A 111398-nucleotide genomic window follows, 5' to 3' on the forward strand; every position below is an offset into this window, starting at 1 on the left:
TGGCGGCAGGCCACACGCAATCCCGACGTGGTACGAGCCATGCTCGAGGACTACCGCGCAGGTCTCACGATCGACCGGCAGCACGAGGAAGCCGATCGTGCCGCCGGTGCCCGCATCACCTGTCCCGCGCTGGTCCTCTGGTCGCTTCAGGACGACTTGGAGGATCTGTACGGGGATCCCCGTGCGATCTGGAGCCGGTGGGCCGATGACGTGCGCGGGCACGGCATCGACTCCGGGCACCACGTCGCCGAAGAGGCCCCCATGTCATTGGCCGCCGCGCTGACCGACTTCCTCGCGGCGGACCCAGATCCTGAGTAACCGCGGTTGTGGGTTGGTGTGTGTTGGGGGTTGGTGTGTGTTGAGGGTCGGGGGTTCAGCGGTCCTGGGCGAGCGCGTACAGCTCGCCCAGCAAGCTTCCCTTCGTCGCGACGAGTTCGTCGAACGTGCCTTGTTCGCGGATGGCGCCCCGGTCGAGGACGATCACGCGGTCGGCCATCCGTACGTTGTCCAGTCGGTGCGTGACCACCACGGTGATCCGGCCCGGGGCCGTGGCCCGCAGTTCCTGGAAGATCGTGTGTTCGCCGCGGGCGTCCATCTCGCTGGTCGGCTCGTCGAGGACGAGCACGGCGGGTTCGCGGTACATCGCCCTCGCACACGCGAGCCGTTGCCACTGCCCGCCGGACAGTTCGTGGCCGCCCCACACCGAGCGGGCGAGGAGCGTGTCGAGTTGGTCGGGCAGTTCGCGGAGGGCCTGGGTCATGCCGACCCGTTCCGCCACGTCCCAGATCCGGTCGTCGCCGTGCTCACGGGGTTGGCCCAGAGTGATGTTCTCCCGGGCCGCGAGCGGCCAGTGCCCGTTCTTCTGCGGGACCAGGCCCACGTGCCGCCAGACCGAGTCGGCGTCGGCGGTGGCCAGATCGGTGTCGTCCCACAGCACCTTGCCGTCGGTGGGAACGGTCAGCCCGGTGAGCATACGGATCAGCGTCGACTTGCCCGCGCCGTTCTCCCCGACCAGTGCGACGACCTCGCCACGCCGCAAGGTGAGAGTGATCGGGCGTACGGCCGCGGTGTCCTTGCTCGGGTAGCGGTACGAGGCGCCTTCCAGGCGGATCCGCTCCGGAGGCCCGGCCTGCGCGGTGCCGCGGGCCGTGGTCATGGCGCGGACCTCGTCGATGAACTCGTAGTAGTCGGAGAGGTAGAGGCCGTGGTGGAACATCACCGTGCTGTATCTGATGATCGAGTTCAGGGCGCGCCCGGCGGTCTGGGAGGCGACGACGGCGGTTCCGGCGATCGCCGTCGACATGGTGCCGGCGAGCACGAGCGCGGCCAGGGACGCCCACATGCCGAGGGTGAACAGGCCGCCGAGTGACGCGGCCAGCAAGGTGATCAGCAGGTAGGGGCGGGCGCCCGCGAGCTCGCGGCCTTCCACGCGGTCGCACATGGACCGGTACCAGAAGTGCAGATAGCCGCGCATCGTGTTGGCCCGCAACTCGTCGGCGAGCTCGGCCGTGGTGAGCCACCAGCGCATCATCCCGCGCACGTTGCGGGCGGAGACCGTCCGGTCGTGGACCCGGTAGTCGACCCGTGCGGCGATCACTCCGCCCAGCCCTCGGGGGACGACGGACAGCAGCAGTACTCCGAGCAGCAGCGGATGCAGGGAGGTGAGCACCGTCGCCGCGGACACCAGTTGGACGAGTCCGTTGGTGAGGGTCTTGGCGTCGTCGGCGAGGTCGACGGCGCGCATGGCGCCGATCTCCGCCGCCTTGCTCCGGTCGCCGAAGCCCTCCGCGTCGTACGCGGCGAGTTCGGCGCGCATGTACAGGTCGACCAGGGTGAGGTCCGCGGCCGAGGCGATCTTCGGGTTCAGGCGCCGGGTCGCCCAGTCGGCGAGGATCCACATCGCCGCGCCGGTGGCCATCGCCACGACGGCGACGGCGAGAGCGGGCCACGCGCGCGTGAGGCCCTCGCGGGGGTCGGAGACCATCAGCTGCGGCAGGGCCCTGGCCACGGCGCCGAGCATCACGCCTGTGCCGATCCCGGACAGCAGCTGGCACCCGACGACGGTCGCCGTCATGCGGCGGTCGACCGTCCAGGCGAGCCGGGCCGTCTGCATCAGTGCCGCGGGGATCCGGCGGGCCATGTCCCACAGGGTGGCGTCGTCCATCGCGCCCCGGTGCTTGCGTCCGTTGTAGTCGAGCTCCGGCGGCGCGGACGGTCGCGGACCTCCGCTCCGGGCCGCGGGGACGGTCACGGACTCGTGGGGTGTCGTCATGCGGACACCTCCGCCGACAGCCGGTCGCACCGCTTCTGTGGGGTGAGGTCCCGGTCGTAGCCCTGGAGGCACGCGCCGGGGAGGAGCGTGGGGATCGCGTACGTCATGCTCCCCACCCCGATGACGGTCGTGATGCCGAAGCGAACAGGGCGCGACGCACGTCGACCGGTCGCCGGAAGGCGGTGGCCTCGACGGCCTGGGCGGGAGGATTTTCGAACACGGGGCGCAGGGCGGTCAGCATGCGGACGGGATTCACGGAATCTCCTCGGTGGTGGGAAACGGACCGAACACCGATACAACGCCGCTGATCACAGGGCCGACACGGGCGGCCTCGGGCGACTGGTCGAGCGGGAGTTCGAAGCCGGGCGGGTGGAGCGAGTGCTGGAGGGCCGCCCCTACGCCACCTGTCCGTTCGATTCACTCTTCCGAGTACGGCGGCGTGGTCACGGCCCCTGCGGCAGGGGCAGCGTTAAGTCACACCAGTGCCATAGCGCGACGCGGGGCCCGGCGGTGGGGATGATGGAGGCCCGTCCATCGACCTCGGAACGGTACAGAGATGAACAGCTCCAAGACGCCCACGACCGAGCACGTGGCCAGCAGCTCGGTGTTCGGCGCGCCCTGCTGGGTCAACCTGACCACGCGCGACCTGCGGTCCGCGGAGCGGTTCTACCACGCCGTACTGGGCTGGGACTGGCGCACCGGCAAGCTGGGCGACGAGTACCGGTTCGCCCATGTGGGCGACCTGCCGGTGGCCGGCGTGTCCGTCGTGGAGGCCATGGGGCAGACGGCCGTCGCATGGACCCCCTTCTTCGCCGCGTCCAACGCGAACGAGACCGTGGCCCGCAGCCAGGAGCGCGGCGGGACGACCGCCGTGGGGCCCATCTCGTTCCCTCCGGGGCGGGCGGCACTGCTGGCCGACCGTGACGGGGCGGTCTTCGGCATCTGGGAGGGCGAGCTGGTCGCCAACTGGGAGGAATGGCGCCGCGCGGCTCCGGTCTTCGTGGAGCTCCACACCCGGAACGCCTTCGACGCGGCCATCTTCTACGCGGAGGTCCTCGGCTGGGCGTCCACGGTCGCGGGCTGCTGCGAAGTGGACTACGAGGACGAGAAGGTCGTGCTGCGCAGCCAGGGCGACGTCGTGGCCCGCATCCATTCGGGCGCGGTGGAGTCCGCGCCCGATCCCTCGATCCGGCCGCGCTGGCAGATCCACTTCACGGTCGCCGACGTGGCGGCGTGTGCCCGGGCCGCGCTGGCCAACGGTGGCAGTGTCGTCCAGGGGGAAGAGGGCGCGACGGAGGCCATCCTGTGCGACCCCGACGGGGCACGCTTCGTGGTGCGCTCGAACCAGTCACAGTGACTCGAGAACAGTCGGAGTGAGACGACCGCAAACAGTCACGCTGAGACGACCGCGCAGGCCGAGAGAAGCGTCGCGGCGGCGAGGCTCCCCCACAGGGCGGCGGGGCCGTGCGGGGCCAGCGCGGTGAGGGCCGCCGGGGAGACGGCGAGGCCGAAGCCGGTGGAGAGTTCGAAACGCGCGAGGGTGCGCCCCAGGGCGTGGGCCGGGGCGACAGCGGTGACCAGCGCGGTGGCGCTGCCGGCGTAGATGATCTCGCCGAGAGTGCAGACCACGGACACCGCGGCGATGGCGGGGACGGCCCAGCCGTGGTCCAGCGAGGCCGCGCCGAGGAAGCCGAGGTACGACACGGTGAGGACCACGCCGGCGAGACCCAGCACGATTCGCCGGGGGTAGCGGGACAGGAGGACGGTGACCGGCACCTGGAGGGTGACCACCAGGACCGTGTTGGCCACGAAGATGCCCGCCGACCACACCGGGGACGCGTGCAGTTGGGTCGTGAGGATCAACGGCAGCGCGATTTCGGGGACGTTGAGGCAGAAGACGTAGATCACGTTGGCGGCGAGCAGGGCACGCATGCGGGGTGCGGACTCGTCGTCCTTCTCCGGGGTCGGGCCCATAGCCGGAGCAACGGTGGGATCGGCGGCCGGAGCGGTCTCTACCCGTACACGTATCGACCATGTCAGGACCCCCGCGACGAGGTAGCTGACGCCCGTGACGGCCGCCAGCGTCCGCAACGCCGGGGTGCCGCCCGCCAGGCAGGCGGTGGCGATGAGCGCGCCGACGCCCATGCCGGCGTTGCGCAGGGCGCGGCCCGCCGCGAGCGCCGCGTCGCGTTCGCGGCCCTGGGAGACCGTCGCGACCAGGGCGGCGTGGGCGGCCGGCCAGGCCTGGTTGCCGATGCCGAGGACGAGTGCCGCCGCCGTGAACAGCCAGACGTTTCCCGCCGGGGCGGCCAGCAGGAGCGCCGTGCCCGCCACCCGCACCAGCATCGACGCCGCCACGGCCGTGCTGCGCGCGCCCCGGTCCAGCCAGCGGCCGAGCGCGGGCATGAACACGAGGCCCGCGACGACACCCACCGTCATGGCGGTGCCCGTGAGCGGGGCCGACAGGTGCAGCACGGTCACTCCGTACAACAACAGGAAAGGCCGTAGGAGGCCGGTGCCGAGGGCGTCCACGGCGAGGGCGGCGGCGTAGCGAGGGCCGCCGGAGGCGTGGACGAGGGCGCGGGGTCTGATCTTGGTGGTGGTGGGCATGGAGCCACCGTTCGTGCGGCCGCCCTGTGGGGCACGTCAGTTGACGGACACCGTCAACCCACGGTTTCGCCGCCCGTCCGACCAGCGATGATGAGGGGATGACGCTGCGCATCGACATCACCGGACTGCCGTCCGACCGGCTGCGGTTCGCCGCCTCCCCGCTGGCCGAACTGACCGCGATGCTGCATGTGCTGGCCGCCCCCGGGCACCATCCGCAGCTCGCGGGCTGGGCGGCGGAAGTGCGGGCCGGGCTGCCGTCGGAGCTGTCCGAGCGCCTGCGGGAGGCGGAGTTCCTCTGGCGTTCCTCACAGGCGGACTTCCTGCTCCCCGCCCGCCCCCGGCAGTCCCTCGCCGAGGAGTTGGACGACGTCGACCGGATCGACGACGAGACCTATGTGACCGCCGCGCTCGTCACCACGTGCGGCAGCAACCGGGCCCACTCCGCCGCGCCCTCCCCGCTCGCCGACGCGGCCGCGCGCGAGCGGGCCCTGGACCTCGCCCAGGCCCGCGGCGCGCGGCAGGAAGCCTTCGCGGAGCGGCTGCTCACCGACCCGGCCGCCGTGCGGGCGAGGGTGCGCCACACACTCGAACAGTGCGCCGAGGCGTTCTTCGACGCGGCCTGGGCCGATGTCGCCGCGCTGCTCGCCGCGGACCTGCGCCTGAAGAACGACCTGTTGAAGCACCAGGGCATCGGGCCGGCACTCGCATCGGTCTCCGCAGCCGTCGCGCTGGCGCCGGACGGCGACTGCATCACCGTGGACAAGCTGCAGGACAAGGCGACCGCCGCCCGCGGCGCCGGTGTCACCTTCATCCCCAGCGTCTACGGCCGCCCGCACCTCGTGGTGGTCCACGCTCCCGGGTGGCAGCCGGTGGTGCAGTACCCGGTGGCCGAGCCGAACCCGCCGGAGCCGGTGTCGCTGGAGACGGTCGGGCTACGCCTGGAAGCGCTCGCCCATCCGGTACGGCTACGCCTCCTGCGCACCCTGGCCCGGGGCCCGCACACCACCGGTGAGCTGGCCCACGCCTGGGAGCTGACGGCCCCGGAGGTCTCCCGCCACCTCGCCGTCCTGCGCCGCGCCGGCCTGCTGACGTCGCGGCGGCGCGGCCGCTACATCCACTACGCCCTCGACCTGCCCGCGCTGACGGCGCTGGGCACGGACCTGCTCTCGGCGGTGCTGCGCTGAGAGGCCGGCCGGTCAACCCGGCCGGAGCAGGTGCTGGTTCGGGGATTTGGCGGCGTCCGCGTACTCGGCGAGTTCGATGAAGGTGGTGCCCGCGGACTCGAGGTCTGCGGTGCCGTCCGTGCGGGGTGCGAAGGTGTCGGCCTCGGATGTGCCGGCCCCGAATGTGTCGGGCGCGAATGTGTCGGGTTCCCGCCAGCCGACGACCACGCGGCGGATGCCCGCCTCGCGGATCAGCTGGGCGCAGGACCGCGGCCGGGAGGCGCGCTCGGCGCACGGTTCGAGGGAGCTGTAGAGCGTGGCTCCGGACAGCCGGGGGTCGCCGGGGGCGAGTTGGACGAGAGCGCCTTCCTCGGCGTGGTCGTGCGCGTCGTGCAGGCGGGAGTGGGCGCGGGCGAGCTCGGTGCCGTCGTCGGCGACGATGACCGCGCCGGCGGAGAACGCCGTGGTCGAGGGCGGGCACTCGGTGGCGAGTTGGCAGGCCACGGCGAGCCAGGCCCGGTCGGCGGTGGTCGGCTCGGTACCGGGCCCCGGCTGTCCGCAGGCTTCGGGAGATTCGGTCACAGGATGCTCGTCTCCTTGTGGGCGTACCGCTAGGGGTACCACGCCACCGGAGTCCGGAACCTGTCTCCGTGCCTCAGGATGCCCGGAAGCGGTGCCTCAGGGGCGCCGCGCGTGGCGTGCTGTGCCGTCCGGGTCCGGGTCCACCCGCTTGATACGGGCGCGCTCCACGACTCTCGGTCCCACCTCGGCGGCCTTGCGGACCAGCGCGGGCCCGTCCCAGTCCGTGGGCCAGCCCTGCCACAGGCGCAGCTTGCCGTCGACGACGACCGCGGTGATCTGGTCGCGGTCGGCCAGCCGGACCAGTTCCCACGACAGGTCGTAGGACGGGGTGAGTTCGGGCACTCGGAGGTCGACGAGCAAGAAGTCGGCGGCCTTGCCGACGGAGATCTCACCCGTGATCTTGCCGAGCCCGACGGCGTCGGCGCTCAGGGCGGTGGCGTGGGTGAGCCACGTGCGGCCCGCGCCGCACGAGGAGTCGCCGGACTGCAGGCCGTAGGCCAGGCGCTGGGCGCTCTCCGCGGCGTCGACCAGCCGGAAGCCGCCGCCGCGGGTGCCGTCGGTGCCGGTGCCGAAGCGGATGCCCATGGCCCGCCACATCAGGGCGTGCGCGACCGCGTTTCCCTTCCAGGCGCTGGCGACCGGGTTGTAACTGACGGCGGCGCCGGTGTCGGCGAGCATGCGCATCTCGTCGGGGGTGAGCAGGGTGGCGTGGGCGCCGAGGATGTGCGCGTTGAGGGCGCCGATGTGGTGCAGGTGGGCCACCGGGCGGCGGCCCACGCTCTTGAGCGAGCGTTCGACGGCGGCCAGGTGTTCGTTGACGTGGATCTGGAGGACCGCGTCGGCGTCCGCGCACAGGTCGGCGGTCTGCTTCAGCACCTCCGTGGTGGCGTCCTCGGGGACGGGTATCGCCAGCGAGGGGTGGATCAGCCGGGAGCTCTGGAAGCGCTCCAGGTGTTCCTTGCCGCCCTTTCCTCCGGAGACGACCTTCGACAGCACGCAGCGCAGCCCGGCCTCCTCTGCGGCCTCGGCGATGACGCCCACGTCGACGGGCGCGCGGGTGCCCGCGTCGGCGGCGGTGGTGAATCCGCCGCGCAGCGCCTCCAACGCCGCGAGCTTCGCCGAGAGGTGGGCGGTCTCTTCGTCCAGGGCGCGTTCCAGCGGCTCCCAGACCGTCTTGAAGATCTCGGACGGCTGCCCGAACGCCTGGGCCTTGCCGAAGCTCTGCGTCAGGTGGTGGTGGGCGTCCACGAAGCCCGGCATGAGCAGGTGGCCCTTCAGCCGTACGGTATGGGCGTCGCGGTGCGCGTCGGTGAGCTTGCGGACCGGTCCGACGGCCTTGAAGGTGCCGTCCTGGACGAGCACCGCGCGGTCCTTGACCGGCCCTTCCGGCAACAGCACTACGTCCGGTACGAGCAGCAGTCGCTTGCCTCGGAGGTCCGCGGGGCCGAAGGTGCCGTGACCGTCCTGCGTTCCGGAGGCGCCATGGCCGTCGCGGTCGGCGGCGGCCGCCGGTCCCGCCCCGGCGGCGCCGAGCAGGCCGCCGGTCCCGACGAGCCCGGCGCCGACGACGAAGCTGCGCCGTCCCACGCCGCGTGTCGCACCGCCTTCGCAGCCCACCTCCGGCTGCCCCTCCCCTTCCGTGCCCGCGTCCCGTCGCCCGATGCCCTGCCCCTGCCCCTGCCCCTGCCCGTCACCCTCGCCCGACGACCCGTCCCGCCACGCCTGCTGCACTACCGCACACTCCTTCGTGTCCACACAGGAAAGGCCCGACCGCATGCGGGCAGCCGGGGGCGCCGACCTTAAGCGAGTCCATAGGACGGAACAAGAGTTTCGACACGTGGAACTGGAAGATGAGGTTCGAGCCTCGACGCGGAACGACCCGGCGAGTCGGCGGCGCCGCGGCGGCTGGGTGGCACAACAGGTCCTCGCTCCCCGCCGCGCTGCACGTCACGGGCGTCGTCGCAGGTCAGAGCAGGTGGCGTAACGTGCAGGAAACCTCCGCGTCCTAGGTTTGGCGGGTGCCGCCGCGGCACGGCCGCCGACTCGACACCGCCGTGCCGATTCGGTCATGCCCCGACGCGCAGCGGAGGTCCCATGAACGCCTCGCCCACCCAGTCCACCGAGCCCCGGACAGCACCGGAGAGTCGGCGGCGGACCCGGGCGGACCGGGCCCGGCAGGTCGCGGAAGTGCTGCGCCGCCAGATCGCCTCCGGGGCGTTCACCTCGGGCCTGCTGCCGGACGAGCGGCTGCTGATCGCCGACTTCGCGGTGTCGCGCAACACCGTCCGCGAGGCACTGGGCGTACTGCGCGACGAAGGGGTCGTCGAGCGGCGCCAGGGCGTGGGCACGGTGATCGTACGGCGGCCGTACGAGCACACCCTGGAGCGGCTGACCGGCCTGGCCGAAACGCTGGGCACGCACGGTGAGGTGACCAATCACGTGCGGGTGGCGGACCTGGTGCGCCCGCCCGGCGAGGTCGCACGCAAGCTGCATGTCCCCGACGGCGGCCGGGTGGTCTACATCGAACGGCTGCGGCTGCTGGACGGTGTGCCGCTGTCCCTCGACCTGACCTACCTGGCCGCGGACATCGGGGAGCCGCTGCTCACCGCCGACCTGGCCGGACGTGACCTGTTCGGACTCATCGAGGAGTCCACCGGCGGCCGGCTCGGCTCGGCGAGCGTCACCGTGCACGCGGTGGGCGGCGACCCGCACACGTGCGCGCTCCTGGACATCCCGGCGGGCTCGGCGCTGTTCACCGTGGAACGGCTGACCAGGCTGCCCGACGGGCGCCCGGTGGACCTGGAGTTCCTGCGTATCCGTGGCGACCGGCTCGCGTTCCGCGCCGAACTCGTCCGCGCCGTACCGGAGCCGCACATCGCCCCTACCCCTCGGGACAACGACGACCCGTCACGGACGGGAGGTGAACGGTGAACCCCGAGTCCCCGCCCGCGCGTGCGGACCAGGACACGGGCCGAGGCGTCGACCGGGACGCGAGCAAAGGTGCGCACAGGGACACCGACCGGGACACGACAGGCCCCGGCCCCCTGACCGTCGCCGTGATGTGTCTGTGCGTCACCTTGGTGGTGGGCATGGTCTCCGCGGTCAACCTCGCCATCCCCGCGCTCTCGCGCAGCGCCCTGCGCCCGTCGGCCGAGTCGGTGATGTGGGTGGTCGACGGCTATGTGGTGTTCTTCGCCTGCCTGCTCATTCCGGGCGGTGCGCTCGCCGACCGGCTCGGCCGCAAGCGGGTGCTGGCCGCGGGCATGGGTCTGTTCACCGCCGGCTGCGTGTTGTGTGCCGTGGCGCCGGGCATCGGCACGGTGATCGCGGGGCGGGTGGTCAGCGGGGTGGGCGCCGCCGCGGTGCTGCCGACGACGCTGGCCCTGATGGTGGGCGGCGCGCCGGCCCACCGTCGGCCTCGGCTGGTGGCGGTGTGGGCGTCGATGACGGGGCTGGCGGCTGTGCTCGGCAACGTCGGCGGCGGCGCGGCGCTGCAACTCGGTTCGTGGCGGGCGCTGTTCTGGTGTGTGGTGCCGTTGTCGTTGGCGGCACTTGTCCTGGTTGTGGCGTTCTCACCGGCGCCGCCGCGGCACGACCGGCCGGTGTCGGTGGTGTCCGCGGTGCTGCTGACGGCCGGGTTCCTCGCCCTGCTGTGGGGCATCGTGTCCGGTCCGCAAGCCGGTTGGGGCAGCCCGCGGGTGCTGGGCGGCTTCGGAGCCGCGGCGGTGCTGCTGGCGGCCTGGGCCGGCTGGGACCTGCGCCGAGAGCATCCGATGCTGGACCCCCGGCTGTTCACCGTGCCGGTGGTGCGGGCGGGGGCGGCCGGCATGGCGCTGGTGTTCTTCGGGATGTTCGGCCTGTTCTTCGTCAACGGGCAGTATCTGCAGTACGCCAAGGGTTACTCGCCGCTCGGCGCAGGAGTGCGGCTGCTGCCGATGGCCGGTGCCCTGTTGCTCGCGCCGCGCTGCGCGGCGGCCCTGGAGCGGCGCACCGGTCCACGGGTGACGCTGGGATTCGGGCTGGTGGTGCTGGCCGCCGGTCTGGCCACGGTCTCGCTGGTCGGCCCGAGCACTCCGTACTCCCTGTACGCGCTCGGGGCGACGCTCACCGCGGCCGGGTGCGGCCTGGCGACGCCGCTGCTGTCGTACGGCATGATGTCCGCGCTGCCGGCGCACCGTGCCGGGGTCGGCTCCGGACTGCAGAGCCTGGCGCGGGAGTTGGGCAGCGCGCTGGGCGTGGCGGTCAGCGGCAGCGTGGTGACCGGGGTGTTCACCGCGGGCCTCCCGGCGCCGCTGCGCGGGCCCGGCGCGCCGACGACCGTCCCGGCCGCCGAACACCGCCTGGCCGCCGAGGGGTTGACCTCGCCCGGCCTGCGCAACGCCGTCGTCACGGACTTCACCACCTCCCTGGACACCGCGATGCGCGTGCTGGCCGCGCTCGTGGTGGCGGTCGGTGCGCTGGTGCTCGTCTGGTACCCGCGCCGCAAGCCCCGGGTGGCGGATGGGCAGGAAGGGTGACGGGCACTCACACCTCGGTGAGCCAGTCGGCGGCTGCCGGCGATTTCCCGCCGACCGCCTCCCGGTAGGCGTCGCGCAGCGCCTCCGTGACCGGACCGCAGCCCTCCGTGGTGGTGCGGCGGTCGTCGACCGACTCGACCGGCACGATGCCGATGGCGGTACCGGTCAGGAAGATCTCGTCCGCGGTGTACGCCTCGGCGTGTGACAGGGGGCGTTCCACGGTGGGGATGCCTGCCACGTCGGCCAGTTCGAGCACGGTGGAGCGGGTGATGCCGGGGAGTATGCCCTGCTCCACGGGAGGGGTGTGCAGTACGCCGGAGCTGACGAGGAAGACGTTGGCGGCGGAGCTCTCCGAGATGTGCCCGGACGCGGTCAGCAGCAGGGCGTCGTCGTAACCTGCCCTGACCGCCGCGATCTTGGCGAGCGAGGAGTTGAGGTACGCGCCCGTGGCCTTGGCCAGCGGAGGAATGGTGTCCTGGTGGTTGCGCCGCCAACTGCTCGTCATGAGCCGCCAGTTACGGGTGGGTTGCTCCTCCCACGCCCAAGCGGCGATGGTCACTCGCACCGCGGACAGGTCGAGGGCGACCCCCATGCTGCCGTACCCCAGGTAGACGAGGGGGCGGACATAGCGTGGTCCGGGGCCGCCCGCTCCGATCAGTTCCGTGGTGGCGGCGATCAGTTCGTCGTCGGTGTACGGGATGTCCATCAGGTAGACGCGGGCCGAGCGCCGGAGTCTCGCGATGTGGTCGCGGAGCCGGAACACGGCTTGGCCGGCCGCGGTCTCGTGTGCCCTGATGCCTTCGTAGACCGCCCATCCGTAGTGCAGGGACTGGGTCAGCACATGGACCTGTGCGTCGTCCCAGGGGACGAGTCGGCCGTCCATCCAGATGAATTCGGCCGGGGACAGTGCGGTCACGGTGTCCTCCTGCGGGCGCCCGGAGGCGCGGGGGCTGCGATGTGGTGCCGCTGTGCCAGCGCGTACAGAGCTCGTGCCGTGTCCGGGTCCAGCGGGATGCCGTCCCGGGAGGCGCCGGCCTCCTGGTCGCGCTCCGGGTCTCCGGGGCACAGGACCGGCTCGGAGCCCGCGGCCGGTGCCCCGCGCGTGGTGTGTACGAGGTCGCGCAGCCGCCCGTCGAAGGCGCCCCGCCCGCCGAAAGCGGCCGGATCCAGGCACAGCAGGAAGTGCGCCACCTCGCGTCCTTTGCCGGGTGTCGCCTGCTCCATGTGGGCGAGCTCCCAGTCCAGCGGAGCGTCGGCGAGGACCGCGGTCATCAGGGTCACCATCATGCCCAGGCCTTGGCCCTTGTGTCCGGCGCCGAGCGGGGACAGGGCCGCCACCTCGGCCACGTCGCGGGTGCCGTGCCCGTCCGCGTCCGTGGCCCAGCCCGGGTCGAGGGGCATACCGCGGCGCCCCCGTTCCCGTATCTCCCCCAGACACACCTCACTGGTGGCCATGTCGAGGGCGAACTCGGTGTCGCCCTCGCCTGCCGCGACGCTGACCGGATTCGTGCCGAACAGCGGGCCCCGACCGTTGTAGGGGGCCACCCGCGACGAAGCGGACGTCATGGCCCAACCGACCATCCCGGCCCTGGCCATGGCACGGCTGTAGACCGAAGCGGCCCCGAAGTGGTTGGAGTTGCGCACCACGACGGCGGCGACCCCGTGCTCGGCCGCGCGAAGCACCGCCTCCCTCACCCCCGCGGTCCCGGCGACCACGCCCAGTGCGGCGTCGGCGTCGATGAGTGCTGTCGGGCCGGTCTCCCTGATGGTGCGGATCTTCGGCGTGGCGTTGGCGATGCCCCGTTCGATGTCGTCGAGGTAGCGGGGCAGCAGCCGTAGCCCGTGGGTGCTGATGCCGCGCGCCGAGGTCTCCACGAGCGCGTCGGCGACGACAGTGCGGGCCTCGTCGTCGACGCCGTGTGCGGCCAGGGCGGCGACCACGATCCTGCGGGCCGTGCCGGCATCGATGCGGTACGTCCCTACTGTCTCCTCGGACTTCATGGGATGAGGGCCCTCCTCACAGCACGTAGGGCAGGTCGCCGGTCACCTTGACGCTCGACCAGTCGAAGTCGACCTCGTCGATGACCTCCAGTTCGGTGAGGACCCGGTGCAGCCCGCTGTAGTCGCGCAGCAGCGCGGTGCGTCCGGCTGCCTTGCAGTCCTGGAGCATCCGGGTCCCGTCCGCCACCCCGACGAGCCGCATGATCGCTTCCCAGGCCCGGTAGTCGTTCGCGGAGTACGCCTCCAGCGCCTGGCAGAGCGCACGGACCAGGAACCGCTGCTGCTCGCGGCCCAGTTGGGGGTAGAGCACCTTGAGCAGTTCGCCGCTGATGGAGCCGTGGCAGACCTCGTCGTGCCGGTGCAGCCGGGAGAGTCCCACGATCATCGGCTGGACGCCCGACGCCTTGGCGACGAGTTCGAGATAGGCGCCGATGGACAGCTCGGTGGTGATGGCGAACGCCAGCGTGTACAGACTGCGCTGCCACCGCTCCGACGCCTGCCCGCTCAGCGCGCGGTGCGTCTCGGAGACGTACGGCAGCGGCAATTCCTTCGCGCGGAAGTGGCTGCCGCGTTTGGCCCGGGTGACGTCGCTGGCCATGCGGTGCATGAGGATGTGGTACTGCTCGTCCACCATGGCCTGCATCAGCGAGACCTCCAACGCCTCGCCCCACAGACCGGGGAACTCACCGCGCAGGATCAGTCCGAAGGCCGGGTTCACCACATGGGTCTCGGAGTACTCCGTGTTCCGGTTGAGGGCGATCATCGCCCAGGTGAGGATGGCGCCCCGCTGCTCCGGGGGCAGGCCGAGATAGACGGGGTGGTCGGCGAACGGGACGATGTCCTCCGGATAGTCCGGCAGCGAGAGGTCGAACAGGTCGAGCAGTTCGGGGTCGTCCCGCTTGACGGTGGCCCTGCGCCGCCAGTTGGCCGCGAGGCGGTGGATCACGGGGTTGTCGACGGCGCCGAACAGGGCGCTGCCGAGCTCGTCTTCCTCGGGGTTGCTGATGAACCGCTCGTCCATCCTTCATGTTCCTCTCGTGCTGTCGTGGCATCAGGGGGCGCGGCCGGTCCCGGCAGTCGCGTACGCATGGACCGCTGGGCGAGCAGCACTCCGGCGAGGACCGTGGCTACTCCCCCGCACTGCACGGCCGACAGGGTCTCGCCGAGGAGGAGGAACGCCGCTCCCGCCCCGGCCACGACCTCCAGGGTCGCGAACAGGCTCGCTGTGGACGGCGCCAGGAACTGCTGGGCCGCGATTCCGCTGAGGTAGGCGATGAGCGTCGCCACGACGCCCGCCCAGACGACCACCGCCCATACGGGTGCGGAGACCGCTCCGTAGTCGACGGGGTCGGCCAGGGCCGCGTAGGGGAAGCCGGTCGGCGGGGAAAGGACGTTCAGTGCGACCGCGCCGACGGCGATGCCCAGCGCGGCCACGGCGACCGGATCTCGGTGGCGCAGGGCCCGGCCCGCGAGCAGGAAGCGTACGGACAGGGCCGCCGCCGTGCCCAGGGCGGCAAGCACCCCGATCAGGTCGAGCCGCAGCCGTGCCCACACCTCGCCGACCAGCAGCAGACCGGTCAGCACGACGGCCGTGCCCGCCCAGACCAGGCGCGGCTGCGCGATGCGCCGCACGCAGCGCGACCAGACGACGACGATCACCGGTGACAGGAACTGCAGCACGACGAAGACACCGACCGGGATCCGGGCGACCGCGACGCCGCACAGTGTCTGCAGCGCGGCGAAGGAGAAGAGCCCGAGGACGGCGATGACGGCCCACTCCTGTCGGGTCGCGAGCAGCTGCCGTGGCCGGGTGACGGCCGCGTACGCGAGGAGCAGCACGGCCGCGACGGTCAGCCGGGCCTGGGCGATCTCGGGCGCCGAGAGTCCCGCCGACGCCAGGACCTTGGTGGCGGGGCCGACCGTCCCGAAGGCGCAGGCCGACAGTGCGGCGAGAGCGGCCCCGGCGGCCGCGCCGGTCGGGCGTGCGGCGTTCAGCACGGTCGTCCCTGTACGGCGGCGGACTGCGGGAAGAAGAGCCGGTCGGGCCCGCCGAACGGGACCAGTTCGGACCACCACTGGGCGGCCGGGTCCCACCGCGCGTGGAACGGCCGGCCCACCAGGTCCGGTATCCGGGCCTGCAGAAAGCGCAGCGCGAAGGCCCGCCCGCCCGGCAGTTCGGTCACGCCGTCCACGGTCACCTTTCCCTCGGTCGTCGACATCACCGGCCCGCGGGCGGTACGGCCGAGTCCGGACATGCGGCGCACGGCGTCGCGGTGGATCTCGTACGCGCGCTGGAGCGGCAGGCCGAAGTAGCGTCGCGCGCCGGTGTCGCGCTCCACGAACAGGTAGTACGGGTGGATCCCGAGCAGGAGCTGCGCGCGCCACGCGTCCGCCCACACCGCCGGGTCGTCGTTGACGTGGCGTACGACGGGTGCCTGGGAGCGGAGTTGGGCGCCCACTCCGTGCAGGGCGGCGACGGCGAGCCGGGTCAGGTCGGGTTCCAGCTCCCGCGGATGCGACACGTGCACCATGACCGCGAGGTGGCGGCCGGCCCGCACCACGCGTTCGAGCAGGCGGAGCAGGCTGCTCGCGTCCGGTCCCGTGACCAGGCGGGCGGGATGGAAGGAGAGCGCCTTGGTGCCGATGCGGATGGTGGTGATGTGCTCCAGGCCGGGGCTCAGGACGGCGTCGACGTACGGTTCCAGGAGCTCGGTGCGCATGACCAGCGGGTCGCCGCCGGTGAACAGCACGTCGCTGATCTCGGGATGGTCCCGCAGATACGCGATGACCTTCCGCGGGTCGTCGTCCGCGATGCGCAGCTCCGGCCTGCCGACGAACTGGGCCCAGCGGAAGCAGTAGGCGCAGTACGCGTGGCAGGTCTGCCCATGCCGGGGGAAGACCAGCGCGGTCTGTGCGTACTTGTGCTGCACTCCGCTGACCGGGATGTTGCGGGTGAGCTGCTCACCGGGGTGCGGGTTGAGACGGCGGCGGACGGCGGCCACGGTGTCCCGCAGCGCGGCGGGGTCGCCCAGCGCGCGCTCGACGGCCCGGAAGTCCCGCGGGTCGAGCATGTCGCGGTGGGGGAAGACCAGCCGGTACAGCGGATCGTCGGGAACGTTCTCCCAGTCGATCAGCGTGTCGATGACATGAGCGCTGACCTTGAACGGCAGCACGTGGCCGACCACTTCCACGTCGTGAGCCTGCTGGGCGTCCTTGCACCGGTCGCGGACGAGCATGGCCAGCCTGCGTCCTGACACCGTGCGCGTCGCGGAGGCGGCCTGTTCGGCGATGGTCATCTGAGGGTCGGGCCCTTCTGCTGGGAGGCGCGCTCAGGCGGCGATCCAGTACCTGGTGAGGTGGCGGCCCGTGTCCTCGTACTGTGAACGGGCGTGCAGCATCCGCTGGTTGTCCCAGATGAGCAGCGAGCCGTCGGGGATGAGCACCTGGGTGCGGTACTTGTCGAACAGCTCGCTCACCCGGTGGGCCAGGTCGGCCCCGGCCCGGCCGAGCGGAAGGTCTTCCGGCGGCGGTGCCGAGTCCAGGGAGGCGTCGTAGTCCGCCGCCGTCAGCAGGTTGAAACTGAACCGCAGGACGGGACGGCCGTGGTCGTCGTCGTAGAGCATGGGGGCGAGGACGGGATCGCTGTCGCTCGCCGGGCCGGGGAAGACGAGGCGCGGTCCGGTCAGCAGCGCGTGCTCGGCCGGGCCGAGGAGCTTCTCCAGGACTCTGAGGTCGAGCAGATCGGTGTGGCCGCCCCCGCAGCGGGCCTGCTGGTGGCAGTACAGGGCCAGATGACGCGGGCTCGGGTCCAGGCCCGGTGCTTCGGTGTGGGCGCGGATGGTGTTGCGGCTCTGGGAGTAGGCGCGGCCGTCATTGCCCGGACGGTAGACGACCTCGTGCTCCACGGTGCCGGTGTACTGGGGGATGAAGCGGCCGATGTCCTGGAGCAGTTCGATCGCATCCCGCTGGCCTCCCGGCAGGGCCACGACGGCATAGCCGTCGGCGTCGAGTGCGGACCGTACGCTCGACTCGAGTGCGGATCGTACGCTCGACTCGCATGGCACCGGCATGCCGCGCCCCCCTATACGCTGCTTCTCTTCTCCAAGCAGCCTCGCAAGGGGCACCGCGGCCGTATTGAAGAAAACCGACCTCTCCCCCAGGGTGGCTCAATCGGGCAGTACCAGGCTGGTCGGCTGTCCCTCGACCCGGTCCACGTCCGGGGGCCCTGTGCGGCCGGTGGCGCGTGCTCGCAGGAAGCGCGACATGGTCCAGCCCGTCATGGATTTGAACTCCCGGCTCAGGTGGGACTGGTCGGAGTAGCCGGAGAGGGAGGCGGCGATGGCGCCGGGAAGCCCGTCGGTCACCAACCGGAGGGCGCCGCGCATCCGCAGGATGCGGGAGGCAGTTTTCGGCAGCAACCCGATCTGGTGCTCGAAGCACCGCTCCAAGTGCCTCTCGCTCCAGCCGCATTCGCGGGCGAGCAGATGGACGGGCACGCCTCCGGACGTCTCGGAGAGCCGGTTCCATGCCCACAGGACGCGTGCAGAGACGGCCGGCGCGCCCTCCAGCCAGTGGGTCAGCACCGTGTCCAGCAGCGCGAAGCGCCCGGGCCAGTCGGGGCAGCTGTCCAGCCGGTCGTCGAGTGCGTGGAACCGGGTGCCGAGCAGATCGGCGGGCTCGGTCAGCGAGTTGGCGAGCTGGTCCATCGGGGTGCCGAAGAAGGTGTACGCCGCCCAGGGGGCGATGACGATCTCCACGCCGCGCAGCCTGCCGTCGTGCTCACCGAGCCGGGCACGCGACTGCGGCCCCGACACCAGGGAGGTGAACGAACAGGCCGCGGCGGGCTCCTCCCGCGTGACGTCGTGCACGCGCAGCTTCTGCCCGAAGAGGATGACCAACGTCGCCATGCAGTCGGGGAGTTCGAGCCGGCGCCGGGGCGCGGACAGGTCGAAACTGAATCCGCGGTAGCGCACGACGAGGGAGCGCAGCCGGGCGGCGGGCAGGGCGGTCGCCACCTCCCAGGTTCCGGCCGGATCGCGCTCGTGCCTCACCACCTCGCCATTGTGGGCGGGTGTGTCCCCGCCTCTCGCCATTGGTTCACGCCAGAATCCGGCCCGCGCCCCGCCGGGCACGGGGCAGCTCTGGAGGAACCCGCGGGTGGGGAACCCACCTCATCCGAGCCGGTCGACCGCGTCGAGGACCTGCCGCGCGCCGTCCTCCTCAGCGATGCCTTCCGCGAGGAGACGGGCGCGGCCACGCAGGGCGGAGTCGCGGACCGCGGCGGTGATCGCGTCCGACAGGCGCTCTGCGGTCAGGCGCTGGTAGCGCAGCGGCCGTGGGGACACGCCGAGGCCATGGAGACGGGCGGCCCAGAAGTGCTGGTCCAGCTGCACCGGGACGGGCACGGCGGGAACGCCGGCGCGCAGGCCTGCCGCCGTGGTGCCCGCACCGGCGTGGTGGACGACGGCGGCGGTCCGGGGGAACAGCCAGGTGTGCGGTACTTCCTCCACCGTGATCAGGTCGTCGTTCTCGGCGTGCAGACCGCTCCAGCCCGCCTGGAGGACACCGCGCACCTTCGCCCGGCGCATCGCCTCTGCGACCAGGGTGCTCAGCCTCTCGGCGTCCTCGGCGACGAAGCTGCCGAAGCCGGCGAAGACCGGGGGCGGGCCCGAGGAGAGGAAGTCCACGAGCCGCGGCTCGGGCTGCCAGCCGGGCAGGGTCTCGGGCCACCAGTACCCGCAGACCCGGTGCCCTTCGGGCCAGTCCCCCGGGCGCGGGACGACCCGTGGGCTGAAGCCGTGCAGGACGCCGCGCCCGCGGGGCAGGCCCCGGGGGCCTGCGAACCTGCCCGGTGGCAGCCCCAGTTCGCGCCGCAGCTCACCGACGGCCGGAGCGAACATCCGATCCGTGGCCGCCCACAGGACATGGGCGCTCAGGCGGTTCCCGTACGAGCCGAACGAGCGGGCCCCGACGACCGGTGCCGCGAAGGCCGCCGTGGGCTGCACCGGCTGCAGATAGACACCCAGACTCGGCAGCCGCAGCGCCTCCCCCAGCACCGCGCACATCGGGTCGGTGACCGTGGAGCTCAGCAGCACGTCGGCGCCCTGCCGCACGGCGTCGCGCACGCCCGCCGCAAGCGCCGGCATGAACGCCGTCGCCATCCGCATCAGGCGCGCGAGCGCCACGGGCGCGCTGACCGCCCTGGCCAGCCCCTGCCCGCCCGCCGAGGCCAACTCCGCCCTCGGGTCCACGGGCAGCGCCCGGAACCCGAGCCCATGAGCGGTCACCGCCACCCGAAACCGCTCATGCGTGGCGACGGCCACCTCATGCCCCGCAGCACTCAGCCGCACCCCCAACCCGGTGTAGGGAGCGACATCGCCCCAGCTCCCCGCCGTCACGATCAGTACGCGCATGGCGTCACTATGTCAGTGCGCGGGGCGGGGGCGCCTTTCCCGGCCTCAGGCGTTGGCCGGCGCGTCCCGGACGGCTCCTACGGTTCCGCTTCCGGGTTACGTTCGCGAGATGCAGCAGCAACCGGAAAACGTTCCCGCGCTCCTCGACGGCCCGGCCGTCGACGTCTCCGACGCCCACGAACTGCTCCTCGGCTATCTGGAGTGGTACCGCAAAGCCTTGATGCGCAAGCTCGCCGGGCTCTCCGACGACCAGCTCCGCACGCCGGTCGAACCGCTCGGCTGGTCACCGCTCGGCCTGGTCCAGCACCTCGGCTGGGTCGAACGCCGATGGATGCGCTGGGGCTTCGCCGCCGAAGACATCGTCGCCTATCCACCCGGCGGAGACACCGAGGAGTGGACGGTCGCCGCCGACACCTCGACCGCACAGGTCATGACCGTCTACCAAGCGGAAGTGGCCGCCGCGAACTCCCTCGCGACGGCCGCCGCATTGAACGACAGGGCGCACCTCGGGGGCCGCTTCAAAACACCCGACCAAGCGCCCTCGCTCGGGCGGATCCTGTTCCATCTGCTCCAGGAATACGCCCGCCACATCGGTCACCTCGACATCGCACGCGAGCTCATCGACGGCGAGACCGGCGAGTGAGGAACCCGGCACGGTGTCGCAGTCTCAGAGAAGCCCGCGTCGCGGGCCCTTCGCCTCGGTCATGTCCCAGCTGTCCGTGACCATGGAGACCTTGCCCTTGGCGGGGATGTACGCCGCGCCCTGGTGCAGGTAGTCCACGAGGAACATCATCTCGGACTTCTTGCTGCCGGCGAGGAAGGCGATCTGCGGGGACGGGGTGATACGCGCCGCCGGGTTCGTGGTGTGCATGTACTCCTGGACGTCCGCGTTGAAGAAGGTCAGCGTGCCGCCCTTCTCCGTCCGCAGCGCGTAGACCTTCTTGTGGTCCGTCTTGCCCGCCTTGAACTCGGACTTGCCGTTGGGGCTGAGCATTTTGTTCTGCTCCAGCGGGAACTGGGTCATCCACTTCGAGGTCTCGCTCGCGCCGACCTTCGCGCCCAGCTTCTCGTCACCCGAGTAGAGCGCCACCAGTGCGTCGTCCATCTGGTCCGGGGCGAGGACGCCCTGCCTCTTCGCGGTGTCGGTGACCGGCACCGCGAAGCCGTCGGAGTCCTTGGAGAGCGCCGGCGTCTTGGGGTCCTTCTTGTCGGTCCAGCCGCTCCACACGGCCTTCCAGTCGCCGCCGCCCGCCTCCTTGTCGAAGATGACGGTGGCGCGGCTCGTCTTCGCCGATGTGCCGTTGTGATCCTTGGTGTCGGCACGCAGCGCGAACCAGGAGACGCCGCTCTTCGCGGCCGGGATGACGTACTCGCGGTTCACGTAGTCGAAGGGCTTGCGGCGCTCGGCCCTGTCCTTCGCGGACTGCAGCTCGTCCTGCTTGTAGATGTTCGCGCTCGTCTCGAAGAGCCCGCCGGCCTCGACGGTGGAGAGGGTGCCGCTGTCGCGCTTCGCGTTGGCCCGGTTGTTGACCTTCACGTAGTGGTCGACGATCTTCTTCGCCTCGGTGGGGGTGACCACGCCCTTGGCGGCGCGGTCGGCGGTCGCCTTCCCGCCGTCGTCCCCGGTGCCGGACGAGCAGGCACTGGCAGTGAGGGCGAGCACGGTCGTGCCCGCGGCCATGAGGAGGGCGGCGCGGTTCGTGCTGTGCGTGAGCATGTAGTTCCCCGTGGTCATAGCGGAAGATGACGTTCCTAACGGGGTGCCACGTTAGCTTTCGCTCCTGCCCACCTCTTGGGCCGGGTCCAGACGCAGACCAGATGGAATGTGACGGTGCCCTCGGTGAGGTGGAGCCGGGCCCCCGATGGCCTGGTTCGGCAGGCCATCGACCGCGAACGCGGCGCCTTCGCTCGAACAGTTCATCCCCTCGGGGTCAGGCGGTCGAGTGGGGCGTCCCGAAAGCGTGACGCTGCCGCGAACGCTTTCCCCGGGCCGGGGTCAGGCAACAGACTCACCTTCACGACCCTCGTCTGCATGCCGGAGACATCCTGTGCCATCGCCCTGCGACCCCCAGCACGCACCCGTCGGCGAGGTCGGCGTGGCGCTCATGATGATCGACTCCCGCCTCAAGGGAATCCACGACGGAAAGACCGAGACCGACGCCCAACAGCAGCTGCTGATCCGCCAGTTCGCGCAGTCGCTGGGCCCCGACGGGGCCAACGACGTGCTGGACGGCACGTGCACGCTCATCTACATGTACATGAGCTGGCTGCGGAAGGTGCACGAGCAGCACGAGAAGGACGTCATCGAGTACGTGGTGCCCAACCTCGTGGCCACGATGCGGATGATGCCCAAGAGCTGCCCCACGGAGGTCATCCCCATCATGGCCGGTCTGGTCACCGCCGCGGGCCTCGGCCTGAGCCCCAACCTGTGGCGCGGACAGTACGGGGACTGGACCGACGAGGAGATGACTCCCCTGGAGGCCACCGCCTTCCTTCTCGCGGAGCACATCAACCGCATCGCCGACGACCCGGACTTCGCCACCCGCATGATCACCGAGGCCCTCTCCAGCGCGGAGGAGGACTGACGCGAGGACTGACGCGGGGAGGTACCTCCCGGGACCTCAGACCGCCGCGTCGGCGAGCAGCTTCAGGGCGAGTGCCTCCGTTTCCGCGTCGGCCTTCTCGGGGCTGCCGGTGTCGTACGGCGGGTCGGGGTCGTACTCCACCGCGAGCTGCATGGCCTGCGCCACCTCGACGTCGGAGAGGCGGGCGGCGAGGTGGAGTCCCATGTCGATTCCGGCGGAGACCCCAGCGGCCGTGATGATCTTCCCGGCCTCGACGAAGCGGCCGGGCGTGAACGTCGCGCCGACCTCCGCCAAATACGGTCTGGACGCCCAGAACGTCGTCGCGGGCAGGCCGCGCAGCAGCCCGGCCGCCCCCAGGATCAGCGAGCCCGTGCACACGGACGTCGTCCACACCGACCGCCGGTGGATACGGCGGATCCACTCGTGGACCGCGGTGTCGGCCATCATGGCCGTGGTCCCCCGCTGACCGCCTCCCGGGATCACCAGGACGTCCGCGTGGCGCACGTCCCGCATGGCGCGCTCCGCCACCAGGCTCAGCTCCCCCGTGTCCGTACGGACCGGGCCCGTCTCGTGGCCGACCATCGTCACCCGCACGCCGGGAACGCGGCACAGCACTTCGTACGGCCCGACGGCGTCCAGCGCCGTGAACCCGTCGTAGAGCAGTACCGCCACACGCAACCGCCCGGCCCCGGGCGACGCCTGCGCCGAACCGCTCGTGCCGACGGCGAGCGCGGCCCCTGCCCCCACCGCCCCCGCGCCCCGCAGCACTCCGCGCCGACTCGGTTCCCGTCGGACACCGTTCCTGACCATGGCCACCAACGCCCTTCACCGTCACAGCAGTTGTCGTTCCAGTAGTCGCGCTCGGCGGCGCCGGAGTTCCCCTCGGAGTCGGATTGGAATCGGATCGGGGTCGGTTCGGGGGCGGATTACTTCCGGAGTAATCGACGAATTGATCGCCGCTGGGGGAGAGTTGGCACAGCACAGCGAACGCGACACCTCGCCACTCAGGAAGGAACCACCCATGCCGTACTTCGAGGGCTCCGACGGGACCAGCCTCTTCTACACCGACTGGGGCCAGGGCAAGCCGGTGGTGTTCGTGGCGGGGGCCTGGCTCAGCAGCAGCTCGTGGGAGTTCCAGATGCTTCCGCTCTCCGAACAAGGCCTGCGCTGTGTCGCGTTCGACCGGCGGGGCCACGGCCGCTCGGACTGGGTCGGTCACGGCTTCGACTACGACACCCTCGCCGACGATCTCGCGGCCCTCCTCGACCGTCTCGACCTCCGCGAGGTGACCCTGGTGGCGCACTCGATGGGCGGCGGAGAGGTGATCCGCTACCTCTCCCGGCACGGCTACGACCGGGTGAGCCGGGTGGCGCTGATCGGGAGCACCGCGCCGCTGATGCTGGCGACGCCGGACAACCCGGACGGAATCGGCCAGGAGGTCTTCGACGCCATGGAGGCCGATCGGACCAAGGACCGCCCGAGGTGGATGGCGCAGAACGCGCAGGCGTTCTTCGCCACACACCTGGGCAACGCCATCTCCTCCGAACTCATGGAGTGGATGGTCCAGCGCTGCCTCGACTGCTCGGCGAAGGCGGCCGTCGAGGTCGTGCGGACGGCGTGCGGTACTGACGTACGCGAGGAGGCCGGCGCGATACGCGTGCCGACGTTGATCCTGCACGGCGACGCCGACGCCTCCGCTCCCGTCGCCCTCTGCGGGCAGCGCCTGGCGAAGCTGGTGCCGGACAACGTCTACAAGGAGTACGCCTTCGCCGGGCACGGCATCTTCATCACCCACGCCGACGCGGTCAACCGGGACCTGCTCGAGTTCATCGGCGCCGCCTGAGACGTTCCGATGTGGCGTCACCGATGAGTTCTCGCGAGGCGGACGGTCTTCCTTCATGAGACCGCGAACATCGAGGAGACCTTCATGGCTGAGACAGAGACCCGCACGCTCACCGCGGACGGCGCCACACTGACGTACGACATCCGCGGCGGCGTGACCGGCGGCGACATCCTGTTCCTCGTGGGCTCCCCCATGGACGCCTCCGGGTTCGCCACCCTCGCGTCGCACTTCACGGACCGGACCGTCGTCACCTACGACCCCCGGGGAGTGAGCCGCAGCCCCCGCACGGACGGGGCGGCGGAGACCGCGGTCGAGGAGCACGCCGGCGACCTGCGGCAAGTGATCCAAGCGCTCGGCGCAGGACCGGTCGACGTGTTCGCGAGCAGCGGCGGCGCGGTCAACGCCCTCGCGCTGGTGGAGCGGCACGGGGATCTCGTGCGCACCCTCGTCGCCCACGAGCCGCCGACCGCGCAGGTCGTCCCCGACCGGGAGGTGATGCTCGCGGTGTGCGCCGACATCCACGCGACGTACCTGCGCCACGGCATGGGCCCGGCGATGGCGAAGTTCATCGCGGCGACGAGCCGGAAAGGGCCGTTCCCGGCGACCTGGGCGGACGAGCCGGCCCCCTCGCCCGCCGACTTCGGGCTGCCGGCCGAGGACGACGGCTCGCGCGACGACCCGCTCCTGGGGCAGAACATCCGGGGCTGCACCGGCTACCGGCCCGACATCGCCGCGCTGCGTGCCGCGCCGACCCGCGTCGTCCTCGCGGCCGGGCAGGAGTCCGAGGGCGAGTTCGCCGCGCGCGCGGCGGCCGCCATCGCCGAGCGGCTCGGCTCCGAGCTCGTCGTGTTCCCCAGTCATCACGGCGGATTCCTCGGCGGCGAGTTCGGCCAGCATGGCGCCCCCGAACCCTTCGCGAAGACACTGCGCCACACGCTCGACACCCACCGCTGAGCCCGGGCGGTTCGGGCGAGACCCGCCGTTCCGGTCGACCGGTGGACCGAACCGCGCTAACGTACAACCAAATGGTTGTACATGAAGTGGGCGACCAGGCCGTGGACCAGCTGTTCCACGCGCTGGCCGACACGACGCGAAGGGACATCCTGCGCCGGTGCGTCCGGACCGGGACGTCGGTGTCCCAGCTGGCGGAGGCGTACCCGATGAGCTTCGCCGCCGTGCAGAAGCACGTCGCGGTCCTGGCGCGGGCCGGGCTCGTGACCAAGGAGCGCCGGGGCCGCGAGCAGCTCGTCCGCACCGACGCCGACGGCCTGCGGCAGGCGCGGCAGGCGCTCGACCAACTGGAGACGGCATGGCGCGGGCGCGTGGACCGGATGTCCCGGCTGCTCGCCGAGGAGCCGACCGCCCCGCCCCAGGCCGCCGAAGAGAACAATCCCGCAAGGAGAGCGGAATCATGAGCGTCACCAGCATCGACAAGGATCTCGACAACCTCACGCTCACACTGATCGCCGACTTCACCGCCCCCGTCGGGCAGGTGTGGCAGCTGTGGGCCGACCCGCGGCAGCTGGAGCGGTGGTGGGGGCCGCCGAGCCACCCGGCCACCTTCGAGGAGCACGATCTGACCCCCGGCGGCGACGTCACGTACTTCATGACGGGCCCCGAGGGCGAGAAGCACCGCGGATGGTGGCGGGTCACCGCGGTCGAGCCGCCGACGTCCCTGGACTTCACCGACGGGTTCGCCGACCAGGACGGGAAGCCGGCCGCGGACCTGCCGGTCTCGACGGTACGGATGCGGCTGACCGAGCACGCCGGCGGCACCCGCATGGAGATGCGCTCGGCCTTCGACTCCCGCGAGCAGATGGAGCAGCTCCTGAACATGGGCGTGGTGGACGGCCTGACCGAGGCCGTCGGCCAGATGGACGCCCTGCTCGCCGGCTGACGCGACGCCGGGCGGGGAGCCCCCTTCCCGCCCGGCCCCTCCCCCTTTCCCGCGCCACCGCTACGCCACCGCCACACAAGCCCGGAGACGGCAAGCCCGGCGAGCCCGGAGAACCCGACCCGCCCGCCGCACCCCGGCAGACACGCGCGGGTCACCTACACTCGCGCAATGGCCAAGTACTTCGACGTGCATCCCGACAACCCCCAGCGACGCAGCATCAGCAGCGTGGTGGACGGGATCCGCTCCGGCGCGCTCGTCGCGTATCCGACGGACTCCTGCTACGCGCTGGGCTGCCGGCTCGGCAGCCGCGACGGCATGGACCGCATCCGGTCGATCCGTCAGCTCGACGACCGCCACCACTTCACCCTGATGTGCCAGAGCTTCGCGCAGCTGGGGCAGTTCGTTCACCTCGACAACGACGTGTTCCGCGCCATCAAGGCCGCCACGCCCGGCAGTTACACCTTCATCCTGCCCGCCACCAAAGAGGTGCCGCGGCAGATGATGCACCCGAAGAAGAAGACCGTCGGTGTCCGCATCCCCGACCACATCGTCACCCAGGCCCTGCTCGCCGAGCTCGGTGAGCCGCTGCTCTCCAGCACGCTGCTCCTGCCCGACCAGGAGGAGCCGCTGACGCAGGGCTGGGACATCAAGGAGCGCCTCGACCACCTCGTGGACGCGGTCGTCGACTCCGGCGACTGCGGCACGGAGCCCACCACGGTCATCGACTTCTCCGACGGCGAGGCGGAGATCGTCCGGCGGGGAGCGGGTGACGTCACGCGCTTCGAGTAGGCCCCGCTCGGCCGACCGCGGGGGCGAAGGTCCCGGTCAGGTCTCCGGTGTGCAGCATCCGTCCCGGCGCATCAGACGGCCGACCTTCAGCCAGTACGCCTCGTCCACCCGCTGTCGGTCGAACGCGGACGTCAGCTCCTCGGTCGTGTACGGGGTGCCGCCCCGGAGCACCGACACCGTGCGCACCATCGTGTCGAAGTCCGTGAACGGGTCACCGTCCACCACGGTGACGTCGGCGACCTTCCCCGCCTCGATGGTGCCCAGGTCCCGGTCCAGACCGAACACCCGGGCCGGCAGGACGGTCGCGGTGCGCAGCGCCTCCGCGGGGGACAGGCCGCCCAGGTGCAGGGCGCGCAGCCCCAGATGCAGGGCGAGGCCGACCGGGACGATGGGCTGGTCCGTGCCGAGGGCGACAAGGCCGCCGGCGGCGAGGATGCGCCGGTAGATGTCGGTCTCCCTGCGCAGGGTGGCCAGTTGGTCCTCGCTCGGCGGTACGGCCGCGCCGGCCCGCACCGCCGCGGCGTCCCACGGCGGCATCACCGCGGTGACGCGCGGGTCGTCCGCGAGGCCGGGGTCCGCTCCGAGCAGGGGCGCCGACGTGAACGGCGTGGCGATCAGCGAGAAGTCCGCGCCGCGTGCGCCGTAGATCTCGACGACGTCGTCGTAGGCGCGGCCGGTCGCCGTCACGGCGTGCCCGAACTCCGCCCGCTGGGTGGCCTGCAGATGGGTCGTCAGGTCCTGGCCGAGCTGGATGCCGGGCGACAGCAGATGGCCTCCCGTGCGCACGCCGAGCCGTTCGTGGGCGAAGCGCGCCGCCTCCTCCATCACCCAGCCCGGCGCCCGCACATAGGTCTTGACGAAGTCCCAGTCGAGCGCCTCACCACGCTCCAGGGAGCGCCGCAGGGCCGCCCTGCTCCGGTGGGCGCGGCCCATGCTGTACGCGACGCGGGAGCCGTCAAGGAGTTCGCCCGTCGTGAGGAGGCGGGGACCCGCCAGCTCGCCAGCGAACACCGCCTCACGGACGCGGGCCTGTTCATAGGCGAAGCCGCCCAGCGACACCGCCGTGGTGATCCCGTACGTCAGCTGGCCCGCCGTCTGGCGTCCGCCGTACGTCGTCTGCCACGGGTGGGTGTGGGTGTCCCACAGCCCGGGGACGACCGTGTGCCGCGAGGCGTCGACGCGGCGGGCAGCGGGGACGCGGCCGGCGGCCCTGTGCGGGCGCACGGAGGCGATCCGGCCACCGCGGACGACGATGTCGACGTCCTCCCGCACCTCGTCGCCGGTGCCGTCCCACAACCGGCCCGCGTGCACGACGACATCGGCGGGCGCGGGCCTGTGCCCGTCCAGCGGGGCCCGGACGGTGCGCGGGCGGCCTCCGTCGACGCCGATGAGGCGCAGTCGGCCGCTCGACAGGTAGAGGAGAGACTTCGAGTCTCCCGACCATGTGGGGTGGTCCGCGGGTTCGGTGGAGAGCATGCGGGGTGCGCCGCGTGGCGTGCCGTCGGGCGCCACGGGGAGCAGGTGCAGCGCCGACTCGACGATCACGGCGAGCCAGCGGCCGTCCGGGGACCAGACGGGCCCGGAGTCGTACCGGTCGGAGACCGAGGCGTGCGGGGCCACGGCGTACAGCCGGTCCGCTCCGGTGGCGGCGTCGACGATCCGGATGAGGTTGTAGCCCTCGCGGAAGCGGTGGTTGATGCGGTTGCGGTCGCAGAGCGCGAGGTACCGGCCGTCCGGCGACCAGCTCGGACGGCCGGGCAGGCCCCCGCCGCCGAGCGGCGTCACCAGCGCGCGTTCGGCGCCCGACGCCAGGTCGCGCACCATGAGACGGCCGGTCATGTCCAGGCAGGCGAGCCGCCGGCCGTCTGGCGAGAGCGCCGGGTGGACCCGGCCGCCGGTCGCCAGTGCGGTCTCCGCGCCGGTGGCGAGGTCGTGCCGGTACACGCCGAGCAGCCCGTCGCGGTCGTCGGCGTACACCAGTGACTTCCCGTCCCGTGCCCAGGCAGGGCCGAGCAGGTAGCCGGTGGGCGCCGCCCGGTGCAGCCTGCGGGGCGGGCGGCCGCCGGACGTGTGCGCCAGCCAGAGCGAGTTGAGGGCGGCGAAGGCGATCCGGCGTCCGTCGGGCGAGAGCGCGGGCAGATGGATGCCGCGGGTCGGCCGCGCGCGCCCAAGGCCCAGGTCGTACTCCTTGACCCGGTACCGCGGGCGGTGCACCGGCAGGGTGGCGTCGAAGGCGATCGCTTCCCGCTCACCGGGTCTGTCGGGGCGTACGAGCGTGAAACGGCCGTCGAGGGTGAGCAGCAGCTCTCCCTTCGCCGTCCAGCGCGGCGGCACGGGAGCGAGGTCGCCGTCGAGCGCGACGGGCCGGCCGTCGACGACGAGGGTGCAGGAGGCGCGGGGCGCGGACGTGGTCCGCAGGTAGGCGAGCCGGTGCCCGTCGGGGGCCAGGGCGGGCGTCATGACCTGCGCGGTCGCGGTCTCGGTGTGGACGACGGTGACGGGGCCCGCTCCCCCGGCGGGGACGGCTGCCACGGTCCGGGCCTCCAGCGTGGTGCCCTGCCCCGTGGTGACGGACTTCGCCCGGACGAACAGGAGTCGCTCGCCGTCCGGTGACCAGGTGGGATCGAAGTCCTCCCACGGCCCGTCCTGCGAGGGCCCCTCCTGTCCGGGCCGCCCGGTCACGCGGGTGAGTCCGCCGCTCGCGAGGTCCAGGACGTGGATGCGGTACGAACCGCCGCGCACCGGGTCGCCGCCGCGCTCGGACGCGAACGCGATGCGCGATCCGTCGGGCGACCAGGCGGGTCCCCGGTCGTCCCAGGGGCCGTCGGTGCGCTGCCGCAGCCGTGACCCGTCGACGCGCATCGTCCAGATGTGGAACCCGCCGTCCTGGTAGGCGCAGAACGCGACCGACGTGCCGTCCGGGGCGTACACCGGCCGGTTCGGCTCCAGCCCCGGCGGTGTCAGCGGCACGGCCTCGCCGCCGGTGCGGGGCAGGGACCACAGGGTGGCCTGCGCCTCGACGACGAGCCGGTCCGCGGCGGGCGAGAGGGTCGCCGCTCCGTTCGTGACGCGGGTGAACGAGAGGGGAACCGTGGGGCGCGGCCGGGCCGGCGCGGGCGGGGCCCCCAGCGCGGCGACCGCCCCGGAGGCACCCGCGGCTACGAACAGCTGACGGCGGGACAGGGGCAACGCGGTGTTGTGCCGGTCACAGTCCATGACACAGCACACTCGCCCATCGCCACCGCCGTGGACAACACCGCACGACGACAACACGCCGGTGTGTTACGTCTGTTCTGCGGGTGTTCTATGTGTTCTATGCCTGTCTTACGTCGTCTGCCTTACGTCGTCCGCGATACGTCGTCGTCTGCCTTACGTCGGAAACTCGCCGAGCCAGCCGCGGTTGAGGAGGTGCCTGGGCAGGAACGGCGACTTCTCGTCGACGGGGAAGCCCGCGTCGTACGCCAGGCACGCCATCGCGAGAGGACCGAGTGCGACGCGACGGTACGAGGGGGCGGCGCCGTCGGCCTCCGCGGGCCGGTCCGACCAGTAGCGCTCGTGGTGGGCGAGAGCTTCGGTGAGGGCCTCCGAGAAGGCGGCGCGGTCGCCCGCGATCAGGCGGTGGAGGATTGCGGCCGGCTGATAGTCGATCAGGTTGAGGAAGTCGCTCGGGGTGCGGGTCGCGACGTGGGGGTGGGAGGTCTCCATGGTGGCGATCAGGTGCTGGACGACGTCGTCCATGGGCCGCCTGAGCCAGAAGGCGCGCAGCGTCTCGATCCAGTGGAAGACGTACGCGTCGAGGGGCGTGGCCCGGCGCAGGTCGTCCAGCGGCACGCCGCAGAGCAGGGTCAGTCTGTCCTGTTCCCGGCAGACGACGGCGAGGTAGAAGGCGTCGAGCCAGGCGCGGGCGTCCGCGCTCGGCACGGGCCCGGTGGCGGGCAGCCGCAGCAGGTGGTCGGCGATGCGGCACTCCACCGCGCCCTGGTGCGACGTGGCCGTGCGGAACAGCGCCGAGCCGGTCTGCATGGCCCACACCCAGGCCTCCCAGGTCTCCAGGCTCGCCCCGTCCGGGTCGGCCGCGCAGCGTGCGTCGCTCAGCTTCTTCGTGACCGTGAAGGCGTGGCCGAGGCCTGCCGGGCTCTGGGCGAGGTGGGCGATGTGCTCGGCGGCGGCGGTGCGGTCGAGTCCGGCCAAGTCGGCCTCGGCTGCGCCAGCGGCCCTGGTGTCAGCTGCGGCGGGGGCGGCGGGCGGCGGAGATCCGGCGCGCAGCTTCCTCATCACCTCCATCAGCTCGGGCGGAGGGACCACGGAGAAGGAGCGGGTCTCGTGGTCGATGACGGTGAGGGAGGTCAGCCGCCCCTGGTGCCACCAGTACAGCCGGGGTGACAGCGCGCCCGGCCCGTCCTCGTGCGCGCCGAGCGCGTACGCGCTCAGGTCATTGACCGCGTCCACCACCGTGCCGTCCTCGATCGGGTGGAACGCGAGCAGGTTCCTGCTGGGGACGACGACGAGCGCGCCGGCCTCCGGCAGGTCCCTGCCGGTGGTCGCGCGGGCCAGTTCCGGGAGCACGAGCGCCTTGCTCGCCACGAAGTGGGAGTCCCCGTGGACGGACCACAGCCGCGCACCCTGCGGACCGGTCACCTCCGTGTGTTCCGCCGGTTCGCGGAGCAGGTTCTGCCGGGCCGCCGCCCAGAGCCGCTCCGGGCCGGCGAGCGCCACGTCGTGGTCGGTGAGAATGCGGACGGAGGTGGGGCCGTCGAGGGCCAGCGCGAGAATCAGCCCCTCGGCGACCGGCTGCGCGTAACGGAAGCTGTTCGCCATCTCGCCGGGGAAGGCGTCATCGGGCAGGAGGCGGAGGACGGTGCCGTCGAGCAGTTCCTGTACGTTCTCGCCGCCCCGGGACGCCTCGGCGAGGTGGGTGAAGTGCTGTTCGACCAGGCCGGGCCAGTGCTCCTCGGCCACGGCGCGGCACTTGTGTGCAAGGTTCGGGAGGGGGCTGCGGCGCCCGTCGCCCCACAGCACGGCGTCGCCCTCGATCCGAGGACGTATGCCGCGGTGCGTCAGGAAGTACTCGGCGGTCAGGCTCCGCAGGCGTTCGGCCTGCGCGAAGGTCAGCATCGGCAAGTGCGGATCGGGTGCGTGGTGTTCGTTCACCCGGCGACTCTACGAAGGGGCTGCGTCCGGGCCACGAGGGGGTGGCGGAGTGCCGCCGCAGCACGGCTCCTGCACGTCATCCCAGGAGCTGACGTGCGGTCCACCGGCGTACCCCCAGAGTCTGGCCGCGCGTGCTACCGCAGGCCGACGCGCCCTCAACTCCCTCTGACCTAGCCTCATTTGACATGACGACGGCAACCCGAACCACCCTGCTTCGACGCACCTTGGTCACCACCGCTGCCCTCGCTCTCGCCCTGCCTGTCGCGGGCGGAGCGACCGCCTTCGCCGACGGACGCGACAGCACCGGCGGCACAGGCGGCACGGGCGGCACGGGCGGCGTCTCGATGAGAGACACGGCGACAGCACCTCTCCATCTCCCGCGCCCCACCGGCCCGTTCGCAGTCGGGCGCGACACCCTGCACCTCGTCGACAAGAGCCGCCCCGACCCCTGGGTGCCCTCGGCGGACGCCCGGGAGCTGATGATCTCCGTGTACTACCCCGGTCGGCACGGCGGCGGCCGGCCCACCTCCTACACATCGGAGGAAGAGGCCAGGCTGATGCTGGAGTGGTGGAAGCTGGACAAACAGGTCTCCCCCGCCGCGTACAGCGCCACCCGCACCTTCGCGCGCACCGGAACGCGCCCCGCACCGGGGCGGTTCCCGCTGATCGTGCTCTCCCCCGGCTTCAGCGCTCCCCGCGCCACCCTGACCCACCTCGCCGAGGACCTGGCCAGCCGCGGCTTCGTCGTGGCCACCGTCGACCACGCCTACGAAACCACCGGCACGGCCTTCCCCGGCGGGCGCATCCTTACCTGCGAGGCCTGCGCGGGCGCAGACAAGCCCGGCCGGGGCAAGGCCGTCACGGCGGGGCGAGCCAAGGACCTGTCGTACGTCATCGACCGGCTGACCGGGCGCAAAGCCACCTGGCGGCACGCCCGCATGATCGACGCCGAGCGGATCGGCGCGGGCGGGCACTCCATCGGCGGGGCCGCCGCGCTCGCCACCATGACGAGCGACCGCCGGGTGCGGGCGGGCATGAACATGGACGGCAGCTTCCACACCGGGCCCGCCGGAATCGGGGGCCGGCCGTTCCTGATGCTGGGCACCGAGGTGCAGCACACACCGGGGGTCGAGGACGGCAAGAACTGGGACGAGACCTGGCAGGGCCTGGACGGCTGGAAGCGCTGGCTCACCGTCGCGGGTTCCGGCCACTTCACCTTCACGGACGCGCCCGTCCTGATGGGGCAGGCCGGCGTGGTGGACCCCGAGGTGCCGCTCTCCGGTGAGCGTTCCGAGCGGATCACGCGGGCGTACATAGGGGCGTTCTACGAACAGCACTTGCGCGGCACGCCGCAGCCCCTCCTCGACGGGCCGACGCCGGGCAACCCGGAGGTCACTTTCCAGCGACGCTGACCTCACGAAACCCGCTAGCATGTAATGCATGCCAGACATAAATGACCCTTACGAGGTGCGTGAGGGAGTGCCGTCCGTCGAGACCTTCCGCCGCCTGCGCACCGACGCCGGACTCTCCGACAAAACGCCCGAAGCCGTCGCGCTCGCCCTGCCGAACACCTGGCACGGCGTGGTGCTCCACCACGAGGGCGAGCCCGTCGGCATGGGGCGGATCATCGGCGACGGCGGCACGGCGTTCCAGATCGTCGACATCTGCGTACACCCCGCACACCAGGGGCGGGGGCTCGGCAAGCGCATCATGGCCGCACTGACCGAGGAGTTGGAACGCCGCGCGCCGGCGACCGCGTACGTCTCACTGATCGCCGACGGCCCGGCACGCTTCCTGTACGAGAAGTTCGGTTTCGCGGACACCGCCACACACGACTCGATCGGCATGTACCGCATGATGACGGCACAGCCGGAGGACCGTCCCGCGCCGACTGCTTGAGCCCACCCCTCCTTACCCCGGCGCGGCCGGGGTACCCGGGAATTCGACACGACAGCACCAAGCCCGTCGATCCCGAGGAGGCACCGGCCGTGGACGGCTTAAGGCGCTGGTTCGACCGCAGCCTGTTCGCACAGGCACTGCTGCTCTTCCCGCTGTGTGTGGGGGTCGCCGCCCTGTTCCGGCAGGACGCACATCCGGTCCGATGGCTGATTCAAGGCGCGCTCTACACCGGGGCCGGCCTCACCTGTGTGGCCTTCCAGCGCCGCAGGATCAGCCGCGCCATCGGCTCGCACCCCCGCGCGGTCGCCGATCTCAACCGCAGGATCCGGCACCGCGAGGTGCCGAGCGACCCCGGGGAACGGGCGACGATGCGGCGCCTGGTCGCCGAACACCAGGACCGGCTGGAACGGGCAGAGCGGTGGCTGCCGTACTGGCTGGGCGTCATGGGACTCATCGCGACAGCCGTGCTCGTGCTCAGCGCAGCCACCGGCTCGCTGCTCCCTTGCCTGCTCCTCGCCGGCGGTGTGGGTGCCTTCTGCTACTGGATCCTCTGGATGCGACGCCGCAACAAGGAGCGCTGCGAGTTCATGCGCTCGGCCCTGCGGGAGCAGAAGAGCGAACCGGTGGGCTGACCGGATCCGGTTCATGAACGGCCGGCGCTAGCGTGTTCGGTATGGATCGTCATACGGCACGTGTGCAGGGCATTGAGCGGCGGCAGATAGACGACGCCTGGCAGCGCATTGAGTCCTGGCTCGAACGGAACGCTCCAGCGACCTTGGCGAATCTGTTGCCCGGGGCTTCCGAGGCCGAAATCGAGGAATTGCAGGGCTCTTTGGGCGTGCGTCTGCCCGTCGGGCTGCGGGCTGCGGGCGTTGTGGAGTCGGCGGGCAGGAGTGCGGCCGGAGCCGATGCCTGGATTCATGCCGGGCGAGAGTCTGCTGATGCCGTTCGATGTCGTCCGCCGCACGTATGAGCTCAAGATGCAGCTGCGACGGAGTGACGAGGAGGCGCAGCGGCGGACGGGCGGCACAGAGGAGATCACGGTGTGGCGTCCCTCCTGGATCCCCTTTGCTTCGATCGGCGCAGATGCTGTGTCCGGCCTGTGTCTGGACGCCGAGACCGGCAGGATCTGGTACTGGTGCGAGTACGCGGAGCGCAGCATCCAGTTCGAGTCGCTGACGGACTACGTGGAGGAGATGGCCGACGTCCTCGAAGTCCCGCTGCTCGCAGCAGAGGCGCGAGTCGGCCTGATGAACGGGTTCTTGGTGTGGGGGGTGCCGCACGATGCGGCCGAGCGAGCCGCGTGGGTGCCGTTGGCCGGGTGAGGCGTGCGCGTGAGGCCCTGGCGTTGCGCTTTCCCGCCCGTACCCGGTGACCCAGCCCACTTCCGGGGGCCCGTGGCTGTGAGGCCACTCATAGGGGGCACGTCACATGCTAAAGGCGGTAGTAGGCGCCCGGGGGCGTCAGGCCGGGGCGGGAGGTGCCTGGGGGCGCCCCGCGCGGGGGCCTCTTCGTAAGCGGGTAGTACGTCACATGATTGCGCGCCTCCCCGAGCGTCGCTAACTCTGGCTGAGTCTTCGGGACGCCCCGGCCACCCGGCACAGTCGCCCGCTCCGGTCCGGCGCCCCTCACGTCCCCATCCAGGAGTTCACTCCCGCATGTCGATGACCCGTACCGCCCGTACCGCCCGTACCCGCAAGTTCTCCATCGCCGGCCTCGCCACCGCCGGTGCCGCCGCCGCGGCCCTCACCCTGGTCCCCTCCCCCGCCCAGGCCGCCGAGCCTGCCCAGGCGCCCGCCTCCGCGCCGCAGGCCGCGGGCGACAAGAACTACCCCGAGAACCTCGACGGCTGGATCCGCGAGTCCCTGGACATCATGAAGTCCAAGGGCATCCCGGGCACCTACGAGGGTCTGCACCGCAACATCATGCGCGAGTCCGCCGGTGACCCGAACGCGCAGAACGGCTGGGACGTCAACGCCCAGAACGGCACCCCCTCCAAGGGTCTGCTCCAGGTGATCCAGCCCACCTTCGACGCGTACCACGTCGCGGGCACGCCGAACAACCTGACCGACCCGGTCGCCAACATCACCGCGGCCGCCAACTACGCCGCCGACAAGTACGGCTCCATCGACAACGTCGACTCCGCCTACTGAGCCCTCGGACGACCACTCCCCGGTTCAGGCCCACTGAGTCCTCGGTTCGCGAAGAGAGGCAGCGCATGCCGCACGAGAGCGGGAACGACCACCCGGCGCACACGGCCGGCGGCCCCGCGGCGCCCGGCCACGGGCCCGCGCGGGTACGCGGCTCGCGGCGCCGGCCCCGGCAGAAGGCCCTGCGGTACACCGCGTGGGGCGCCCTGGGCGCGGTCCTGATCGGCGGCGGGGGCGTGGCCTACGCCTGGCAGCACCTCAACGGCAACATCCAGGGCACCGACGTGAACGCCGCCCTCGGCCACGACAGGCCCGCCGAGCAGCGCGACGGGTCGATGAACATCCTCCTGCTCGGATCCGACTCGCGCGCCGGTACCCACGGCCGGTACGGCAGCGGTGTGAGCGGTGCACGGGCCGACACGGCGATGGTCCTGCACGTCGACAAGACCCACGAGAAGGCCTCGGTCGTCAGCATTCCGCGCGACACCATGGTCGAGCGGCCGCAGTGCGCGCAGCCCCACGGCGGCGGCGCGGCGGGCGCCCAGCAGGCCATGTTCAACTCGTCCTACCAGGTGGGCGGCCCCGCCTGCACGGTGAAGACGGTCGAGAAGATGTCGGGCCTGCGCATGAACCACTACCTCGAAGTCGACTTCAAGGGGTTCCGGAAGCTCATCGACGAGCTCGGCGGTGTCGACATCACCACCCACAAGGCCATCAAGGACCACAACAGCGGTCTCTCGCTGACCGCAGGCAAGCACACGCTGAAGGGCGAGGAGGCGCTGGCGCTGGTCCGCACCCGGCACGGCGTGGGCGACGGCAGCGACCTGGGCCGCATCCAGCTCCAGCAGGCGTTCATCAAGGCCCTGATCCACCGCGCCGACACCGTCGACCCGCTCAGCGACCCCGCCAAGTCCTACGACCTGGCGGACACCGCGACGAAGACCATCAGCGCCGACTCCGACCTGGCCTCCGCGGACAAGCTGCTCGGCCTGGCCAAGGAGCTGAAGGGCATCAGCCCCGACCGCACCGACATGGTGACCATGCCCGTGACCTACGACGCCCGGGACGCGGGCCGGGTCCTGCCGCTGGACAAGGCGTCGCACCAGGTCTGGAACGCGCTGCGCCAGGACCGCCCCATCCCGGATTCCGCGACGCGGGAGTCGGTGGCGGACAGGACGGACTCACCGGTGTCGGCCGGCTCCTGACCCGAGGCACCGGGGCACCAAGGCACCGGGCCTGGCATCGTGACCCTCACCACGAAATCCCACCCGAGTGGTTTCTGTTATCGAGGTGGGCGCTGGGCGTCTCCCCTGTGTCGGAGGAGTCAGCCCCCCACACAGAGAGCGGACACAGCGTGAGCAGCGAACGCCAAGTCACGATGATCAGGGCAGCGCGGGACGGGAACCAGCAGGCGCAGGACGCGCTGGTGGCGGAGTATCTGCCGCTGGTCTACAACATCGTCGGACGGGCCCTGAACGGCCACGCCGACGTGGACGACGTGGTGCAGGAGACCATGCTCCGGGTCCTCGGCGGCCTGGACGGTCTGCGCGACCCGGAGAACTTCCGCAGCTGGCTCGTGGCCATCGCCATGAACCAGATACGCGGCCACTGGCGCGAGCGCGCCTCGGGTGCGATACCCGCCGGCGGTGGTCTCGCGGACGCGTACGACGTCGTGGACCCGGGCGCGGACTTCGTGGATCTCACCATCACCCGGCTCGGACTCTCCGGGCAGCGGCGGGAGACCGCCGAGGCCACCCGCTGGCTGGACGAGGACGACCGTGCCCTGCTGTCGCTGTGGTGGCTGGAGTCCGCGGGCGAGCTCACCCGGGCGGAGGTCGCAGGGGCGCTGGAGCTGTCGCCGCAGCACACGGCGGTACGGGTGCAGCGCATGAAGGCCCAGCTCGAGACGGCCCGCGTCGTCGTCCGCGCCCTGTCGGCCACCCCACCGTGTGCGGGACTGCGGCAGATCACCGCCGGCTGGGACGGGGTGCCGTCGGCGCTGTGGCGCAAGCGTCTTGCCCGCCATGCCCGCGACTGCTCCGCCTGTGCGGGCCACTGGTCCGACCTGGTGCCCGCGGAGGGCCTGCTGGTGGGGCTCGGCCTCGTCCCGGTGGGCGCCGCGCTCGGGGGCCTGGTCGTGGCTCCGGACCTCGTCGAGGTCGGCTCCGCCTCCGCCGTGTCCGGCCACGGTGCGGGCGCCCCGGTCTCCGCCCGGACGCGGGCCCGCCGTGACCGCGCCAGACGACGGCGTCGTACGACGGGCATGGCCGCCGCCGCGGTCGTCGCGCTCGGCATCGGCGGCACCGCGGTGCACCTCCTCACCGGACCGGAAACGGACGAGAGCGCACCGGCCACCGCCGCCGCCCCCGCCTCACCCACCGCTCCCACGGCCTCGGCCTCGAAGAGCGCGTCCCCCTCGGCCTCCCCCAAGCGGTCGGCGTCCCCCAGCGCCAAGCCGTCCCCGAGTAAGACGAAGAAGAAAAAGAAGGCCGAGCCCACCCCGAGCCGCACCGCGGCCAAGCCGAAGCCCACGCCCAAGCCCGAGGCGCCGGACCCGGCGCCGCCGAAGCCGAGCGGCACCGCCGAGCAGGTCGTCGCCCTCGTGAACACGGAGCGGGCCAAGGCGGGCTGCGGCCCGGTCCGGTCCAACGGCAAGCTCGCCACGGCGGCGGCCAAGCACTCGGCCGACATGGCGGCCCGCGACTACTTCGACCACCAGAGCCCGGACGGCACGGACCCCGGCGACCGCATCAGCGCGGCCGGCTACCGCTGGAGCACCTACGGCGAGAACATCGCCCGCGGACAGCGGACCCCGGCGTCGGTCATGGACTCGTGGATGAAGAGCCCCGGCCACCGCGCCAACATCCTCAACTGCGACTTCAAGGAGCTGGGCGTGGGCATCCACAACGCGTCCGGCGGCCCGTGGTGGACGCAGGCCTTCGGCACAGCGCGCTGAGGCCGAGGGGCCCCGAGCCGTCCGGGCAGGCCGGCCGGCGTGCGGTCGGCCGGCGTGCGGTCAGCCGACCTGCTGCGTGTGGAACTGCTCAAGCCGCCGTTGCGCGAGCTGCAGCGTCCCGCGCTGGCGGCCGGGCACCCGGCGGCGCAGAGCGACCAGGCCGGGGCCCAGCGCGCGGACGGCCTCGGGGTCCCGTACACGGTCCCAGAGGTGGTGGGCGCGGTCTGCCGCCGCCTCCACCTCCGGGGAGTCCGCGGCCTGCCCCGCCGCGAGGCGGGCCGATGCGACCGCGAGCCAGGTCTCGCAGCTGCGCGCCGGGTCTCCGGCGAACCGCGCCAGGTCCGCCCGTACCTCCATCCAGTGGATGGTCTCCTTCGAGCCCGGTCCGTGCATGCGCAGCGCGCTCTGTTCCCAGGACGCCGCCAGAGCCGCCGCCTCGCCGTGCCGGCCCGCCTGGACGGCCGCGGTGATCGCCGCGTGCGGGTCCATGGAGGCGTCGGCGGGCGTCGGAGGCGGTGGCGCGGGTGAGGCGGAGGGCGGCGTGCCGGGGTCGTGGACCGGCAGCAGGTCCGGGGCGTTCTCGCCGAGGCTCAGGGCGGCCTGCTGATGCAGCTGGTGCAGCGGGGGACGGTGGCCGCTGCGGAGGACCGTCGCGAGGGCCTTCATGTACGCGGGGGTCGCGGGCGTGCGGCGTTTGGCGGGCGGCGCGACGCGGCCGTAGAACGCGACGCCTGGTCCCGCGTCGAGGGGCTGCTCGGTGAGGGCCTGCCAGCTCTCCGGGTCGGTGTGCAGGTCGGCGAGGACCGTGGTGCTGCCCACCGGACGCAGCCGCAGCTCCTGGGCGATCCAGTGCCAGGGGAACCCGGTGTAGCGGACCGTCGCCGTGGTGGTCCTGGCGAGCGCGAGGTGCAACTGCCGCTGGCGCCGGTCGAGATGGACCTGCCCGATGAGGTAGACCGTCAGCGGTCCCGGCGCCATGGCGGCCGCCCGCAGCCGGGTCAGTACCGTCTGCGGGTCCAGCGGGTCCGCCAGTTCCACGATGCTCGCGGTCGGCGTACCTGCGAGGATCTCCGGGGGCACCGTCGCGAGGACGGGAAGTACGGAGGCCGCGTCCACCAGGCGCCCCTTGCCCACCGGGGCAGCCGCGACGAGCAGCACGGTTCCGGGCATGGGCCCCTCCCTCTCGATCATCACGTCAGCACCGTATCCGCATCTCCCGCCCGCCGCGCCCTTCGGGCTTCACCTGCTGTGACACAGGGGGGTGCGGTTCGGGCGGTCGCTCCCAATTCGGTCCGAAGCGCGCGAAGTCGGACGATGCCGACACGGGGCCCGGGGGGACTTGCGCAGCGCTTCGATGAAATCATCGGGGGATGTCTGACTTGATCATTGCCGCCTGCGACGGAGCGGCGAAGAAGAATCCCGGGCCCGCCGCCTGGGCCTGGGTGGTCGCCGACGCCGAGGGCCGCCCGCAGCGCTGGGAGGCGGGACCGCTCGGCCACGCCACGAACAACGTGGCCGAGCTGACCGCACTGGCCGAGCTGTTGGAGGCCACCGACCCGGCGCGGCCGCTCGAAGTGCGGATGGACAGTCAGTACGCGATGAACGCGGTCACCAAGTGGATCGCGTCCTGGAAGCGCAACGGATGGCAGACCGCGGCGAAGAAGCCGGTCGCCAACAAGGACCTCGTCGTCCGCATCGACGCGCTGCTGCAGGGCCGCGCGGTGACGTTCCGGCACGTGGCCGCCCACCAGGTGGGCGGTGACCACCTCAACGCGATCGCCGACGTCGCGGCCAGCGACGCCGCGACGACCCAGCAGCCCGCCGGCACCGCCCACGGCGCCCGCGAGATCCCCGAACCGCGCCCCGACCGCATGACCGCAGCCCCCGCGGACCGCACGCCGAAGAAGACCGCCACCCGCACGAAGAAGTCGGCGTCGAGCGCCGTCATCAAGGCCAAGTACCCCGGGCGCTGCCACTGCCAGAAGCCGTACGCCGCCGGAGAGAAGATCGCCAAGAACGCGCACGGCTGGGGCCATGTGGAGTGCCGGGACACCGCCGACGCCTGACCCCGTCCGGACACCGCCGGCGCCTGACACCGCCTACCAGTCGAACGTCCGGGTGTCGAGCATGTTGAAGCCGAGCGTCGACTTGCCCACGTACTCCAGGCACGCCTCAGGTCCGGCGGGCAGCACCGAGCAGAAGGTCGCTTCGCGCAGCAGCCGCTCCATGGGCCCCGGGCCGGTCAGCGCGTCGGCACCGCAGATCCGGACGGCGCCCAGGGCGAGCCGGGGAGCGAGTTCGGTCATGCAGTACTTCGCCGCGTGCACCGCCGTGTGGGCCTCCGGGCTGCCCTTCTCCTCGTCGACCAGCCGGGCGGCGGAGTAGACCAGCGCCCGGGCGGCCTCGAGGTCGACGGCGAGCCGGCCGACGTCCGCCTGGAGGGTGGGCGAGGAGCGGCGGTGCTCCTGGGACCGGAGGAAACGGACGGTGAGTCTGAGGATGGACTCCGCGATGCCCAGATACGCGCCCAGGCAGCCGGACACCGCCCAGTGCGGTTCCCTGACCAGTCTGAAGAGGGAGAGCCCTTCCTCGCCGAGGAACAACCGCTGTCTGGGGACGGCCACTTCGCTCATCGTCAGGGTCGCGGTCCGTGTGCCGCGCGGTGCGGCGGCGTTTCCGGTGGTGGCGTCCCCGGCGGTGGTGAAGGAGACGCCGGGGTCGTCTTTGGACACCACGAAATGCGACACCTCATCGGCTATCGCGGCGCCTTCTTCGCGGGCCGCGACCACGTAATGGTCGGCGATACCGGCGAGTGGCACACAGGACTTGGTGCCTTTCAGGATGTAGCCGTCTCCCGTGTCGCGGTAGGTGGCGCGGATGTGGTGGAGTCCGGCGCCGGTTCCCGTCTCCGTCGTGGCGGAGGCGAACATCCGGCCGTGCTCGACGACTTCGGCGAAGAGCCAGGTGCGGAAGCGGTCGGCTGCGGCGGGGAGCGGGGACCCGCCCGTATCGCACAGCGAGCCGATGGCCACATTGTGCGCGTTGAAGCCGAGGGCGACCGCCCCGTCACCGGTGGCCAGCGCCTCCAGGACCTTGGTGTAGTCCAGGAACGAAAGGCCCTCGCCGCCGAACTCCCGGGGGACGAGGAGCGTCAGAAGGCCGGCCTCCCGGATCAGCCGGTAGCCGCGGTGCGGGGCGAGCAGGCCGCGGTCGACCTCGGCCGAGCCGCGGGAGAGCACTTCGGCCGTCCCGCGCGCCCGGTCGAGTATCGCCGTGGTGTCCGCCGCGTCCATGGAGTGCATCCGATCCTTTCCGCGGCCGCCCGCGAAGTGACCCCGTCAGGAAGGCCCCGGGGCCGACGACGGCGCTCTGCCCCATGTCCGGGGCGCCGCGCTGCCGTTCACCGAGGCGTTCCACCCCGATTCCAGCAAGTGCCTTGCCGGTGGCGTGGACTGTGTTGACGTCGTCATGCGAAGCACAACCCCCTTGATGCGCGCTGAAATTGTCGTACCGGTGTTCGGAGGGCGTCCAATATCTGTTCGTACTGACCACCAGACCGGTCGGTTATGGGGGTTTCCCCCGGATGGCGCAGCCGACGTGCGCTCTCCCGCCACGGACGGTCTCCTTTCTGCAATGGGTTACGACATAGACAGCCCGCGTGCAGCGGGCACCACACGACGTGACGCACTGGGCATGGCCGCGGTGCTGTTGGCAGGCGGCGCCCTCTCCTCGGGGGCGGCCGCGCCACGGGCCGGACTGGAGCCCGACGGCTCCTGCCCGGCCACCTACGACGCCGAGTTCGAGGAGGCCCTCGCCGCGGCCGACGCGGAGTTCCCGGAGGACGACGAACGAGGTCTCGCCGAGGCCGGTCCCCGCCGCCGGTTCACCCTCCCGCTGCGCCGCCGCTATCGGGTCACCACCCGGTACGGGAAGCGCGGCAACTGGCTCGCCGGTCACCACACCGGGGTCGACCTCGCGGTACCGCGGGGCACCCCTGTGTACGCGGTGGGCGCCGGGGTGGTGGTGCTGGCCCGCTGGTCGGGGTCGTACGGCAACGCCGTCACCGTCCGGATGCCGGACGGGCACTACGCGCTGTACGCCCACCTCTCCCGCATCCGGGTGCGCAAGGGTGCCCGGGTCCGCGCCGGGACGCGGCTCGGGAGCAGCGGCAGCACGGGCCGTGCCACCGGACCCCACCTCCACCTGGAGATCCGGGCCCGGCGCCACTACGGCTCGGACATCAGCCCCTACCGCTATCTGGCCCGCCGGGGCGCCCGCCTCTGGTGAAGGCGGCGGCAGGGGCGCCCCGGCGGTGAGCGCGGTGGTCACGGCCTCAGGGACTTGAACGCCCGCGTCTGCTCGACGACGGCCCGCTCCGTGGGCAGCCGTTCGATCGACGAGGCGCCGAAGAAGCCGACGATGCCGGTGGTGTGCTCGAGGACGTACCGCGCGTCCTCGGGCTCGGCGATGGGGCCGCCGTGGCAGAGCACGAGGGCGTCGGGGTTCACGCGCTTGGCGGCGTCGTGCATCTCCTGGACGGCGGCGGCCGCCTGGTCGAGCGTCATCGCGGTGCCCGCGCCGATGGAGCCCTTCGTGGTCAGGCCGACGTGCGGGACGAGGACGTCGGCGCCCGCCCTCGCCATCTCCGCGGCCTGCTCCGGGTCGAAGACGTAGGGCGCGGTGAGCAGGTCGCGCTCGTGGGCGGCGCGGACCATGTCGATCTCCAGGCCGTATCCCATGCCGGTCTCTTCGAGGTTGACGCGGAACGTGCCGTCGTACAGGCCGACCGTGGGGAAGTTCTGCACGCCGGTGAAGCCCATGGCCTTCAGCTGGTCGAGGAAGAGGTCCATGCGGCGGAAGGGGTCCGTGCCGCACACGCCCGCGAGGACCGGGGTGTCCCGGACCACGGGCAGGACCTCGCGCGCCATGTCGACGACGATCTCGTTCGCGTCGCCGTACGGCAGGAGTCCGGCCAGGGAGCCGCGGCCCGCCATCCGGTAGCGGCCGGAGTTGTAGATGATGAGCAGGTCGACGCCGCCCTCCTCCGCGCACTTGGCGGACAGGCCGGTGCCGGCGCCCGCTCCGATGACGGGCCGGCCGTCGGCGATCTGCGCGTGCAGGCGGGCCAGTGCTTCCTTGCGGTTCATGGGGTGCTCCTGGAAAGGGTGAGGTCAGCGGCCGGCCGGTACGGCGGCGCGTGCGCCGATCAGCTGGTGCAGGCGGTCGGCCATCGCGACCGCGAAGGACGCGTCGTTGATGTGGGCGTCGACCTCGTGCAGGCGTACACCGCTGCCGCACACGGTGGCACGCAGGGCGTCGAGGCCCGTCATGTCGGCCACCGGGTCGGCGAAGGGGGCATCCGTCATGTCCACGGCCGAGAGTCCGCGCAGGGGCCAGAAGACTTCGGCGGGCCCGCGGGCCGCGGCGAGCTTGTGGCCGAGCATGGCACCCAGGGCGGCCATCTCCCGGGCGGTCGTCCGCATCAGCGTGACCGTCGGGTTGTGGACAAGGAACCGCCGTCCGGCGAAGCGTTCCGGGATGCTCGCCTCGGGGCCGAAGTTGACCATGTCGAGGGCGCCGGGCGCGACGACCTGGGGGATGGCCGCGGCGCCCGCCGCGGTGAGCCGGTCGGGGCCCGCGCTGAGCACTCCCCCGACGAGTTCGTCGGCGAGTTCGGTGGTGGTCAGGTCGAGCACGCCGTCCAGCAGGCCGTCGGCGGCGAGCTTCTCCACCGCGCGGCCGCCCGCGCCCGTGGCGTGGAACACCAGGACCTCGTAGCCGAGTTCGGCGAGCCGGGCGCGGGCCGCGTCGACGGCGGGTGTCGTCACGCCGAACATGGTGGCGGCGACGACCTTGCGCCGGGGGCCCGCCAGCTCCTCCAGGTTGCGCTCCTGCCGGCGCGCCATGCCGGCCGCGGCGGCCGCCGCGTTGCCGAGGACGTGGCGCGAGACGGAGTTGATGCCGGAGACGTCGACGACGCTGTACATCATCGTGAGGTCGCTGCTGTCGACGTACGGTGCCACGTCGCCGCCCGCCATGGTGCTGACCAGGACCTTCGGCACGCCGATGGGCAGGGCCCGCATGGCCTGCGCGGCGATGGCCGAGCCGCCGCTGCCGCCCGCCGCGAGCACCGCGTGGAGCCTGCCCTGCCGGTACAGGTCCAGGACGACCCGGGTCAGTCCTTCGGCCATGGCGGCGACCGCCGCACCGCGGTCGCCCGCGCTCCGCAGCCCGGCGAGTTCGTGCCCGGCGGCGCGCGCCACCGTCTCGGCCGCTATGTCGGGCGTGGGTGTCTGGGCGGGCGGCGGGAGTACGCCGACGTCGACAAGCAGGACGTCGCTGCCGTACTCGCGGAGCCGTTCGCGCATCCACGCGTACTCCTCGCCCTTGGTGTCCAGCGTGCCGACGAGGACCACGGTCGCCATGTCCTTCACTCTCCTTCATGTGCCCAGTGGTGCTGATCCTGTGGCCGGTCCTGGTCGGTGACAACGGCCAGTGGGGCCGGATTGGCCTGCGGGTAGGCGAAGATGAGGACATGGCGAAGATCCCGACGGCCCGATTGTCACGGCTGCTCACCGGTTGGTCGTCCGAGGGGGCGGGGCCGCTGCCGCGGCGACTCGCGGACGCCCTGCGGGAGTTGGCCGAGCGGGCGGACGTGGCGCCCGGCACGACTCTGCCGTCCCAGCGTGAACTGGCCGGTGTTCTGGGGGTGAGCCGCTCCACGGTGACCGCCGCGTACAGCCTCCTGGAGGACGCCGGCTGGCTGGAGAGCCGGCGCGGCAGCGGTTCGCGGCTGCGCGGCTCGGGTTCGCTGGCGCGGCACGCGGGCGAGGGACGGCTCGCGAGCTTCGACGCGCGGACGAGCGGGGCCGATCTCTCCAGCGGCGCGCTGGACGGGCTCGGCGCGGTGGGCGACGCGGTCGGTGCGCTGTCGGCCGCGGACCTCGTCCCGATGCTGCATGGCGACGGCTATCTGCCGCACGGTCTGCCGGAGCTGCGCGAGGGCATCGCGGCGTACTACCGCGAGGCGGGGGTGCCCACGGAACCGGAGCAGATCCTCGTCACCTCGGGTTCGCAGCAGGCCGTGTGGCTGGTCGCGCAGGCCCTCGTCGACCCGGGCGACACCGTCGTGGTGGAGAACCCCACCTACCGCGGGGCTCTGGAGGCGCTGCGGTCGCGCGGCGCGCGGCTCGTCCCGGTCGGCGGCGACCGTCCCGGGGCGGGCGGTGACGGCTCCGACGCCGCGGCGCTGCGGCGGCTTGGCGCGACGGTGCGGCCGCGGCTCGTCTATCTCCAGCCGGCCGTGCACAATCCGACGGGCCGCAGCCTGGACGACGCGGCGCTGCGGGAGTGGGCGTCGGCGCTCGGCGAGCGTGACCTGTTCACGGTCGAGGACACCGCGTGCGCGGAGCTCGGCCTGGCGGGCGACGGGGCTCCCGTGCCGTTGGCCGCCCGGCTCCCGATGGCGTCCACGATCACGGTGGGGACACTGTCGAAGCTGTTCTGGGGCGGGGTGCGGGTGGGCTGGGTGCGGTCGTCGCCACACATCGTGGCGCGGCTCGCGAAGATCAAGACATCGGTGGACCTGTCGTGTTCGGTGGTGGACCAGCTGGTGGCGGTGCGGCTGCTGGCGGGGCTGCCGCAGGCGCGGGCCACGCGCCGCGCGGTGCTGCGCGACCGGCTCGCGGGTGCGGAGAAGCTGTTGCGCGCCCGTGCCCCGCACTGGGAGTGGGACCGGCCGGCCGGCGGCCCCGCTCTGTGGGTCCGGGTGCCGGGCGCCGACACGGAGGCGCTCGCGCAGCTGGCGCGGCGCCGGGGCGTGGCCGTCGTGCCGGGTTCGGCGTTCTCCGCCGTGGACGGTTTCCGGGACCGGCTGCGGCTGCCGTACGCGCACGGTGTCGACCTGCTGGAGCGGGCGCTTCCGACGCTGCTCGACTGCGCGGAGCGCAGTCGCGACAAGAGCGCGACGTCTGTTGTCAGACCCTCCTGACAGCATGAAGGCATGGGATTCTTCGACGACTTGGTGCTGCCCGCGGAACCGGCCGAGCCGAAGGGCGAGGTGGTCAGGCTGGGCCCTCCGGGGGAGGACGCGGCCCGGGACCGCCCGCCGCTCGACTGGTTCGAGCCGGCGCCGGTGCCGCAGCTCGCGGTGGCCGGTGAGGGGCCGGAGGCCAAGGTGATGGTGACCGGCTGGTCCGTGTGGCCGGATTCGGTCACCTTGCACCTCGCCGTGCACCGGCCGGTCCACCGGTCCGGCGGCGGGGGCCACCGGCAGTCCGGGCTGCGGGTGGGGCTGCTGCTGGCCGACGGGAGGCGGGTGACCTCGCTCGACGCGACGACCGAGCAGACCGTGCCTGTGGTCGGCCCGTCGGAGCTGCGGGCGTACGCGTCGCGGAGCGTGCCGACCGGGCTGATCCCGCTGGACCCCGGCGGCCTGGGCGACTCCTTGTTCAGGACCTGCGTCGACCTGTATCTGCCGGAGCTGCCCCCGCCCGGCGAGACACGGCTGGTGGTGGAGTGGCCGGACGAGCACATTCCGGAGACGGGCACGCCGGTCGACGCCGCCGCCCTGCGCGCCGCGGCCGCGCACGTCGTCGAGGTGTGGCCCGACCTGCCGACGCCGTCGGCCAAGGGTCCCGAGTCCTTCATGGTCGTCCGGATGGGCGGGCCGCCCGACTTCCTCGCCAGGCCGATGTCCGCGCACGAGCGCCGAGAGCTGCGCGAGCGGGAGGAGGCGGAGCAGCGGTATGTGCCGCGCGGCGACTGGGACCGCATGGGCTACGAGGACTGGGACGACGCCGCGCTGATCCGGGCCCGCCTTGAGGGCGGCGCACCGGCCGACGCGGTCGTCTGGTCGGGTGCCACTCCCCTGCACCTGGCGGCGGAGCGCGGCGGCGCGGAGTCCGTGGCCGCGCTGCTGCCGCACGTCGAGCGGATCGACGCGCCCGACGACGAGGGGCACACCGCGCTGTGGCACGCCGCCTGCACCGGCGACGAGGACAGTGTCCGGGCGCTGATCCGGGCCGGCGCGGATGTCTGGACGCCGCAGACCGGCCCCTGGTCGCCGGGCCGGCTGCTGTTGACGACGCCGCTCGCCCCGCTCGTCGCCGCCCTGCCGGGTGCGGTGGCCCTGCCGCCCGACGAGCTGGCCGCCTTCCGCGCCGCGGACGCGCTCATCGAGGCCTTCGACGATCCGCAGCTGTATACGGAAGGGCTCGGTATCGCCTTCGTCCGCGATCTGGACGCCGCGGAGGTCGTCCGACGGCTGGGCGCCGACCCGGCGCGCTGCCCGGAAGTCCCCCTGGAGCACGCCCCGTTCGACGAGGACGACTACGACACCTCCCTCCGCTTCGTCGGAGTGACCGATCTGCCCGGCAACCCCGGCGGCTGTGTCCTCACGCAGGAGGGGTACATGCCGAGCGACGACGGCGTGCTGCGCGCGATATCGGCGGGGACGACCGCCTATGGTCTCTACTTCAACCCCAAGGGCGGCACCTACGGCACGCTGGCCAGGGACGGCCGTCTCGTGGAGCACGAGGAGATCGGTCTGCCCCCGGACGAGACGGAGCCGGCCGCGCACTGGCACTTCCGGTTCTGGCGGTCGGGCCGCGGTGTCCCGTACGCCGCGCACGATCTCGCCTACGCCTGTGCGGCAGCCGGGCTCCGCGTCGCCGACGCCCGGCCCGCCGTGGACGACACCCTGCCCAGGCGCTGGGTGGAGCTGCCCCCGGATCTCGTGCGCTGATCGCGGGGGTGTGCAAGCGATTCGCAGGCAGGAAGAAGGAGATCCGGGAGTGCTGGAGCGGCTCAACGAAGCCATGGAGTACGTCGAGCGCCACCTCGGCGAGACCGTCGACGTGGCGGAGGCGGCCCGTATCGCGGCCACTTCGGAGTACCACCTGCGCCGGATGTTCTCCGCGCTGGCGGGCATGCCGTTGGCGGAGTACGTCCGGCGTCGGCGGCTCACCCTGGCGGGCGCCGAGGTGCTCGCGGGGCGGGACACGCTGCTGGAGATCGCGGTGCGGTACGGCTATGGCTCGGGCGAGGCGTTCGCCCGTGCGTTCCGCGCCATGCACGGCATCGGGCCCGGCGAGGCCCGGCGCACGGGAGCCACGCTCAGCTCCCAGTCCCGGATGACCTTCCGCCTCACCATCGAAGGAGGCGGTGACATCCGCTATCGCGTGGCGGGCAAGCCGGCCTTCACCGTCGTCGGCCCGAAGACCCGGGTGCCGCTGGTGCACTCGGGTCCCAACCAGGCGATCATCGACTTCGTCCGCGGGATCGCGGCGGCGGACGTGGAGCGCCTGGAGAAGCTGTCGGACGGCGAACCGCGGGGCATCCTCGCCGTCTGCGACGACCTGGACCCGAGCCGCGCCGAGGGCACCGAACTCGACTACTACCACGGAGTGATCACGTCCTCGGCCGCCCCGGAGGGCGCGTCCGTACTGCCTGTCCGGGCCGGGACGTGGGCGGTGTTCTCGGTGTCGGGTCCCGCCCCGGAGGCCATCCAGCACCTGTGGCGGGACGTGTTCATGGAGTGGTTTCCGTCGAACCCGTACCGCAGCCGCCCCGGCCCGGAGATCCTGCGCACCCGGCTGTCGCCCGACAAGTCCGTGGCGGACGCCGAGCTGTGGCTCCCGGTGGAGCGGGACCGCGGCCTCGCCGACCCGGGCTACCCCTCCGGGTAGAAGACGAAGAGGGTGCAGCCGGTGGTCGTCTGCGGTATGTGCGAGGAGCCGGCGGGTGCGTGGATGAACGAGCCCGCCGGGTAGTCGCGTTCGCCGTCGTTGAAGACCCCGGAGACCACGAAGACCTCCTCGGGCCCCGGCTCGTGCACGTCGATGCCCTCCCAGCGGGAGTGCGGGTCCATCTTTAACACCTGGGCGCTCGCGCCGTTGTCGCCCTTCCACAGGGGGCGCAGACGAATGCCGGGGAAGAGTTCGCGGGTGGGGGCGTCGTGCACCGCCGACCAGGCGTAGCCGGGCGCGGTGTGCTGTTCTGTCGTCATGGCCCCAGCCTTCCCGGCCGCCGCCGTCCCGCCGAGAGTCAGAAAAGTCACGGCGAGGTATTTTCCTGCCATGCATCATGTCGTCGCGCTCGTGCACGCTCCTCAGTCGACGTTCGAACTCGCCTGTGCGGCCGAGGTGTTCGGCATCGAGCGGCGCGGGATCGAGAAGCGGTACTCGTTCGGGGTGTGCGCCGAGCACCCCGGCCCGGTGGCCACGCGCGCCGGGTACGACATGCTCGTGACCGACGGCCTGGACGCGCTCGAACGGGCCGACACCGTGGTCGTCCCCGGCTGGCAGCCCACCGCCGAGGCCCCCTCCCCCGCCGTGCTGCGCGCGCTGCGGGGCGCGCACGAACGCGGGGCGCGGGTGGTCAGCATCTGCTCGGGCGCCTTCGTACTGGCACACGCGGGGCTCCTCGACGGCCGGCGCGCGACCACGCACTGGGCCCTCGCGGACGAACTGGCCGCGCGTTTCCCGGCCGTCCGGCTCGACCCCGACGTGCTCTACGTGGATCACGGGGACGTGGCCACCAGCGCGGGGGCCGGCGCCGGCATCGACCTGTGTCTGCACCTGGTCCGCACCGACCAGGGCGCCCGGTACGCCGCGCACGTCGCGCGGAACATGGTGATGCCGCCCCATCGCGAGGGCGGGCAGCTGCAGTACGCGGCGCCCCCGCACCCCGCGCAGTTCGACGGTTCGCTGGCGCCGCTCCTCGCGTGGGCCTCGGAGCGCCTGGCCGAGCCGGTCGGCGTCGAGGAGCTGGCCGCGCACGCGGGCGTCTCGGTGCGCACGCTGGCCCGCCGCTTCGCCGACCAGCTGGGCGTCAGCCCCGGTCAGTGGCTGCTCAGCCAGCGCGTCGGCGCCGCGCGGGAGTTGCTGGAGTCCACCGATCTCCCGCTCGACGCGGTGGCCCGACGCGCCGGACTCTCCTCGGCGACCAATCTCCGCAGGCGTTTCCTGCGGGCCCTGGGGACGACACCGGGCGGCTACCGCCGGGCCTTCCGTGCGACTCCTTAGGTGAGACCATCACCATGACTACTCTACGTAATCAACGAATTGACGCCCCATCAGTTTCCTCCGCCCGCTAATCCTATCGTCCTATGAGGGTAAGAACGGCTCTGAGCGGGAACGATTGACTCGTGACCTCGGTGCCGCCCAGGACTCGGTGGCGTCCGGCGCCGGTCATCGCACCCCACGCCATCGCCGGTACGACTACTCTCCGTGAAGGGAAAGAGACACTGCTGGACTGGGATACGGGCACCGCCGACTTCACCTTCGGCCTGCGTCACCGCGTGGTGAACGGCACTGATGTCCTTGCGTTTTGGGGCGAGCTGGACGCCTGGGCCGACCAGGAGCTCTCTCCCCGCGTCACGGCACTCCTCGACCGGGCCGGCCCGCGGGTCGTCGCGGACCTTCGGGGAGTGACGTTCATGGACGCCGGCGGCCTGCGGCTGCTGGTGCGCATCCGGAACCAAGTGATCCTCGACCGTGGCACCTTGTGGCTCGTGCCCGGCAGCCCGCGCAACCGGCGGCTGCTGCGCATCACCTCCCTCGACCGGGTCTTCACCATCCCGGCCGGGGCGCCGGTCCCCTGCACCCGGGCCGGCGCCCGCAGCGGGTTCCGCTGATGCGGTCCGAGGCATGAGGCGGGGCTCTGCGGGCATTCGGACGGCATGCATCTTCCCTCCATTCGCCTCCCTGACATGCGCCTCCCGTCGGCCGCGAGACGCGGCAAGAGCAAGGCACGGCGGGCGGCCAAGGGGCGCGGCGTAGCAGCGGTGGCACGTGCCGGGTTCATCGGGCGCGGCGTGCTGTACCTCCTCGTCGGTGCGCTGGCCCTGCGCATCGCCTTCTCCGACGGCGGCGGCCGCCAGGCCGACCGCGGCGGCGCCCTGGCGGAGCTCGCGGAGAAGCCGTTCGGGAACGTACTCCTCTGGCTGCTCGGCATCGCCCTGGCGGGCATGGCTCTGTGGCGGCTCTCCGAGGTCTTCTTCGGCCAGGCGGGGCCGGACGGCGACACCGCGCGCAAGCGGGCGCTGGCCGGCGCGCGTTTCCTCTTCTACACCTTCGTCGCGTACTCCATCCTCGCCTACGCCGCGGGCGACAAGGGCAGCGGCAGCGGCTCCAGCGACCGGCAGACGCAGGACGCGACGGCGAAGGTGCTCGACTGGCCGGGCGGGAAGTGGATCGTCGCCGCCGCGGGCGCGGGCGTCATCGTGGCGGGGCTCTGGATCGCCGGACGGGCCCTGCTGCGGAAATTCCACGACAAGCTGCGCTTGGGCGAGATGTCCCCGCAGGTGCGGCGGGGCGTCGACCTCGTCGGCATCGCGGGCGGCACGACGCGAGGTGTGGTGTTCGCCGTCGCGGGCGGCTTCGCCATCGCGGCCGCGCTGCGCCACAAACCGGGCGAGGCCAAGGGCATCGACAACACCCTGCGCTCCTTCGCCGACACCGCCGCCGGACCCTGGCTGCTCGCGCTGATCGCCGTCGGCCTCGCCGCCTTCGGGCTCTTCTCGTGGGCGAACGCGCGCTGGCGCAAGCTCTGACGACACACGACACACGACACACGGCACACGGGCTCGCAGGACGGCGCCGCCATGCCGCATCCCCCACCGAAGTGGCATGGGATGCCATGGCGGCGCCTGAGCGCCATAGAGGGCATTCGGACGCCCGACATGTACGATGACGTGGTGACTTCCCACCCTCCCCTGAGCCTGGCCGAGCGCAAGCGCCGGCTCGTCTCGGACGAACTGACCGAGTCCGCGCTGCAGTTGCTGGCACGGAAGGGGTACGACGCGGTCACCATCGACGAGATCGTGACCACCGCGGGCGTGTCCCGGCGCACGTTCTTCCGGTATTTCGCGTCCAAGGAGGACGTGGTCGTCCAGTTCCTCGCCGACATGGGCGCCGGCATGCGCGTGGAGCTGGCGGAGCGCCCCGGCGGGGAGCGGCCCTCGGTGGCGTTGCTGCACGCCGTCAAGGTTCCTCTCGCCGCCTGCTCCGACCACTCCGAGCGCGCGCTGAGCGTGGTGCAGCTGATCCTGCGGACGCCCGCCCTGCTGGCCCGCTTCCTGGAGCGGCAGGCGCAGTGGCGCGACGATCTGACGGAGGAGATGGGGCGCCGCAGCGGGCGCGACCCCGAGGCCGACCTGTATCCGCGGCTGGCCGCGGGGATGGCCCTGACGGCGTTCGACGCCGTGCTGCAGCGGTGGAGCGGCAGCGACGGCGCCGAGGACCCGGCCGAGCTGCTCGACCGGGCCTTCGAGGTGCTCGCCCCGGCACTGGACGCGGCCGAGGCGGCGTAACCCCTTCGGCTCGGCGTCAAGCCCTTCGGCTCAGCGGGCCCCGGCCGCCGCCGCCCACTGCTCGGTCAGAGGCCGAACTCCTGCGGAGACACGCCGAGCGCCGCGCACGCCTCCCGCAGGACCTGCTCCTCGGCCGGAGCGATGTACCCGTCGGCGCCGGCGACGACGAAGCCCGTCTGCACGACCGCCTTGGCCTCCATCGGCTTCTTCGCGGCCTTGGCGATCTCCTGCATGGCCTCGGTCTTGCCCTGCTGGAAATTGACCGACAGCTGGTCCACGTGCTTGTTGAACCGCTGGCGCAGCTGGTCCGGCGGGAAGTTCTGCAGAACGTCGTTCTGCACGATCAGTGACTCGACGTGCTGGCGCTCGGCCGGGTCGACCGACCCGTCAGCGGCCGCGACCAGGGCGCACATGGCCATGCTGGCGTCGCGATAGGCACCGCTCTTGAGCTCCGTCTTCAGCGAGGCGAGCTGGGTCTTGAGCACACCCACGAGCTGAGCCTTCGATCCCCCGCCGGATCCAGAACCCGGCCGTCCGTGGCCGCCGGAGCTCCGTGTCCCCTGCGACTGCTGCAGACCCTTGGCCTGGTCCTTGATCCGGTCCCACATCGCCATCCGTGCCACCTCGACTGCTGTTCGCTGGTCGGCGCGCGGCCGCGCGCCACTTTGCCAACGCCTTACCAGCCCACGAAGTTCCACACGTGGCGCCCGTTCAGTTGTTCGGCCCCGTGTTCGGGCATTCAGTCCTTGTCGACGTGCTCCCGGAGGATCTTGCGGTCGGTCGCGTCGACGTCGAAGGTCGTCTTGTTCCAGTCGTCGGTGGTCACGACGTCGACGGACCACAGCACCGTGCGGCCCTTGTCGGAGTCGTCGAGCTCGACGGAGGTGACGGTGCCCTTCTTCTTGTTCGTGGCGGTCTCCACGGCCTGTTGCGGCGTCACGGTCGCCTTCTTCAGCCAGTCCGCCAGCTCGCGCTTGTCGTCGGCGTCCTGGTCCGTGTCGGCCTTGGGCTTGTCGGCCTTGCCGGTGACCGCGTCGACGCGTACGGAGTGCGGGGTGCCGTCCTCGGTCGCCACCTCGGCCTCCCAACGCGGGGCGTCGGGTGTGCCCTTGAGCTCGATGGAGACCGGCTTCGAGTTGTCCACCGTCGCCAGCGCGCTCTTCAGCGCGTCCTCGTAGCCGACCTTGGCCTTGGGGACCAGGGCCTTCCGCTCGGCCTGGTCGTCCGTGAGGGTGCCGCCGTCGGCCGACATGGTGGGCGACGCCGCCCGACCGGCCTCGGAAGCGTCGGTCTTCGCGGCGTCGCCGTCGTCGTTGCCGCAGCCGGTGAGCAGGGCTCCCGCCGCGACCGCGGCACACACGAGAGCCGCACCGCGCGAGGCCGACAGGCGGCTACGCCTTACAGATCCATTCCTTTTTGTGACCATATGGCCACATTAAGCCACTTCTCGTCACCTCACACGGAGAGACACGATCGGCTACACGACCGCCCCCGTGCCCCGTTCCCTCCGCCGGCGCGCCTCCAACGGGCTGTACCCGTCCGGCACCTCTCCCGGGCCGCCGGGACCGCCCGGACCGCCCCGCCGGCGCGTTCGCACGGACGGCTGCGCCGGGTTGCGACGTTCGAGTGCGAGGGCGATCGGCACGGCCGTGAAGACGGTGGAGGCCATGCCGATCACGACCCCGGCGATCAGCGCCAGCGAGAAGTCCGCGAGCGAGTCGCCGCCGAGCACCGCGAGGGCGGTCAGGATGAACAGCGCGCCCATGCCGGTGTTGACGGTGCGCGGCAGCGTCTGCACGACGGCCCGGTTGGCGAGCGCCGCCAGATCACCGCGCGGATCGCGGCGGCGTGCCTCGCGCACGCGGTCGAAGACGACCACCGTGTCGTTGACCGAGTAGCCGATGACGGTGAGCAGGGCGGCGAGGAAGACGCTGTCGACGGGCTTGCCGAGCCAGGCGAAGAGGCCCACCACGAGCAGCACGTCGTGGACCATCGCCGACACGGCCGCCGCCGCGAGGGTCCAGCGGAAACGTACGCTCAGGTAGATCAGCTGGGCGGCCACGGCGATGCCCAGCGCGATGAGCGCCTTCTGGCGCAGCTCGCTGCCGAGGCTCGGGCCGATCATCTCGTCACGCTCGACGGTGACCGTGCCGCCCTGCGATGCCAGGGCCTCCTTGACGCGCTGCTGCTCGGCGTCGGTCAGCTGCTCGGTGCGGACGGTGATGTCGCCCTCGCCGGACTCCTGCACCACCGCGCGCGGGAAGCCCGCGTCGGACACGGCGGCGCGGGCGGTGTCGGCGTCGACGGGCCTGCTGGTGCTGTACTCGACGAGACGGCCGCCGGTGAACTCGACGCCGAACTCCAGGCCGCGCAGCACGATGCCCGCGACGGCCACGACGACCAGCAGGGCGCTGACGCCGAGCCAGCGGCGCCGGTGGCGCACCAGGTTCGGGTTCCTGCGGGCGAGCCAGGTGCGGACGCGGCCCGTGGAGGCGATGCCCGTCAGGGCGGGCCGCTTGCGCACGAAGGTCCGGCCGACGGCGAAGTCGGCGAGGACCCGGGTGATGACGAGCGCGGTGACCATCGACGCGAGGACGCCGATGCACAGGGTGACGCCGAAGCCCTTGACCGGTCCGGTGGCGAAGAAGAAGAGCAGCCCGGCGGCGAGCAGCGTCGTCACGTTCGAGTCGACGACCGCGCTCCACGCCTTCTGGAAGCCCGTGCGGACCGGTTTGCCCAGGTCGGTCGACCGGACGGCGAGGTAGTCCTCCCTGGCGCGTTCGAAGACGAGCACGTTGGCGTCGACGGCCATGCCGATGGCGAGGACGAATCCGGCGAGCCCGGGCAGGGTGAGCGTCGCGCCGAGCGCCACCAGGGCGGCGTACGAGATGAGGCCGTACAGCGCGAGGGCGACCGCGGCGAGAGCACCGAGGAGCCGGTAGACGACGGTGATGAACAGCGCGGTCAGGGCGATGCCGATGAGGGCGGCCCAGGTGCTGGCCTCGATGGCGTCGGCGCCGAGCGTCGGGCCGACCGTGCGCTGCTCGATGATGTCCACCGGCACGGGCAGGGCGCCGCCCTTGACGAGTGCGGCGAGGTCGCGGGCCTCGGACTGGTCGAAGCCGCCGGTGATCTGCGTGCTCCCGCCGGTGATGCCGGTCTTGCAGGCCACGCCCTCGTTGACGCCGGGCGCGGAGATGATCTTGCCGTCGAGGGTGATGGCGACGCGCCGCTCGGGGGCGCCCTGCGGCGCGCAGGCCGCCTCGCCGGTGAGCCGCGCCCAGGTGTCGCCCGCTTCCTTGCGGAAGTCGAGCGTGACCAGCCACCCGGAGAGCGTCTGCTGGTCGAGGGTCGCCTCGGCGTCCTTGACGCCCTCGCCGGTCAGCGCGGTCGGGCCGAGCCGGAGGTGGTTGCCGGGCCGGTCGGGGTCGGGCAGAGTGCGTGAGCCGTCGGCGGCGGGCTTCGCCGTGCCCTTGTCGGCGGACTCCCCCGTCACCGGGTGGACCGTGAGCTGGGCGGTGCGGCCGATGACGTCGGCCGCCTTCCGCGGATCCTGTACGCCGGGCAGCTCGACGATGATGCGTTTCTCGCCGGAGCGTGCGATGCCGGGTTCGGAGACGCCGAGGGCGTCGACGCGCTGCCTGAGGACCTCCAGGGCGCGGTCGGTGGACGCGGCGTCCGCCTTGACGGTGGGTGAGTCCTTGGTCTCCAGGACGATCTGGGTGCCGCCCCGCAGATCGAGGCCGAGGCGAGCGGTTTGGGTGAGGGCGATGTACAGGGACAGGGCGACGACCGCGAGCGCGACGATCGCCCGCCACAAGGATGGGCGGGACATGGATTCTCCACGATGAGGGCAGGACGGAAGGGCGCGTGACCAGGCGTCGCGGATGCGGGGTGCCGGGTCAGGCGCCGGGGACGGTCTGCGTGCTCATCGGTGGGGCGGGCCGCGCGGGGCGGTGGCGGCGAGGGGCCGCCGCGGTGGGGCGGGCGCGGTGGCGGGGCGGGTCTCGGGCCCGCCCAGGGCGCGGTGCGGCGCCGTGTCGACGGCCGTGTGCGCCGGGCCGGCCGGCTGTGGGCCCGGGATGTGGGCGTCCGGCCGGTGGGCGACGACGTGGAGTGCCGGGACGTCGTGCGGTCCGGTCGGCTCGCCGACGTGGGCCACCACGGTGTGCCGGGCGAGCGGCGCGTCGGCCGGTGCCCCGTGCGCCGCGGCGGAGGGGACGAAGAGGGCGAGCACCGTGACGACGAGGGACAGCGCGGACGCGGCCAGGCGCGCGGAACGGCTCTGCTGCGCCACGCGTGCCCCCGTCCCGTCGGCTCTCACCGGATGTCCCTTCGGGTGCGCACGGTGTGGCACCGCCCTGCTCAACGTACGGCCCACCCGGAACCGTTCCGCCCTACGGCATCAAGTTCCGTACTCCACGAGGCTGGTGGGTACCACGATCTGGCGCGGTGGTCCCGCGGCCGTGGTGTGCAGTCGGTCGGCGAGGAGGCGGCCCGCCGCGCGGCCGACTTCGTCGCTGTCGTACGCGACGAGCGTCAGGGGCAGCCCGAGCACGTCGGCCAGTTCGAAGTCGTCGAACCCCGCGAGGGCGACGTGCGCGCCGTCGCGGGACCGCACGTCGGTGGCCCGCAGGGCGCGGAACGCCCCTATCGTGTTGCGGTTGTTCGAGCAGAACAGCGCGGTCGGCGGGTCGGGGAGCGCGAGGAGTCCGGCCGCGGCGCGCGTCGCCTCGTGCGGTTCCGTCTGGCCCTGGCGTACGAGGAGTGGGTCGACGGTGAGGCCCGCCGCCGCGAGGGCCGCCGCGTAGCCGCGGAGCCGTTCGGTGCCGGTGTGCACGGCGGGCGGGGAGCCGAGGAAGCCGATGCGGCGGTGGCCGCGCTCCAGGAGGCGGGCGGTGGCGTCGCGGGCGCCGCCGAAGTCGTCGACCAGGACGCAGTCCGCCGCGAACCCCTCGGGCGGACGGCTGGCGAGGACCACCGGCACGCCGTCGGCCACCGCCGCGGCGAGGTGGCGCTGGTCGGCGCCCGCGGGCACGGCGATGATGCCGTCGACGCGGCGGGCCAGCAGGTCGGCGACCAGGCCCCGTTCGACATCGGCATCCTGGCCCGTGTTGCCGATGACCGTCTTCAGGCCGTGCTCGGCGACCACGGAGTCGACGCCGAGCGCGAGGCGTGAGTAGAAGGGGTTGGCGAGGTTGGTGACGACGAGCCCGACCAGGCCGGTGCCGCGGCCGAGCCTGAGGCTGCGGGCGACCTCGTTGGGCCGGTAGCCGAGGGCTTCGGCGGCCGCCCGTACCCGCTCGCGGGTGGCGGGCAGCACCTGCGGGTCGTCCCGCAGGACTCGGGACGCGGTCATCGCACTGACTCCGGCGCGTTCGGCGACGTCCCGCAGGGTCGGCTGACCGCTCTTGAGGTCGCGCGGCGGCCGGCCGCTGTGCGGGTCGTGCGGTCCGGGCATGGTGCGGACGTCCTTCCGTTCCGTTCGGCGGGCGCTGCCTGACCGCGGTGGCCAACGGCGGTTCAGTGCGCGGCGGCCGCGTGGGCCGCCGCCCCGACGAGCGCCGCCTCCGTACCGAGCCCCGCGGGCCGCAGCGTGGCGGGAGTATCCCCCAGCCCGCGGCGCAGCGCGGGACGCAGCAGGTCCCAGGATCCGGCCATGGCGCCGCCGACGACGAGCACGCTCGCGTCGAAGTCGCGCAGGCGCGGGGCGAGGACGGTGCCGAGGGTCGTGAAGGCCTCGTCGAGCACGCGCCGGGCACGCCGCTCCCCGGCCCGCGCACGCTCCGCGATCTCGCGCACGTCCAGGTCCGCGGGCACGCCGTCGCCGTTCCCGCGGTCCGCGTCCTCCTGTGCGTAGCGCGCCAGGATCGCGCGCCGGGACACCGAGTCCTCCAGCGGTCTGCCGCCGGCCTCGACGAGGTCGATGCGGCCCTGCGGCGGCACGCCCGGCCCGTCGTGCCGCAGGTCGCCGGCGTCGAGGAAGGCGGAGCCCACACCGGTGCCGAGGGTGATGCCCACGCAGCGCCGGTGGCCACGTGCGGCGCCCGCCAGCCACTCGCCGAGGAGGAAGGCGTGCGCGTCGTTGAGGAAGACCGTTTCGGCGGGGCGCGGCCACACCCCGTCGAGGAGGACCGCGCGTACGTCGATGCCGTACAGGTCGTCGAACTTGCCGACGCCCGCGAAGCGCGCGATGCCCTTGTCGTAGTCGAAGGGTCCGGGGACGGCAACGCCCCACACCTCTCCGGCCGGGGCGTCCAGTTCCCCGGCGCAGCGGACGAGTCCGCCGAGTATGTGCTCCGCGGTCCCCCGGGTCTGGACGGGTCGGCGCACGCGCCGGGTCACGGTCGCCGTGTCGGGGTCCACGAGGGCGGCGGCCACGTGGGTGCCGCCGAGTTCGAGGACGGGTCTGCCGCGCGGCGGCCTCACGGGCGCACCAGCGCCTTGACGACCTTGACGGGGGCTTCGCCGATCGCCGCCAGCCGGTAGGGCCCCACCGCCGCGGGCACCGTCAGCGTCTCCGCCCAGGAGAGGGCGTGCCGCTCCCCCGCCGCCGTGGTCAGCAGGACACCCTCGCCCTCGACCACGTTCAGGACGTGGAAGCGATCCGCGGTGTCGTCGTCGGCCTCGGCGCCCGCGTCGAATACGTGACGCCGCACTTCGTAGAACATCTCGTCCAGCGCGCCCAGGAGTTCCTCGCGCCAGCCGCTCCCGGTGCGCAGGGTGCGCGGTTCCTGCACCAGGTCGTGTGCGACGGCGTCGCCGCGGCGTTCGGACTCCAGGTTGGCGAGGCCGTGTTCGTAAGGGAGGGGGCGCGGCCGGCCGTCGGCGTCGGGCCGCAGCCAGTCGTAGAAGCGGAGGGAGTAGAGGTAGGGGGTGGCGCTGATCTCCAGGACAACGTTTCCGGCGCCGCTCGCGTGCGGGGTGCCGGCGGGGATCATGAAGAGGCGGCCCTGTTCGGCGGGGAAGGTCATGACGTGGTCCTCGGGGTCCATGGGGACCCCGTCCTGGGCGGCCTCCTCGATCTCCTTGCGGAAGAGGTCCAGGTCGGCGTCCTCGCGCAGGCCGAGGAAGACGCGGGTGTCCGGGCTGCCGAGGGTCATGTAGTACGTCTCGTGCTGCGTGTAGGACCAGCCGAACCGCTCCTTCATGTACCGCTCCTTGGGGTGGCAGTGCACGGAGAGGTTGCCGCCGTCGGCGGTGTCGAGGTAGTCGAAGCGGATCGGGAAGGAGGTGCCGAAGCGGGCCGTGACGGGCGGGCCGAGCATCGCCGCGGGGTGCAGCACGCACAGCAGCTGGAAGGGGATCTCGGCTTGCAGGCCGGGGTGGGTGCCGATGAGGACGCCCGCCTCGGGGGCGATGAGTTCGTACCCGAGGGCGGTGTTGCGGGCCGTGGGGTCGAAGCCGAGCCGGCGCTGGGCCCAGTGGCCGCCCCAGGGCGTGGAGTTGAAGTAGGGGCGGGTGCGTACGGGGCGGCGGGCGAGGCTCGTGAGGGTGGCGCGCAGGCCGGAGCCGTCGATGTACGTGGGCCGTTGCGGGTCCTGCGTGTCGAGCCAGGCGTCGAGGCGGGGCGCGAGGGTGTCCCGGTGGCGGTCGAGGACGGGCCAGTCGATGTAGAAGAGCCGCCTCAGCTCCCCTTTCCGGTGCGGGAGTCCGAGGTTGTGGCCGGTGCCCGCGGCGACGGCCGCCTCGGCGTGCCGCTTGGGCAGGTCGGCGTACCAGAGCAGGTCGTGCGGGAGGAGCGCGGCGCCCGGGCCGTGGACGAGCACCACTTCGCGGCCGGTGGGGCGTGGCGGCCGCGGGAGGTCGTCGAAGAAGTCGCGGAGGGGGTTCTCGGCGAGCTTGGCGTAGTAGGGGTCCGCGGCGTCCTCGGGGGATTCGGTGCGGTGGCGCACCGCGGTGGGCGGGGCGTGGTGGGCGCGCAGGTCCAGGGCCCGCACGGCGCTGCCGCGGGCGGTCAGCTCCGCCGTCAGGCCGGCGGCGAGTGCGTCCCAGTCCACCGTCGGCGGCCCGTCCACGGCGACGGTGACGGGGCCCGGGGGCAGTTGCGCGGCGGCGGCCTGCCAGCCGGTGGCGAGGACGGCCCCGGGCGCGGGGGCGTAGCGCGGGTCGAGCCGGTACACACGTTCTCCTTCGCGCGGACGTACGGGAACAACGCTCGGGGGCGGATCTCAGGGGCGTACGGAGGGATCGGGAGGCGAGTCGTCGCCGGTCCGTCCGGCGAGGAGGGTGGTCCGCTCGAAGAGCACGGCCGCCGTGCCGAGCGTCGGCAGGTCCAGCGTCACCTCGCCGCCGGTGCACGGCAGTTCACCGGCGGGGGTGCCGAGGAAGTCCGCCCGGTGGGCGGCGGCGACCGGGAAGCGGGCGTGGATCCGGCAGGCCACGGGCTGCTCGGCGAACGACTGGAGGCGCAGCAGGACGTGGCCGGGGCGCGGTGTGGTGGCGCCGACGAGGCGGACGCGCGGGTCGTCGATCTCGACGAAGCGGTAGAGCGTGTGGGGGTTCGGCGCGCCGTCCGAGCTCCCCCTGGCTCGGACGGCGCGCATCGGGCGGCTCCGGGCGGCGGCCGTTCGCGGACCGAGGCCGCCGGCGCCGGCGCCGCTGGTACCGGGGCCGCAGGCGAGGCTGTAGCGGTAGGTGAACTCGAAGCCCTGCTCGCTGGGGAAATTGGTGTCCCACAGGTTGTTGTGGATCCAGGAGAAGACGGTGGCGGGCTCGTCGTGCTCCATGGTCTTCGGGAAGGGCGCGTAGGGCAGGGCGATGTTGCCGAACTGTACGAGCGGCGCGTCCTGCGTGGACCAGGCCACTGTCAGGTCGTCGTCGCCCAGGGTCACCCAGCGGCGCACGGCCCTCATGTGCAGGGCGGAGCCCGGGACGACCGGCAGTCCGCTGCCCGTGACGCCGCCGGAGGCCTCCATGCGGACGACCGGGTCGTCGAAGGCGAAGGGGAAGGCGAAGTAGGCGCTCTCCTTGCCGAGCCGGGCGTCCTTGTCGAGGCGGTTCTCGATGTCGAGGCGGGGCACGCCGTGCAGGAGGGTGAGGGTGGTGCGCAGCCGGTTGGCGCCGGCCGGGCGGGTCTCGTACGTGAGGGTCTCGGCGGTGGCCGTGGAGCGGCGGGCGATGAGCGCGGCGGGCGGGGCGACGGCGCGGGCGCCGAGGTGTTCGAGGCGGTCGGATGCCGTGGTGCGGCTGGAGTTGTGGTTGAAGGCGCCCGCGGTGGTGTAGCTGTCGTGGAGGTAGCCGTTGAAGCCGACGACGGCGTCGGCGCGGACGAGTTCGCGGCCGGTCCTCTTGTCGGTGATCGAGGAGACGCAGGCGTGCGCGAGGTCCACGCGGACGGCGAGGTGCTCGTTCTCCAGGAGGGTCGGGTGGGGGTGGGCGAGCGCTTCCGCCGCGGACTCGGCGGGGTCCTCGCGTTCGGTGCCGCCGGTCGGGTTCCAGCCGGTGGCGGCCTTCACCGTCGGCTCCTCCGGCTCCTCGGCGGCCCCGGTAGCGGCGGCGGCGATGTCCAGGCGGACCGATCCGGTGGGCGGCACGTCGTCGACCCGGACGAGGAGGAAACGTCCCGCGTCGCGGTGGTCGTCGTTGGTCTGCCGCTCCTCCTCGTGGGCGAGGTGGCGTCCGTCGCGGGCGTCGCGGACGGTGACAGGACGCTCCAGCGGCACGGTGCTCTCGGGCAGGAAGACGCGGACGACGTCGGTGCGCGGCCATGAGCAGGTGTTGACGACGTGGTACGTGGCCGCCGCGTCCGGCGAGGCGGCGAGCCGCTGTCCGAGGCGGGCGCTCGCGCGGGCGAGGAGGGCGTTGCCGTCGTCGTGGGCGCGCATCGCCTGTCCGTACTTCCAGTGCCACTGGTGTTCTCCGGAGTGGCCGCCTTCGTCGCCGTGGGTCCAGGGGTCGCCGGCGCCCCAGGTGTGCTCGTCGAAGAGCGACACCGCTTCGTAGACCCCGGCGGCGTCCCTGCTGTCGTCCTCGGCCCCCGTGGCGCCGAGGAGGGCGGCGAACGTGCCGATGGTCTGGGCGTCGGCGACCACGGACTGGGCGGTCCTGGCCAGGGACAGCGGGCGCGCCCCCGACCCGACCCCGTCGACCCACCAGTCGGTCCAGTCGCCCTCGAAGGTACGGATCTCGTCGCCGAGCCTGGCCTCGGCGTCGGTGAAGAAGTCCTCGTTGCGGGAGAGCCGCAGCCGGGGGAAGGCCCAGGTGTCGTTCCAGCGGCGGACGGTGTCGGCGATGACGCGGCGGGGCGGCGCGTTGTCGCCGAACTTGCCCTGGACGCGCAGGTGGAGCACGTCCCAGGGGTAGGGCTCGCGTTTGACCTCCGTGCGGTCCATGGCCCAGCCGAAGATGCCGCCGCGGTAGGGGTAGGGGTTCGTGGCGAGGGAGGTCAGATAGGCGGGCAGCAGGTCGTCGACGTCCTTGTAGGCCGTGTCGAAGCCGAGGAGCGGTCCTTCCATGTAGGCGAGGCCGTGCGGGGTGTCGGTGACCCAGACCAGGACGCTCTTGCCGCTCGGCGCGCGCCAGCGGAAGAGGCGGGGCAGCTTCTCGCCGCCGACCAGGTGGGGGACGGAGCGTCCGGCCCAGTTGTGGGCGACGGAGAGGTACTTGACGCCCGCGGAGGCCAGCGCGTCGACCAGTCCGACGACGGCGCCCGGCACGTCGGTCTGCATGGCGGAGGTGAACTCGACGCCGTGTTCGTCGTGCACGGTGCGGGCCGCGCGCAGGAGTTCGTGCAGTTCGTCGGTGGAGCAGGTCTCGGTGTGCAGGTTGAAGGGGAGCGCGGTCAGCTCGATGCGGCCCTCGCGGACCCGGCGTACGAACTCGTCGACCTGCTCGGCGGGCCGGGCCCTCGCCCACTGCTGGAAGGACCACAGCGACTCGACGCACCACCGGAACCGGGACTCGGCGGGCCAGTCGTCGGTGGCGCGGGTGAGCTCCAGGCAGGAGTCGAGGAAGGACAGGTGCTCTGCGAGGACCGTGCCCTGGGGGTCGGTGTAGCCGATGTCGAGGTGGGAGTGGTGGATGAGGTGCAGGGTCCAGCGGCGCTGCGGGGTGAGCCGTACGTCGATGCCGTCGCGCCCGTCGGGGAGGCCGACGGTGACGCGGGTCGTCGTGTCGACGGCGGGCAGCAGCAGCCGTACGGAGCGGCCGGGCCCGGCGACGCGCTCGCAGCGCAGGGCGGCGCCGGACTCCGTACGTACGCTCAACTCCGCAGGCAATTCCGTGCCGTTGACGGGCTCGACGCGCAGCGACTGGAGCAGCGTGCCGTCGTCCGCGTGGCGCAGGAGGGGTTCCTCGGTGAGCCGCAGGGCGGTGCCGTCCGCGAGTGTGCCCTCCGCGCTGATCACGCCGGCGCGCAGGCTGTCGCGGATCCGGTCGTTGTCCCAGTCGGTGGTGCGGACCAGAGCCCGTGTCGTCATGCGGATCTCTCCCGGGAAGGGTGTGTCGGGTCAGCGGGCGGATGCGGTGATCCCGCGCAGGAACAGGCCGCGGAACAGCAGGAAGAGGACGAGGGTCGGCACGGACACGATCAGCGCGCCGGCCAGGATGACGGGCGGGCCCGTCGTGGAGTAGGCCTTGTTGAGGGTGGCCAGGGTGGCCATGACCGGCTGGACCTCGGGGCTCCTGCTGAGGGTGATGCCGAGGAGCAGGTCGTTCCAGACAGCCGTGAACTGGAAGAGGAAGGCCGCGCCGAGGCCCGCCCTCATCAGCGGCAGATGGATGCGCCAGAAGATCCGCCGGAAGGAGGCGCCGTCGATCAGCGCGGCCTCCGTCAGCTCCGGTGGCATCGTGGTCATCTGGTTGCGGATCAGGAAGAAGGCGAACGGCACCGCCCACGCCGCGTACACCAGCATCAGGCCCAGCCTGGTGTCGTACAGGTCGGCGTCCGCGTACAGGCCGAAGAGCGGCGCGAGGATGATCTGCAGCGGGAAGAGCGTGCCGGAGTAGATCAGCCAGAACCAGAAGGCGGGCTTCGGAATGGGCAGGACGACGACGGCGAACGCCGCCATGGCCGCCACCAGGACCGCCACCAGGCCGCAGACCACGGCGTACAGGAGCGAGGAGCGGAAGCTGTCGCCGATGCCCGCCACCTGCCAGGCCGTCTTGGCGTTGTCGATCAGGTCGAAGCCCTCGAAGCTCCAGCTCGGCTTGCCGCCGTATTCGCCCGTGGGGGTCAGGGCGTTGACGATCAGCAGGTAGAGGGGTGCCAGCCAGAGCACCACGCAGCCGGCGACGAAGACGTTGCGTACGGCACGTCCCATGGGACTCCCCTCCTCAGCTCTGCGCCGTGTGGGCGTCGGGCATCTGGCGGCGCAGGTACAGCCAGGACGAGGCGACGACGATCACGGTGAGGACGAGCGCGATGGCCGAGCCGTAGCCCACGTGGAAGAGCCGGAACGTCTCGCGGTACATGCTCAGCGCGAGGGTCTCGGAGGAGCGGGACGGGCCGCCCTGGGTGAGGATCCAGATCATGTCGAACGCCTTGAAGCTGTTCACGACGGCCATGCCGACCACCACGACGGTCACGGCGCGCAGCCCGGGGAGCGTGATGTGCCGGAACATCCGCCAGCCGCTCGCCCCGTCGAGTTCGGCGGCCTCGACCGTCTCCCGCGGGATGGCGCGCAGGCCGATCGCGAAGAGGACGACGTTCAGACCGGTCGCCTGCCAGGTGCTCGCGACGATCATCGACAGGGTGTTCTGCGGCCACTCCAGGAGCCACGGGCGCGCGAGCCCGTCCAGGCCGATGCCGCGCAGCACCTGATTGACCGCGCCCTCGGAGGTCAGCATGAAGTACCAGACGACGGCGGTGGCGGTGGCGGAGATCGCGTACGGCAGCACGATGATCAGCTGCGCGGCGGCACCGAACCGCATGCGGTGGGTGGCGACGGCGATGAGGAGCCCGGCGAGGACGGGCAGGAGCAGTGTTCCGCCCACCCACATCAGGGTGTTGAGCACCGAGCGGCCGAAGATCGGGTCGTCGGCGAGGCGCGCGTAGTTGTCCAGCCCGGTGAAGCTGCTCGTGAAGCCGTTGTCTTCGAAGAAGCTGCCGTAGACGCTGCGGAAGAACGGATAGACGAACAGGACGCCGACGAAGGCGAAGGCGGGCAGGGCCCAGGGCAGGGCGGCAAGAGGGCTGCCGAGCCTGCTGCCCCCCGCCCGCGCGGCCTGGTGCGGGGTGCGGGTCGGCACCCTGCGGCGCGGCCGCGCGGGCTTCGCGGTGCCGCGTGCGGGGGTCGCTGTCCCGGTCATGTCTTCTCCGCCTCCCGCCACACCTGCCAGGCGTCGTCGGCGCGCTCCTGCATGGTGCGCAGCGTCTTGCGGTACGAGGACGGGTTCAGCAGGAAACCGGCGAGGTCGTCGACGGTCGCCTCGACCAGTTCGGGTGGACCCTGTTCCCAGAAGCGGTTGAGCAGCCACAGCTTGTCGCCGCGGACCTTCTTCGCGAGGCCTTCGATGACGGGATTGGCCGCCTCCACCTTCGGGTTGGGGCAGCCGTCCTGAAGGGTGTGCGAGAAGGCCTTCATGACCGTGGGGTGCAGCCAGGCGCCGGTGGCCCGCAGCGCCTCCGCGTGGTCGGGGCCCTTGACGGTGGCGACGAGGGCGCTGGATTCGAAGATGACGCTGGGGCGGGCCTTCGGGTCGGCCATGGGGAGGACGAAGGCGCCGAGGTTCTTGCCCGGCTTGCCGCCCGCGGCCCCGAGGGTGGAGCCGAGCCAGGTGCCGCAGGGCACCATGCCGAGCTTGCCGTGCAGCATGGCCGCGGCGGCGTCGGGGTGGTTCGTGTCCATGGGCGTGAACCAGTCCTTGTCGAAGAAGGACGCCAGGGTGCGCAGGGCGCGTTCGGCGCGCGGGTCCGTGTACCGCTCGCGGCCGTTCATCAAGTCGTCGTAGAAGCGGGGGTCCTGGCGGCTGAGGATCTCCTGGAACCAGATGAAGGAGGGCCAGCGGTCGCCCGCGGTGCCGTGCAGCGGGGTGATGCCGTTCTTCTTCAGGCGCGCGCAGGCGGTGAGGAAGTCGTCCCAGGTGCGGGGCGCTTCGAGGCGGTGTTCGCGGAAGACCTGGGGGTTGTAGAAGAACACCCAGTACGCGAGGTTCATCGGCAGGCCGTAGACGCGGCGCCGGTAGGTGAACGCGCCGCGCAGGGAGGCGTCGACCCAGCCCTTGGCGACGGCGTCGTCCCACTGCCGGGTCAGGTCGACGATGCCGCCGGTGCGGGCGAGGTCCTGGAGGCGGTATCCCGACCAGTACTTGAGCATGTCGGGGGTCTTGCGGGTCCGCAGCGAGGACCGCACGATCTGCTCGAACGACTCAAGGAACGGGATGACCTGGGGCACGAGCCGGGGCGCCGCCACCGACTCCATCGCCGAGCCCGCGGCGGCCATCGGCTTCTCCCACGCCGCGCTGTCGCCGAGGACGGCGACCTTGCCCGGCGGCTGGCCCTCGGCGGAACCGCAGGCCGTGGCGGCCGTGGCGGCGAGCGCGCCGGTCGCGGCGGCCCGGAGCAGGGTGCGGCGTTCGAGGGCGGGGCGCGGCGTGATGGGCGCTCTCGCCGCGGGATGACGAGGGTGACGACTGTGACGACGACCTGACATGGATGGCTCCCTCAGGTGTGCCTCAGCCCGTTGTTAGCGTTAACACGGGCGTCTTGGAGCTTCACCTCGGGGGCGGCGGATGTCAATGGGTCGTGAGCCGGTAGTGCACCCAACTCTCTGCTGTGTCAGGGCTGTTCAGGTTCGCGGGGCCAGCCGTTCGATCTCCCGGACGACGTACTGGGCGTGCGGCTTCACCTGCGAGAGGAGGTCGTCCCAGCGCTCCTCTTCCTCCCCGAGGTAGACGGCGCGTGCGCGTTCGAGAACGGGCCGGTGCTCGGCGGGCAGGCGGGCCAGGGCCCAGTCGGCCGCGCGGTCCTTGGACGTGATGTCGCCGGTGGCCAGGGTGGTCCAGACCCGGGCGAGGGTCAGCAGGACGTTGCGGGTGTCGGTGTCGAGTTCGGCGAGCAGTTCGGGGACGCCGGCGACCATCGCACGGGTGACGTCCGCGGCCGGGACCGGGTCGAGGACCCGGCCCGGCTCCGGCCCCATGAGGGGCGTCCGCCCCTGCAGCACCATCGTGATGAGGAGCGCGAGATCGGGGCTCGGCCCGGGCTCCGGCGTCAGACCGCGCAGGTACGCGTCGCGCAGCCATTCCCCGTACTGGAATTCGCACCGGGGCGGATACGTCCAGGGGCGGACGTCGCCCTGGACGGCGACGGTCAGCTCGACGGGGCGCAGGGCCTCGCCGGGGGCGCCGCCGCCGGACAGGGCGAGCAGACCGTCGGTCAGGGCCTGGCGCTGCCCGGCCGTGGTGCGCCGCCGCGCCACGACGAGGATGTCGATGTCGCTGTGCGGGCGCAGTCCGCCGAGGACGGCCGAGCCGTGCGCGTAGACACCGGCGATGTCGCCGGCGGCGAACACGTCGCGAATCAGGCGGACCACGTCGTCGGTCTGCGTCACTCCGCCGCTCCCCTCGTCCGGTGTCGCTCGGCTCGTGCCGTGTCACTCGACTGGTGACGGGCACTCCGTCGTCGCCACGCATCGTAGACACCCGGCGCGTCCGGCCGTCGGAGGGGTCAGAACGGCTTGGTGGGCAGGTACTTGCCGTCCAGAGTGATCACCGCACGCTCGCCGCCCTCGGGGTCGGCGATCTTCTTCACGTCGAGCTTGAAGTTGATCGCGCTGATGATGCCGTCGCCGAACTGCTCGTGGACCAAGGCCTTCAGAGTGGTGCCGTAGACCTGGAGCATCTCGTAGAAGCGGTAGATCGTCGGGTCGGTCGGTATGCCGCCGGGGATCGAGCCGCGGGTCGGGATCGTCTGCAGCAGGGCCGCCGCGTCGTCGTCCAGGTCGAGCAATGCGGCGACGGCCTTCGCGGCGGGTTCGGGCAGGGCGTGCTGGCCGAGCACGGCCGCGGTGACGAAGGCGACGGACAGGCCGGCGGCGTCGGCGATCTGCTGCCAGGACAGGTCCTTGCGCGTCTTGGCCTCTACGGCGAGGACGGCGAGGTGCTGGCGGGCGGTGGGGTCGAACTGGGCGTGGATCATGAGGGGTTGTCCTTTCGGGGGGTGAGGCGGTCGGGAGGGTCAGGCTGCCGCGGTGGCGGCCTGGGTGAGGTCGTCGACGGCGCCGGTGGCGATGTCGTAGACCCAGCCGTGCAGCGTCAGCTCGCCGCGGGCGAGGGCGCGTGCCACGGAGGGGTAGGTGGTCAGGTGGGTCAGCTGGGCCAGGACGTTCTCGCGCACGAGGGCCGCCACCCGTTCCGCGCCGGTCACGGAGTCGGACGTACGGGCCACGGCGGCGTCCGCGTGGCGCAGCCAGTCGGCGACGGCCGGGGCACCGGCGAGATCGTGGCCCTCGGCGAGGGCGGTCATGGCGCCGCAGGCCGAGTGGCCGCACACGACGACATCGGTGACGCCGAGGACGGCCACCGCATACTCCACACCGGCGGCGACCCCGTCGGCCGCGTACGGCGAGTGAGCGGGCACGAGGTTGCCTGCCGTGCGGACGACGAACAGCTCCCCCGGCTCGCGCTGGGTGATCAGTTCGGGCACGACTCGCGCGTCGGAACAGCCGATGAACAGCGTGTCCGGCGCATGGCGGGTGGCCAGGCCCGCGAAGAGCTCGGCCTTGGCCGGGAAGACGTCCCGCTGGAAGCGTCTCACTCCGGCCGTGAGGTCTCGCATGGTCAGTTCCTTTCGCATTCCGGTGGCCCGCCCCGGGCAGACAGCCCGGGGTCGGCGCAGCCCCGCGGGATTGCAGCCCCAGGTCGGTAGCCCCTGCGGGGCCGGTGCAAACAACCATGCATGACCTGCGCCTATAGCGTCCAAGACGCAGTAGACATGACTTCGATCGGTGCCATCTATAGTTTCCGTATGGCACCCGAACTGCGTCATCTGCGCTATCTGCTCGCCGTCGCCGAGCACGGCAACTTCACGCGCGCGGCCGAGGAGCTGCACATCTCCCAGCCGACGCTGTCCCAGCAGATCCGGCAGCTGGAACGAGCGGTCGGTGTCCCACTCCTGGACCGCAGCGGCCGCGCGGTGCGGCTCACCGACGCCGGCGCCGCCTACCTTCCGCACGCGCGCCGCGCCCTGCAGGACCTGGCCGCCGCCGAGCGGGCCGTGCACGACGTGACGGACCTGTCCCGCGGCAGTCTGCGGCTGGCCGTGACACCGACATTCACCGCCTACGTCGTCGGGCCGCTCACCGCACTGCTGCACGCCCGCCACCCCGGCATCACCCTGTTTCTCCGGGAGCTGCCGCAGGACCGCATCGAACCCGGGCTGCTCGCCGACGAGCTCGATCTCGGCATCGCCTTCCACGGCGCCCATCTGTCGGGCCTGGCCGCGACGGACCTGTTCACGGAGCGGCTCAGCCTCGTGGTGGGCGACCTCCATCCGCACGCCGGGCGCACCGATCCCCTGTCCCTCGACGAGCTCGCCGCGACCCGGCTCGCACTGCTCAGCACCGACTTCGCCACACGCGTGCACATCGACGCCCACCTCGCCGGGCACGCGGTGCGCCCCGACGTCGCCGTGGAGGCCACGTCGATCATCGCGCTCACCGAGATCGTCCGGCACACCCCGCTGGCCACGGTGCTGCCCGACGCCCTGACGCGCGACCGCCCCGGCCTGCACACCGTCCCGCTCACCCCCGCCCTGCCCACGCGGACGGTCACCCTGCTGCACCGCGAGAGCGGCTACCGGAGCGCCGCCGCACGCGCTTTCACCGGGCTCGCCCGAGAATGGGCCCACACGCAACTTCCGCCGCAGCACTCCGCCGACGGCACAGATAACTTTTGATTTTTGTTTGGCGGCGCTCCGACAGGACACTCGATGTACAGGAGCGGTTGATCATGACGACTCCCTCCGGTATTCAGATTCCGCACTACAGGTATCGACTAAGGGGTCCTGAATGAGCAACGAAATGTGGAGCTACGTTCCGACCGCCGGTCACGGCCCGGACAGTGACCTCACGGGGTACAAGGTCGAAGCCGCCGACGGCCACATCGGCAAGGTCGACAAGCATTCCAACGAGGTCGCCAACCAGTACATCGTCGTGGACACCGGTGTATGGATCTTCGGCAAGGAAGTTCTGCTGCCCGCCAGCACCGTGACGGCCATCGACAACGACGAGCGGCGGATCCTGGTCTCGCTCACCAAGGAGCAGATCAAGAACGCTCCGGAGTTCGACAAGGAAAAGCACCTGGGCGACCCCGCCTATCGCGACCAGCTCGGCGGGTACTACGGCGGTTCGGGCCACTGAGCACGCTCAGAGCCGCGCCGACTCGCCGGTCAGAGCTTTGTCTCACCGGTCAGCGGGCGCTCGACAGGCGTACACTTGAATTGTTCTGAGGGTTGGAGGATCCATGATCGCACTCGGCCTCATCCTGCTCGTCCTCGGTCTGCTGACCGGCGTTTCCATCCTCTGGACCATCGGCGTCGTACTCGTCGTCATCGGTGCGGTCCTGTGGGTTCTCGGGGCAGTGGGACACTCGGTGGGCGGACGGAAGCATTACTGGTAGCGGTAGCCGCTGGAGTCCAATAGCGCACCAGATCCCATAGGGGTACGGGAAGGGGGCCGGAGTATTCACTCCGGCCCCCTTCCCGTACCCCTTTTTTTGCTGTAACCCTCTTTTTTCGAGTTTCCTCAGTTCCTCGGTGGCTCAGAGGCTCAGTGGTGGCCGTGAGCGGTGTCGGAGGCTCCGCCGAAGAGCCGCGCGACCGCGCGGAACGGCAGGGTGACCACCGTGGCGATGGCTCCTCCGATGGCTCGGAGAACGTCTGCAATGGCCTTCAGCATGATCGGGCCTCCAGAGAGCAATAGCTCAATAGCGGTCAATTGCCATGTGTCGCCACACAGCCTTACACCCGTCGGTTGCCCCCAAAGCGCTCACAAAAACTGCTCGGCCCCGCCCGCCTCTCCGCATACTCCCTCTGCGGCCGACGAGAGGCGGATACCCCGCCGGGTGGCCAGGATGAACCCATGGCCCACAGCACAGCACGTAACGGATCCAGCGGACGTAACGGGACGCGGCGGACCGACGGTCTCGACGCCGTCACCACCCGCTGGACCGCCCGCGACACGTCCTCGGCCCACGGACGGCTGCGCGACGCGTTGCTCTCCTGGCGCACTTCGCTGCCACCCACCTTCACCGCCCCACCACCCGGGCCGACCGGCGAGCACGTTCGGCTCGTGGTCGCCCCCGCCGCCCCGGGGGCGCCCGAGGACGCGCTGCTCCTGCACCTCAGCCCCGTCGAGGTGGACCGGCTCATCGCACGGCTCGTCGACGACAGCTGTCACGACGGCAGCCGTCAGGAGGACACCACCTCCTCCTGAGCGATCGCCGCCACGGGTGAGACCCGCGCACGGGGTACCCGGCTCCCGTAACGGGAGACCCGAGACCGCTCCCCCCAGGAAAGGCAGACCAAATGTCCCCAACGCACGACGTCGTCGAGCTGATCCTCCAGGACCACCGCACGATGGAGGACCTCTTCCGCGACATGCGCAGCGTGGAGGCCGACCGGGCCGCCGCGCTCAGTGAGTTCGCCGACCTGCTGATCGCGCACGCCCTGGCGGAGGAGGCCGAGGTGTACCCGGCGCTGCGCCGGTTCAAGAACATCGACGACGAAGAGGTCGAGCACGGCGAGGAGGAGCACGAGGAGGGCAACAAGGCGCTCCTCGAACTGCTCGAGGTCGAGGACGTCGGTTCGGACGAGTGGGACGAGAAGCTGGAGAATCTCGTCGAGGCCGTGAACCACCACACGGACGAGGAAGAGCGCACGATCCTCAACGGCGCCCGCGAGAACGTGGCCATGGAACGGCGTGAGGAACTCGGCTCGGCGTTCCTCAAGGAGCGTGAGAAGCAACTGTCCGCGCACTGCGGCAGCGTGGACAACATCCGCCGCATCCTGAAGGACTGAATTCCGGACACCGATGCCCATGGGGGCGAGCAGCTGGTCCGCTGCTCGCCCCCATCGGTGTGTGCGGGGCCGGCGCGGTGGGTGCGGAGGTGGCGGATGCGGGGGTGGGGGCGCTCCCGGTGGGAGCGGCCGGGATGCGGGGCGGCGGGATCGGCGAAGCCCGCGAAGGAGTTTGTCACCCGAGTGCCAACGCCTCGGGCGCGGATGCGCATGCGTACGCGTAGTGCATCGCAGAATCGTGCTCTACCTTGCACAGGCCTTTCCTAAGCCTTCCTGAGCACCCCCTCAACCCCCTCACCCCCTCCCCCCCTCACGCACTCGCGCCCCGCACCCCCACTCCCCCTCCCTCAGGAGAACCCCATGCGCATGCCCGCCCCGCGTCGCACAGTGGCGGCCCTGGCCGCCGTCACGGGAATCGCTGCTCTCGGTCTCGGCACCGGACCCGCGGCCGCCGACACCAAGGCTCCGTTGCGCTATGTCGCCCTCGGCGACAGCTACAGCGCCGGCTCGGGCGTGCTGCCCCTCGATCGGGGGGCACCTCTCATCTGCGCCCGCACGTCGCTGAACTATCCGCATCTGCTCGCCGCATCGACCGGCGCCCAGCTGACCGACGTGACCTGCGGCGGTGCGCAGACCAAGGACTTCACCACATCCCAGTACCCGGGCGTCGCCCCGCAGTTCAACGCGCTGAAGAGCGACACGGAGCTGGTGACGCTCACCATCGGCGGCAACGACAACAACACCTTCATCAACGCGATCCTCGCCTGCGGCAGCGCTGGCGTCCTGTCGGGCGGCAAGGGCAGCCCTTGCAAAGACAACTACGGCGACAAGTTCAAGGACGAGATCGAGTCGAAGACGTACCCGGCGATCAAGGCGTCCCTCAACCAGATCAAGGCCAGGTCACCCGAGGCGAAGGTCGCGATCCTCGGTTACCCGTGGATCACCCCCGCGAAGGCCGTGCCCGGCTGCTTCGCCAAGCTGCCCATCGCCGAAGGTGACGTCCCCTACCTCCGCGACGTGCAGACGCACTTGAACGGCGCGGCGCAGCGGGCCGCCCAGGAGACCGGCGCCACGTTCGTCGACCTGGCCGCCGCCTCCGACGCGCACGACGCCTGCCGCCCGGTGAGTCAGCGCTGGATCGAGCCGGTCCTCTTCGGCACGAACTTCGTGCCCGTCCACCCCAACGCCCTCGGCGAGGCCGGGATGGCCAAGGAGGCGGCCAAGGCGCTGAACCTGTCCTGACCGGACGCCCCGCGCACAGGCCGCGGGCAGGGGCTGCGATCCTGTTCGGGTGAACGGGATCAAGTGGCGTACCAGCAGGAACCACTCCGCGCGGAGCGGCGAGGCCCCCTCCGCGCGGCGGTCGGCAGGCGCGTCGGGCGCCCTGCGCGGCAGGGGCGCACGCGTGCGGGCCGGCGTGGGCGGCGCCCTGCTCCTCGCCCTCCTCGCCGGATGCTCGACCGGCGGATCGGACGGACCCGGCGGATCGGGTGACTCCGGCGGGCCCGGGTCCGGGCCCGGCGTGTCCGGCCGCGACCGTGTCCGACAGCCGCCCGTCGACGCCGCCTTCGACTACCAGCTCGGCGGCCCGTACGCGCCGCCGTCGAAGGTGCGCGCCGTCTCGCGCGACCGCACCGCCGACCCCGCCCCGGGCCGCTACAACATCTGTTACGTCAACGCCTTCCAGGCCCAGCCGGGCAAGGAGGCGGCGCGCTGGTGGCAGCGCGAGCACGGTTCTCTTCTCCTGCGTGACGAGGAGGGGCGCAAGGTCGTCGACGAGGACTGGCAGGAGCCCCTGCTCGACATCTCCACCAAGAAGAAGCGCGCGGCCCTCGCCGAGATCGTCGGCTCGTGGATCGACGGCTGCGCGAAGGCGGGGTTCGACGCGGTGGAGCCCGACAACCTCGACTCCTACGAACGCTCGGACGGTCTGCTCACCACCGACGACGCGGCCGCCTTCGCCCGCCTCCTCGCCCAGCGCGCGCACCGCCAGGGCCTGGCCATCGCCCAGAAGAACACCACCGACCTGCTGGACCACCGTGAGCGGATCGGCTTCGACTTCGCCGTGACCGAGGAGTGCGCGCGCTACAAGGAGTGCCCGGACTTCGCGTCCGCGTACGACGGGAAGGTCTTCGACATCGAGTACGTGACGAAGGACTTCGACACCGCCTGCCGCACCTGGGGCAAGAAGCTCTCCGTGACGCTGCGCGACCGCGACGTACGCGCCGCAGGCGAGGACGGCTACGTGTACCGGCACTGCTGAGAAGAGCCTCGGTCACGGGCCCCGGCGGCCAGGGCCGCCAACTCCTCCGCCGTACGCGGCTCCTTCTCCGTATCCGCCGCCAGCCCGCACGTGCGCAGCAGCTCGCCGACGGCGATGCCCCACGGCAGGTGCAGCCCGGCCTCGGCCAGGAGGTCCCGCCGGGCCAGCGTCTCGGCCACCGGCCCCGTCCGCACTCCGGAGGGGGTGAGCAGCGCCGCGTCGTCGGCCCAGCGCAGGGCCAGGTCGACGTCGTGGGTCGCCATGACCACGGTCGTCCCGGCGTCCCGCAGCCGTTGCAGGGTGGCGAGGAGGCGTTCCTGGCCGTCGGGGTCGAGTCCCGCGGTCGGCTCGTCGAGGATGAGTACGCGGGGGCGCATCGCCACGGCTCCGGCGATGGCGGTCCGCTTCCGCTGGCCGTAGGAGAGCAGGTGGGTGGGCCGGTCGGCGAGCGCTGTGATGTCGAGGGCGGCGAGCGCCTCGGCGACTCGGGCCCGGACCTCGGCGTCGGGCAGGCCGAGGTTCAAGGGGCCGAAGGAGACGTCCTGTTCGACCGACGCGGCGAACAGCTGGTCGTCCGGGTCCTGCACCACCAGCTGCACGGTCGTGCGCAGCCGGGTCAGGCCCTTGCGGTGGTACGTCACGGGGACACCCTCGACCGTCAACTCGCCGGAGGCGGGCCGCAGTCCGCCGCTGAGCAGCCGCATGAGGGTGGTCTTGCCGCTGCCGTTGCGTCCGAGCAGCGCGAGGGCACGGCCCTCGACGACGTCGAAGTCGAGGCCGCTGAGCACGGTGGGCCCGTCCTCGTACGCGTAGGACACCGCGCGGAGAGCGACCACGGGCTGACTCATGGCGCTCGCGCCGCCCCCGGCGCTCGTCGCACTCGTGGCGCTCATGGAAGGAACCTTTCCAGTACGAGGGTCAGGGCCACCAGGCCCACGAGAAGCACCGCGCCGGCGGCGAGGAAGGGCCGTGAGATCCGGGCCTCGGGCACGAGGACGCGCAGGGTGCCGTCGTAGCCGCGCCCGGCGAGCCCGGCCTGCAGCCGGCTCGCCCGGTCGAAGGCGCGCACGAACGCGGTGGCGCCAAGGCCGGCCAGGGAGCGCCAGGTGGCGGCGCGGGTGGTGTGGCCGAGCCGGGCGGCCTGCGCCTGCCGGATCCGGCTCATAGAGTCCAGGAGCAGGAAGCTCATCCGGTACGTGACCAGCGCCACGTCCACGACCGGCGCGGGCACCCCCGCCTTCACCAGGCGGGGCAGCAGGTCCGACATGGGCGTGGTGAAGGCGAACAGGAGCACGCCGAGCGAGGCCGCGGAGGTCCGCAGGAGCAGACCGCCCGCGCGCGCCGGGCCGCCGTCCGCGAACGCCACGAACCCGCCGGGACCGCCGACCTGGATGAGCAGAGTCAGGGCGCCGGTCACGCAGAAGCCGAGCGGCACGCGGTAGGCGCGCCACAGTTTGCCGGGCGGCACGCCCGCCGGGCCCAGCAGCAGGGCGAGTGCGGCGACCAGCACCAGGACGGCGCCCGGCCAGGGCGGCAGCGAGATGGCCAAGACGGTGAGGCCGAGACCGAGCACGGCCTTGTCCACGGGATGCCGGCGGCGCCAGTGACTGCTGTGCGCCGCCGCGTCGATGGGCAGCACGCCGGGTCAGACCCGCTCGGTCCCGGACCGGGGGCCGCCCGCGTCGACCGGCTCGTCGGAGCCGTCCGACGCCTCCGGCCGCGCCGCTTCAGGCCGCGCCGCTTCAGGCCGTGCCGCTTCCGCCCGGGCCTGTTCCGCGCCCTGGCGGCGGCCCTTGCGCAGCCCGAAGTAGTAGGCGAGGACGCCCGCGCCGATGGCCGCCTGCAGGGCGAACAGCGCCGACTCGACTTCCCCGGACGGGGGTTCGTACAGCGGCGAGAACCATGGATCATAGTCCGGGTCGATCTCGGTGATCGCCGTCTCGGCCTGGGCGTCGGCGCCGGCGAACGGCTCTTCCTCGTCGTCGCCGAGACCGAGCGCCAGGGGAAGGACCGCGAGCGCGGCGACGATGAGGAGCAGCAGTGTGTTGATCTTCGCGTTCCGGCTCATCAGGCACTGGCCCCCGTCTCGGTCTTCTTCGTCGTGTCCGCCTTCTTCGTGGTGTCCGCCTGCTTGCGCTGCAGCAGTACGCCGAGGCGGGTGAGTTCGCCCTTGCTGGACTGCACGAGCAGGCGCATCACCAGGACGGTGAGCAGTCCTTCACTGACCGCCAGGGGGATCTGGGTGACGGCGAAGATGCCGCCGAACTTGCCCAGGGCGCCCAGGAATCCGCTGCCGGGGTCGGGGAACGCCAGGGCCAGCTGGACGCTGGTGACGCAGTACGTGGTCAGGTCGGCGACGAACGCCCCGAAGAACACGGTGACCATGAGCGGCACGTCGTACCGCCTCAGGAGCCGGTAGACCGCGTAACCCGCCCAGGGGCCGATGATCGCCATGGAGAACACGTTGGCGCCCAGGGTGGTGAGTCCGCCGTGGGCGAGCAGCAGGGCCTGGAAGAGCAGGGTGATGGTGCCGAGCACCGTCATGATCGGCGGCCGGAACAGGATCGCCCCGAGCCCGGTCCCCGTCGGGTGCGAGCAACTGCCCGTCACCGAGGGGATTTTCAACGCGGAAAGGACAAACGTGAAGGCCCCGGAGGCACCGAGGAGCAGCGTGCTCTCCGGATGTTCCTTGACTTCACGGGTCAGGGAGCGGACTCCGTGGACGACGAACGGCGCGGACGCTACGCCCCAGGCGATCGCGTGCGCCGGCGGGAGGAAACCCTCGGCTATGTGCATGGCTCAGCAGACCCTCTCCAGCACCTCGTGGATGGACAACGTGCCTTGGCCGGTCTCCTGGCTGACGGGTCGTACCGACCGGACTCCGCCTTCCCGGGTACGTGTGTACCCAGTGGCTGCCGCGAGGGCTGGAGCCGGACTTCCCGATCACAGTGGCGAGGGCCGCACCGGCATCACACCGGATTTCCCGAGCACCAAGGCGTGGTGACACTAGTGCGCAAAAATCGCCCTGACAACTTGCACGGCGGTCGCGCCGGTGTCACACCCGAGCGCACACCACCACCGCATACGCCCCTGCTCAGAGGCCATGCGTAGGTCTGGCGGCCCCGAACGTCCAGGGCCCCCACCCTCGGGGTGGGGGCCCTGGACGCTCAATGGCCGGTCGTTCTCAACTCCTCAGCGCCTCAACGCCTCAGCGCCGCAGCGCCTTCGACGTTCGATCAGGACTCGTCGTTCACCCACAGCTGCCACTTGCCGCTGCTGGGGTTCTTCTTGCAGTCCCACTCGGAGTAGATGGAGTTCCGGCCGTCGGCCTCGCACGCGGACAGGGTGCGGTAGGTGCCCACATAGATCCACGACATCGCGCCGAACTCGTCCGCGGACCTGTCGGCCGCCTCGCTCGCGGCGGAGGACGCGGTGGCCTTCGGAGCGCTGCTCCCGTGCGTGTCGGCCACCGCGGGCGTGGCAGCGAGCGCGGTGGTCAGAGCCGTCGCGGACACGAGCAGGGCGGCCTTCTTCATGTGACGCACAGATTTTCCTTCCGTCGGAGTGGAGCGTTGGGAGCACGGGGGCGGGCACCGGCGCCGCGGGCAGCGAGGTGCCGCGCGGCGCCGTCCTCCCCCCCTGGCCGGGACGGTGCTGCGTTCTCCCGGCCCCGCCAGTGTTGGCCGCTGGCCGCCACTGATCGACTCGTTTCGGGCTGGCCCGAATCGAAGGCCGCGAGGAGGATCGCCCGGGTGACGTTGCGTATCCACCTCACCGCCGAAGACCTGGCCCGCACCCGACTGGCCGCGGCGCCACGGCCCTTGCTCGAACTGGAGATCGCCGTCCGATTGCTCCAGGAGCGCTCCCACCCCGTCCGGTTCGACGCCTGGCGCAGCCGGGCGGCCCGGCATCTGCCGCCCCGGATAGGGACGTTGTGCGAGCTGATCCCCGCCACCGGCGCGGCGGTGGACTTCCTGGACCTGAGCGGCGAGGGCCACCCGGACGACCTGGTCGACCGGCTGCGCGGCACACCTGCCGACCGCGTCCGGAAGGATCTGCGGCAGTGGGCGCCCGGCCGCCCCCGGGGCCTCTCGCCGGCCGTCCGCTCACTCGGCCGGGACCCTTCCCTGGTGGGAGAGTTGGCGGACACGGTCGCCCATGCCCACCAGCACTTCATCGCGCCGTACTGGTCGCGCATCGACAGGCTCGCCCAGGTCGACCGCACCCGCAGGCTCCAGCAACTGGCCGGGCACGGCGTCGAGCGTCTCCTGAGCGGGCTCAACCCCCGCTACATCACCTGGGATCCGCCCGTCCTGCACCTGACCATGGCTTCCGGACGGGACGCCGACGTCCGCCTCGGCGGGCGCGGGCTCCTCCTGATCCCCACCCTGTTCGGGTCGCACTACCCCGCTCTGGACGACACCGCCGAACCCCAGCCCTGGATCACCTATCCCCTGCACGACGACCGGCCGGGCGCCGTGCCCGCCGTGTTCACCGCCGAAGCGCTGACCGGCTCCGACGCTCCGCCCGCCCTGACCGCGCTCCTGGGCCGGACCCGTGCGACCGTGCTGCGTGCCATCGGCGACCACCCCGCCTGCACCACGGGCCAGCTCGCCTCGCACGCCCGTATCGCCCCCGCGAGCGCCAGCGAACACGCCACCGTCCTGCGCCGCGCCGGACTCACCGCACAGACCCGCGACGGCAAGAGGGTCCTGCACACGCTCACACCGGCCGGACACGTGCTCCTCGACGCGGGCAGGGGCTGACCGCCGGACCGCCCGCTCCCGGGCGGAGTCAGAAGAATTCGTCGAGCAGCCGGTAGAAGTCCAGCTTCTCCTTGTCGACCGTGACCGCCGTCCGCTCCTCGTACCGCCGCAGGAACCGTTCGGCGTACGCAGGACCGAACCAGGGGTCCTCCTCGTACGCCAACTCCCGCAGCAGGACGGCGAGATCGGTGTGCCGGTCCGCCCTGCCGAGGCGGACGACGTCGATGACCCCGGTGACGCGGCAGGTGTCGGGGTCGAGCAGGACGTTCTCCGGGGTGAGGTCGCCGTGGGTGACGACCAGGTCCTCCGCCGCTGGGCGGGTGCGGTGCAACTCGTCGAGGAGGCGCTGCGCGGTCCATCCGGCACGCTCCTCGTCGAGGTCGTCCAGGTCCAGCAGGCCCTCGGTCACGTGGCGTGCGGCCTGTTCCATGGTGACCGGCAGAGCGCGGTCGAACGGGCAGTCCTCCGGGGGCAGTCGGTGCAGGGCCACAGCGAGGTCGGCGAGCGACTCGGCCACCGCGAACCGCTGCTCCGGGGGCCACTCGTCGGCGGCCGGCCTGCCGGGCACCGCCTCGGTCACCAGCCACGCCACGCGGTCGTCGGCGCCCCGCTCGACGATGCGCGGCACCGGGATGCCCCGGCCGGCGAGCCAGGCGAGGCGGTCGGCCTCGCCCGACAGGTCGGAGGGTGAGCCGTCGTACGTGACGGGGGCGGTCTTCATGTACAACTCGGGTTCGCCCGTGCCCGCTCCGGTGAGGTGGTGCACCTCGGCGCCCGATGCGCCGTCCGTCGCGGGGGTCCATCGGTACGCGGCGTACCTCCGCCGCAGATCGCTGCTCATGATCGGCATGATGGCAGGCGGCTGCCTGCGGCTCCCACCCGATATTTCGGAGGGTGTTGATCCATTGCCGGTGCGAACTTCAGCGGTTTGCGGCAAGTTCGACGATCGAGCCGCCTGATGGGCGTGTCATCTGCCCTGGAGCCGGGCGGCGGCTTCTCTGATCGCCGGCATCTCGGCGGTCAGGGACGCTCCGGGGCAGGACGTGGCGTAACCGTCCTTGTGGGCCGCGACCGTGTGGAAGACCGCGCCGGTTCCGGCCGCGAACCGGCTGCGGCTGTTGGTGGAGACCAGCAGCGCCGAACCGCGCGGGTCGACGCCCGAGAGGCCGAGCTTCCAGGCGGCGAGCGCCGCGATGGCGTCGCTCATGGCCTCGGGCACCGGGGTTCCCGCCGTGAACGTGCCGATCGCGGCCACGCCCGTCGAACCCCGGTTGAAGCCCTGCGCGTGCGCCCCGACGACGGGCTTGTCGGTGCCGCCCGCACGCCCCTCGTAGAGCGTGCCGCAGCGGTCCACGAGGAAGTTGTAGCCGATGTCGTCCCAGTCCCTGTCCGCCTCCTGTCCGGTGTACAGCGAGCGGATGATGCGCGGGGCGTCGTCGCAGTCGTAACCGTTCGGGGAGTCGGTGTGGTGGACGAAGACGGCCTCGACGCGGTCCGCGTAGCGGGCGGGCGGCGGGGTGGCCGTCCCCGGCGCCAGCCAGGCCGTGCGGGGCAGGATGCGTGGGGGTGCCGCGCGGAACGCCGCGTACGACGAGGGCACCGGGCGCGCGGGCCGAGCGGCGGCGGGCATGACGGAGCGGCGTCCGGGGGCGGTCGCCCGGAGGGAGGTTCCGTCGCCGGCGGGCACCGCGGGATCGATGCCGGCCGCGCACACCAGCAGCAGTCCGACGGCCGTCGCGCCGGGCAGCACCCCCAGCGCGCCACGCAGGGCGCTCGGCAGGCGCGACCCGGACCGCGTGGGGAAGACACGCATGGGGTCAGCTTCCGGCCGACCGCCCGGGCGCGCCCTGCCGGCTGCGGCAGTCGGCGCAACCGGCGCACCCCGTCGGCGGACCTCGTCGGCGGCCCCGGGGGCAAGAGGGAAAAAAGAACCGGGCGGGCCGGCCGGGACGCTCCCCCACTGGTCAGTGGGGGTGTCCCGGCCGGCCCGCCCGTGCGGCGGGGCTGCTGCGGTGTGTCAGCGGCCCACGCGTGCGAGCTCCCGGTCCGTCTCGGCGTCCGGCGAACCCGTGTCACCGAGGTTCTTGTGGAGCTTCTCGCCCTCCACGTCCACGTTCGGCAGCGCCTTGTCCAGCCAGCGCGGCAGCCACCAGGCGGACTTGCCGAGCAGGGCGAGGACGGCGGGCACGATCGCCATGCGGACGACGAAGGCGTCGAAGAGGACGGCGACGGCCAGGCCGAAGCCCATCATCTTGATCATGTCGTCGTTCTCCATGATGAAGCCGGAGAAGACGCTGATCATGATGACCGCGGCCGCGGCCACGACCCGCCCGCCGTGGGTGAAGCCGGTGACGACCGACTCGCCCGGGCGCGCCCCGTGGACGTACGCCTCACGCATGCGCGTCACGAGGAAGACCTCGTAGTCCATCGCCAGGCCGAAGACCACACCGATCATGAAGATCGGCATCATGCTCATGATCGGGCCCGGCTGGTCGACGCCCACGACGTCCGCGAGCCAGCCCCACTGGAAGACCGCGACGACGGCGCCGAGCGCGGCGGCCACCGAGAGCAGGAAGCCGAGCGCCGCCTTGAGCGGGACCAGGACCGAGCGGAAGACCAGCATCAGGAGCAGGAACGCCAGGCCGACGACGAGACCGAGGTAGGGCAGGAGCGCGTCGTCCAGGGTCTGCGAGAAGTCGATGGTCATCGCGGTCTGGCCGGTGACCAGGATCTCGGAGCCGGTGTCGGCCCCGATGCCGTCGGCGGTCGAGCGGATCGACTTGACCAGTTCCTCGGTCTCGTGGTCGCTCGGCCCGGTCTCCGGGACGACGTTCATGATCGCGGTGTCCCCGGCCTTGTTGGGCTGGGCGGGCGTCACCGCGGCGACGCCGTCGATCTTGGCGAGCGAGTCGCCGACGGTCTTGGCGGCTCCCGCCACGTCGGCGTCCTTGCTGATGGTGACCATCAGCGGGCCGTTGAAGCCGGCGCCGAAGGACTCCGACAGCATGTCGTAGGCCTTGCGCTGGGTGGTGTCCGGCGCCGAGGAGCCCTCGTCGGGCAGGCCCAGTTCGAGGCTGGCGGCCGGGACGGCGATCGTGCCGAGGCCGACGACGGCGACCAGGAGCACGGCGAGCGGGTGGCGCAGTACGAAGCGCGCCCAGCGGGTGCCGAGCTTCGGCTTGGCGTTCGGGTCCTGGAGCTCGCTCGCGGACTTCTTGCGGTCCTTGCGGCGCAGCACCTTGCGGCCCGCGAAGCCGAGCAGCGCGGGGATCATGGTGAGCGCGATGAGGACGGCGATCACGACGGTGGCCGCCGCGGCCAGGCCCATCTTGGTGAGGATCGGGATGTTGACGATCGCGAGGCCCGAGAGGGCGACGACGACGGTGAGACCGGCGAACACGACGGCGGAGCCTGCGGTTCCGGTGGCCCGGCCCGCCGCTTCCTCGGGTTCGCGGCCCTCGGCTATCTCCGCCCGGTAGCGGGAGACGATGAAGAGGGCGTAGTCGATGCCGACGGCGAGGCCGATCATCATCGCGAGCGTGGAGGTCGTGGCGGAGAGGTCCAGCGTGCTGCCGAGCGCCGCGATGCCGGAGATGCCGATGCCCACGCCGATGATCGCGGTCAGCAGCGGCATGCCCGCGGCGACCAGCGAGCCGAAGGTGAGGATCAGGACGACCGCGGATATCGCGATGCCGATGAGTTCGGCGCTGCCGCCCATCTCCTGCTCGGCCATGACGGCGTCACCGCCGGTCTCGACCGTCAGGCCCGCGTCGCGGGTCTGGTCGGTGGCCTTGGTCAGCGCGTCCCTGGCCTCGTCGGTGAGCTCGGTGGCGGGCACCTTGTAGGTGACCGACGCGTAGGCGGTGGAGCCGTCCTTGCTGACGGTCTTGGCCTTGAACGGGTCGTCGACAGAGCCGACCTGCGGGCCCTTGCCGATGGCCGCGACCATCTTCTCGACCTCGGCCTTGGGCTTGGCGGAGTCGATCTTCTCGCCCTCGGGGGCGCGGATGACGACACGAGCGCTCGCGCCGTCGGCGCTGGCGTCGGGGAAGCGCTCCTCAAGGCGGTCGAAGGCCTTCTGCGATTCCGTTCCCGGCATCGAGAAGGAGTCTTCGGGTGCGGCAGGTGCGGCCGAGGCGGCGAAGATGGCACCGGCCATCAGCCCCACCCAGAGCAACGCCACATAGCGGCGTCGCCGGAAGGCAAGGCGGCCTAGTTTGTACAGGAACGTAGCCACGGCGAAAGGGACTCCCGTCGAGTTCGGCAGGCGTGGACGACCCTCTGCCGGTGCGGTCGGCGCACGTCAGCGGGTCCAGCAGGATGCCTCTCCATCCTCAATGCCGAATGGGGGCCACAAGTCCGCCTGCAAGCCGGACTATCGGCCCACGGTCGCTGTAGTGCACTGCGCGCGATGTCATCCCATGGGAGGAGAGCGGATCTCCCTTTCTAGGCCACAGGGTGCAGTCACGTGTCAACGGTTGTTTCATCATTGGCGCGGAACTTTCGGTTCCCCTTCCGCCCCGCCCCAGCTCGGCCGGTATGTCTGCACTACACACGCATCGCCGCCGGGAGGCGGTGCACACGGCTGATGGCCGGATTCCGCCTCAGCGCTTGAGGGCCGCCATGCCCTCGGCCGCCTGGTCCGCCGCCGTGGCGCGGGCCGCGGCGGCCTGCGCGCCCTCTCCCAGCGCGTCGGCAAGACGGGCCCGCGCCAGCCAGTTGTACGGGCAGACGGGGCGCAGGTTGACGCGCTCGCTCAGCAGGGTGCGGGCCAGCTCGTGGCGGCCCGCGCGCAGGGCGGCCTCCAGCAGGGTCTTGTGCACGGCGTCGCGCTGGGCGTGGCTTCCGCCGTACTCGCCCAGGCGGTGCCGGACGGGGAGCAGGAGGTCGACGGCCCGGTCGTAGTGCTCGTTTCCGTAGGCGATCAGCGCGCGGCACACGGGCAGCCCGACGTCGGCGGTCATGGCGTGGTTGGACAGGCGGGGTCCGCTGCCCGCGACGTAGCGCTCGCGGTCGCGCACCAGGCGTTCGGCTTCGGCGGTGCGGCCCGCGCCGGTGTACGCCATCACCGCGTGCACGTCGTTGAAGGCGTAGTACGCGCCGTCGTGGCGGGCGGCCCAGGCGTCGGCGAGCCGCTGCCACCGGTCCCCCGCGTCCTGGCCTGCCAGGTGCAGCCGCCACAGGAGCGCCGCCGCGTCCAGGAGTTCCATCGCCGCGCCCGTCGATCCGGCGTGGTGCAGGGCGCTGTCGTAGATCTCCAGTACGCGGGAGACGTCGCCGGCCTCCAGGGCGTAGAGGCAGTAGTGCCACCAGTTGTGCACGTTCAGGTAGTTGCCCGCCGCCCAGTCCGTGGCGCGTGCGTCCAGGTAGCGGATGCCGTCGGCGAACCGGCCCTGCATTTCGTAGGTGTGCACCACGGCGTGGATGGCCCACACGTCGCGCGGCCGCCGGTCGACGGCCGCCAGGCCCGTCTCCCTGGCCTGCTCGTAGTGGCCGGCTTCCTCCAGGCCGAAGGCGTACATGCCGAGGACGGGGCCGTAGTGCGGGTCCGCCGTGTCCCAGGCGGAGAGCGCGCCGCCGATGCGGTCGCGCAGCCGTGGCGCGTTGCCGGTGAAGAAGTCGATCTGGTGGCCGACGGCCAGGGCGAGCACGTCGCGCGGGTACTCCACGGAGATCTCGCCGAGCACCCGGCCCGCCCGGTGGAGGTCGCCCTTGAGCCAGGAGGTGGCGGCGGCGACGTGCATGCGCTCGCGCGGTGTCATCTCGCCGCGGTGGACGTGTTCCTTGAAGCGCTCGAAGGTGGCGCGGGCGCCGTCGGCGTCCTTCTCCTCGGTGCCGAGCAGGCCGAGGTGGGCGGCGAGGACGTGGCCCATGACGGAGCGCGGGGCGGCGGACAGCACCCGTCCGGCCGCATCGGCCACCTCGGCGCGGAAGAACAGCAGATGGTCCAGGGCTTGCTCGTAGTGGTCGACGGCCTCGGTGCTGGTGCGTGACATCGGGTGACCGTGCCGGTCGCCTGCCATGGTCGGCTCCTTCCGCGGGGAGGCGCCGAGCGGCCCGGGGTGCGGTTCGCTCGGCGACAGGAAGCCAATCCTGCCCGCCGCGGCGGCTCTTGACGCACCGTGACCCGTGCGGGACCAGTCACGGGAGCGGCCCCAGAGGCACTCTGGCATCACCGCTGCGGGCGGCCTACCTTGGCAGCGGTGGACGCACCACTCGAACGGCTTGTCATGCACTTGTCCATTTTGTCCCGGCAAGAGGCACGAGGTGAGCCATGTTCCTCCGTCACAGACGCTCCACGCACAGACGCCCCGAGCGCAGACGCTCCAAGCACGGACACCCGGCCCGGCGCACCACCGTCGTCGCCGCCGTCCTCGCCGCCCTGGCGGCCGCCGCCGTCGGCACCGCACAGGCGACGCCCGACGACACCGGCACGGTCGGCGAGGTCCGGCCCTCCCTGGCCCGGCCCATCGACCCGCAGAACTGGCGCAACCCCGACGACATGACCTGGCGCGAGTACCGCTCCGTCCCCGGCACGAACTGGGCCGACCCCGGCCTCGAACCCACCGAGAAGACCTTCAGGGGCGCACTCGTACTCCTCGACTATCCCGACGAGGAGTTCACCGTCAGCAGGCCGCCCGGCTCGACCGTCTTCGGCAACCCCCAGCCCACTGCGGCCAACGTCCCGCGCGGGCAACTGCCCAAGTTCTACGAGGACTTCCTCAACAAACCGGGCGCACTCAACCGCGGCCACACCATCAACGAGTACTGGATGGAGGACTCCGGCGGCCGCGTCGGCGTCGACCTGGAGGCCTTCGGCGTGTACCGCATGCCGTTCAAGTCCTTCCAGTACGGCATCGAGCCCGCCATGAACCCCGGCGCCTGCCCGACCGTCACCACCTGCGGCAAGGACATCCGCGACAACGGCAGGGCCGCCTGGGTCGCCCAGGTCGGTGAGCGGAAGGCCGCCGAGTTCGACTTCGTCTTCTACCTCACCGCCGGCCAGGACGAGTCCTCCACCTGGCAGGAGTTCGGCCAGATGAAGTTCGGCTCCGAGGGACAGGTACCGGCCGCCTGGGGGCCGCCCTCCCCCATCGCCTCCGGCGGTAACTCCGCAGCCACCCGCTATGTGCCGTGGACCTCCTGGCAGGCCGCGGCCCGCATCTGGCCCAACGCCACCGCCGGCTCCTCCACCCAGGCCGAGAGCTCCGGCATGGGGGTGTACGCCCATGAGCTCAGCCACATCCTGGGCATCGGCGACAACTACAACAACCCCTACGGCAAGCCCCTGAGCCGCGCCTACACCGGCATCTGGAGCATGCTCTCGCGCGGCTCGTTCAACGGTCCCGGCGGGCCGCACACCCGCTGGAAGATCCCGGCCACCGAAGGCGGCTCGATGGGCTCCCAGCACATCCTGCGGGACAAGCTCCAGCTCGAGATCGTCGACGAGAAGAACGTGCTGCGCCTGGACCGTGACGCGCTCGACGAGTCCGGCGTGGCCGTCGCCAAGGTCACCGCCCGCTCCGCGCCGCCCGGCAAGAAGGGCCTGGCCGGCGTCAACATCGCCATGTCGCGCGACCTGTCCCCCGCCTGCGACCGCGACACCGACCCGCTGTGCGACGGCGGCGGCTATCAGAACTACACCCTCGAGGTCGTGGACCGCATGGGCATGGACTCCTTCACCCCGGACAACGGAGTGCTGATCACCAAGACCAAGAACGACGACAAGGCTCCGTTCGCCTGGGTGATCGACGCCCACCCCGAGGACATCGACATGGTGGACTTCGTCCGCCCGGACGGCACCCCGCAGAAGATCACCATGGGCGACTACCGCCAGCTCAGCGACGCCCTCTTCCACGCCGGGGCGGACTCCGGCAGTTCCTACGAGTACGTCGACCGCGCCAACCGCCTGCACTTCTACATCACCGACATCCACCGCACCCGCGCGGGCGTGCTCTCCTACACGATCGCCGTGAAGTCCCTCGACGGCTCGGGCCCGCAGCGCCGCGGCACCGCGCTGGGCCGCGGCGAGGCGGCGGGCGACCCCGTCAAGAGCCGCGCCACCTGCACCTTCCCGCTGACCAACACGGGCCGCGCGCTCGCCGATCCGCCGGGCGACCACCCCGAGGACGTCGCCAGGTACCTCGGCTCCGACGTCTACCGGCTCTCCGCCAAGGCCTCCGGCCGCGGCTGGTCCGCCTGGCTGCCCAACAAGCTGACGACCGCAAGGGCGGGCTCCACGGTCGACGTGGACGTCGCCGTCGCCGCGAAGCCGGACGCCCGCCCGCAGGGCCGCCTCACCCTCACCGCCCGCTCGGTGAGCGACCCGCGCAAGACCGCCGAGGCCACGTGCACGCTGACCCTGAAGGGCGGCCGCTGACAGCGCGTTCTTCCGCCCCTCCGGGGTCCTGTCAGGCCGTGGGCCGCAAGGGGCGGAAGAAGGCGCGCAGTTCGCGTGCCACCTGGTCCGGTTCCTCGTGCGCCATGAAGTGGCCTCCGTTGTGCGGGGTGCTCCAGTGGCGCAGGTCCGTAAAGACGCGCTCGGCGAGGCTCTTCGGGTAGTGCGCGAAGGCCGGTTCGTGGCTGAGGGTGACGGCGCCGGGCACCGTGATGGGCGGCACGGGCGTGTTGTGCCGTACGTAGTCGTAGTACTGGCGGAAGGAGGAACCGATGCTGCCGGTGGCCCAGTAGAGGGTGGCGACGGTCAGCAGGGTGTCCTTGTCCCAGCGCGCCTCCAGGTCGCCGTCGCAGTCGCTCCAGTCGCGGTACTTGTCGATGATCCAGGCGAGCAGGCCGGCCGGGGAGTCCCGCAGCGCGGCGGCGATCGTGTCGGGCCGGGTGCACATGATCTCGCTGTAGCCCTGGTCCTCGGCGTCGTACGCGTCGAGGTGGTCGAGATAGGCCCGCTCCTCGGCGGTCGGCGGTCGCGCGTCGAAGTCGGCGGAGACCACCGCGGAGGTGATGTGCACGCCCACGACCTCCTCGGGGTACAGGGCGCCGAGCCACTGGGTGACGCCTCCCCCGATGTCCCCGCCGAAGGCGCCGAAGCGGCGGTGGCCGAGGGTCTTCGTCATCAGCTCGTGCCAGATCCCCGCGACGCCCCGGCGGGTGAAGGGGCCGCGCGGCAGCTCGGAGTGGAGGAAGCCGGGCAGGGAGGGCACGATCACGTCGAACGCGTCGGCCGGGTCGCCGCCGTGTCCTGCCGGGTCGGCGAGCCGCCGCGCGAGGGGCAGCATCTCGACGTAACTGCTCGGCCAGCCGTGGCTCAGGATCAGCGGCAGCGGCGCGGGCGCGCCCTCGGGCCGCACGCCGCGCAGGTGCACGAAGTGCACGCGGGTGCCCGCGACGTCGGCGACGCGGTGCGGGAAGCCGTTGAGCGCGGCCTCGGCGGCGCGCCAGTCGAAGCCGTCCGCCCAGTAGGCGACGAGCTCGCTCAGGTAGCCGGGGTCGGTGCCCGCGGCCCAGTAGGTGGGGTCGGAGGCCGCGGTGAAGAGGGTGCGCCGAAGGCGCGTGCGCAGGTCGTCGAGGACGTCGTCCGGGACGGAGACCTGGAAGGGCGTGACGTTCACGGTGGTTCGGTTCCTTCGCTCAGGAGGATGCGACGAGGCTGCGATGTCGAAGTCTCGATCGCTGGGGGGGGGCGCTCCTGGCGGTGGCGTCACGCCTCTGACGGTGAACTTCAGACGAGGCGGGGGACGCGGACTGCGGTCAGGAGGGCCCGGACGGGGCGGGGCGTGCTGTGGCGCGCGGTCATCGGGCTCACCTCCTTGTGTCTCTCGTGGCGCACGGCGCCGGTGGGGCGCGTGCTTCGCCGGTGAGCATACACACGTACCGTCGCGCGGCACCCGCGATTTACTGTCGCCCGATGCCGTTCGGAAGTCGTCGTCCGAGGTCGGTCCGAAGTCCTAGGGCCCACGGACGGTGCGAGGGCCTTCCTAAGGTCATGGCCCGGCTGTGTCCGCCCGGCGACACTGGTGTCCATGGACACCGAACAGATCGACGCCTACCTGCGGCGCATCGGCATCGAACGCCCCGCCGGCCCCTCGACGCGAGCCCTCCGCGACCTGCATCTGGCGCATCTGCGCAGCGTGCCCTTCGAGAACCTCTCGATCCACCTCGGTGAGGACATCGAGCTCACCGACCAGGCACTGGTGACGAAGGTGGTGGAGGCGCGCAGGGGCGGCTTCTGCTACGAGCTCAACGGCGCCCTCGCCGCCCTCCTGAGGGCCCTCGGCTTCGACGTCACCCTGCTGCAGGCCCGCGTGTACGACGACGCCGGAATGCCCGGCATCCCCTACGACCACCTCGCTCTGCGCGTGCGCACCGAGGACGGCGGGGACTGGCTGGCAGACATCGGCTTCGGCGCGCACAGCCACCTGCCGCTCGCCTTCGCCGACCGCGGCGGGCAGGCCGACCCCGGCGGGGCGTTCCGCATCGCGGAGGCTCCGGAGGGCGACCTCCAGGTCCTCAAGGACGACAAGCCGCAGTACCTGGTCGACCGGCGGCCGCGCGCGCTGGCCGACTTCAAGGTGGGTGCCTGGTACCACCGCACCTCGCCGGACTCCCACTTCACGCGCTCCCTGGTCTGCTCCCGCATCACTGAGAGCGGCGGCCGGATCACCCTCGGCGGACGCACCCTGACCACGACCGTGGACGGCGAGCGGCGGACGACCGAGCTGACCACGGAGGCGGAGGTGCTCGCGGCGTACGACCGGCACCTCGGCATCGTGCTGGAGAAAGAGCCGCAGCTGCGCGAGACCCGGTGACCCGGGGCGGCGCGATCCTGTCGCGGCGCGGCGATGACTTCCGGGCGGTGCGAGAGTCCACATAGGCAGACAGGAAGGGCGGACAGGACCGCCGCGTACCGACAGGAGAGCACCATGCCCAGGATCACGCCCAGCCTCTGGTTCGACCTGCAGAGCGAGGAAGCGGCGAAGTTCTACGTCTCGGTCTTCCCGAACTCGGAGATCAAGAACGTGTCGTACTACGGAGAGGGCGGCCCGCGCCCGGCCGGCACCGTCCTGAGCGTGGAGTTCTCACTCGACGGCCAGCTGTTCACGGCGCTCAACGGCGGCCCGCAGTTCACCTTCGACGAGGCTGTCTCCTTCCAGATCGACTGTGCCGACCAGGCCGAGGTCGACCACTACTGGACGAAGCTCTCCGAGGGCGGCGAGGAGGGCCCCTGCGGGTGGCTGAAGGACAAGTACGGCCTGTCCTGGCAGGTCGTGCCCACCGTGCTCGGCGAGCTCCTCACCGACCCCGACGCCGGGCGTGCGCAGCGCGCCATGCAGGCGATGCTGGGCATGGGGAAGCTGGACGTGGCGGCGCTGCGGGCGGCGGCGGACGGCGAAGCGTAGCGGATCCTCCCGCCCGCGCCCGGTCTCGCGGGTCCGGCGCTGCTAGGCCTTCCTCGCCACCACCAGGCGCCAGCGGGGGCTGCCGTCGGGCCGCCGTCCGAACTCCTCCAGGGGGCGGAGCCGCACGTCGAAGCCCGCGTCGACGAGGTCCTCGCGCACTCCGCCGAGCGGGAAGGTCCGGTAGTACATGACGAACGGCGGGCGCCACAGGCGGTTCCGGACGCGCATCACGCCGTCGAAGCCGAGGAGCGCCCAGTACCAGGGTGAGGTGAAGGGCTGCGGGGCGCCGATGGGGAAGGCGAAGAGGCCGCCGGGGCGCAGCGCCCGGTGGACGCCCGCGAAGAGGGCTGGCCGCTCGGAGGGCAGGAAGTGGCCGAACGCCCCGAAGCTGACGGCGAGGTCGAAGGCCCCGGTGAACGGCAGGGCGCGGGCGTCGGCCCTGACCCACTCGACGGCGGGCCCGTCCGGACCGGGCCCTTGCACCGTCTCCGCGGCGGTCGCCAGCATGCCCGCGCTGAAGTCCACGCCGGTGACCCGCTCGCGGCACAGCGGGAGCAGCGTCCCGACGCCCGCGCCGGTGCCGCAGCACACGTCGAGGCCCGCGTCGAAGGGGCCCAGGGGGCGCAGCGCGTCGGCTGTCGCCCGCAGGAATCGGCCAGGCGTGCGGAAGGGCGTGTGGTCGAATTTCGGGGCGAGCAGGTCGTATCCGTGCTCGGTGGACGAGAACGCCTGAACGGCGAGTTCACGCAGCGTGGGACCCTGGGAGGAGAACATCGGCTCCAGGGTAGCCAGCGGGGCCGGCGCACGGGTCCACGGCGGAGCGGCGCCGTGGCCGGATACCGCCACGAGGTCTACCGGGGGGTGGCAGAGGTCGGGTAGAGGTGCACGTCTGCCCCAGACCCGTTCCCCGCTCCCGGAGGTGCCCCATGGCCACAGACCGGCACAGGACAAGGACCGCATCGGGCAAGACCCGGTTCGACGACATCTACGACCAGCCGGACCCGCGTGCCTACTTCCGGACGCTGGCGCCCTACGAGTACGAGATCCCGCAGCACGCCCAGGCGGTCTTCCGCCGCACCCGCGAGCTGCGGGGGCGGCTGTCCGGCGGCGAGGGTCCGGTGACGGTCCTGGACCTGTGCTGCTCGTACGGCATCAACGCGGCGCTGCTCAACCACGACCTGACGCTCGCCGACCTGTACGCGCACTACACGTCGGACGAGGCCGCCGCGCTCACGCCGCACGAACTCGTCGAGCGCGACAAGGCCTTCTACGCCTCGCGGAGGCGCCCCGACGCCACCCCGGTCATCGGGCTCGACCTGGCGGAGAACGCGACCCGCTACGCGCTGGACGCGGGCCTGCTCGACGAGGCGTATGCCGAGAACCTGGAGCGGCACCCGCCCAGCCCGCAGCTGCGCCAGGCGGTCGCCCGCACCGGTCTGATCACGGTCACCGGGGGCATCGGCTACATCTCGCACCGCACGTTCGACGCGCTGCTCGACTGCGCTCGGCTGCCGGTCTGGGTGAGCGCGTTCGTGCTGCGGACGGTGCCCTATGGGCGCATCGCCGAGACGCTGGCCGCGCACGGCCTCGAGACCGCGACGGACTTCTCACGGACCTATACGCAGCGGCTCTTCACCAGCCCCGAGGAGCGTCGCGACGCCATCCGCCAAGTGACGCTGGCGGGTGAGGATCCCGCGGGGTACGAGTCGGAGGGCCGCTATCACACGCGGCTGCACGAGTCGCGTCCGCGCGGCGACTGACCCCGGTCGTCCTCCACCGCGGATTCCGCCCTGCGGGCTTCAGAGCGTCAGTGCGTAGCTGGTCCCCGGGCGGCCGTCGAGCCGGACGTCCCCGACGGGCACGAAGCCGGCGCGGACGAGCACGGCCCGCGAGCCCGGGTTGTCGAGCGTCGTGGCGGCACGCAGCACGGTCAGGCCGTACGCGGTGACGGCGAGGTCGCGGATCTGCCGGACGGCCCGGGTCGCAAGGCCCTGGCCCGCGGCCTTCTCCGCGATGCGGTAGCCCAGTTCGGCACTGCCGTCCGCGACGTCGACGAGATTGACCCGCCCGAGGATCTCGCCGCCGTCGTCCACCAGGACGTGGAAGAAGCACGCCCCCGTCGCCTGCTCGGCCAGGAGGGCGCGGTGCCGGGCGTCGAAGTCCCGGAAGTAGGCGTCCCCTCGGTCGGGGACGGACGCGGCGAAGTAAGCCCGGTTCGTCTCCTCGAAGGCGAGCAGCGCGGGGGCGTGGTCGGCCCGCAGGAGCTGGAGCTCGGGGGCGGTCGTCGGTGCGGACATGCGAGAACTCTACGCAGGGTCCTCGCCCGGCCGTACCTGCTCGTACATCGCCACCAGCACGCCGTGCACGGGCTGTTCGCCTTCGTCCTCCTCGGTCTCGTCGACCAGCCGGGCGAGGGTCTCGGCGAGTTCCCTGGCCTTGTCGGGGCCGAGGCGCACATGCCGCAGGGACAGGGTGGTCTGCGGGGACCGCCCCAGCTCCTGGGCCACGGCGCCGAGCATGGCGGCGGTCCCCTCGGTCCGCGGCTCGGCGACGCCCATGCGTTCGGCCACGCGCTGGTAGTACTGCTCGGTGCCGCCCCTGACCTTGCGGGTCTCGGCGACGCGGACGAGACCGGCGGTGCGCAGCACCTTCAGATGGTGCGCCACGTTCCCCTTGCCGGTGTCCAGGCGGGTCGCCAACTGGCTGGTGGTGGCGGGCTCATGGCCGAGCGAGAAGAGCAGCCGCTGACGCAGGGGGTGCGCCAGCGCGGCGTGCTGCTCCGGTGACTCGATCTCGACGACCTGGCGCGGCGGGGGCTGTTGGGGCGGGAGGCTCTGCTGGGGCTGATCGGACATGAGTCAAGTGTCTAATGTTCTTGACGCTTTCGGAAGAGGGCTGTTCTACTCACCTGCCATGACCACAGTCACCCAGCGGCTCAGCGTCGCCACCGTCGTGGAAGAAACCGCCCAACTCGTCGACCGGCACTATGTGTTCCCCGAGCTCGGCGAACGGCTCGCCGCCCTGCTGCGGCTCCGTCTCGCCGAGGGCGCGTACGACGTCGAGGACGCCGCGGACCTGGCCCGCCTGGTCACCACGGACCTCCAGTCCCTCAACGGCGACCTTCACCTGCGCCTCAAGCACCACGACCGGCCGGTGCCCGCCGAGCAGGGTGAGGCCGCCATGGCGGCGCTGCGCGAGAAGTTCGACTCCTCGCTGGGCGGCGCGCCCAGGGTGGAGCTCCTGGACGGCCGGGTCGCGCTGCTCGAACTGGCCCCGGCCCTGTTCCCGCTGTCCTGGTCCGCCGGGCCGCTGGGGGCCGCGCTCACCCTGGTCGCCGCCGCAGACGCCCTGATCCTCGATCTGCGCGCGAACACGGGAGGGGATCCGGACACGGTCGCGTTCGTCTGCGCGCATCTGCTGGACCGGCGCACCCACCTCAACTCCATGTACTGGCGCAAGGGTGAGCGTCTCGAACAGTCCTGGAGCCCCGCGCACGTGCCGGGCGCCCGCTTCGGCGGCAGCAAGCCGCTCTACGTACTGACGAGCGACCGCACCTTCTCCGCGGGCGAGGAACTCGCCTACGACTTGCAGCAGTTGGGCCGGGCGGTCGTCGTCGGCGGTACGACCGCGGGCGGGGCGCATCCGCGCGACGGCTGGACGGTGCATCCGCACCTGGAGGCGACCATCCCGGTGGGCAGGGCGGTCAATCCCGTGTCGGGCACCAACTGGGAGGGCACAGGCGTACGTCCCGACGTGCCCTGCGCCGCCTCCGACGCTCTCGACCGGGCGCACGCCCTGGCGCTGGCGCGGCTCGACACCCAAGGTGCCGAGCCGCGCCCACGAGCGGTCGACCCGGCGGACGCGCCGCTGGACTGACCGCGTTCGTGCGTGCTGTGCGTTGCGCGCTACGAGGCGTCTCGTGGCGCTATGAGGCGTCGCGCACCGTTCCGGTGACCACCGGGCCCGGCTGCGGCTCCCAGTTCTCGTCGTAGACGTGGAGCTGCGCCTTCAGGGATTCTTCCGGTTCGCCCGTCCGGTCCTTGATGGTGGGCACGCGCACGTCGGCGCTCTTCTCGCCGGCGGGCACGGACAGGTACAGGCCCTGGCCCTCCGCCATCTTGGACAGCGGCCGCTCCGGGCGGGGCCGTGCGCCGAACTGGGCCTCCAGCCAGGCCGGGTCCACGTCCAGGGTGGACAGCTCCGTGCCGCTGTCGACGGGCAGGAAGGACAGCTCGGCCATGATGTCCACGTCGACGGGCTCCGAGAGCGTCATCCGCCACTTCAGCGGCTTGCCCTCGGTGACCCGGTCCTTGACGGGTTCGAGCGTGATCTTCGGCATGGGGTCGTCGTTGCGCGCCGTCACCCCGCCGTGGTGGGAGCCCACCACCGCGCCGCGCACCGCCTTGACGAACGCGTCGTGCCCGACGTCGTAGCCGTAGCGGGTGTCGCCGCGCACCTCGACCGGCACATCGACGCTCTCACCCGGACGCACCGTCAGCGTCCGGTGGGTGAAGTCGTCCGTGCCGGGCTTGGGCATGAACAGCCGGACCTTGCCGCTGCCCTGACCCGAGACGCGCACCGGGACGCTGTAGGTGCGCACGCCGGAGTCGCCTTCCTTGACGGTCAGCCTGCCGAGGTCGACGCGCGGCAGCTCGGCCGGCCGCACGGCGGGGGTGCCGGGGCGCCAGCCCCAGGCGTCCATCAGCCACGCCTTGCCGGAGCGGCTGCGCGGGGTGAGCTCCAGGGTCTTGACGTGCTTGAGGTCGAGCGCGTCCCGGGCCGCCGCCGACAGCGGTACGCGGACCTCGCGCCCCCAGTACGAAGAAGTCCGGCCGCTGCCCGGCAATCCGTCGACGCCGACCCTGCCGAGCTTCGCCCGGTGGCCCGACGCATCGACGAGGGCGACGTCGAACCGGGTCCCGGTGGTGTTGGGCGGCACGATCACCCGCAGCGCCACGTCCTTGGCACCCGCGAGCGACACGGGGCGTGCGGGGCTCATCCGGACCGGGTCCCCGGCCCGCGACCAGCGCATCGCCACCGCGTCACGGCCGGGTTCCGGTGCGACCTCCCAGTGGGCGAAGTGCGGTGAGCTCCCGGCCGTTCGCGACGGCAGACAGGCGTCGGCGTCCCTGGCAGGCACCTGGGCGCACACGCGTCCGCCCTTGACCTTCGTCGAGGAGCCGGGGAGCAGTGCCTGGGTGCGGTGCCCGCCGACGGCGTGGGTCAGCACCCGAGCGGGGTCGGCTGAGGGAGCCCGCCGGCCGGAGCCGTCGAGGAGGGGCCGCACCCGGTCGTCGCCCGCGACGAACAGCCGGGCCGACGCGGCGATGTAGGTGGCTCCGGCCGCCTGCTGCCGCGTGGCGGTCAGCCTGGTCGCGGTGCCCTTCGAGCAGACCGGGTCGGTGGTGTCGTCGGACGAGAAGTCGTCGTCGGCGGGCGCGGTCGCCTGGCCCGGCGTCCACTCGCTGTTGAAGAAGTTGTGGTTGGCGCCGACCATGTACACGGCGCTGTGCAGGGCGGCGCCGCGGCTGACGCCGCGCGTCCCGTCGACGTAGATCTCGCCCTGGAGGTCGGAGACGTCTCCATCGCAGCCCGGCAGGATCGTCGTGGAGGGCACGTCGGGGACCGGGTTCTGCCCGAAGACGGTGGGGCCTATCAGGACGTTGCCGCGGATCTTCCAGCGGACAGGACCGCGGTAGCCGTCCTGGTCGGCGGGCGGCGGCGAAAGGCTGTCCAGCGCGGCGCGGTTGACGCCCTCGCCGCCCCGGGAGTGTCCGACGAGGAGGACGCGGGACGGGTCGGCCGGCGCGACGGCGCGCACCCCGGCGGGGGCGGTGGACCGCTTCTCGGCCCAGTCCGCCCAGCGGGCGAGGTGCTGCCGCACCAGCGAGGAGCGGGCCTGCGCGCCGCCGTCCTCGGCGACGTCGTCCTGGCCGTTGATGCCGTTGGCGGCGATGGAGACGGTGACGTACCCCTGGGAGGCCAGGAGCTTCTGGGCGCGGTGATAGCCCTTGTGGCTCGGCACCGGCTTCGTGCCGGACAGGCAGGGCCACCCCATGCCCTGCCTGTCCCCCGCGCCGTAGCAGGTGTAGTGACGGCCGTGCAGGAACAGGACCAGCGGCCGCTTCCCCGGGGCGTCGGTGGGACCGATCACGTCGGCCTTCATCTCCACCGGTGCGGGAAAACCGGGCAGCCGTACCGAATCGAGCGTGTACGTGCCGGTGGCGGTGCGGTAGCGGCCCGGCTTCCCGGGGTCGACGGCGTTCGCGGGCGGGGGTGTCGCGGGCCGGACGGAGGGGCCGGGCCGCGGGCCGCGCGACTCGGCGTCGGTCCCGGCCTCGTCCAGGCGGCGCCCGGCCGCAAGGACCTTCAGCTGCTTCGCGGGACCGATGCGCGCGCCGTTCAGCGGGAGCCAGAAGGAGCGCCCGTCCCGCGCCGCCACCGGCCGGCCGAGGAGCTTGTCCCCGGCGTAGAACTCGACCCGCGCGTCCCCCATGGGGACCGGCTCGGGCGAGGCCCACACGAGCTCCTTGCCCGCGCCTTCCCCGGCGAGCCGCCAGCCTTCCGGCAGGCCCTTGCCGTCATCGCCGGCCGACGCGGGCGCCGGGGGCGGCCCGGAGGCCGGCGGGTCGGCGGACGGCAGGGCCTGGGCGGCACCCGGCGACACCGCCGCGAGGGCGAGCACCGCCAATGCCGCGGTCGCCACTCGTGCGACACGTCTCAACGTGGTTCTCCTCGTCATCACACACGTCGGAGCACGCTTTCGAACTCACGTGCCCCGCTTACGCTTTCGATGACGGGAATCAATGGCCACGAGTTGCCTCGCGGTACACACGGGTGGCAAGAGGCGGGCCCCCTGCCCCCGGCCGCGCGCCTGCCTGCCAGGATGCGGTCATGCACATCTACGAAGAGCGGCTGAGCGTTCCCCGCTCCTGGTGGGGACTGGTGGCGCTGGGTGGAGCCGGGCTGGCCGTGGCGGCCATTCCCTTCGGCGTGCTCGCCGCGGTGACGGCGGCGACGGTCGGCATTGCGGTGTCCGCCGCGCTCGTGTACATGCACGGCAGCGTGCGCATCCTGGTGACGCCCGGCTCACTCGTGGTCGGCAAGCGGGTCATCCCCATCGAGGCGCTGGGCGCGACGGAGATCCTCGACGAGCGCGAGGCCTTCGAGTGGCGCACGGTCAGGGCGAATCCGTACGCGCTGCTGCTCCTGCGGTCGTACGTCCCCACCGCGCTGCGCATCGAGTTGCGCAACTCCTGGGGAGGCGCGCCCTACGTCTACGTGTCGACGCGTCAGCCGATGAACCTGGCCGCCGTGCTGGCGTTCTCCCGGGGCTGACCTGCCGCGCCGTCAGCCCTCCGAGGTGACGCCGTGGCCGCGCAGTGTCGTGGTGGCGATGTCCAGGAAGTCCCGTACGACGCCGGTGCGGTCGCGCTCCGGCACCGCCAGGCAGGTCTCGACGAGCAGCGCGTCGGTCACGCGCAGGTGGACGAGGCCAGCGCGGGAGTACGAGCGCGCGACGCTGAGCGGTGCGTCCTGCTCCCACCAGCGCAGCGGGAAGACGTCGATCTGGACCTGCGGGTGCCGCCATCACGCGCGGCGACCTCCCGATCGGCGAGGTCCCGACGGACATGTTCACCGAGGTCATGGTCACCAACGCGCTCAGCCCCCTGCGCGTCGTGGAGCGGCTCGGCCCGCTCGTCGCACCCACGGGAACCATCGGCGTCATGTCGTCCGACAGGCCCGCACTCCCGCTTTTCCCACCTCGGGCGCGTCCGCGAATCCTGGGATTCGACACCGAAAAACCATCGATTCGAAAGGTGATGGCGCCGTTCAACGATGATTTCCGGACGATACAGATCGTCCGAGGTGGAACCAATTTTGGATTCCCGCAGGTCAGACGTTGGTTCTCCGTTATACCAACACCGTTCGTCCACATGCTGGACACAGCATACGGAACCGCTCCCACCACCCCTGAGCTGCCCGAACGATCGTACGGTCACCGCTCACCAGAACGGCACATCCGGAAATCGACCATCCGGATGGCACTCACTCTCCGCACCGGCAAGACTCCTCACCGCAGTCACCAACCACAACGATCGAAGGAGAGTCCACCATGCGTCGCACCCTCAAGGCCGTGGGAGCAGCCGCAGCAGCGGCCACCTGCGTCCTCGCCGCGACAGCAGGCACCGCGCACGCCGAGGCCCCGCAGACCAAGAGCCTCTACGCGCCGTCCGCCCTGGTGTTGACGGTCGGCCAGGGCGAGGACGCCGGCTCCGCCGCGGTGGAGCGCGCCGTGACACTCACCTGTGCGCCGCGCCCCGCGGGCAGCCACCCCGCACCTGCGGCCGCGTGCGCCGAACTGGCCGAGGTCAACGGCCGGTTCACCGAACTCGTGGACAGCGCTTCCGACGCCATCTGTACCAAGGAGTGGCAGCCGTACACGGTGACGGTCGCTGGCGTCTGGAACGGCAAGCAGGTCAACTGGTCCACCACCTTCGCCAATCGGTGTGAGATGAAGGCTGGTCTCGGGGAGGGCGTCGCACTGTCCTTCTGACGGGATCCCTGAACCACACTCAAGGGAGTCCCGGTGACCTTTCGTGGGGGAAGGCGGCCGGGACGCGGGGCGGCCCCCGGTGTCGGGTGACACCGGGGGCCGTAGTGTTTCCCCGGTTCTTGTGAGCGGGTACGACTGGCCGGCTCGACGTCTACGACGTGGCGTGCGCGCTCGCCGTCTCCCGGCCCCTGGCAAGCTCGTCCAGCCTCCGCAGGACCCTGGCGCGCAACAGCTCGTACTCCTCGCGGCAGCGGCGGATCTCGGGCGGCCGTGTGACGACCTCACCCGCCGTCACGACCTCCTCCGGAGCGAACTGGTGACGGGTGAGGTCTATCTCCACGCCTGCGCCCAACCGGTTCCACCAGTGGTAGTCCGTGCGCACACCGTCGACGCGCACCTCGCCGCACATGAGCTCACCGCCCAAAAGGTCGTGCAGGACCAGCGCGGTGACGCCGCACTGGCCCCGGGCCGGATTGTCCGGCGGCCAACTGTGCTTCGAATCGGGCGGATACGTGTCCGCGCCCCAACTCTCCCGCAGCGCCGCCTCGATGTCGGTGAGTCTCAGTGGTGTCATGCCGGCAACCCTCGCACCCGCCACTGACAATCACGCGTCGTCCCAGGTCGCGGCCGACCGCACCACCCCTCGCCCGACCGCCCCGTCGATCGCCTCGTCGTCGAGTCCGCCGGCCGCGAGCACCTCACGCGTGTCCGCGCCCGCGGCCCGCACCTCCGGCCGGATCCGCGCCGGTGTGCGGGACAGGGAGACGGGCGAGGCGAGGCCGCGGTAGTCGCCGTCCTCGACGACGAGGCCGCGGTGGCGCACCTGGGGTGCAGTCAGCGCCTCTGCGACGTCGTGCACGGGCGAGGCGGGGACGCCCCGTGCCGTGAGGAGCGCGGTGAGGTCCGCGCGGGAGCGGGCGGCGATGGCCTTCTCCAGGGCGGCGCGGAGCTCCTGTTGGTGGCGTACGCGGTCCGGGTTGGTGCGGAAGCGGGGGTCGTCGGTGAGCTCCGGGAGCTGCAGGACGTCGGCGAGCGCGGCGAACTGCCGGTCGTTGCCGACCGCGATGAACAGCGGCCCGTCGGCGGCGGCGAACGAGTCGTAGGGAGCGATGGTGGGGTGCGCGGAGCCGGTGCGGCGCGGGACGGTGCCGTCGGCGAGCCAGGACGCCGAGTGGGGGTGGAGCAGGCTGACGGCGGTGTCCAGGAGGGTGCAGTCGACGAGTTGACCGAGTCCGGAGCGGTGCCGTTCGTTGAGGGCCAGCAGGATGCCGGAGAAGGCGAGGATGCCGGTGACCTGGTCGACGACGGGGACACCGACGCGCAGCGGCGGTCCGTCCGCTTCGCCGTTGACGCTCATGAGGCCGCCGTAGGCCTGCAGCACCGCGTCGTAGCCGGGTTGTCCGCCGAGGGGCCCGTCGGTGCCGAAGCCGGTGACACGGCAGTGGACGAGGGCCGGGAAGCGGCGCCGCAACTCCTCGTCGGCGTAACCCCACTTGGCGAGGGTGCCCGCCTTGAAGTTCTCGACGAGGACGTCGGTGTCGCGCAGGAGAGTGTCGAGGATGTCGCGTCCCTCGGGCACGGAGAGATCGACGACGATGTTCTTCTTGCCGCGGTTGAGGTTCTGGTAGTACGCGGAGGTGTCCGGCGCGACGAACGGCGGGCCCCAGCCGCGGGTCTCGTCACCGGCCGGAGGTTCGACCTTGATCACGTCGGCCCCGTGGTCGGCGAGCAGTTGCGCGCAGTAGGGCCCGGCGAGGACCCGGGACAGGTCGAGCACCTTGAGTCCGGCGAGGGCGCCGCCGTGCTGGCCGGGGGAATCTGTCATCAGCTGCTCCCAGTTCGGTCGAATGCGTTGATGCGTGCGCCGTGTCGCGGTCCTGTCGGCACAATGCACCCATGATCCCCACCGGCATCCGCACGCCCCGACTCGACCTCGTACCGCTCCGCGTCGACCACGCCGACGAGATGGCGGCCGTGCTCGGCGACCCGGCGCTGCACACCTTCATCGGCGGCGCCCCCGACGACGTCGAAGCGCTGCGCGCCCGCTACCGGCGCATGCTCGCCGACTCCCCGGATCCGGGCGTCTCCTGGTGCAACTGGGTGCTGCGACTCCGCGACGGTGAATGCCCGGCGCTGATCGGGACGGTGCAGGCGACCGTCGCTGCGGAGGGGAGGGCGGAGATCGCCTGGGTGGTCGGGACGCCCTGGCAGGGGCGCGGCTTCGCGTCGGAGGCGGCCCGCGGCCTGGTGGACTGGCCGGCGGGACACGGCGTACGTACGGTCGTCGCGCATGTCCATCCCCGCCACAAGGCGTCCGCGACCGTCGCGCGCCGCGGGCCTCGCCGCCACGGACGTGGTCCAGGACGGCGAGATCCGCTGGGAGTCGGGACTGAGGGGCTGAGGGCCTGAGGCGGCGGCCCGGGTCAGTACGGCCGGTCGCCCGCGATCGCGACGCGCTCCGCGACCCGCCGGTGCGGGGCGTAGTCGTCGACGGCATAGTGCTGCGTGGCGCGGTTGTCCCAGAAGGCGACGTCACCCGCCTGCCAGTGGAACCGCACCTGGTACTCCGGCACATGGGCCTGCCGCACGAGGTAGCCGAGCAGCCGGTCGCTCTCCTCGCGCTCCATGCCGACGATGTGCGTGGTGAAGGAGGTGTTGACGAAGAGCATCCGCCGCCCGGTCTCCGGGTGCGTGCGCACCACGGGGTGGGTGACGGGCGGGAACTCCTCCTGGAGCGGGGCGAGCTTCTCGGGACCGTAGAAGCGGGCGAAGCCGGGGATGAAGTCGTGCACGGCGTGCGCCCCGTCGATGCGCGCCTTGACGGTGTCGGGAAGGTTGTCGTACGCGGCCGCCATGTCCGCCCACATCGTGTCACCGCCGAACGGCGGCACCTCGTGCAGCTGCAACACCGCGCCCAGCGCCGGGCGTTCGCGGAAGGTGACGTCGGCGTGCCAGACGTTCTCGTACGTGGGTGTGGCGCTGCCGCCCTTGTCGAAGCGGACGACGTCGTCGGCGGAGCCGCGCGCGAGCAGCGGATTGGTCTCCAGGTCGCCCCAGTTGAGGGCGAAGGCGCGCTGCTGCTCGGAGGTGATGCGGGCGCCGCGGAAGAACAGCACCTTCCACTCCAGCAGGGCGCGGTTCAACTCTTCGCGCAGGGCGGGTGTCAGCGGCCGCGCGAGGTCGACGCCGCGGATCTCGGCGCCGATGACACGGCCCTGGGGCACGACGTCGAAGAGTTCGTAGGGGCGTTCCTGCCAGTCGTCGGGCAGGCGGCGCAGGGTGCGACGACCCTCGTACATGCCGTCGGCGGGGACGCGTGCTTCACGCAGGGCGGGGGTCACGGGGCTCTGCGGCGCGGCAGCATTCATGGGGTCTGATCCTTCGGGTGCGGTACGGGCAGGCGTGCGTACGGAAAGGACTCCGTGGAGCTGAGGAGCTGACTCCATGCGGCTGAGGAGCTGACTCCGTGCAGCTAGCGGCCCGATCGCTCGCACCCGCGCCGCCACGGGACGCCGAACGTCCGGGTGGCGGCGGTCAGGTGCTGGATCATGGTGGTCATTGTGGGACGCGGACCCCTTCAGGTCAACCGCCCCGAGTGTGTGAGCACGGCACCCCGCTCAGGAGGGCAGCCGCAGCACTCCCCCGTACTCGTAGATCCCCTTGTTGGTCTCGGTCACGCCGAGGTACGGCACCAGGTCGGGGTCGACCGGTGCGAGGGGCGGCTGGTCGGGGTCCGGGCGCCAGTCGACGAGGTTCACCACGCCGGGCTCGACGGGCTCCAGGCCGTCGAGCAGCACGTCGACCTCGGCGGGCGTGCGGGTCTGCCAGGGCACGCCGCCGCCGGCGATGTGCTCGGTCATCCGCGCGCCGCGCTCGGGGTCGTCGCAGACGACCTGCGAGAAGCTCACGAAGCTGCCGGGAGCCGCCCGGTCGATGATCGTGCGCAGGATCCGCCGCGGGCCGTCGGCGTCGGTGAGGTGGTGTCCGACGGAGAGGAACAGCACGGCGACCGGCTCGTCGAAGTCGATGAGGCGCCGCACGTCGGGGTGTTCCAGGATCGCCTCCTGGTCGCGCATGTCGCCCATGATGACCGTCGTGGAGGAGTCGTCGGCGAGCAGGGCGCGGCCGTGGGCGAGGACGATCGGGTCGCTGTCGACGTAGACGACGCGGGCATCGGGGGCGAAGCGCTGGGCGACCTGGTGGACGTTGTCGTCGGTGGGCAGTCCGCAGCCCATGTCGATGAACTGGCGGATGCCGGCCTCACGGGTCAGGTAGCGCACCACGCGGAAGAGCCATTCGCGGTTCTGCCGGGCGATGTCGACGACCTCGGGGAACGACGGCACGGTGGAGAGGATGAACTTCCGGTCCACCTCGTAGTTGTCCTTGCCGCCCAGCATCCAGCCGTAGCCGCGTGCCGACGTCGGGATGTCGTACGGAATGGACGGGCCGGCCACTGTCCCGGACGGATCGGCCACCGACTCGGACTGGTTGTCACTCGCCACAGCGCGCTCTCCACCTCTCCCGCGGGATTCACAGAACGTGTTCCTTGTCGCGACACTATCCGGAGATCCACGTTCGGGTGAACGAACTCCGGAAACTCCAACAGGCGTGTGCGGACCGGGCTTTGGCGGGGCCTGCGTGTCCCGTCCTCGTACCGGAGTTCCGGTACGGGCTGTGGCGTGTCCCACCCGCCGCCCATCCACGCCTCCACATGGCGGATGATCGGGGCTGAGAGCCATCCGCACCACCGGATCCGTACCACCCAGAGAGGACCTCCCCATGGAAGACCGCTTCGACGTCGTCGTGCTCGGAGCAGGACCCGGCGGCTACGTCGCCGCCATCCGCGCCGCCCAGCTGGGCAAGCGGGTAGCGGTCGTCGAGGAGAAGTACTGGGGCGGTGTCTGCCTCAACGTCGGCTGCATCCCGACGAAGGCCCTGCTGCGCAACGCCGAGCTGGCCCACCTCTTCACGCACGAGCAGAAGACGTACGGCATCAAGGTCGACGGGCAGGTGTCCTTCGACTACGGCGAGGCGTTCAGCCGCAGCCGCACGGTCGCGGACGGCCGGGTCAAGGGCGTCCACTTCCTGATGAAGAAGAACGGCATCACGGAGTTCGACGGCCGGGGCACGTTCCTGGACGCGAACACGCTGCAGGTCGCGAAGTCCGACGGCACGACCACCACGATCGGCTTCGACAACTGCATCATCGCCACCGGCGCCACGCCCCGGCTGCTGCCCGGCACGAGCCGCAGCGAGCGCGTGGTGACGTACGAGGAGCAGATCCTCGCCGACTCGCTGCCGCGGTCCATCGTGATCGCGGGTGCGGGCGCCATCGGCATCGAGTTCGCGTACGTCCTGCACAACTACGGCGTGAAGGTCACGATCGTCGAGTTCCTGGACCGTGTGGCGCCGCTGGAGGACGCGGACGTCTCGAAGGAGCTGGCCAAGCAGTACCGCAAGCTCGGGATCGACGTGCTCACCTCGACGCGCGTCGAGTCGATCGACGAGTCCAGCGAGCAGGTCCGGGTGACGGTCACGGGCAAGGACGGCAAGCAGCAGATCCTGGAGGCCGACAAGGTCCTGCAGGCCATCGGTTTCGCGCCGAACGTCTCCGGTTTCGGCCTGGAGGCGACGGGCGTGGCGCTCACCGAGCGCGGTGCGATCGACGTCGACGGCCGCTGCCGCACGAACGTCCCGCACATCTACGCCATCGGTGACGTCACCGCGAAGCTGATGCTGGCGCACACCGCCGAGGCCATGGGCGTCGTGGCGGCGGAGACCCTCGCGGACGCCGAGACGATGGAACTCGACTACCCGATGGTTCCGCGTGCCACGTACTCCCAGCCGCAGATCGCCAGCTTCGGCTGGACGGAGGCGCAGGCCAAGGAGAAGGGCTTCGACGTCAAGGTCGCGAAGTTCCCGTTCCAGGCCAACGGCAAGGCGCACGGCCTCGGCGACACCGTCGGCTTCGTGAAGATCATCAGCGATGCGAAGTACGGCGAGATCATCGGCGCCCACCTGATCGGACCCGATGTCACCGAGCTGCTCCCCGAGCTCACCCTGGCCCAGCAGTGGGACCTCACCGTCCACGAGGTCGCGCGCAACGTCCACGCGCACCCGACCCTGGGCGAGGCCGTCAAGGAAGCGGTGCACGGCCTGGCCGGGCACATGATCAACTTCTGACGGGTCCGCCGGTGCCGCCGGGCGCCCCGCCGCGACACGAGTGACCGAAAGTGAGTCGTTCGAGTGGCGGGGCCGCCCGGTCGGGCCGATCCTGGGCGGAACACGACTGTGATGCCTCGGGGGCGAGGAGAGGCAGTAGCCGATGTTCTCTGGCCTGGGCCGATTCGTGGTGCGCCGCCCCTGGTGGATCATCCTGGTGTGGGTGGTGGCGGCCGGCGCCGTGATCTCACTGGCGCCGAAACTCACCTCCAGCAGCGACGAGGCGAGTTTCCTGCCCGATCACTACGAGTCCATTCGCGCCTCGGACGTGCAGGAAAAGGAATTCCCCAAACAGCAGAACATCGGCGCGATCATCGTCTTTCAGCGCTCCGACGGCGAGAAGCTGACGGCCGCCGACTCCGCCGACGTGGAGCGCGTCTCGAAGGACCTGCAGAGCCGGAAGATCCCCGAGGTGCAGGCCGTCGTGCCCGGCGAGGTCTCGCCCAACAAGCAGGTGCAGACGTCCGTCGTCGCGATGCCGAAGATCACCGACCCCGAGGACACCTCGCAGCAGGACGCCGTCAAGAAGCTGCGGGACGGTCTTCAGCCCGAGTTGAAGGGGACGGACCTGTCGGCCGGGATCACCGGCTCGGCGGCGCAGGCGCTCGACGAGAGCGACGCGTCCGAGCGGGCGGGCCTGCTCGTCGGCGTCGGCACGATCGTGATCATCATCGTGCTGCTGCTCGTGATCTTCCGCAGCCCCATCATCGCGCTGCTGCCGGTCGTCCTCATCGGACTGATCTCGCCGATGGCGACCGGTCTGATCGCCTCCGCCAACAAGGCCTTCGACATGAAGGCGGACTCCTCCATCCAGGAGCTCCTGACCGTCGTCCTGTTCGGCGTCGGCACGGACTACATCCTGTTCCTGCTCTTCCGCTACCGGGAGGCGCTGCGCGCGGGCGAGGACTCCAAGAGCGGCATGGTGCACGCCGTCGAGCGGGTCGGTGAGGCCATCACGTCGGCGGCGGGCGCCGTCATCGTCGCCTTCGCCGCGCTGACGCTGTCCTCGCTCGGCATGCTGCAGTCGATGGGCCCGGCCCTCGCCATCGCGGTGTTCGTGACGCTGCTCGCCGGACTCACGCTCGTCCCCGCGGTGGTGTCGCTCCTCGGTACGAAGGTGTTCTGGCCCTCGAAGTCCTGGCAGCGGGAGCCGCACGGGACCGGGTTCGCCAAGCTCGGCGCGTCCATCGCCCGCAAGCCCGCCGTGTGGACGCTGGTCTCCGCGCTGTTCATGGGGGCGCTCGCGCTCGGCGCGCTCGGCTACAAGGCCAACTTCGACCTGGCCGGCTCCTCGCTCCCCAAGGACAAGGAGTCGATGGTCGCCCTGGACAACCTCCAGAAGGGTTTCCCCGCGGGCACCACCGACCCGACCTCCGTGTACCTCACCTCGACGACCGACAGGCCCGTGCCGAAGGCGCAGGCCGACGCGTTCCGCGAGCGGCTCTCCGGTGTCGGGGGCGTGGGCGAGGTCGGGGCGCCGCGGCTGAGTCCGGACCGTACGACCGCCTCGTACTCCGTGATCCTCTCGGACCCGCCGGCCTCCGACAAGGCGCTGGCGACCGTCAAGGACCGGCTGCGCCCTGCCGCCCACGAGGACGCGCCGGACGGCACGAAGGCGCTCGTCGGCGGCACCACCGCGGTGTACGTCGACATCAACAGGGCGGTGGACCGCGACTATTCGGTGGTCTTCCCCGTGGCGGCGCTCGCCATCATGGTGATCCTCGGCCTGCTGCTGCGCAGCCTGGTGGCGCCCTGGTACCTGATGCTGTCCGTCGCGCTCGGCTTCGGCGCGACCCTCGGCGCGACCTCCCTGCTCTTCCAACAGCTGGGCAGCCAGCCCGGGTTGATGTTCATGCTGCCGGTGATCATGTACTTGTTCGTGGTCGCGCTCGGCACGGACTACAACATCCTCATGGTGTCGCGGCTGCGCGAGGAGGCCCGCGAGGGCCGCGGCCCGCACGACGCCGCGGGCACGGCGGTGCGGCACTCGGGGCCGACGATCGGCTCGGCGGGCGTGATCCTCGCGGGGACGTTCGCGACGCTGATGCTCGCGGGCAACTCGACGCTCTCCCAGATGGGCTTCTCGCTCTCCTTCGGCATCCTCATCGCCGCGTTCGTCATGGCGTTGATCTTCACCCCGGCGCTGACCGCGCTCATCGGGCACGCGGCCTGGTGGCCCGGCCACGGCGACGAGAAGCGGACCGGGCACGGCGGGTCCGCGCCGCAGGACCCGGACGAGCAGCGCCTCGGAGGTGCGACGCGCAGCCGCTGAGCCCTCGGGCGTCACGCGGACGACTCGGAGCGCACGATCCCCGTCAGCATCCCGCTCAGTGCCACGCACACCACGCCCGCGCCGATGGCCAGGCACACCCGGGCGACCCCGAATCCGGCCGCCCCCGCGGTGACGGCGGCGGCTCCCAGCGGACCGAGGGAGTAGTGCGTCGTCCAGAACGCCGCCGTGACCCGCCCGAGGAGGTGACCGGGCGTCACCTCCTGGCGCAGGGACATGGAGCAGATGCCGGCGACGCCGGTGGCGAGCAGCATGCCCGCCGAGAGCGCACCGATCACCGGCACGCTGTCGGTCAGTCCGAGACACCCGACGGCGACGCCGCCCAACGCGGTGGCGCCGACCCAACTCGGCCCGAAACCGAGGCCCTTGCGCACCCTGGTGACCACGAACGAAGCGAGGAAGGTGCCGACGGTGCCCGCGCTGAGCACATAGCCGACCGTGTCGTCCCCGTACCCGAGGTCCTTCTTGACGCGGAAGATGATGACGTCGGTCATGCCGTGCGTGAGGAAGATGACCAGGGACAGCAGTACGGTCAGCGGGCGCAGGACTGGGTGTGCCCACAGGAAGCGGATACCTGCGAGGAACTCTCCGCGCAGGCCCCCGCCTGCCACCCCTTCTGACGCCTTCTCCTCGTCGCCGGCGGGTGGCGGCGTCGGCCGCAGCCGGACGAGGAGGATTCCGGCGGCGGACACCGCAAAGGTGGCGGCGTCGATCCCGATGGCGGCCACGGGGCCGAACGCCGCCGCGACGAAGCCCGCGAGAGCGGGTCCGCCGACCGTCGCCACGGCATAGGAGCCGAAGAGGTGGGCGTTGGCCCTGGTGATCTGGTCCGGTTCGACGATGGCGGGCACCACGGCCACGTACGTCACCTGGAAGAGCATCGCGAAACCGCCGGTGAGCGGAACGACCGTGTAGATCAGCCACATCGGCGTCGCGAAGAGCCAGACCAGCGGGATCAGCGCGTACAACAGGCAGCGCGCCACGTCGGAGAGCATCAGGAGTCGGCGCCGGTCGAACCGGTCGGCGATCACACCGGCGAAGAGTCCCGTGACGATCGACGCGACGCCCGTCGCCCCGGTGACCAGGCCCATCTGGACGACCGAGCCGGTGCTGTGCAGCACGAGCAGCGGTATCGCCACGAAGGAGAACGAGTCGCCGAGGGCGGAGAAGGTCTGGATGAGGAGGAAGACGCGGTAGTTGCGGTTCCGCCAAAGGGAGACCGTCGGGGGGCGGCCGATCACCGCCGCGCACCGGAGCGTTCCGCGGCCAGGGCGGCGGCGACCGCCTCGCGGCCCGCCCGATGGAACACCCGTTCGTTCGCGTCGACCGCGTGCACCCAGGCGCGGTGCACCCGCACGGTCCGCTCCTCCCCCGCGAGCCCTTCGCGCACACCCTCCTCCAAAGCCTCGGCGAGTCCGGCGTCGAGCACTTCGGTGCTGATCGGGTTGACGAAGGCGTACGTCCCCGGCTCCCGCTCCACGTCGAGGGTGACCCGCGCCCAGCCACCGCAGCCGGTCTGGCTCCCCGCGGTGGCGGTTTTGATCCGGGTGGTGACCGCGGCGGCCGTGGCGAACTCCCCCGCCTGTCCCCGTCCTTGCCCCTCCGCCGCCAGCACCGGCAGAAAGACCCCGATGTCAATGGCCACTGCCCCTCCCCTCCGTCGACCCGGACGTGAACGTTAGTGCAAGTTGCCATTTCGCGGAAAGTGTGAGCACAGCCCGAAGGTACCCATGCGCCCTCATTGCTCACAGCTCGAACGAAAATGCAAGTGAAATCGATAAACCCCAGAAAAGTCGGCAGCCTAGGAAAGCGAGCGAAAAGTCAAGTCCGTCGCCGCATGCACTTGCATTTCCCTTGCACGCCCTCTACCAGCGCCTTTCAAGTGTTAGGGTTTCCTCTTGTCCCGAGCCGGGCCGCCTTTTCGTCGGCGCACCGCTCGGCTTGCGCAGCGGTGATCCGCCCCTTTGCGGCGGGTCGTCGCAGCCCCTCACACCGGAATGGGAGAAGGCCTTCCACGCCTGATTCCCGTTCCGGCGGAATGTGTCCACGCCTCGTTCTGGAGCTCTTTCATGTCTGCTGACAGCACGGCTGTCACCACTCCCTCACCGGCGGGCACGGCCGGTGGCCCACCCGGCGCCGGCCGGCACCTCGGCCTGGCCCTGTTCGTGATCGCCGCGGCCCAGCTGATGGTGGTGCTCGACGGCACCATCACCAACATCGCGCTGCCCAGCATCCAGACCGCGCTGGAGGTGTCCGACGCGAACCTCGCGTGGATCGTCAACTCCTACGCGCTGGCCTTCGGCGGGCTGCTGCTCCTCGGCGGCCGGGCGGGGGACCTCTTCGGCCGGCGGCGGATGTTCCAGGTGGGCATCGCCGTGTTCACCCTGGCATCGCTGCTCGGCGGGCTCGCCCCGAACGAGGGCCTGCTCATCGGCGCACGCATCCTCCAGGGCGTCGGCGCGGCGGTCGCGGCGCCCAGCGCCCTCTCCCTGATCGCCACGACGTTCCCCGAGGGCAAGCCGCGCAACAAGGCGATGGGGGTCTACGCCGCGATGGCCGGCATCGGCGCCACCGTCGGCCTGCTGCTCGGAGGTGTCCTCACCGATGTCCTGGACTGGCGGTGGGTGTTCTTCGTGAACATCCCCATCGGCCTGGCCGTGCTCGCCGGGACCAAGACGCTCGTCGAGGCCGAACGCCACCCGGGCCGCCTCGACCTGCCGGGCACACTCACCGGCACGGGCGGCCTGATAGCCCTGGTCTACGGCATCACGCGCGGCGGCGAACACGGCTGGACCGACAGCCTGACGCTGTCCTGCTTCGCCGTCGCCGCCGTCCTGCTCA

103 protein-coding genes, 3 pseudogenes and 1 riboswitch (2 of these 107 running past the window's edge) are annotated in these 111398 nt (G+C 71.9%); of the genes and pseudogenes, 48 read left to right on the forward strand and 58 right to left on the reverse strand.

The window, feature by feature from the left end; all coding sequences use genetic code 11:
* On the forward strand, positions 1-318 hold the final stretch of the coding sequence (locus ACH4D5_RS24670) for an alpha/beta fold hydrolase (protein WP_398307070.1). It extends 558 nt beyond the left edge of the window; only the last 318 of its 876 coding nucleotides appear in the window; its start codon lies off the left edge, out of view; its stop codon occupies positions 316-318.
* A 55-nt stretch (positions 319-373) separates the two neighbouring features.
* Here the strand turns inward: ACH4D5_RS24670 and ACH4D5_RS24675 are convergent, their stop codons facing one another.
* Positions 374-2272 (reverse strand): ATP-binding cassette domain-containing protein, encoded by a 1899-nt coding sequence (locus tag ACH4D5_RS24675; RefSeq protein WP_398306462.1) that lies wholly within the window; start codon positions 2270-2272, stop codon positions 374-376.
* Between the two features lie 556 nt (positions 2273-2828).
* Between ACH4D5_RS24675 and ACH4D5_RS24680 the strand changes: the two genes are divergently transcribed.
* Positions 2829-3629 (forward strand): VOC family protein, encoded by an 801-nt coding sequence (locus ACH4D5_RS24680; RefSeq protein WP_398306464.1) that lies wholly within the window; start codon positions 2829-2831, stop codon positions 3627-3629.
* Between the two features lie 35 nt (positions 3630-3664).
* On the opposite strand, the gene ACH4D5_RS24685 is transcribed toward ACH4D5_RS24680, so the two are convergent.
* The gene (locus ACH4D5_RS24685; protein ID WP_398306466.1) at positions 3665-4882 is read right to left on the reverse strand and encodes an MFS transporter; all 1218 of its coding nucleotides are present in this window, start codon (positions 4880-4882) and stop codon (positions 3665-3667) included.
* Positions 4883-4980: 98 nt separating this feature from the next.
* Between ACH4D5_RS24685 and ACH4D5_RS24690 the strand changes: the two genes are divergently transcribed.
* Positions 4981-6066 carry a DUF5937 family protein gene (locus ACH4D5_RS24690; RefSeq protein WP_398306468.1) on the forward strand — a complete coding sequence of 362 codons (1086 nt, stop codon included), beginning with the start codon at positions 4981-4983 and terminating at the stop codon, positions 6064-6066.
* A gap of 12 nt (positions 6067-6078) precedes the next feature.
* Here the strand turns inward: ACH4D5_RS24690 and ACH4D5_RS24695 are convergent.
* Together ACH4D5_RS24695 and ACH4D5_RS24700 are read right to left on the reverse strand one after the other, a co-directional pair.
* Positions 6079-6597, reverse strand: a pseudogene (locus ACH4D5_RS24695) (deaminase); the annotation flags it as partial.
* A 126-nt stretch (positions 6598-6723) separates the two neighbouring features.
* Positions 6724-8046, reverse strand: coding sequence for an amidohydrolase family protein (locus tag ACH4D5_RS24700; RefSeq protein WP_398307072.1), 1323 nt, complete (start codon positions 8044-8046; stop codon positions 6724-6726).
* A 675-nt stretch (positions 8047-8721) separates the two neighbouring features.
* Here ACH4D5_RS24700 and ACH4D5_RS24705 point away from each other — a divergent pair.
* Entirely contained in the window at positions 8722-9558 is an 837-nt protein-coding gene (locus tag ACH4D5_RS24705) for a GntR family transcriptional regulator (RefSeq protein WP_398306470.1), read from the forward strand.
* On the forward strand, positions 9555-11144 hold the full coding sequence (locus ACH4D5_RS24710) for an MFS transporter (protein ID WP_398306472.1): 1590 nt from the start codon (positions 9555-9557) through the stop codon (positions 11142-11144). Before ACH4D5_RS24705 ends, ACH4D5_RS24710 begins: the two co-directional genes overlap by 4 nt.
* 7 nt (positions 11145-11151) lie before the next feature.
* Here ACH4D5_RS24710 and ACH4D5_RS24715 read toward each other — a convergent pair whose 3' ends face one another.
* From ACH4D5_RS24715 to ACH4D5_RS24750, 8 genes are all read right to left on the reverse strand, one after another.
* Positions 11152-12060 (reverse strand): branched-chain amino acid transaminase, encoded by a 909-nt coding sequence (locus ACH4D5_RS24715; protein WP_398306474.1) that lies wholly within the window; start codon positions 12058-12060, stop codon positions 11152-11154.
* Positions 12057-13145, reverse strand: a complete 1089-nt coding sequence (locus tag ACH4D5_RS24720; protein ID WP_398306476.1) for an Ldh family oxidoreductase — start codon at positions 13143-13145, stop codon at positions 12057-12059. The genes ACH4D5_RS24715 and ACH4D5_RS24720 overlap by 4 nt, the downstream gene beginning before the upstream one ends.
* 16 nt (positions 13146-13161) lie before the next feature.
* Complete coding sequence (locus ACH4D5_RS24725; protein WP_398306477.1) at positions 13162-14166, reverse strand: diiron oxygenase; 1005 nt, start codon at positions 14164-14166, stop codon at positions 13162-13164.
* Positions 14088-15143 (reverse strand): EamA family transporter, encoded by a 1056-nt coding sequence (locus ACH4D5_RS24730; protein ID WP_398306479.1) that lies wholly within the window; start codon positions 15141-15143, stop codon positions 14088-14090. Before ACH4D5_RS24730 ends, ACH4D5_RS24725 begins: the two co-directional genes overlap by 79 nt.
* Entirely contained in the window at positions 15137-16441 is a 1305-nt protein-coding gene (locus tag ACH4D5_RS24735) for a KamA family radical SAM protein (protein WP_398306480.1), read from the reverse strand. Before ACH4D5_RS24735 ends, ACH4D5_RS24730 begins: the two co-directional genes overlap by 7 nt.
* Before the next feature lie 33 nt (positions 16442-16474).
* Positions 16475-17215: a TauD/TfdA family dioxygenase gene (locus tag ACH4D5_RS24740; protein WP_398306482.1), complete on the reverse strand. Its 741-nt coding sequence runs from the start codon at positions 17213-17215 to the stop codon at positions 16475-16477.
* A 96-nt stretch (positions 17216-17311) separates the two neighbouring features.
* A complete protein-coding gene (locus ACH4D5_RS24745; protein WP_398306484.1) occupies positions 17312-18199 on the reverse strand; it encodes a helix-turn-helix domain-containing protein in 888 nt (295 codons plus the stop codon).
* 117 nt (positions 18200-18316) lie between these two features.
* Positions 18317-19558, reverse strand: a complete 1242-nt coding sequence (locus ACH4D5_RS24750; RefSeq protein WP_398306486.1) for a glycosyltransferase — start codon at positions 19556-19558, stop codon at positions 18317-18319.
* 109 nt (positions 19559-19667) lie between these two features.
* On the opposite strand from ACH4D5_RS24750, the gene ACH4D5_RS24755 reads away from it, so the two are divergent.
* On the forward strand, positions 19668-20201 hold the full coding sequence (locus tag ACH4D5_RS24755; protein ID WP_398306488.1) for a DinB family protein: 534 nt from the start codon (positions 19668-19670) through the stop codon (positions 20199-20201).
* A 24-nt stretch (positions 20202-20225) separates the two neighbouring features.
* On the opposite strand, the gene ACH4D5_RS24760 is transcribed toward ACH4D5_RS24755, so the two are convergent.
* On the reverse strand, positions 20226-21293 hold the full coding sequence (locus ACH4D5_RS24760) for a hypothetical protein (RefSeq protein WP_398306490.1): 1068 nt from the start codon (positions 21291-21293) through the stop codon (positions 20226-20228).
* Between the two features lie 313 nt (positions 21294-21606).
* Here ACH4D5_RS24760 and ACH4D5_RS24765 point away from each other — a divergent pair, with 313 nt between their 5' ends.
* Positions 21607-22143 carry a hypothetical protein gene (locus tag ACH4D5_RS24765; RefSeq protein WP_398306492.1) on the forward strand — a complete coding sequence of 179 codons (537 nt, stop codon included), beginning with the start codon at positions 21607-21609 and terminating at the stop codon, positions 22141-22143.
* 36 nt (positions 22144-22179) lie between these two features.
* Here ACH4D5_RS24765 and ACH4D5_RS24770 read toward each other — a convergent pair whose 3' ends face one another.
* Entirely contained in the window at positions 22180-22953 is a 774-nt protein-coding gene (locus ACH4D5_RS24770; RefSeq protein WP_398306494.1) for a DJ-1/PfpI family protein, read from the reverse strand.
* A gap of 211 nt (positions 22954-23164) precedes the next feature.
* On the opposite strand from ACH4D5_RS24770, the gene ACH4D5_RS24775 reads away from it, so the two are divergent.
* The 5 genes from ACH4D5_RS24775 to ACH4D5_RS24795 all read left to right on the forward strand — a co-directional run bounded on the left by ACH4D5_RS24775 (position 23165) and on the right by ACH4D5_RS24795 (position 26672).
* Complete coding sequence (locus ACH4D5_RS24775; protein ID WP_398306496.1) at positions 23165-23986, forward strand: alpha/beta fold hydrolase; 822 nt, start codon at positions 23165-23167, stop codon at positions 23984-23986.
* Positions 23987-24070: 84 nt separating this feature from the next.
* Entirely contained in the window at positions 24071-24940 is an 870-nt protein-coding gene (locus tag ACH4D5_RS24780; RefSeq protein WP_398306498.1) for an alpha/beta fold hydrolase, read from the forward strand.
* A 71-nt stretch (positions 24941-25011) separates the two neighbouring features.
* On the forward strand, positions 25012-25401 hold the full coding sequence (locus ACH4D5_RS24785) for an ArsR/SmtB family transcription factor (protein ID WP_398306499.1): 390 nt from the start codon (positions 25012-25014) through the stop codon (positions 25399-25401).
* A complete protein-coding gene (locus tag ACH4D5_RS24790; RefSeq protein WP_398306501.1) occupies positions 25398-25883 on the forward strand; it encodes an SRPBCC domain-containing protein in 486 nt (161 codons plus the stop codon). Before ACH4D5_RS24785 ends, ACH4D5_RS24790 begins: the two co-directional genes overlap by 4 nt.
* A gap of 168 nt (positions 25884-26051) precedes the next feature.
* Positions 26052-26672: an L-threonylcarbamoyladenylate synthase gene (locus ACH4D5_RS24795; protein WP_398306502.1), complete on the forward strand. Its 621-nt coding sequence runs from the start codon at positions 26052-26054 to the stop codon at positions 26670-26672.
* A 36-nt stretch (positions 26673-26708) separates the two neighbouring features.
* Here the strand turns inward: ACH4D5_RS24795 and ACH4D5_RS24800 are convergent, their stop codons facing one another.
* On the reverse strand, positions 26709-29888 hold the full coding sequence (locus tag ACH4D5_RS24800) for an amidohydrolase family protein (RefSeq protein WP_398306504.1): 3180 nt from the start codon (positions 29886-29888) through the stop codon (positions 26709-26711).
* 153 nt (positions 29889-30041) lie between these two features.
* Positions 30042-31823, reverse strand: a complete 1782-nt coding sequence (locus tag ACH4D5_RS24805) for an immunity 49 family protein (protein ID WP_398306506.1) — start codon at positions 31821-31823, stop codon at positions 30042-30044.
* Between the two features lie 185 nt (positions 31824-32008).
* Between ACH4D5_RS24805 and ACH4D5_RS24810 the strand changes: the two genes are divergently transcribed.
* The 3 genes from ACH4D5_RS24810 (at position 32009) to ACH4D5_RS24820 (ending at position 34354) form a co-directional block, all read left to right on the forward strand.
* Complete coding sequence (locus ACH4D5_RS24810) at positions 32009-33235, forward strand: alpha/beta hydrolase family protein (protein WP_398306507.1); 1227 nt, start codon at positions 32009-32011, stop codon at positions 33233-33235.
* Positions 33236-33263: 28 nt separating this feature from the next.
* Positions 33264-33722 carry a GNAT family N-acetyltransferase gene (locus ACH4D5_RS24815; protein WP_398306509.1) on the forward strand — a complete coding sequence of 153 codons (459 nt, stop codon included), beginning with the start codon at positions 33264-33266 and terminating at the stop codon, positions 33720-33722.
* Between the two features lie 89 nt (positions 33723-33811).
* Positions 33812-34354 (forward strand): hypothetical protein, encoded by a 543-nt coding sequence (locus tag ACH4D5_RS24820; RefSeq protein ID WP_398306511.1) that lies wholly within the window; start codon positions 33812-33814, stop codon positions 34352-34354.
* Positions 34355-34365: 11 nt separating this feature from the next.
* Here ACH4D5_RS24820 and ACH4D5_RS24825 read toward each other — a convergent pair whose 3' ends face one another.
* Positions 34366-34644, reverse strand: a complete 279-nt coding sequence (locus tag ACH4D5_RS24825) for a hypothetical protein (protein WP_398306513.1) — start codon at positions 34642-34644, stop codon at positions 34366-34368.
* Positions 34645-34663: 19 nt separating this feature from the next.
* Here ACH4D5_RS24825 and ACH4D5_RS24830 point away from each other — a divergent pair, with 19 nt between their 5' ends.
* The 4 genes from ACH4D5_RS24830 to ACH4D5_RS24845 all read left to right on the forward strand — a co-directional run bounded on the left by ACH4D5_RS24830 (position 34664) and on the right by ACH4D5_RS24845 (position 38828).
* The gene (locus ACH4D5_RS24830) at positions 34664-35047 is read left to right on the forward strand and encodes a hypothetical protein (protein ID WP_398306515.1); all 384 of its coding nucleotides are present in this window, start codon (positions 34664-34666) and stop codon (positions 35045-35047) included.
* Positions 35048-35380: 333 nt separating this feature from the next.
* Positions 35381-35875, forward strand: a complete 495-nt coding sequence (locus tag ACH4D5_RS24835) for a transglycosylase SLT domain-containing protein (RefSeq protein ID WP_398306517.1) — start codon at positions 35381-35383, stop codon at positions 35873-35875.
* A gap of 65 nt (positions 35876-35940) precedes the next feature.
* A complete protein-coding gene (locus ACH4D5_RS24840) occupies positions 35941-37077 on the forward strand; it encodes an LCP family protein (RefSeq protein ID WP_398306519.1) in 1137 nt (378 codons plus the stop codon).
* Between the two features lie 149 nt (positions 37078-37226).
* Positions 37227-38828 (forward strand): sigma-70 family RNA polymerase sigma factor, encoded by a 1602-nt coding sequence (locus ACH4D5_RS24845; protein WP_398306521.1) that lies wholly within the window; start codon positions 37227-37229, stop codon positions 38826-38828.
* Positions 38829-38888: 60 nt separating this feature from the next.
* Here ACH4D5_RS24845 and ACH4D5_RS24850 read toward each other — a convergent pair whose 3' ends face one another.
* Positions 38889-39998 carry a hypothetical protein gene (locus tag ACH4D5_RS24850; RefSeq protein WP_398306523.1) on the reverse strand — a complete coding sequence of 370 codons (1110 nt, stop codon included), beginning with the start codon at positions 39996-39998 and terminating at the stop codon, positions 38889-38891.
* 200 nt (positions 39999-40198) lie between these two features.
* Here ACH4D5_RS24850 and ACH4D5_RS24855 point away from each other — a divergent pair, with 200 nt between their 5' ends.
* Positions 40199-40894 carry a ribonuclease H gene (locus ACH4D5_RS24855; RefSeq protein ID WP_398306525.1) on the forward strand — a complete coding sequence of 232 codons (696 nt, stop codon included), beginning with the start codon at positions 40199-40201 and terminating at the stop codon, positions 40892-40894.
* 33 nt (positions 40895-40927) lie between these two features.
* Here ACH4D5_RS24855 and ACH4D5_RS24860 read toward each other — a convergent pair whose 3' ends face one another.
* On the reverse strand, positions 40928-42130 hold the full coding sequence (locus tag ACH4D5_RS24860) for an acyl-CoA dehydrogenase family protein (RefSeq protein WP_398306527.1): 1203 nt from the start codon (positions 42128-42130) through the stop codon (positions 40928-40930).
* Positions 42131-42461: 331 nt separating this feature from the next.
* Between ACH4D5_RS24860 and ACH4D5_RS24865 the strand changes: the two genes are divergently transcribed.
* The gene (locus ACH4D5_RS24865; RefSeq protein WP_398306529.1) at positions 42462-43115 is read left to right on the forward strand and encodes a M23 family metallopeptidase; all 654 of its coding nucleotides are present in this window, start codon (positions 42462-42464) and stop codon (positions 43113-43115) included.
* Between the two features lie 38 nt (positions 43116-43153).
* Here the strand turns inward: ACH4D5_RS24865 and ACH4D5_RS24870 are convergent, their stop codons facing one another.
* Positions 43154-43975, reverse strand: a complete 822-nt coding sequence (locus ACH4D5_RS24870) for a phosphoenolpyruvate hydrolase family protein (protein WP_398306531.1) — start codon at positions 43973-43975, stop codon at positions 43154-43156.
* Between the two features lie 24 nt (positions 43976-43999).
* Positions 44000-45253, reverse strand: a complete 1254-nt coding sequence (locus ACH4D5_RS24875; protein WP_398306533.1) for a Tm-1-like ATP-binding domain-containing protein — start codon at positions 45251-45253, stop codon at positions 44000-44002.
* Positions 45254-45363: 110 nt separating this feature from the next.
* Here ACH4D5_RS24875 and ACH4D5_RS24880 point away from each other — a divergent pair, with 110 nt between their 5' ends.
* The 3 genes from ACH4D5_RS24880 to ACH4D5_RS24890 are packed head-to-tail and all read left to right on the forward strand — an operon-like array spanning position 45364 to position 49516.
* Positions 45364-46818, forward strand: coding sequence for a PLP-dependent aminotransferase family protein (locus ACH4D5_RS24880; protein ID WP_398306535.1), 1455 nt, complete (start codon positions 45364-45366; stop codon positions 46816-46818).
* A gap of 12 nt (positions 46819-46830) precedes the next feature.
* Positions 46831-48573 (forward strand): ankyrin repeat domain-containing protein, encoded by a 1743-nt coding sequence (locus ACH4D5_RS24885; RefSeq protein WP_398306537.1) that lies wholly within the window; start codon positions 46831-46833, stop codon positions 48571-48573.
* Between the two features lie 49 nt (positions 48574-48622).
* Positions 48623-49516 carry a helix-turn-helix domain-containing protein gene (locus tag ACH4D5_RS24890; protein ID WP_398306539.1) on the forward strand — a complete coding sequence of 298 codons (894 nt, stop codon included), beginning with the start codon at positions 48623-48625 and terminating at the stop codon, positions 49514-49516.
* Here the strand turns inward: ACH4D5_RS24890 and ACH4D5_RS24895 are convergent.
* Positions 49501-49836 carry a cupin domain-containing protein gene (locus ACH4D5_RS24895; protein WP_398306540.1) on the reverse strand — a complete coding sequence of 112 codons (336 nt, stop codon included), beginning with the start codon at positions 49834-49836 and terminating at the stop codon, positions 49501-49503. The two genes, ACH4D5_RS24890 and ACH4D5_RS24895, sit on opposite strands and share 16 nt — an antisense overlap.
* 70 nt (positions 49837-49906) lie before the next feature.
* Between ACH4D5_RS24895 and ACH4D5_RS24900 the strand changes: the two genes are divergently transcribed.
* The 4 genes from ACH4D5_RS24900 (at position 49907) to ACH4D5_RS24915 (ending at position 53142) form a co-directional block, all read left to right on the forward strand.
* Positions 49907-50854 carry a helix-turn-helix domain-containing protein gene (locus ACH4D5_RS24900; RefSeq protein ID WP_398306541.1) on the forward strand — a complete coding sequence of 316 codons (948 nt, stop codon included), beginning with the start codon at positions 49907-49909 and terminating at the stop codon, positions 50852-50854.
* 275 nt (positions 50855-51129) lie between these two features.
* Entirely contained in the window at positions 51130-51465 is a 336-nt protein-coding gene (locus tag ACH4D5_RS24905) for an STAS domain-containing protein (RefSeq protein ID WP_398306542.1), read from the forward strand.
* Between the two features lie 75 nt (positions 51466-51540).
* Positions 51541-52383: a DUF1206 domain-containing protein gene (locus tag ACH4D5_RS24910; RefSeq protein ID WP_398306543.1), complete on the forward strand. Its 843-nt coding sequence runs from the start codon at positions 51541-51543 to the stop codon at positions 52381-52383.
* 129 nt (positions 52384-52512) lie between these two features.
* On the forward strand, positions 52513-53142 hold the full coding sequence (locus ACH4D5_RS24915; RefSeq protein WP_398306544.1) for a TetR family transcriptional regulator: 630 nt from the start codon (positions 52513-52515) through the stop codon (positions 53140-53142).
* Positions 53143-53207: 65 nt separating this feature from the next.
* On the opposite strand, the gene ACH4D5_RS24920 is transcribed toward ACH4D5_RS24915, so the two are convergent.
* From ACH4D5_RS24920 to ACH4D5_RS24985, 14 genes are all read right to left on the reverse strand, one after another.
* A complete protein-coding gene (locus ACH4D5_RS24920; RefSeq protein ID WP_365357587.1) occupies positions 53208-53756 on the reverse strand; it encodes a TerB family tellurite resistance protein in 549 nt (182 codons plus the stop codon).
* Between the two features lie 125 nt (positions 53757-53881).
* Positions 53882-54502 carry a PepSY domain-containing protein gene (locus ACH4D5_RS24925; RefSeq protein WP_398306545.1) on the reverse strand — a complete coding sequence of 207 codons (621 nt, stop codon included), beginning with the start codon at positions 54500-54502 and terminating at the stop codon, positions 53882-53884.
* A gap of 117 nt (positions 54503-54619) precedes the next feature.
* A complete protein-coding gene (gene secD / locus ACH4D5_RS24930) occupies positions 54620-56977 on the reverse strand; it encodes a protein translocase subunit SecD (RefSeq protein WP_398306546.1) in 2358 nt (785 codons plus the stop codon).
* 93 nt (positions 56978-57070) lie between these two features.
* Complete coding sequence (locus ACH4D5_RS24935; protein ID WP_398306547.1) at positions 57071-57439, reverse strand: hypothetical protein; 369 nt, start codon at positions 57437-57439, stop codon at positions 57071-57073.
* Positions 57440-57547: 108 nt separating this feature from the next.
* Positions 57548-58603, reverse strand: a complete 1056-nt coding sequence (locus ACH4D5_RS24940; RefSeq protein WP_398306548.1) for a LacI family DNA-binding transcriptional regulator — start codon at positions 58601-58603, stop codon at positions 57548-57550.
* Positions 58604-58665: 62 nt separating this feature from the next.
* Complete coding sequence (locus ACH4D5_RS24945) at positions 58666-59571, reverse strand: ROK family protein (protein ID WP_398306549.1); 906 nt, start codon at positions 59569-59571, stop codon at positions 58666-58668.
* Positions 59568-61265 (reverse strand): class I mannose-6-phosphate isomerase, encoded by a 1698-nt coding sequence (locus ACH4D5_RS24950; protein WP_398306550.1) that lies wholly within the window; start codon positions 61263-61265, stop codon positions 59568-59570. Before ACH4D5_RS24950 ends, ACH4D5_RS24945 begins: the two co-directional genes overlap by 4 nt.
* Positions 61266-61313: 48 nt before the next feature.
* Complete coding sequence (locus ACH4D5_RS24955; RefSeq protein ID WP_398306552.1) at positions 61314-64562, reverse strand: alpha-mannosidase; 3249 nt, start codon at positions 64560-64562, stop codon at positions 61314-61316.
* Between the two features lie 30 nt (positions 64563-64592).
* A complete protein-coding gene (locus ACH4D5_RS24960) occupies positions 64593-65405 on the reverse strand; it encodes a carbohydrate ABC transporter permease (protein ID WP_398306554.1) in 813 nt (270 codons plus the stop codon).
* 13 nt (positions 65406-65418) lie between these two features.
* Positions 65419-66393 carry a carbohydrate ABC transporter permease gene (locus tag ACH4D5_RS24965; RefSeq protein ID WP_398306556.1) on the reverse strand — a complete coding sequence of 325 codons (975 nt, stop codon included), beginning with the start codon at positions 66391-66393 and terminating at the stop codon, positions 65419-65421.
* Entirely contained in the window at positions 66390-67736 is a 1347-nt protein-coding gene (locus tag ACH4D5_RS24970; RefSeq protein ID WP_398306558.1) for an ABC transporter substrate-binding protein, read from the reverse strand. Before ACH4D5_RS24970 ends, ACH4D5_RS24965 begins: the two co-directional genes overlap by 4 nt.
* A gap of 135 nt (positions 67737-67871) precedes the next feature.
* The gene (locus tag ACH4D5_RS24975; RefSeq protein WP_398306560.1) at positions 67872-68636 is read right to left on the reverse strand and encodes an aminoglycoside adenylyltransferase family protein; all 765 of its coding nucleotides are present in this window, start codon (positions 68634-68636) and stop codon (positions 67872-67874) included.
* 116 nt (positions 68637-68752) lie between these two features.
* Positions 68753-69223 carry a cyanase gene (gene cynS / locus ACH4D5_RS24980; RefSeq protein ID WP_398306562.1) on the reverse strand — a complete coding sequence of 157 codons (471 nt, stop codon included), beginning with the start codon at positions 69221-69223 and terminating at the stop codon, positions 68753-68755.
* A 39-nt stretch (positions 69224-69262) separates the two neighbouring features.
* Positions 69263-69862, reverse strand: a complete 600-nt coding sequence (locus ACH4D5_RS24985; protein WP_398306564.1) for a carbonic anhydrase — start codon at positions 69860-69862, stop codon at positions 69263-69265.
* A gap of 189 nt (positions 69863-70051) precedes the next feature.
* On the opposite strand from ACH4D5_RS24985, the gene cynR reads away from it, so the two are divergent.
* The 3 genes from cynR to ACH4D5_RS25000 all read left to right on the forward strand — a co-directional run bounded on the left by cynR (position 70052) and on the right by ACH4D5_RS25000 (position 71703).
* Positions 70052-70981, forward strand: a complete 930-nt coding sequence (gene cynR, locus ACH4D5_RS24990) for a transcriptional regulator CynR (protein WP_398306566.1) — start codon at positions 70052-70054, stop codon at positions 70979-70981.
* A 112-nt stretch (positions 70982-71093) separates the two neighbouring features.
* Positions 71094-71444, forward strand: coding sequence for a PRC-barrel domain-containing protein (locus ACH4D5_RS24995; RefSeq protein WP_398306568.1), 351 nt, complete (start codon positions 71094-71096; stop codon positions 71442-71444).
* 103 nt (positions 71445-71547) lie between these two features.
* On the forward strand, positions 71548-71703 hold the full coding sequence (locus tag ACH4D5_RS25000; protein WP_362990556.1) for a DUF6131 family protein: 156 nt from the start codon (positions 71548-71550) through the stop codon (positions 71701-71703).
* Between the two features lie 149 nt (positions 71704-71852).
* Here the strand turns inward: ACH4D5_RS25000 and ACH4D5_RS25005 are convergent, their stop codons facing one another.
* On the reverse strand, positions 71853-71981 hold the full coding sequence (locus ACH4D5_RS25005) for an LPFR motif small protein (RefSeq protein WP_263398772.1): 129 nt from the start codon (positions 71979-71981) through the stop codon (positions 71853-71855).
* A 183-nt stretch (positions 71982-72164) separates the two neighbouring features.
* Between ACH4D5_RS25005 and ACH4D5_RS25010 the strand changes: the two genes are divergently transcribed.
* The 4 genes from ACH4D5_RS25010 to ACH4D5_RS25025 all read left to right on the forward strand — a co-directional run bounded on the left by ACH4D5_RS25010 (position 72165) and on the right by ACH4D5_RS25025 (position 75365).
* The gene (locus ACH4D5_RS25010) at positions 72165-72518 is read left to right on the forward strand and encodes a hypothetical protein (RefSeq protein WP_398306571.1); all 354 of its coding nucleotides are present in this window, start codon (positions 72165-72167) and stop codon (positions 72516-72518) included.
* A 92-nt stretch (positions 72519-72610) separates the two neighbouring features.
* Positions 72611-73102: a hemerythrin domain-containing protein gene (locus tag ACH4D5_RS25015; RefSeq protein WP_398306573.1), complete on the forward strand. Its 492-nt coding sequence runs from the start codon at positions 72611-72613 to the stop codon at positions 73100-73102.
* Positions 73103-73462: 360 nt separating this feature from the next.
* Entirely contained in the window at positions 73463-74344 is an 882-nt protein-coding gene (locus tag ACH4D5_RS25020) for an SGNH/GDSL hydrolase family protein (RefSeq protein WP_398306575.1), read from the forward strand.
* A 142-nt stretch (positions 74345-74486) separates the two neighbouring features.
* Positions 74487-75365 (forward strand): endo alpha-1,4 polygalactosaminidase, encoded by an 879-nt coding sequence (locus tag ACH4D5_RS25025; protein WP_398307074.1) that lies wholly within the window; start codon positions 74487-74489, stop codon positions 75363-75365.
* Here ACH4D5_RS25025 and ACH4D5_RS25030 read toward each other — a convergent pair.
* From ACH4D5_RS25030 to ACH4D5_RS25050, 5 genes are all read right to left on the reverse strand, one after another.
* Complete coding sequence (locus ACH4D5_RS25030; protein WP_398307076.1) at positions 75344-76213, reverse strand: energy-coupling factor ABC transporter ATP-binding protein; 870 nt, start codon at positions 76211-76213, stop codon at positions 75344-75346. The two genes, ACH4D5_RS25025 and ACH4D5_RS25030, sit on opposite strands and share 22 nt — an antisense overlap.
* Positions 76214-76254: 41 nt before the next feature.
* Entirely contained in the window at positions 76255-77004 is a 750-nt protein-coding gene (gene cbiQ, locus ACH4D5_RS25035; RefSeq protein WP_398306577.1) for a cobalt ECF transporter T component CbiQ, read from the reverse strand.
* A 6-nt stretch (positions 77005-77010) separates the two neighbouring features.
* Entirely contained in the window at positions 77011-77433 is a 423-nt protein-coding gene (locus ACH4D5_RS25040) for an energy-coupling factor ABC transporter substrate-binding protein (protein WP_398306579.1), read from the reverse strand.
* The gene (locus ACH4D5_RS25045; RefSeq protein WP_398306580.1) at positions 77433-78161 is read right to left on the reverse strand and encodes an energy-coupling factor ABC transporter permease; all 729 of its coding nucleotides are present in this window, start codon (positions 78159-78161) and stop codon (positions 77433-77435) included. The genes ACH4D5_RS25040 and ACH4D5_RS25045 overlap by 1 nt, the downstream gene beginning before the upstream one ends.
* Before the next feature lie 29 nt (positions 78162-78190).
* Positions 78191-78375: riboswitch (cobalamin riboswitch) on the reverse strand.
* 226 nt (positions 78376-78601) lie between these two features.
* Complete coding sequence (locus tag ACH4D5_RS25050) at positions 78602-78910, reverse strand: hypothetical protein (RefSeq protein WP_398306582.1); 309 nt, start codon at positions 78908-78910, stop codon at positions 78602-78604.
* Positions 78911-79117: 207 nt separating this feature from the next.
* On the opposite strand from ACH4D5_RS25050, the gene ACH4D5_RS25055 reads away from it, so the two are divergent.
* The gene (locus ACH4D5_RS25055; RefSeq protein WP_398306584.1) at positions 79118-80131 is read left to right on the forward strand and encodes an ArsR/SmtB family transcription factor; all 1014 of its coding nucleotides are present in this window, start codon (positions 79118-79120) and stop codon (positions 80129-80131) included.
* A gap of 28 nt (positions 80132-80159) precedes the next feature.
* Here ACH4D5_RS25055 and ACH4D5_RS25060 read toward each other — a convergent pair whose 3' ends face one another.
* From ACH4D5_RS25060 to ACH4D5_RS25075, 4 genes are all read right to left on the reverse strand, one after another.
* Entirely contained in the window at positions 80160-80975 is an 816-nt protein-coding gene (locus ACH4D5_RS25060; protein WP_398307078.1) for an APH(3') family aminoglycoside O-phosphotransferase, read from the reverse strand.
* Positions 80976-81098: 123 nt separating this feature from the next.
* The gene (locus tag ACH4D5_RS25065) at positions 81099-81944 is read right to left on the reverse strand and encodes a peptidoglycan recognition protein (protein ID WP_398306586.1); all 846 of its coding nucleotides are present in this window, start codon (positions 81942-81944) and stop codon (positions 81099-81101) included.
* Positions 81945-82148: 204 nt separating this feature from the next.
* Positions 82149-84368, reverse strand: coding sequence for an MMPL family transporter (locus ACH4D5_RS25070; protein WP_398306588.1), 2220 nt, complete (start codon positions 84366-84368; stop codon positions 82149-82151).
* A gap of 367 nt (positions 84369-84735) precedes the next feature.
* Positions 84736-86154: a tetratricopeptide repeat protein gene (locus tag ACH4D5_RS25075; protein WP_398306590.1), complete on the reverse strand. Its 1419-nt coding sequence runs from the start codon at positions 86152-86154 to the stop codon at positions 84736-84738.
* Between the two features lie 251 nt (positions 86155-86405).
* On the opposite strand from ACH4D5_RS25075, the gene ACH4D5_RS25080 reads away from it, so the two are divergent.
* Positions 86406-88511 carry a M6 family metalloprotease domain-containing protein gene (locus ACH4D5_RS25080; RefSeq protein WP_398306592.1) on the forward strand — a complete coding sequence of 702 codons (2106 nt, stop codon included), beginning with the start codon at positions 86406-86408 and terminating at the stop codon, positions 88509-88511.
* Positions 88512-88542: 31 nt separating this feature from the next.
* Here the strand turns inward: ACH4D5_RS25080 and ACH4D5_RS25085 are convergent, their stop codons facing one another.
* Entirely contained in the window at positions 88543-89700 is a 1158-nt protein-coding gene (locus ACH4D5_RS25085; RefSeq protein WP_398306594.1) for an epoxide hydrolase family protein, read from the reverse strand.
* 411 nt (positions 89701-90111) lie between these two features.
* Between ACH4D5_RS25085 and ACH4D5_RS25090 the strand changes: the two genes are divergently transcribed.
* Both ACH4D5_RS25090 and ACH4D5_RS25095 read left to right on the forward strand, forming a co-directional pair.
* On the forward strand, positions 90112-90897 hold the full coding sequence (locus ACH4D5_RS25090) for an arylamine N-acetyltransferase (protein WP_398306596.1): 786 nt from the start codon (positions 90112-90114) through the stop codon (positions 90895-90897).
* A 114-nt stretch (positions 90898-91011) separates the two neighbouring features.
* A complete protein-coding gene (locus ACH4D5_RS25095) occupies positions 91012-91488 on the forward strand; it encodes a VOC family protein (RefSeq protein WP_398306598.1) in 477 nt (158 codons plus the stop codon).
* 42 nt (positions 91489-91530) lie between these two features.
* Here ACH4D5_RS25095 and ACH4D5_RS25100 read toward each other — a convergent pair whose 3' ends face one another.
* Positions 91531-92262 (reverse strand): class I SAM-dependent methyltransferase, encoded by a 732-nt coding sequence (locus ACH4D5_RS25100; RefSeq protein ID WP_398306600.1) that lies wholly within the window; start codon positions 92260-92262, stop codon positions 91531-91533.
* A 152-nt stretch (positions 92263-92414) separates the two neighbouring features.
* Here ACH4D5_RS25100 and ACH4D5_RS25105 point away from each other — a divergent pair, with 152 nt between their 5' ends.
* Positions 92415-93248 carry a hypothetical protein gene (locus tag ACH4D5_RS25105; protein WP_398306602.1) on the forward strand — a complete coding sequence of 278 codons (834 nt, stop codon included), beginning with the start codon at positions 92415-92417 and terminating at the stop codon, positions 93246-93248.
* 39 nt (positions 93249-93287) lie between these two features.
* Here ACH4D5_RS25105 and ACH4D5_RS25110 read toward each other — a convergent pair whose 3' ends face one another.
* Both ACH4D5_RS25110 and ACH4D5_RS25115 read right to left on the reverse strand, forming a co-directional pair.
* Entirely contained in the window at positions 93288-93785 is a 498-nt protein-coding gene (locus ACH4D5_RS25110) for a GNAT family N-acetyltransferase (protein WP_398306604.1), read from the reverse strand.
* A gap of 9 nt (positions 93786-93794) precedes the next feature.
* Positions 93795-94343: an ArsR/SmtB family transcription factor gene (locus ACH4D5_RS25115; protein ID WP_398306606.1), complete on the reverse strand. Its 549-nt coding sequence runs from the start codon at positions 94341-94343 to the stop codon at positions 93795-93797.
* Between the two features lie 58 nt (positions 94344-94401).
* Between ACH4D5_RS25115 and ACH4D5_RS25120 the strand changes: the two genes are divergently transcribed.
* Positions 94402-95364, forward strand: a complete 963-nt coding sequence (locus tag ACH4D5_RS25120; RefSeq protein ID WP_398306608.1) for a S41 family peptidase — start codon at positions 94402-94404, stop codon at positions 95362-95364.
* 49 nt (positions 95365-95413) lie between these two features.
* Here the strand turns inward: ACH4D5_RS25120 and ACH4D5_RS25125 are convergent, their stop codons facing one another.
* Complete coding sequence (locus ACH4D5_RS25125) at positions 95414-98212, reverse strand: hypothetical protein (RefSeq protein WP_398306610.1); 2799 nt, start codon at positions 98210-98212, stop codon at positions 95414-95416.
* 170 nt (positions 98213-98382) lie between these two features.
* Here ACH4D5_RS25125 and ACH4D5_RS25130 point away from each other — a divergent pair, with 170 nt between their 5' ends.
* On the forward strand, positions 98383-98826 hold the full coding sequence (locus ACH4D5_RS25130; RefSeq protein WP_398306612.1) for a DUF3093 domain-containing protein: 444 nt from the start codon (positions 98383-98385) through the stop codon (positions 98824-98826).
* Positions 98827-98838: 12 nt separating this feature from the next.
* Here ACH4D5_RS25130 and ACH4D5_RS25135 read toward each other — a convergent pair whose 3' ends face one another.
* Positions 98839-98967: a hypothetical protein gene (locus ACH4D5_RS25135; protein ID WP_398306614.1), complete on the reverse strand. Its 129-nt coding sequence runs from the start codon at positions 98965-98967 to the stop codon at positions 98839-98841.
* A 104-nt stretch (positions 98968-99071) separates the two neighbouring features.
* Between ACH4D5_RS25135 and ACH4D5_RS25140 the strand changes: the two are divergent.
* Both ACH4D5_RS25140 and ACH4D5_RS25145 read left to right on the forward strand, forming a co-directional pair.
* A pseudogene (locus ACH4D5_RS25140) lies at positions 99072-99245 on the forward strand (3-oxoacyl-ACP reductase); the annotation flags it as partial.
* Between the two features lie 359 nt (positions 99246-99604).
* Positions 99605-100045, forward strand: coding sequence for an SSI family serine proteinase inhibitor (locus ACH4D5_RS25145; protein ID WP_398306616.1), 441 nt, complete (start codon positions 99605-99607; stop codon positions 100043-100045).
* Between the two features lie 151 nt (positions 100046-100196).
* Here ACH4D5_RS25145 and ACH4D5_RS25150 read toward each other — a convergent pair whose 3' ends face one another.
* Complete coding sequence (locus ACH4D5_RS25150; RefSeq protein ID WP_398306618.1) at positions 100197-100619, reverse strand: hypothetical protein; 423 nt, start codon at positions 100617-100619, stop codon at positions 100197-100199.
* A 30-nt stretch (positions 100620-100649) separates the two neighbouring features.
* Positions 100650-101870: a CaiB/BaiF CoA transferase family protein gene (locus tag ACH4D5_RS25155; protein ID WP_398306620.1), complete on the reverse strand. Its 1221-nt coding sequence runs from the start codon at positions 101868-101870 to the stop codon at positions 100650-100652.
* Positions 101871-101941: 71 nt separating this feature from the next.
* Between ACH4D5_RS25155 and ACH4D5_RS25160 the strand changes: the two are divergent.
* A pseudogene (locus tag ACH4D5_RS25160) lies at positions 101942-102446 on the forward strand (GNAT family N-acetyltransferase).
* A gap of 22 nt (positions 102447-102468) precedes the next feature.
* On the opposite strand, the gene ACH4D5_RS25165 reads toward ACH4D5_RS25160, so the two are convergent.
* Complete coding sequence (locus ACH4D5_RS25165; RefSeq protein WP_398307080.1) at positions 102469-103344, reverse strand: TauD/TfdA dioxygenase family protein; 876 nt, start codon at positions 103342-103344, stop codon at positions 102469-102471.
* 318 nt (positions 103345-103662) lie between these two features.
* Complete coding sequence (locus tag ACH4D5_RS25170) at positions 103663-104520, reverse strand: SAM-dependent methyltransferase (protein ID WP_398307082.1); 858 nt, start codon at positions 104518-104520, stop codon at positions 103663-103665.
* 304 nt (positions 104521-104824) lie between these two features.
* Here ACH4D5_RS25170 and lpdA point away from each other — a divergent pair, with 304 nt between their 5' ends.
* Together lpdA and ACH4D5_RS25180 are read left to right on the forward strand one after the other, a co-directional pair.
* Positions 104825-106228: a dihydrolipoyl dehydrogenase gene (gene lpdA, locus ACH4D5_RS25175; RefSeq protein WP_398306622.1), complete on the forward strand. Its 1404-nt coding sequence runs from the start codon at positions 104825-104827 to the stop codon at positions 106226-106228.
* Between the two features lie 142 nt (positions 106229-106370).
* Positions 106371-108539, forward strand: coding sequence for an MMPL family transporter (locus tag ACH4D5_RS25180; protein ID WP_398306624.1), 2169 nt, complete (start codon positions 106371-106373; stop codon positions 108537-108539).
* 11 nt (positions 108540-108550) lie between these two features.
* Here the strand turns inward: ACH4D5_RS25180 and ACH4D5_RS25185 are convergent, their stop codons facing one another.
* Positions 108551-109798 carry an MFS transporter gene (locus ACH4D5_RS25185; RefSeq protein WP_398306626.1) on the reverse strand — a complete coding sequence of 416 codons (1248 nt, stop codon included), beginning with the start codon at positions 109796-109798 and terminating at the stop codon, positions 108551-108553.
* Positions 109795-110202: a hypothetical protein gene (locus tag ACH4D5_RS25190; protein WP_398306627.1), complete on the reverse strand. Its 408-nt coding sequence runs from the start codon at positions 110200-110202 to the stop codon at positions 109795-109797. The genes ACH4D5_RS25185 and ACH4D5_RS25190 overlap by 4 nt, the downstream gene beginning before the upstream one ends.
* A 424-nt stretch (positions 110203-110626) precedes the next feature.
* Between ACH4D5_RS25190 and ACH4D5_RS25195 the strand changes: the two genes are divergently transcribed.
* On the forward strand, positions 110627-111398 hold the 5' portion of the coding sequence (locus ACH4D5_RS25195) for an MFS transporter (RefSeq protein ID WP_398306629.1). 761 nt of this gene lie beyond the right edge of the window; 772 of the gene's 1533 nt are visible here — the first part of the coding sequence; it begins with the start codon at positions 110627-110629; its stop codon lies off the right edge, out of view.

The sequence above is a fragment of the Streptomyces sp. NPDC018029 genome, from assembly GCF_044327655.1.
Taxonomy (GTDB): domain Bacteria; phylum Actinomycetota; class Actinomycetes; order Streptomycetales; family Streptomycetaceae; genus Streptomyces.

Coding starts and splice junctions, on each gene's coding strand:
- ACH4D5_RS24675 (WP_398306462.1), bottom strand. CDS start 2,272: ATGACGACACCCCACGAGTCCGTGACCGTCCCCGCGGCCCGGAGCGGA.
- ACH4D5_RS24680 (WP_398306464.1), top strand. CDS start 2,829: ATGAACAGCTCCAAGACGCCCACGACCGAGCACGTGGCCAGCAGCTCG.
- ACH4D5_RS24685 (WP_398306466.1), bottom strand. CDS start 4,882: ATGCCCACCACCACCAAGATCAGACCCCGCGCCCTCGTCCACGCCTCC.
- ACH4D5_RS24690 (WP_398306468.1), top strand. CDS start 4,981: ATGACGCTGCGCATCGACATCACCGGACTGCCGTCCGACCGGCTGCGG.
- ACH4D5_RS24705 (WP_398306470.1), top strand. CDS start 8,722: ATGAACGCCTCGCCCACCCAGTCCACCGAGCCCCGGACAGCACCGGAG.
- ACH4D5_RS24720 (WP_398306476.1), bottom strand. CDS start 13,145: ATGAAGTCCGAGGAGACAGTAGGGACGTACCGCATCGATGCCGGCACG.
- ACH4D5_RS24725 (WP_398306477.1), bottom strand. CDS start 14,166: ATGGACGAGCGGTTCATCAGCAACCCCGAGGAAGACGAGCTCGGCAGC.
- ACH4D5_RS24735 (WP_398306480.1), bottom strand. CDS start 16,441: ATGACCATCGCCGAACAGGCCGCCTCCGCGACGCGCACGGTGTCAGGA.
- ACH4D5_RS24740 (WP_398306482.1), bottom strand. CDS start 17,215: ATGCCGGTGCCATGCGAGTCGAGCGTACGATCCGCACTCGAGTCGAGC.
- ACH4D5_RS24750 (WP_398306486.1), bottom strand. CDS start 19,558: ATGCGCGTACTGATCGTGACGGCGGGGAGCTGGGGCGATGTCGCTCCC.
- ACH4D5_RS24755 (WP_398306488.1), top strand. CDS start 19,668: ATGCAGCAGCAACCGGAAAACGTTCCCGCGCTCCTCGACGGCCCGGCC.
- ACH4D5_RS24760 (WP_398306490.1), bottom strand. CDS start 21,293: ATGACCACGGGGAACTACATGCTCACGCACAGCACGAACCGCGCCGCC.
- ACH4D5_RS24770 (WP_398306494.1), bottom strand. CDS start 22,953: ATGGTCAGGAACGGTGTCCGACGGGAACCGAGTCGGCGCGGAGTGCTG.
- ACH4D5_RS24775 (WP_398306496.1), top strand. CDS start 23,165: ATGCCGTACTTCGAGGGCTCCGACGGGACCAGCCTCTTCTACACCGAC.
- ACH4D5_RS24780 (WP_398306498.1), top strand. CDS start 24,071: ATGGCTGAGACAGAGACCCGCACGCTCACCGCGGACGGCGCCACACTG.
- ACH4D5_RS24785 (WP_398306499.1), top strand. CDS start 25,012: ATGGTTGTACATGAAGTGGGCGACCAGGCCGTGGACCAGCTGTTCCAC.
- ACH4D5_RS24790 (WP_398306501.1), top strand. CDS start 25,398: ATGAGCGTCACCAGCATCGACAAGGATCTCGACAACCTCACGCTCACA.
- ACH4D5_RS24795 (WP_398306502.1), top strand. CDS start 26,052: ATGGCCAAGTACTTCGACGTGCATCCCGACAACCCCCAGCGACGCAGC.
- ACH4D5_RS24800 (WP_398306504.1), bottom strand. CDS start 29,888: ATGGACTGTGACCGGCACAACACCGCGTTGCCCCTGTCCCGCCGTCAG.
- ACH4D5_RS24810 (WP_398306507.1), top strand. CDS start 32,009: ATGACGACGGCAACCCGAACCACCCTGCTTCGACGCACCTTGGTCACC.
- ACH4D5_RS24815 (WP_398306509.1), top strand. CDS start 33,264: ATGCCAGACATAAATGACCCTTACGAGGTGCGTGAGGGAGTGCCGTCC.
- ACH4D5_RS24825 (WP_398306513.1), bottom strand. CDS start 34,644: ATGAATCCAGGCATCGGCTCCGGCCGCACTCCTGCCCGCCGACTCCAC.
- ACH4D5_RS24830 (WP_398306515.1), top strand. CDS start 34,664: ATGCCGTTCGATGTCGTCCGCCGCACGTATGAGCTCAAGATGCAGCTG.
- ACH4D5_RS24835 (WP_398306517.1), top strand. CDS start 35,381: ATGTCGATGACCCGTACCGCCCGTACCGCCCGTACCCGCAAGTTCTCC.
- ACH4D5_RS24840 (WP_398306519.1), top strand. CDS start 35,941: ATGCCGCACGAGAGCGGGAACGACCACCCGGCGCACACGGCCGGCGGC.
- ACH4D5_RS24850 (WP_398306523.1), bottom strand. CDS start 39,998: ATGCCCGGAACCGTGCTGCTCGTCGCGGCTGCCCCGGTGGGCAAGGGG.
- ACH4D5_RS24855 (WP_398306525.1), top strand. CDS start 40,199: ATGTCTGACTTGATCATTGCCGCCTGCGACGGAGCGGCGAAGAAGAAT.
- ACH4D5_RS24860 (WP_398306527.1), bottom strand. CDS start 42,130: ATGCACTCCATGGACGCGGCGGACACCACGGCGATACTCGACCGGGCG.
- ACH4D5_RS24865 (WP_398306529.1), top strand. CDS start 42,462: ATGGGTTACGACATAGACAGCCCGCGTGCAGCGGGCACCACACGACGT.
- ACH4D5_RS24870 (WP_398306531.1), bottom strand. CDS start 43,975: ATGAACCGCAAGGAAGCACTGGCCCGCCTGCACGCGCAGATCGCCGAC.
- ACH4D5_RS24875 (WP_398306533.1), bottom strand. CDS start 45,253: ATGGCGACCGTGGTCCTCGTCGGCACGCTGGACACCAAGGGCGAGGAG.
- ACH4D5_RS24880 (WP_398306535.1), top strand. CDS start 45,364: ATGGCGAAGATCCCGACGGCCCGATTGTCACGGCTGCTCACCGGTTGG.
- ACH4D5_RS24885 (WP_398306537.1), top strand. CDS start 46,831: ATGGGATTCTTCGACGACTTGGTGCTGCCCGCGGAACCGGCCGAGCCG.
- ACH4D5_RS24895 (WP_398306540.1), bottom strand. CDS start 49,836: ATGACGACAGAACAGCACACCGCGCCCGGCTACGCCTGGTCGGCGGTG.
- ACH4D5_RS24900 (WP_398306541.1), top strand. CDS start 49,907: ATGCATCATGTCGTCGCGCTCGTGCACGCTCCTCAGTCGACGTTCGAA.
- ACH4D5_RS24910 (WP_398306543.1), top strand. CDS start 51,541: ATGCGCCTCCCGTCGGCCGCGAGACGCGGCAAGAGCAAGGCACGGCGG.
- ACH4D5_RS24915 (WP_398306544.1), top strand. CDS start 52,513: ATGTACGATGACGTGGTGACTTCCCACCCTCCCCTGAGCCTGGCCGAG.
- ACH4D5_RS24920 (WP_365357587.1), bottom strand. CDS start 53,756: ATGGCGATGTGGGACCGGATCAAGGACCAGGCCAAGGGTCTGCAGCAG.
- secD (WP_398306546.1), bottom strand. CDS start 56,977: ATGTCCCGCCCATCCTTGTGGCGGGCGATCGTCGCGCTCGCGGTCGTC.
- ACH4D5_RS24940 (WP_398306548.1), bottom strand. CDS start 58,603: ATGCCCGGACCGCACGACCCGCACAGCGGCCGGCCGCCGCGCGACCTC.
- ACH4D5_RS24955 (WP_398306552.1), bottom strand. CDS start 64,562: ATGACGACACGGGCTCTGGTCCGCACCACCGACTGGGACAACGACCGG.
- ACH4D5_RS24960 (WP_398306554.1), bottom strand. CDS start 65,405: ATGGGACGTGCCGTACGCAACGTCTTCGTCGCCGGCTGCGTGGTGCTC.
- ACH4D5_RS24965 (WP_398306556.1), bottom strand. CDS start 66,393: ATGACCGGGACAGCGACCCCCGCACGCGGCACCGCGAAGCCCGCGCGG.
- ACH4D5_RS24970 (WP_398306558.1), bottom strand. CDS start 67,736: ATGTCAGGTCGTCGTCACAGTCGTCACCCTCGTCATCCCGCGGCGAGA.
- cynS (WP_398306562.1), bottom strand. CDS start 69,223: ATGATCCACGCCCAGTTCGACCCCACCGCCCGCCAGCACCTCGCCGTC.
- ACH4D5_RS24985 (WP_398306564.1), bottom strand. CDS start 69,862: ATGCGAGACCTCACGGCCGGAGTGAGACGCTTCCAGCGGGACGTCTTC.
- cynR (WP_398306566.1), top strand. CDS start 70,052: ATGGCACCCGAACTGCGTCATCTGCGCTATCTGCTCGCCGTCGCCGAG.
- ACH4D5_RS24995 (WP_398306568.1), top strand. CDS start 71,094: ATGAGCAACGAAATGTGGAGCTACGTTCCGACCGCCGGTCACGGCCCG.
- ACH4D5_RS25000 (WP_362990556.1), top strand. CDS start 71,548: ATGATCGCACTCGGCCTCATCCTGCTCGTCCTCGGTCTGCTGACCGGC.
- ACH4D5_RS25005 (WP_263398772.1), bottom strand. CDS start 71,981: ATGCTGAAGGCCATTGCAGACGTTCTCCGAGCCATCGGAGGAGCCATC.
- ACH4D5_RS25010 (WP_398306571.1), top strand. CDS start 72,165: ATGGCCCACAGCACAGCACGTAACGGATCCAGCGGACGTAACGGGACG.
- ACH4D5_RS25015 (WP_398306573.1), top strand. CDS start 72,611: ATGTCCCCAACGCACGACGTCGTCGAGCTGATCCTCCAGGACCACCGC.
- ACH4D5_RS25020 (WP_398306575.1), top strand. CDS start 73,463: ATGCGCATGCCCGCCCCGCGTCGCACAGTGGCGGCCCTGGCCGCCGTC.
- ACH4D5_RS25030 (WP_398307076.1), bottom strand. CDS start 76,213: ATGAGTCAGCCCGTGGTCGCTCTCCGCGCGGTGTCCTACGCGTACGAG.
- ACH4D5_RS25040 (WP_398306579.1), bottom strand. CDS start 77,433: ATGAGCCGGAACGCGAAGATCAACACACTGCTGCTCCTCATCGTCGCC.
- ACH4D5_RS25045 (WP_398306580.1), bottom strand. CDS start 78,161: ATGCACATAGCCGAGGGTTTCCTCCCGCCGGCGCACGCGATCGCCTGG.
- ACH4D5_RS25065 (WP_398306586.1), bottom strand. CDS start 81,944: ATGCGTGTCTTCCCCACGCGGTCCGGGTCGCGCCTGCCGAGCGCCCTG.
- ACH4D5_RS25075 (WP_398306590.1), bottom strand. CDS start 86,154: ATGGCAGGCGACCGGCACGGTCACCCGATGTCACGCACCAGCACCGAG.
- ACH4D5_RS25080 (WP_398306592.1), top strand. CDS start 86,406: ATGTTCCTCCGTCACAGACGCTCCACGCACAGACGCCCCGAGCGCAGA.
- ACH4D5_RS25090 (WP_398306596.1), top strand. CDS start 90,112: ATGGACACCGAACAGATCGACGCCTACCTGCGGCGCATCGGCATCGAA.
- ACH4D5_RS25095 (WP_398306598.1), top strand. CDS start 91,012: ATGCCCAGGATCACGCCCAGCCTCTGGTTCGACCTGCAGAGCGAGGAA.
- ACH4D5_RS25100 (WP_398306600.1), bottom strand. CDS start 92,262: ATGTTCTCCTCCCAGGGTCCCACGCTGCGTGAACTCGCCGTTCAGGCG.
- ACH4D5_RS25105 (WP_398306602.1), top strand. CDS start 92,415: ATGGCCACAGACCGGCACAGGACAAGGACCGCATCGGGCAAGACCCGG.
- ACH4D5_RS25110 (WP_398306604.1), bottom strand. CDS start 93,785: ATGTCCGCACCGACGACCGCCCCCGAGCTCCAGCTCCTGCGGGCCGAC.
- ACH4D5_RS25115 (WP_398306606.1), bottom strand. CDS start 94,343: ATGTCCGATCAGCCCCAGCAGAGCCTCCCGCCCCAACAGCCCCCGCCG.
- ACH4D5_RS25120 (WP_398306608.1), top strand. CDS start 94,402: ATGACCACAGTCACCCAGCGGCTCAGCGTCGCCACCGTCGTGGAAGAA.
- ACH4D5_RS25130 (WP_398306612.1), top strand. CDS start 98,383: ATGCACATCTACGAAGAGCGGCTGAGCGTTCCCCGCTCCTGGTGGGGA.
- ACH4D5_RS25145 (WP_398306616.1), top strand. CDS start 99,605: ATGCGTCGCACCCTCAAGGCCGTGGGAGCAGCCGCAGCAGCGGCCACC.
- ACH4D5_RS25150 (WP_398306618.1), bottom strand. CDS start 100,619: ATGACACCACTGAGACTCACCGACATCGAGGCGGCGCTGCGGGAGAGT.
- ACH4D5_RS25155 (WP_398306620.1), bottom strand. CDS start 101,870: ATGACAGATTCCCCCGGCCAGCACGGCGGCGCCCTCGCCGGACTCAAG.
- ACH4D5_RS25165 (WP_398307080.1), bottom strand. CDS start 103,344: ATGTACGAGGGTCGTCGCACCCTGCGCCGCCTGCCCGACGACTGGCAG.
- lpdA (WP_398306622.1), top strand. CDS start 104,825: ATGGAAGACCGCTTCGACGTCGTCGTGCTCGGAGCAGGACCCGGCGGC.
- ACH4D5_RS25180 (WP_398306624.1), top strand. CDS start 106,371: ATGTTCTCTGGCCTGGGCCGATTCGTGGTGCGCCGCCCCTGGTGGATC.